Source organism: Mycolicibacterium sp. HS_4_1 (assembly GCF_054515875.1).
The window spans coordinates 172,449-287,791 of sequence record NZ_CM137261.1 but is presented as its reverse complement, the minus strand read 5'-3'; the positions used below and the strand labels follow the sequence as shown (position 1 = coordinate 287,791).

Here is a 115,343-nt window from a genome sequence, read left to right as displayed (position 1 = left end):
CTTCATCTGAACGCAGATGTCGGGGTTTGCGCGAAGCCATGCCTCCTGAGCCGCTGCCTTCTTTGCGGCGCGGCCGACTGGACTGCCCGCTGAGTTACCAGCCTCTGTTGCGGATGCGACAGTCGCGTTGCAATCCAGCGATAGGAGCAACTTGGCCGGGGTGTTTACCGCACCGAAATGCGAGGCCGGCCGAAGCACCTGATTTACGACAATGCAGTCGTTCCGCGCCAGCTCTGTGCCGATGGTCGTCGAGACCTCGAATGGAAATTTCCACTTCGACAACGCCCCTGAGGCCTCGCCATATGTTTTGCCGACCATCGACGGCACAGTTGCACCAGCAGGCCCAGCACCGGCCCACGCACCGCCCAAAATAAACAAAGCTATTGCGTAACTGCGAATTTTGGCCACGATGCCTCCTAGAGAGCCTTGAATGAAATGTGCGTGCAATCGCTCGGCGTTCGGATCGCTACATCGCTAGTCGCCGCGGACTGACCTGACTGGGAACGGGGATACTCAGCGTCGAAGAACGGCCGGCAATGGAATGGACCCTGGCATGCGCAGTCGCGCCGTGCGTCTCCATCACGGTGCGCATAGCAGTGTCATAGCTGCGACTTACCTGCGCCCACGCATAGTGCTGTGCGGCGCGCTGCACGCCGGCGCTTGACTCTTGCTCCCGCGCCGCGCGATTGTCCATCAGATGAAGCACCGTCTTGGCGATCAGCTCCGGGTCATCCGAGACAAACTCACCGGCCGACCCGAGCACCTCCCGGTTGTAATCAGTATCGCGCGCCAGGATGGGGGCACCGGCGGCCATAGCCTGCACCAATGCCGGGTTGGTCCCACCGACGCTATGCCCATGGAAATAGAGACCCGCATGCTGCCACAGCGCGAGCAGCAATTGTTCGTCGTGGACATGCCCAAGCCAGGTCACGGAAGGATGGACAGCCAGCCGTCGTGCAGTGTCGTCCAACTCACCGCCATATCCGGAGCTGCCCACGATCACCACCGGGTACCGCTCAGCAATCACAGGGACCGCTTCAAAGAACTGCGACACGGTGTTTTCGGGCACGAATCGTGTTACGACAAGGACATATTCGCGGCGTTCCACCCCCTCCGGAACTGGCAAATCTGCGGCGATATCGCCCCCGTATGGAATGAATGTCCCGTCGGCACCGAACGTTTCTTTCCAATACTGCGCGATCCTGCGCGCATCGAAAACTAAGCCGTCCGCCCATTTCGCCGTACACACGGCCGCTTTTCTGTAGACCTTCTTGGCCACCGGACTCCACTTGTCGCGCTCCCACTCCAGTCCGTCGACATTCACCAGGGTCGGGATGCCGCGCGCACGAAGAATTGGCAGAAAGTATCCATTCGCGCAATTCATGATCAGCGCAACATCCGGCTTGCGCGCTGCCGCATCCAGCGCAGCCGTCAGTCCGTGCGACAACGTGCTCAGCTTCTGGGTCTCCAGACCCCAGGTGATTCTCCGTTCGATGCGCGCGTCGAGCATGAGGTCGTCCGGCTTCGTGGCACCGCGCCTGCCGTACACCGTGACGTCCCAGCCCATATCAGCGAGGTCCGGCGCAATTTTTCGGACCGCCGTCTCAAACCCCCCGTAATAGCTGGGGTAACCGCGTGTTCCGATAATCGCGACTGAAGACATCAGGCCCCCGATCTAGACCGAATACCCACGACGACTAAAACGACTTCTAATGCTCAACTCATAGAGCTCATATGGAAGCCATGGATGATGCCGATGCTACGACTACAAGCATCTGACCGATGCGATTTCGCGAAGCTTTTTGTCAAAACGTCAATATTGATCTTGAATGTATTACCTAGCTTTATTAAGCATTTCAACGAAGAGCAATCATCGGTCCATTAACATTCCGGTTTCACAATCACGCCACATCGCGCATCGGCCGATGCACGCTCATTTACCCATGCGTTAAATAGCCGCTGGTCAGGTGCACTGGGCCGCTTTGCCGCCAACCGCGCAGCCCGGTCAGCCCCGTTCAGCCGCTGGCCGCGAAGGAGTGACCGGTCCAGCCACCAGCAACGGTTTGGCACGATCCCCTCACCTGATCGATCGTCCGGTCCCTGCCCAAGCGCCGTGACGGCCACCGAGGTTCGAAGCGTCACAGTCGATAACGTCGACACGTATCCCGCAGGCCGGTCGACTTCGATCGGCATACGCCGAAGTCTGTTCACTGCGCCTTAGAAGAGGCCGTTCGACCGCCAGCAAGATCCCGGCCGCCTGCTCGCGCATAAGTCGAACGCAGCCACCCAAGACACGGGCATACCAACCGCCGGCGACGAGGACTGCCCCGACACCAGCGCACCACTCTGGATCGTCCCGGAGCGAACGCTGATTACATCAGGTACTGACCGTTGAACCACAGTCACCGCTCAACAACACGCCACTGCTTGTGCGTGGCCCATTTCTGGCCGTCGATCGGCAGCCGATCCCGCGCCTTCAAAAATGGGCTTTCGATGAACCGCCAGGACAATAATGCGGCGACAAATGTCAACGGAACACCGATAATGCCGAGCGGTATGGGATCCGCGACTCCGAAACGGAATCGAAGGACCATGTATATCGGGTAATGCCAAATATAGAGCCCATAGCAGATGCGACCCAGGAATACCAACGGCGGCGAACGAAATACGTGATGAGGAAGCGTCTGTTCCGGGAGCACCAACGCGGCAATCAAGCATGCCGAAGCCAACGTGAAGAATACCGAGATTCCCGCGTACATCGCACGATTGTGCTGATCCATCGTGAATCCGCCAACGACCAGTACGACCAGGGAAGGGACAGCCAGGTACTTTGCGGTGCGCTGAAGCGCTGCGCTCTGGCGCACCGCGGGAATAGCCATCGCAACACCCAGCGCGCAACCCATCAGGAGAGCGTCGCCGCGCATGTCGGTTCCGTTGAACAAGCGAGCCTCGGACGCACCGTGAAAGGTGGTCCAACTACGCCAGCTCGCAGAGCCGACTGCAACGAGTACCAGCAGCGCGACGAGCCGCATCCGGAGTCCGATGGCCTTCAGCAACAGCGCGAGTACGACAGGCCACACCAGGTAGAACTGCTCCTCCACGGCCAGCGACCAAGTATGGCCGAGAAATTCGGGCATCGGAACCTCGAACGCTCTGGTCCAGTTCGATACATAAGTAGCTGCCACCGCAGCTTGAGTAAGTTGTCCACGGAAATCGAAGAGCACTAAGTACGCGACAACGACAAATGTAGCAATCATCGCGTAATTGGCGGGGAATAGCCGAAGAACGCGTCGCAGGTAGAAATTGCCAAAACCGACGCTCCCGGTCTTTGTCCACCGTTTAAGCAGTAGCGACGTGATCAGATAGGCGCTCATCACGAAGAACATATCCATGTACAGAAAGGCGCCAGGGCACCAAGCGAAATTCAGGTGCGCAACCAGAACACAGAGCGTAGCGGTACCGCGCAAGCCGTCGAGACCGGGGTTGTAGCCGAGCGGATACCGACTCGGATCGTAACGGAGCCATTCAGGAAGAAATGTCATTCGTCGCCCCCCGAACGGACAGCGCGGTCAGCTGGCTGCACATACAGGAAACGCATGTTGACACCCCGTGGGCCTCGCATCAACGCCCTGAGGCACTCACTGCATCACGTGGCAGACACAATTCTCGGTCAAGGAGATCGAGCAGGTACCACCCATAGCCGGATTTCACCTGACGCTCCGCGCGCTCGCGGAGCTCATCATCGGTGAGGAAACCCTGTCGCCACGCGATCTCCTCTGGCACACCGATTTTCAATCCGCTACGCCGTTCCATAGTGCGCACAAAGTCTGCAGCGTCTGTCATACTGTCGACCGTGCCCGTGTCGAGCCACACCGTGCCACGGGGCAGCACCTCAACATGTAGCCGGCCCTGCTCCAGGTATCTGCGGTTGACGTCGGTGATCTCATACTCCCCCCGCGCGCTGGGCCGCAAATGCCGCGCGATCTCGACGACATCGTTGTCATAGAAATACAAGCCGGGAATCGCATAGTTGCTCTTGGCGATCTTGGGCTTCTCTTCCAACGATATGGCGATGCCCTGATCGTCGAATTCCACGACTCCGTATTGACTGGGTTCCGCCACCCGGTAGGCAAATATCGCCCCGCCATCGATCTCGTTGAAATCCTGGAGTTGCGTACCCAGTCCCGGGCCATACAAGAGGTTGTCACCCAGTATCAACGCGACTTTCCCGGACCCAATGAAGTCAGCACCTATGGAGAACGCCTGCGCAAGCCCCTCCGGCGATGGCTGCTGCGCATACGTGATCGACACGCCGAACCGTGAGCCGTCGCCCAGCAGTCGCTCGAAACTGGGTGCATCGAACGGCGTGGTGATGACGAGAATGTCGCGGATGCGCGCCAAGAGCAGCGTAGAGAGCGGGTAGTAGACCATCGGCTTGTCATAAACCGGTATCAACTGCTTGGACACACCCAAGGTGATCGGATGCAGCCTCGTACCCGAGCCTCCCGCTAGGATGATGCCCTTCATGGGCCTATCGTGGCACGCAGAAATCGCGCGCACACGGTTATTGACGTTTGCGTTAGGGCTGTTCTGGGAGGTCAGGCTGCGCATCTTGTTCGTCTGCACCGGTAACATCTGCAGATCGCCTACGGCGGAACGACTTTCAGTCCGAATGGCCGCGCAGATGGGTATTCCCGACTTCACCGCGACGAGTGCGGGAATCTACGCCGTGATCGGACATCCGGTACACGAGCTCGCCGCTGACGTCCTGACCCGACTGGGCGGAGACCCGACCGGTTTCGCCGCACGGCAGCTGACCCCGCCAATCGCCTTTGACGCCGACCTCATCCTCACGATGACCGAGGTGCAACGCACTGCGGTATTGGAACTGGCGCCGCGACAGTTTCGAAAAACGTTCACCCTCGGGCAAGCCGCGCTCCTGACGTCTACCTACGAGCCACGCACGGTCGCCGACCTGGCCGCGCTGCGTCCTCGCCTGGCCGAGCATCACCCGGTTGAAGTCGCCGACCCCATCGGCCTGGATCGCGAAACGTTCGAGGCCGTGGGCCAGCAGGTCGCCGCGCTGCTGCCACCTGTTCTCGCACTATGCCGGGACGCGGCTCAGTAGACGTAGTTCGCGTAGGGCGCGTTTTCCGGGTTCTTCATCTCCCAGTCAAGAACTCCGTTGTCACGCCGAATGAAGTCATCCACTCCCAGTTCGACGAAGCGTTCGTGAATACGGTCGTTGTAATGGAGCATGAACGCGCGGACAAGGCGCTGGATTTCAGGATTACGGGTCCGCTGTGTGTTTCCGCATGACAAATTGTTGTTGTACTGGATGTATCCCCAGTTCTTGATATGACACATACGTGTCGTGAGGAACGTTCGGAGGATGAGTTCGTAGTCTTCACAGGTGTGCAATTCGGAGCTGTATCCGCCGGCAGCCTGGTATCCGCGGCGGGTCCAGGCTCTGAAATGGTTCGGCGCCGCAACGATATGACGAATGGTCTTCGAGTTGACTTCCGGAGAATTTGCCACCAGATACATGGAATCCTTGTGGTATTCACCTCGGTAGCTGCCGAATCCGAACCCCCAGCCTTCCGGGAATGTCGCGTTCTCCCCACTTTCCAGAATGTCGGCGCAGTCCGAGTAGAAGAAGCCGGCATCGGGGTACTTTCGGTGCGCCTCAACCAGGTGAAATAACGCATCGGGGAGCAACTCGTCGTCATGGTCCAGCTCGAGCAGCAGGTCACCGATTGCGAGGCCGCACGCCCGTCGCTTCACTTCGCCGATCGCCCCCGACGGCCGATCACCTCGGTGAACGCTGATGCGGTAGTCGCTTCGTGCAAGTTCTCGCAGCTCATCGAAAGTCGCGCCGTCGTCGGGTGAATCGTCGTAGATCACCCACTCCCAGTTGGTGTAGGACTGCGCAAGGAGCGACGATAGAGGGCGATTAATCTTCGGCCCCGTAAGGTAGGCAGCGGTGAAGACGCTGACTAGTGGCTGATCCGGAAATCTCCGCTCCGTCGCATTAGCGACGTAGTTGTGAAGTATTTGCTCCGCAACATTTGAGAAATCGACGTCATCCAGGGAGAAGTGCAGCCACCGCTTGCGAATTTCCATGGGCGCGTTCATAAGTTCGGGAAAGGACTCCTGATCTTCGCCGAACGTGATGAAAACTTGCGGACGATGTTCTACAACGATACCGCCAAAATTCGAAGTACTGTCGAATGCGAAGATGTCGAACCGATCGGCTTCCGTCTCAAACCCGTGCCGTAATCTTATTTTGTTGAGTTTTTTCGAGTCGGTCAAACCGAACGCGCAGACTCTAATCAAATCGAATGACATCTCAATCCTGTCGCAGCGCTCAGTGTTGGCCGTGATTCGTCGATGCTCGATGCTCGCGCGGGCGGGTGTGGTGGCAGCCAATATAAATGACGTGCGTTTCCAGCACGAGCGGTTTCGCATCGGATGGACGAGCCCCTGAGAGGCTTGCCGTCCGCAGCCAACCACAGCCGATCCTTTGCTGACATCCCCGTGCCGCGTCGGGTACACGCTGACAACGTCGCGGTTCGCCGCCCCGTTTTCTCGGCGCGCCCACTTTCTGGCCAACCACGAAGGCTTGAGCCGGTCCCGTAGGAGCCCGCCTCGGCCAGCCGGCGGATCCAATATCGGGGATTCGCCGAGATAATTGACGCATGCGTTCTAAAATACCCGCAGCTTGGAGGTCTGCGCGGCGCGATGGGTCGTGGTTGTAGGCCGTCAGAGCTCCATGCCGAGGAAGTGAGGTAGCTCCTATGGCGCGTCATCGGAAGTCAACAGCACGGCTGAGCAAAGCGCTTTCCAAAGCGCTGTTGACGATGATGGCGGCGTCGACGGCCGTCGGCGCGGTCGGTGCGCCGGTGGCGTCGGCTTTGCCAAAAGATCCGAATCCCGTCCCTGGCCAGCCCCGTCCCAATCCAAGGCCGATTACCGCTGGCCCGCCAAAGCGTCCGCCGCTACCTGCCGGCGCGCCATCTGCAGGATCCACGCCGACGCCCGTCGGGTCGACGTCGAGCGGCTCGGCCGCGCCCTCATCACCTGGGCCAACTGCGCCTAGCACCAATACGAACGCCAACCCTGGCAGTGTCCCGGCGCCACCGCGGTGGAGGCCGCCGCCGTGGGTTCGCCTACCGCCATTCCCGTGGCCGCCGAAACCGCCCCACCCACCTGGCCCACCCGGCCCGCAAGGTCCGCAAGGCCCACAGGGGGCGCAGGGCGCTCAGGGCGCACAGGGGGCCACTGGTTCGACGGGGGCACAAGGAGCTACCGGCGCCCAAGGTACGACAGGAGCTCAGGGCGCCACCGGTGCGCAAGGAGCCACCGGAGCTCAAGGCAGCACGGGCGCTCAAGGTGCGACCGGTGCTCAGGGAGCCACGGGTGCGCAAGGAGCCACCGGAGCTCAAGGTGCAACAGGTGCACAGGGCGCGACCGGCGCAACAGGCGACACCGGAGCCACCGGCGCCCAAGGTGCAACCGGAGCCACCGGAGCCACCGGAGCCCAGGGTGCAACAGGCGCGCAAGGCGCCCAAGGCGATACCGGAGCCACAGGCGCTCAAGGTGCGACCGGCGCAACAGGCGACACCGGCGCTCAGGGCGCGACCGGAGCCCAAGGTGCGACCGGCGCTCAGGGCGCGACCGGCGCAACAGGCGATACAGGTGCCGCCGGCCCACAAGGAGCCACAGGCGCAACAGGTGCGCAAGGCGATACCGGAGCCACCGGCGCCCAAGGTGCAACAGGCGCCCAGGGTGCGACCGGCGCTCAGGGCGCCACCGGCGCAACAGGCGACACCGGAGCCACCGGAGCCCAAGGCAGCACCGGCGCACAAGGCGATACGGGCGCTCAGGGTGCGACCGGCGCAACAGGCGATACAGGTGCCGCCGGCCCACAAGGAGCCACAGGCGCAACAGGTGCGCAAGGCGATACCGGAGCCACCGGCGCCCAAGGCACGACAGGCGCCCAGGGTGCGACCGGAGCAACAGGCGCCCAGGGCACCACCGGAGCCCAAGGCAGCACCGGCGCCCAAGGTGCAACAGGAGCCCAAGGCGCACAAGGCGATACCGGAGCCCAAGGCAGTACGGGCGCTCAGGGTGCGACCGGCGCAACAGGCGATACAGGTGCCGCCGGCCCACAAGGAGCCACAGGCGCAACAGGTGCGCAAGGCGATACCGGAGCCACCGGCACCCAAGGTGCAACCGGTGCACAGGGCGCCACCGGCGCAACAGGCGACACCGGAGCCACAGGCGCCCAAGGTGCGCAAGGCGATACCGGAGCCACCGGCGCCCAAGGCACGACAGGTGCCCAGGGTGCGACCGGCGCAACAGGCGATACAGGTGCCGCCGGCCCACAAGGAGCCACAGGCGCAACAGGTGCGCAAGGCGATACCGGAGCCACCGGCGCCCAAGGCACGACAGGCGCTCAAGGTGCAACAGGCGCGCAAGGCACCACCGGCGCTCAGGGCGCGACCGGCGCAACAGGCGACACCGGAGCCACCGGCGCTCAAGGTGCAACCGGTGCACAGGGCGCCACCGGCGCAACAGGCGACACCGGAGCCACAGGCGCCCAAGGTGCACAAGGCGATACCGGAGCCACCGGCGCCCAAGGCACGACAGGCGCTCAAGGTGCAACAGGCGCGCAAGGCACCACCGGAGCCCAAGGCAGCACCGGCGCTCAGGGCGCGACCGGCGCAACAGGCGATACCGGAGCCACCGGCGCCCAAGGCAGCACCGGCGCACAAGGCGATACCGGAGCCACAGGCGCTCAAGGTGCGACCGGAGCCCAAGGCAGCACCGGCGCCCAAGGTGCAACAGGAGCCCAAGGCGCACAAGGCGATACCGGAGCCCAAGGCGCTCAAGGTGCGACCGGAGCCCAAGGCAGCACCGGAGCCCAAGGCAGCACCGGCGCTCAGGGCGCGACCGGCGCAACAGGCGACACCGGAGCCACCGGCGCCCAAGGTGCAACCGGCGCACAAGGCGATACCGGAGCCACAGGCGCTCAAGGTGCGACCGGAGCCCAAGGCAGCACCGGAGCCCAAGGTGCGACCGGCGCTCAGGGCGCGACCGGCGCAACAGGCGATACAGGTGCCGCCGGCCCACAAGGAGCCACAGGCGCAACAGGTGCGCAAGGCGATACCGGAGCCACCGGCACCCAAGGCACGACAGGCGCCCAGGGTGCGACCGGAGCAACAGGCGCCCAGGGCACCACCGGCGCCCAAGGCGATACCGGAGCAACAGGCGCCCAGGGCAGCACCGGGGCCCAAGGCGCACAAGGCGATACCGGAGCCCAAGGCAGTACGGGCGCTCAGGGTGCGACCGGCGCAACAGGCGATACAGGTGCCGCCGGCCCACAAGGAGCCACAGGCGCAACAGGTGCGCAAGGCGATACCGGAGCCACCGGCACCCAAGGCACGACAGGCGCTCAAGGTGCAACAGGCGCGCAAGGCACCACCGGCGCTCAGGGCGCGACCGGCGCAACAGGCGACACCGGAGCCACCGGCGCTCAAGGTGCAACCGGTGCACAGGGCGCCACCGGCGCAACAGGCGACACCGGAGCCACAGGCGCCCAAGGCAGCACCGGCGCACAAGGCGATACCGGAGCCACAGGCGCTCAAGGTGCGACCGGAGCCCAAGGCAGCACCGGAGCCCAAGGCAGCACCGGCGCTCAGGGCCCGACCGGCGCAACAGGCGATACAGGTGCCACCGGCCCACAAGGAGCCACAGGCGCAACAGGTGCGCAAGGCGATACCGGAGCCACCGGCACCCAAGGCACGACAGGCGCTCAAGGTGCAACAGGCGCGCAAGGCACCACCGGCGCTCAGGGCGCGACCGGCGCAACAGGCGACACCGGAGCCACCGGCGCCCAAGGTGCAACCGGCGCACAAGGCGCCACCGGCGCAACAGGCGACACCGGAGCCACAGGCGCCCAAGGTGCACAAGGCGATACCGGAGCCCAAGGCGCTCAAGGTGCGACCGGAGCCCAAGGCAGCACCGGAGCCCAAGGCAGCACCGGCGCTCAGGGCGCGACCGGCGCAACAGGCGATACAGGTGCCGCCGGCCCACAAGGAGCCACAGGCGCAACAGGTGCGCAAGGCGATACCGGAGCCACCGGCACCCAAGGCACGACAGGCGCCCAGGGTGCGACCGGAGCAACAGGCGCCCAGGGCACCACCGGAGCCCAAGGCAGCACCGGCGCCCAAGGTGCAACAGGAGCCCAAGGCGCACAAGGCGATACCGGAGCCCAAGGCAGTACGGGCGCTCAGGGTGCGACCGGCGCAACAGGCGATACAGGTGCCGCCGGCCCACAAGGAGCCACAGGCGCAACAGGTGCGCAAGGCGATACCGGAGCCACCGGCACCCAAGGCACGACAGGCGCTCAAGGTGCAACAGGCGCGCAAGGCACCACCGGCGCTCAGGGCGCGACCGGCGCAACAGGCGACACCGGAGCCACCGGCGCTCAAGGTGCAACCGGTGCACAGGGCGCCACCGGCGCAACAGGCGACACCGGAGCCACAGGCGCCCAAGGTGCGCAAGGCGATACCGGAGCCACCGGCGCCCAAGGCACGACAGGTGCCCAGGGTGCGACCGGCGCAACAGGCGATACAGGTGCCGCCGGCCCACAAGGAGCCACAGGCGCAACAGGTGCGCAAGGCGATACAGGTGCCGCCGGCCCACAAGGAGCCACAGGCGCAACAGGTGCGCAAGGCGATACCGGAGCCACCGGCACCCAAGGCACGACAGGCGCTCAAGGTGCAACAGGCGCGCAAGGCACCACCGGCGCTCAGGGCGCGACCGGCGCAACAGGCGACACCGGAGCCACCGGCGCCCAAGGTGCAACCGGCGCACAAGGCGATACCGGAGCCACAGGCGCTCAAGGTGCGACCGGAGCCCAAGGCAGCACCGGCGCCCAAGGTGCAACAGGAGCCCAAGGCGCACAAGGCGATACCGGAGCCACAGGCGCTCAAGGTGCGACCGGAGCCCAAGGCAGCACCGGAGCCCAAGGCAGCACCGGCGCTCAGGGCCCGACCGGCGCAACAGGCGATACAGGTGCCACCGGCCCACAAGGAGCCACAGGCGCAACAGGTGCGCAAGGCGATACCGGAGCCACCGGCACCCAAGGCACGACAGGCGCTCAAGGTGCAACAGGCGCGCAAGGCACCACCGGCGCTCAGGGCGCGACCGGCGCAACAGGCGACACCGGAGCCACCGGCGCCCAAGGTGCAACCGGTGCACAGGGCGCCACCGGCGCAACAGGCGACACCGGAGCCACAGGCGCCCAAGGTGCACAAGGCGATACCGGAGCCACCGGCGCCCAAGGCACGACAGGCGCACAAGGCGATACCGGAGCCACAGGCGCTCAAGGTGCGACCGGAGCCCAAGGCAGTACGGGCGCTCAGGGTGCGACCGGCGCAACAGGCGATACAGGTGCCGCCGGCCCACAAGGAGCCACAGGCGCAACAGGTGCGCAAGGCGATACCGGAGCCACCGGCGCCCAAGGCACGACAGGCGCCCAGGGTGCGACCGGAGCAACAGGCGCCCAGGGCACCACCGGAGCCCAAGGCAGCACCGGCGCCCAAGGTGCAACAGGAGCCCAAGGCGCACAAGGCGATACCGGAGCCCAAGGCAGTACGGGCGCTCAGGGTGCGACCGGCGCAACAGGCGATACAGGTGCCGCCGGCCCACAAGGAGCCACAGGCGCAACAGGTGCGCAAGGCGATACCGGAGCCACCGGCACCCAAGGTGCAACCGGTGCACAGGGCGCCACCGGCGCAACAGGCGACACCGGAGCCACAGGCGCCCAAGGTGCGCAAGGCGATACCGGAGCCACCGGCGCCCAAGGCACGACAGGCGCCCAGGGTGCGACCGGCGCAACAGGCGATACAGGTGCCGCCGGCCCACAAGGAGCCACAGGCGCAACAGGTGCGCAAGGCGATACCGGAGCCACCGGCGCCCAAGGCACGACAGGCGCTCAAGGTGCAACAGGCGCGCAAGGCACCACCGGCGCTCAGGGCGCGACCGGCGCAACAGGCGACACCGGAGCCACCGGCGCTCAAGGTGCAACCGGTGCACAGGGCGCCACCGGCGCAACAGGCGACACCGGAGCCACAGGCGCCCAAGGTGCACAAGGCGATACCGGAGCCACCGGCGCCCAAGGCACGACAGGCGCAAGGCAGCACCGGCGCCCAAGGTGCAACAGGAGCCCAAGGCGCACAAGGCGATACCGGAGCCCAAGGCGCTCAAGGTGCGACCGGAGCCCAAGGCAGCACCGGAGCCCAAGGCAGCACCGGCGCTCAGGGCGCGACCGGCGCAACAGGCGATACAGGTGCCGCCGGCCCACAAGGAGCCACAGGCGCAACAGGTGCGCAAGGCGATACCGGAGCCACCGGCGCCCAAGGCACGACAGGCGCCCAGGGTGCGACCGGAGCAACAGGCGCCCAGGGCACCACCGGCGCACAAGGCGATACCGGAGCCCAAGGCAGTACGGGCGCTCAAGGTGCAACAGGCGCGCAAGGCAGCACCGGCGCCCAAGGTGCAACAGGAGCCCAAGGCGCACAAGGCGATACCGGAGCCCAAGGCAGTACGGGCGCTCAAGGTGCAACAGGCGCGCAAGGCAGCACCGGAGCCCAAGGTGCGACCGGCGCTCAGGGCGCGACCGGCGCAACAGGCGATACAGGTGCCGCCGGCCCACAAGGAGCCACAGGCGCAACAGGTGCGCAAGGCGATACCGGAGCCACCGGCGCCCAAGGCACGACAGGCGCCCAGGGTGCGACCGGAGCAACAGGCGCCCAGGGCACCACCGGCGCCCAAGGCGATACCGGAGCAACAGGCGCCCAGGGCAGCACCGGGGCCCAAGGCGCTCAAGGTGATACAGGTGCCACCGGAGCCCAAGGAGCCACTGGAGCCCAAGGAGCCACCGGCGCAACCGGCGATACCGGAGCAACAGGCGCCCAAGGCACCACGGGTGCCCAAGGTGCGACAGGCGCGCAGGGCGATACCGGAGCCACTGGCGCAACCGGTGCACAAGGCACCACCGGCGCCCAGGGTGATACAGGTGCCACCGGAGCCCAAGGAGCCACCGGCGCACAAGGCGCGCAGGGCGATACAGGTGCCGCCGGCGCAACCGGCGATACCGGAGCAACAGGCGCCCAAGGCACCACCGGGGCCCAAGGAGCCACCGGGGCCCAAGGCGCTCAAGGTGATACAGGTGCCACCGGAGCCCAAGGAGCCACTGGAGCCACCGGCGCAACCGGCGACACCGGAGCAACAGGCGCCCAAGGCACCACGGGTGCCCAAGGTGCGACAGGCGCGCAGGGCGATACCGGAGCCACTGGCGCAACCGGTGCACAAGGAGCCACCGGCGCCCAGGGTGATACAGGTGCAACCGGAGCCCAAGGAGCCACTGGAGCCCAAGGAGCCACCGGAGCAACAGGCGATACCGGACCAACAGGCGCCCAAGGCACCACGGGTGCCCAAGGTGCGACAGGCGCGCAGGGCGATACCGGAGCCACTGGCGCAACCGGTGCACAAGGAGCCACCGGCGCCCAGGGTGATACAGGTGCCACCGGAGCCCAAGGCACCACCGGGGCCCAAGGAGCCACCGGAGCAACAGGCGATACCGGACCAACAGGCGCCCAAGGCACCACGGGTGCCCAAGGTGCGACAGGCGCGCAGGGCGATACCGGAGCCACTGGCGCAACCGGTGCACAAGGAGCCACCGGCGCCCAGGGTGATACAGGTGCCACCGGAGCCCAAGGCACCACCGGGGCCCAAGGAGCCACCGGAGCAACAGGCGATACCGGAGCAACAGGCGCCCAAGGCACCACCGGGGCCCAAGGAGCCACCGGCGCCCAGGGTGATACAGGTGCCACCGGAGCCCAAGGCACCACCGGGGCCCAAGGAGCCACCGGAGCAACAGGCGATACCGGAGCAACAGGCGCCCAAGGCACCACCGGGGCCCAAGGAGCCACCGGAGCAACAGGCGATACCGGAGCAACAGGCGCCCAAGGCACCACCGGGGCCCAAGGAGCCACCGGGGCCCAAGGCGCTCAAGGTGATACAGGTGCCACCGGAGCCCAAGGAGCCACCGGAGCAACAGGCGACACCGGACCAACAGGCGCCCAAGGCACCACGGGTGCCCAAGGTGCGACAGGCGCGCAGGGCGATACCGGAGCCACTGGCGCAACCGGTGCACAAGGAGCCACCGGCGCCCAGGGTGATACAGGTGCCACCGGAGCCCAAGGAGCCACTGGAGCCCAAGGAGCCACCGGAGCAACAGGCGATACCGGACCAACAGGCGCCCAAGGCACCACGGGTGCCCAAGGTGCGACAGGCGCGCAGGGCGATACCGGAGCCACTGGCGCAACCGGTGCACAAGGAGCCACCGGGGCCCAAGGCGCTCAAGGTGATACAGGTGCCACCGGAGCCCAAGGAGCCACTGGAGCCACCGGCGCAACCGGCGACACCGGAGCAACAGGCGCCCAAGGCACCACCGGGGCCCAAGGAGCCACCGGGGCCCAAGGCGCTCAAGGTGATACAGGTGCCACCGGAGCCCAAGGAGCCACTGGAGCCCAAGGAGCCACCGGAGCAACAGGCGATACCGGACCAACAGGCGCCCAAGGCACCACGGGTGCCCAGGGTGCGACAGGCGCGCAGGGCGATACCGGAGCCACTGGCGCAACCGGTGCACAAGGAGCCACCGGCGCCCAGGGTGATACAGGTGCCACCGGAGCCCAAGGCACCACCGGCGCACAAGGCGCGACCGGCGCTACCGGCGCAACCGGAGCACAAGGGGCGCAGGGCGCGACTGGTGCCCAGGTGGGGTACGTGACGATTTCAGGTTGCACCGGCTCGCTGACGGGGCTAACAGGTACCTGCAACTCGAGCGTTTCCAGCGCCGGCGTGTACATGGTGCCGGCTTATGCGGTTGATGCCAGCACGAACAAGGGCGGGGATGTCAACGCGCCGACGCTTACGGGAGGCACCTGCACCAAGCTCTACGACATGTACTCCACAGTCGGGGGAGGCCTTCTCGGCTTTGCCAATATCCCGGTGGGAAGTGTGTACCGATGCACCTAAATCAGAGCGAGCTACCCAGTGTTGAACGCGCCGAGATCGTCCCCTCAGTTGCGCAATACGACGGCGCCGATGAGGTACCGGTGGGCGCGATGAGCCTATGGCTTCGGCCTCACGACGATGTCGGGCTTCATGGAGCAGAGACCTTTTCACAGCAACGAGGAGTGGAGTGCTGAATGTATTCACAGCTTGAGGTAGAGCCGGTCGTCTCGACCCACAAGACCAACGCGAGATGGCTTTCCGCGGAGAGACTCTCGTTAATCGTGCCAGGGTTCCTGGCTGGGTGTCTAGGCGTACTCATTCTCGCGCAGCCGTTCGCGATGAGAGGTGTTCACGGGTCGGCAGCGAGCGGTCTGGGTTACGACGATGGCATCTTGCTGGGGTCGGCGATCAGGCTGATCCACGGCGATCTGCCGTACGGCAGCTTCCTGTTCCTGCATCCCCCGGGCATGTCTGTCCTGATGTCGCCCATCGCTGCGGTCAGTGTTCTCGCAGGTTCATCGACGGCGCTGGTGTTGGCCCGTATTGTGACCATACTGGTTGCCATTGCGAACGCGGTGCTGGTGGCTTCAGTGGTGCGTCGGCGCGGCCCGGTCGCATCATTGGCCGCGGGCGTGTTGTTCGTATTGTTTCCCTTGGCAAGCAACGCAACTCACACATTGCTGCTCGCGCCATACACAGTGCTGTTCTGCTTGATCGGTGCCGCCTTGCTCTTCCAATCCGGAGACATCGCAAGTCCGCGCCGAGTCCTTCTGGCGGGATTGGCCTTCGGGTTTGCTTGCACTGTGGAGTTGGCGGCCATACCCGTAGCGTTGGCCGCCGTGGTCGTGGTCGCCGTGGCGCGGCGAAAGTCCGCGCTGAGGTTGACCGCGACCATGGTCGGTACGTTCGTGGTGGTCTGCCTGCCGTTCTTCGCCGCCGCCCCCGGCCGATTCATCGACGACGTCGTCGTCGCTCCGTTCCAACATGAGTGGGCAGGTAATGCGTCGGTAGTGTTCAAAGTGCGGCAACTGGTTGGTGCAGAAGGTATTTCATGGATAGGCGTGCCCAACATCGTTGTGATCGTCGGCGCGCTGTTGCTGATCGCGGGTTTCGCCTACTGGGTGTTCAGGTCGCGTACTGATTTCGTCGTCAACGACTGGTTCGTGGTGGCAGCCTTGGTGGCCACCGTCGCCGTGGCAATGGTTGGCGGCCAGCTGTATTCGCAGCAGGCGTATCTGCCGGCCGCGTTCATGAGCATGGCGGCGGGCTCATTGGTTGCAGCGCTGGCGAAGCGTTTCATCTCCACTCAACGAGCAGCACTGACGTGCCTCGTATTGGCCGGTGCACTGTCCGCAGTAATGATGGTGCAGGCGGGCGCTCACGCTCGCGCACTACTCGCAGGGTCGTTCAACCCGGCGGACGTCATACAGGCAGCCGTCCCCGATGGGTCATGTCTGGTAACCGACCTCACCACATCAGCCGTGGTCGCGGACCGGTTCACCTCGAACAGCAGCACGTGCCCGACGATGGTCGATCCGTATGGGGAGTGGATTGCGCGGACTGATCAACACGGGCTGTACACCGGCACGTACCCGACGGACTTCGTGACCACATTCGCCGACAAGCTCAACCGCGCGGACTACGTCGCCCTCGTTGCGCCACTCAGCAGTTACATCCCGTGGACTCCCGAGCTGAGTCAATGGTTCCTGTCGAGTTTCGATACCGTCCAACAGACTTCGACAGTGACGGTCTACAAGCACATCAAACACGTTGCGCCACCGACCAAATTCACGACGTTCGTTGGGATGTCCACCGGCGCAATCATCGCGCAGGGCATCGAGGCAGAGGGTAACGGGGACCTTGACGCCGCGTTCGGGTCTTACCTGACAGCCGCCTACCGCGATCCCGACAACAAGTTCGTCCACTTCAACTTGGGCCACCTCTATCAAGAGCGAAACATGATTGCGGAGGCGGAACGCGAATACGGCATTGCGCTGGCCATCGACCCTGCCTTCGCAAAACCGCTGTACAACCTCGCCGTCATGAACACTGATTCCAACCCCGCGCGGGCGATCGCGCTGTACCGACGAGTTCTCGATCTGAATCCCGACTCGCCTGCCGCGAAGTTCAATCTCGGTGTCTTGATGGTGCGGTCCGGCGACGCCGACGGTGTCAATCTGATCCGCGATGTCGTTGCCGCGGACCCCGCTTTCGCCAAGAGTGTCCCGCCGGACATCAAGTTGAACTGATCGGCTGCCGGCGCGACGCGAGGAGATCACATGGCCCAGACGATCTGTCTCAACATGATCGTGAAAGACGAGCGACACGTCATCGGCCGCTGTCTGGAATCGGTGAAAGGACTGATCGATCACTGGGTGATCGTCGATACCGGATCCAGTGACGGAACGCCCGAGCTCATCGAAGAACTGCTGGCCGATATCCCGGGCGAACTGCACCACCGTCCGTGGCAAGATTTCGGCACCAACCGCTCCGAGGCGCTCGAACTAGCCCGTGGCAGAGCGGATTTCATGCTGATCATCGACGCCGACGAGCAGCTGGTGGTGCCGGATGGATTCCAGTGGCCCGTCCTCGATCTGGATCACTACGACGTGCTGCACGCCAATGGAGTCGCCGAGAACGTGTTCTGGCGACGAAGCCTGCTACGCGACAGTTGCGAGTGGCGCTATGTCGGCGTACTCCACGAGTTCCCCGCGTGCGACATCGAACGCCCCGGTGGTCGGCTTGACGGTCCGTGCATCGTCGGCTACTTCGACGGCGGACGGAGCCAAGTCAGCCTGCACGAGAAGTACAGCAACGATGCTCGAATCCTGGAGCGCGCGTTGCAGGACGAGCCTGACAATGACCGCTACGTGTTCTACCTTGCCCAGAGCCATCGCGACGCCGGTCACTTGGAACGGGCGTTGGCAACGTACGAGCACCGGATCACCATGGGCGGGTGGGACGAAGAAGTCTGGTATTCCATGTACCAATGCGCCTGTATCGCTGAACGCCTGGAGTTGGACGAGTCCGTGGTGATTCATCTTTATATGCGGGCGTACGACTTTCGGCCGACGCGCGCCGAAGCGCTGGGCAACTTGGCGCGTTACCTTCGGGAGCACAATCACATGGCCTCGGCAAGGCTGTTCGCAGCCGCAGGTTTGGAGATCGAAAAGCCCACGGACACACTGTTTCTCGACATCGAGTACTACACCTGGCGGTGCCTGGACGAGCTATCGGTCGCCGACTACTGGCTGGGTAACTATGCGAACAGCGCGGAGGTGTGCCGAGAACTGCTGGAGTGGTCGGAGGTACCGGAGGCTCACAAACCGCGCATCAAGGCCAACCTCGATTTTTCATTGCAGAAGCTGTCATCCGATGCGCCCTATTCCGCAAAGCACGCGCTGTCGACCGTGCACCAGGCCGGCCACAGATTGCGGAGTAGCTGACCCTCTGGGCCCGGCGCGCTGATAGCTACTCAAGCCTCACAGACAGCGCTCGATGTCGGCGATGGCCTCCTCCGGGCGGATGTCTCCGGAAGACATATAGGCCACGGCATCGCAGTCCGCGAGGGCCGCGTGATATCGGTCGTGGCGACCTTTCCGGTCAGGGCGTCGAGCTTGGCGAAGGTCGCCGCGTCGCGCCCCGCCTTGTCCGCGCTCGAGGTGATGACGGCCGCCAACTCCAGCCCGGGGAACGCGACCGCTGATCGGATCGCCGTGGACCCCATATTTCCTGTTCCCCACACCACAATCCGCCGCATTTGTGCACCGTACTCCACCCCCGAGTGACCATCCTCACACCTCGTTGAAATCGCTGGTCAGGGAGTTTTTGACGGGTCCGATGGGACTCCGATCAACTACTGGGTTGGTGCTTGGGTACAAATTGCTCGCAAGTGCTTTGCGATGAAGTTACCCGGCGGTATAGTTAGCCGCAGTTACTGGTGGGTAACTTAGCCCTGAGTACCCAACCGACAGTTCCATCTCATCGAGGAGAAATCGTGGGCCACTACAAGAGCAACGTCCGTGACCAGGTGTTCAACCTGTTCGAGGTCTTCGGCGTAGACAAGGCAATGGGTGAAGGCAAGTTCGCCGACCTGGACGCCGACACCGCCGGGGAAATGCTCAACGAGATCGCGCGCCTCGCTGAGGGCCCGATCGCCGATTCGTTCGCCGACGGCGACCGCAACCCGCCGGTCTTCGATCCCGCGACCCACACCGTCACGCTGCCCGCGCCCTTCAAGAAGTCGATGCGCGCACTGCTCGACGGCGGCTGGGACAAGGTCGGTCTGAAGGAGGAGCTCGGCGGCATGCCGATGCCCCGCGCGCTGCAGTGGGCACTCATCGAGCACGTCCTCGGCGCCAACCCGGCCGCCTACATGTACGCCATGGGCTCGGGCATGTGCGAGATCTTCTACAACAACGGCACCGACGAGCAGAAGAAGTGGGCCGTCCTCGCTGCCGAGCGCGGCTGGGGCGCCACCATGGTGCTGACCGAGCCCGACGCCGGCTCTGACGTGGGTGCCGGCCGCACCAAGGCCACCCAGCAGGCCGACGGCACCTGGCACATCGACGGTGTGAAGCGATTCATCACCTCGGCCGACTCTGACGACCTGTTCGAAAACATCATGCATCTGGTCCTGGCCCGCCCCGAGGGCGCCGGCCCGGGCACCAAGGGTCTGTCGCTGTTCTTCGTGCCGAAGTTCCACTTCGACCCCGAGACCGGTGAGCCCGGCGAGCGCAACGGTGCCTTCGTCACCAACGTCGAGCACAAGATGGGCCTGAAGGTTTCGGCCACCTGTGAGCTGACGCTCGGCCAGCACGGCACGCCCGCCGTCGGTTGGCTCGTCGGCGAGGTGCACAACGGCATTGCGCAGATGTTCGACGTCATCGAGCAGGCCCGCATGATGGTCGGCACCAAGGCCATCGCGACCCTGTCGACCGGCTACCTGAACGCTCTCGAGTACGCCAAGACCCGCATCCAGGGTGCTGACCTGACCCAGATGATGGACAAGACCGCTCCGCGTGTCACGATCATGCACCACCCGGACGTGCGCCGGGCGCTGCTGACCCAGAAGGCCTACGCCGAGGGCCTGCGCGCCGTGTACCTGTACACCGCGTCGTTCCAGGACCCCGAGGTCGCCAAGCTGGTCCACGGTGTGGACGCCGAGCTGGCCTTCAAGGTCAACGACCTGATGCTCCCGATCGTCAAGGGTGTCGGTTCCGAGCGGGCCTACGAGAAGCTGACCGAGTCGCTGCAGACCTTCGGTGGTTCCGGCTTCCTGCAGGACTACCCGGTTGAGCAGTACATCCGTGACGCCAAGATCGACTCGCTGTACGAAGGCACCACTGCCATCCAGGCGCAGGACTTCTTCTTCCGCAAGATCATCCGCGACAAGGGCCAGGCCCTGGCGTTCGTGGCCGGTGAGATCGAGCAGCTGATCAAGAACCAGGACGGCAACGGCCGTCTGAAGGCCGAGCGCGAGCTGCTGGCCACCGCTCTGGGCGACGTGCAGGGCATGGCTGCCACCCTGACCGGCTACCTGATGGCCGCTCAGGAAGACCCGAAGTCGATCTACAAGGTCGGCCTGGGCTCGGTCCGCTTCCTGCTGGCCGTGGGTGACCTGGTCATCGGCTGGCTGCTGCTGAAGCAGGCCGCTGTCGCCATCAAGGCTCTGGACAACGGCGCCACCGGCGACGACCGTGCCTTCTACGAGGGCAAGATCGCGTCCGCATCGTTCTTCGCCAAGAACATGCTGCCGCTGCTCACCAGCACCCGGACCGTTCTCGAGTCCATCGACAACGAGACCATGGAGCTGGACGAAGCGTCCTTCTGATCCACAAGAAAACAGCAGCCCTCGGCGTATGCCGGGGGCTGCTGTTTTTGCATTGACCGACTCCCCCAATTTGACCGTGCGTGAGCGCAGAGGTTTTGCGAGTAGCCGTCTGCGTAGGCGCACGCTCAACAACCGCGTTCCAGCGGTGGACATTTGAGGGGCGCCTGCCGCGCCCGCACGCCCAGCCCTGGCCGCCAGAGCCGGTTCCATTGCCGCTCGACTCTGGCGATGATGCCGTTCCGGGTATGGCCCGCCGCAACCCGGACATTGGTCCAGCCGAGCCGCTCCACGTCGTCGCCACGCGAAATGTCGTATCCGAGCGACTCGGCATGTTGCGCCCCTTCGTATTCGACGGCCAACATCAGCTCCTCCCAGCCCATATCGAGGTAGTACTGCACGATGCCATCACGGTCGAGTACAGGAATCTGAGTCTGTGGCTTGGGAAAACCCGCATGGCGCAGCATCAACCGCACCCAGGTTTCTTTGGGTGACTGGCTGCCGGGATCAAGCAGGTCCAGCGCCCACTCGAGTTGCCTCAGCCCCCGGACATGCGGGTGGCGTTCAGCCAAGGCGAGCACGTCATCAGCCTTGAAACCAGTGGCCCGAGCGAGGGAGTCAAGGCGAGCAACAGCGGAACCAATGAGTCCTCGGCGGCCAAGGTCAAAGGCCGTGCGCTCCACACTGGTGACAGGCAAGCCGTCGAAGCGCGTCACCTCGTCGTCGTGCACGGTGTCCCTGCGGGTGATCACGCCCTTGGGTGCGCGAATCTTGTTGCTGATCAACTCGATCGGAGCATCGGCAGCCACCCATCGTGCACCGTGCAGAGCCGACGCGGCTGCACCCGCAATCACTCCGTCACGGCCCGACCATAACCACGCCGCTGTACTGCGCTGCTGCAGTAACAAGACAGTTCGCTTATCCACATAGACGTTCGGCAGGATCATCCGGTAGTAGCGACTCAGCTCGTGCCGGCTCACGATCCCGGCCGTGAGCGCTTCACGGCCGATAAATAGCTCGCTCATAGCCGCAGCTTCTCCGTTGGCGGAGACAGCCAGGACTCACAACCCGCCCTACGGCCCGGCCCTGTGGATGGATCCAGAACTGTGGATAGTTCATCGTGCACCCGCGCAGAACTCTTGTTGGTAGCTGTCTGCCCACACGCACACTCAACACGCCAGCAGGCGGGTCAGCCGGGCTCAGCCGACGACGCCGCCGAAGAGATGACCGACCAGATAAGTGGCGCCCAGGGCGAGGGCGCCGCCTATCACGTTGCGTGCCACAGCCTTTCCGGCGGATGCGCCGCCGAGCCGGGCCGACACCACCCCGGTGATGGCCAGCGCCAGAAGCACCGCGAACATGGTCACCGGAACCCGGTAGTCCATCGGGGGCAACAGTATCGCCACCAACGGCAACAACGCCCCGACCGTGAACGCCACCGCGGACGAGAAGGCGGCCACCCACGGGTTCGACAATTCCCCTGGGGTGATACCCAATTCGACGACCGCGTGCGCCGCGAACGCGTTGTGATCGGTGAGCTCCTCGGCAGCCGTGCGCGCCGTCGACGGCGACAGGCCCCTGCCTTCCAGCAGGCTGGCCAGTTCATCAAGTTCGGCGGCCGGGTCCTCTTTGAGCTCACGACGTTCCTTGGCCAGCAGGGCCCGTTCGGTGTCGCGCTGGGAGCTCACCGACACGTACTCGCCCAAGGCCATCGACACCGCACCGGCCACCAGTCCGGCCAGGCCGGCCGTGAAGATCGGCCCGCGCTCCGTCGTCGCCGCTGCGACACCGACCACGATGCCCGCGGTCGACACAATGCCGTCGTTGGCGCCGAGCACGCCGGCGCGCAACCAGTTCAGTTTCGACGCAACCGAACCTTGATGAGGCTCAGCAGCGTGCGACGAGATCGCCATTCCTGCAACGCTATCCGGGCGCGCGACGATCCGCCAGCCAATGAAGCCTTGCCAAACCTGGTCAGGATTCCAGTTTTTTGAGCACCGCACGGGTGCGGGCCCGGCCTTCGGCGGACGGATCGAACGTCACGCCGACGTATTCGTCGACGCCGGCGGCTTCGATCTCGGCGAGCCGATCACGCACCGTCTGCTCGTCGCCGATGATCGCGACATCCTCCGGCCCGGCGTAGCCCTCCCGGTCGAGCATCGCACGGTACGACGGCAGGTGCCCGTAAATCGCGAACTGCTCGGCGGCCTGCTTGCGGGCACCGTCGACGTCGTCGGTCACCGAGACCGGAATGGCCGCCACCACCCGGACGGCGGCGGCCCGGCCGGCGTCGGCGGCGGCCTGTCGCAGTGCCGGACTGACATGGCCCGCAAGGGTTTTCGGCCCAGTCATCCAGGTCACCGTGCCGGAGGAACGCCGGCCGGCGATCTGCAGCAGCTTCGGCCCGAGCGCGGCGATGTACACGGGCGGGGTCGGGGCACCAGGGATCATCAGCGCACCGCGGGTGGTCACCGTCTCGCCGCTGGCGTCGGCCTTCTCGCCGTTCAGCAGCGGCAGCAGGCCGTCCAGGTATTCGCCCAGCCGGCGCACCGGCTTGTCCCACGGGATGCCCCACATGCCCTCGGTGACGGCCTGGTGCGTCATCCCCAGCCCGAGCAGCAGGCGTCCGCCCGACATCTGGCTGATGGTCAGTGCCCGCTGCGCCAGCAGCATCGGGTGCTGATTCTGGATGGGCAGCACGCCGGTGCCGGCCTCGATACCGTCGACTTCCCGCAGCCCGACCGTCAGCACCGTGAGAAGGTCTGGCTCGTAAGGCATCTGGGCGAACCAGGCCCGACGGAAACCCTCCTCACGCAGCTGCGCGAGGTACGCGACGGTGTCATCGACGGGAGATTTGAAACCACTCAACGAACCGAAAATGCTGATCTGCACGGGATGCTCCTTGAGGCCGGATTACGTCACCTGTTTGTATCGAACCATGACTTCCCAGCAAGGAGCGAAGGCGGACCGCGCATGAGTACCGATACCCAGGAGACTGCCCGGCTGCAATATTTCGGACCCAACTGGTTCGCGTCGGTAATGGGCACCGGCATTGTCGCCACGGCGGCCGCGTCGCTGCCCGTGCACCTGCCGGGGCTGCGGGGCTTCGCCGAGGGTGTGTGGGTGATCGCCACCGCCCTGCTGGTGTTGCTGATCGTCGCGGTCTCGGTCCAGTGGGTGCGCCACCCCAAGGTGGCCCGCGGCCAGGTCCGCAACCCGCAGATGACGCACTTCTACGGCGCGGCGCCCATGGCACTGCTCACCATCGGGACCGGCGCCCTGCTGGTCGGGCAGGACCTGATCGGCGCGCGCTTCGCCGTCGACATCGATTGGGTGCTGTGGACCGCGGGCACCATCGGCGGCCTGTTCACCGCGATGACCATCCCGTTCCTGATGTTCACGCAGCTGGAAGTCGGGCCGGACGCCGCGTTCGGCGGCTGGCTGATGCCCGTCGTGCCCCCGATGGTGTCGGCGGCCTCGGGGGCCCTGCTCGTGCAGCATCTGGAACCCGGCACCGCCCGCGCGACGATGTTCTACGGCTGCTTCGCGATGTTCGGGCTGTCGCTGGTCGCGGCACTCATCATCATCACGATGATCTGGAGCCGGCTGGCGCACTACGGCACCTCGGGGTCGGCTCGCGTGCCGACGTTGTGGATCGTGCTGGGCCCGCTGGGCCAGGGCATCACCGCGGCCGGCCTGTTGGGGACGGCGGCGGCCTCGGCGGTCAGCCCCGACCTGGCGGCGGGCATGAACATCTTCGCGGTGCTGTTCGGCGTCCCGGTGTGGGGCTTCGCGGTGCTGTGGATCAGCCTGGCCAGCGCGCTGACGGTGCGGACCATGCGGCGCGGCATGCCGTTCGCGCTGACGTGGTGGAGCCTGACGTTCCCCGTCGGCACCTTCGTCACCGGTACATCGCAGCTCGCCGCGCATACCGGCCTGCCCGCGTTCCGGGTCGCCGCAGTGCTGGCGTACGTCTTCCTGCTGAGTACCTGGGCGCTGGTCGCGGTACGGACTTTGCGTGGCAGTGTCGGAGGCAGCCTGTTCACCCCACCACCTGCTCCGGCCGCCATCCGCAAGGACCCGAAATGATCGACACTGCTCGGGTGTACGACCCGGTTGATCCAGCCCAGCCGCCCCGGGTGATGGTGGACCGATTGTGGCCCAGAGGAATTCACAAGGACGACCCGCGGGTCGGCACCTGGATGCCGCACGTGGCGCCGTCGACCGAACTGCGCAAGTGGTACCACGCGCATCCGGACCGGTACGACGACTTCGCGGCCCGCTACCGGGAGGAACTGGAGGGTTCGGACGAGTTGGCGAAGCTCCGGGCGATGGGCCCCGTCACCCTGACCACCGCGGCCAAGGACGTCGCACACAGCGAGGTGCCGGTGTTGGCGGAAGTCCTGCAGCAGCACTGAGTGTCAGCGCGAGGCCTCCGGTCGCGGGGCCGTCGCGAAGTCGACGAGCACGGCGCGGGCCTGCAGATCGGCACGGCCCAGACCGAGTTCCAACAGCGCACACTCGACCGTCGCCCCGATCCACAGCCGTGCCGCGACTGCCGGCGCCGGCCAGCCGAGTGCGACGAAGTCCGTAGTCAGCAGCGTCACCGTCGCTTCATTGCGCCGGGCGATCTCGTCTTGGATCGGAACCAGCGCACGGGCCTCGAGGATGAGGGCACGCACCCCACGCTGGTTCAGGCAGGCGTCCAGATAAGTGGTCGATATCGCCGCCAGCCGCGCGCGCCCCGACGGCAGACCCGCGACGGCCTGCTGGACATCGGCGAGTATCCGATCGTGAAACCGCCGGTGCAGCTGCACCAAATACGCCGTGCGGTCACCGAAATGGTGAAAGAACGTCCCCTTGGCCACGCCGGCCGCTGCGGTGATGGCGTTGACGCTCAGACTGTCCAACCCCGTCGTCTCAGCCAGGGCGAAGCCGGTGTCCAAGAGCAGGTCACGGGTTCGTTCTTTTGCTGCCGCCCGCGATATTCCGGTCGTCATGACATCCTGTTCGTCTATATTGACCGACTGGTCAGCCATAATGTTACGTGTTTCCGCACGAATTGGCGGCATTCACATATTTCATTGACCGACCGGTCGATCAATTATTATCATCGGGTCATGCCCACAGTCGAGACCCGAGCCGGAACGCTCGCCTATCGGGACCACGGTGACGGCCCGGTCCTCATCCTGTTGCACGCCACATTGCACAGCCACCACGACTTCGATGCCATCGCTCCCGCGCTGGCACGGGACCACCGCGTCATCGCCGTGGACTGGCCCGGCTGCGGAGACTCGCCGCCGCCCGCTGACCCGGCCAATCTGAGTGCGCCGCTATTCGCCGATGCTCTAGAAGACCTGGTGGACTACCTCGACGCACCGAAGGTGGTATTGATCGGCAACTCAGTGGGTGGCTTCGCGGCCGCGCGACTGGCAATCACCCGGCCGCACCAAGTCGCCGGGCTGGTGTTGGTGCAGACCGGCGGTTTCATGCCGATGAATGCCGCGGTGCGGCTGTTCTGCCGGACAATGGGCACGCCGACCGCGTTCAAGATGCTCGCACCGCTGTTCACCCACGCTTACATGAAGCCACGGACCGCACTCGACCACGAGATCGTCAATCACACCCGGGCACTCGTGGGCACGGCCGCGGGACAGCTGCACGGAGCGGCGATGTGGCGCAGTTTCGCCGGCCGAGATCACGACCTGCGGTCGCGTGGAAAACAAATAACCACACCCACGCTGATCATCTGGGGCCGTCGCGACGTCGCCATCCCGCAGGCCGCCGGTCGCACGGCCAACGCCGCGATCCCCGGCTCCGAATTCGTCGTGCTGAACACGGGCCATGTGTCCTTCTCGTCCGCACCCGACGAGTTCCTGGCCGTGGCACAACCGTTCCTTGCCGCGATCCGCGAACGCATCGCCTGACGGCACATCGCCCCGAACACGAAAGTGCCCCGTGCCTCCGTCAGGTCGGGGGTCAGACGGAAACACGAGGCACTTGGGGTATCGCTGCGGCTTCGCAGGGCGTTACACGTCCCGCGAAAGTGGTTGAAATGGCCGCAAAACCGCTGGTTCGGCGGCCATTTCCCGCACGTTCGAGGTGTCAGGCCTCCAAGATCGCGGTGACGCCCTGCCCACCTGCGGCGCAGATGGAGATCAGGCCGCGCACCGGCTTGCCCGTCTCTTTCTTCTTCTCGGCGAGCTGCTTGGCCAGCTGAGCCACAATGCGGCCGCCGGTCGCGGCGAACGGGTGACCCGCGGCCAGCGACGAGCCGTTGACGTTGAGCTTCGACCGGTCGATGGAACCGAGCGGGGCATCCAGGCCGAGGCGGCCCTTGCAGTACTCGGGCGACTCCCAGGCCGCGAGCGTGGCCAGCACCACGGAGGCGAAGGCCTCGTGGATCTCGTAGAAGTCGAAGTCCTGCAGCGTCAGGCCGTTGCGCGCCAGCAGTCGCGGCACCGCGTAAGTCGGGGCCATGAGCAGGCCGTCGGGGCCGTTGACGTAGTCGACGGCGGCGGTCTCGGAGTCGACGAAGTAGGCCAGCACCGGGATGCCCCGCTCAGCAGCCCACTCATCGGTGGACAGCAGCGCCACCGACGCGCCGTCGGTCAGCGGCGTTGAGTTGCCGGCGGTCATGGTGGCGTCACCCAGCTTCACCCCGAAAACGGGACGCAGCTTCGCCAACTTTTCCACGGACGAGTCGGCGCGCAGGTTGTTGTCGCGGTACAGGCCAAGGAAAGGGCTGACCAGGTCATCGAAGAAGCCGCGGTCGAAGGCAGCGGCCATGTTCTGGTGACTGGCAGCGGCCAGGGCGTCCTGGTCGGTGCGCTTGACGCCCATCTCCTTGGCGGTCTGGGCGGCGTGCTCGCCCATCGACAGGCCGGTGCGGGCCTCGCTGTTGACCGGGATCTCGACGCCGACGGCGGCCGGCAGCTTGCCGACGAGCTTGAGCCGGTCGACGTTCGACTTGGCACGGCGCAGGCTCAGCAGCACGCGGCGCAGGTCGTTGCCGAGGGCGATGGGCGCGTCCGAGGCGGTGTCCACACCACCGGCCGCGGCCACCTGGTAACGGCCGGCAGCGATGCCGTCAGCAGCCGCGATGGCCGACTGCAGACCGGTGCCGCAGGCCTGCTGCAGGTCGAACGCCGGCGTGTACGGCGACAGCGAGGTACCCAGCACACACTCGCGCATGAGATTGAAATCACGGCTGTGCTTGAGGACGGCGCCACCGATCACCATGTCGAGCTTCTCGCCCTTGAGGTTGAAGCGATCGATCAGGCCGTCCAAGGTCGCGGTGAACATGTCCTGGTTGGAGGCGTTGGCGTACGCACCGTCCGATCGTGCGAAGGGAATGCGGTTACCACCCAGGACGGCCACGCGACGGCGGCTGTTGGTCTCGGCCACGGTATTTCTCCAGTTCGTTGACGTTCGATGACTGAGGCAAGATGTTGCTTGACGCCTATATTACCCACCGTTCTTACTCTGGAGTAAGTTCGTCTCTGACAAGACGGTTCCGTCTATACGACACACGTCCGCAGAAAGGTCCGCAATGGCTGACGTCCTCTCCCAAGTTCTGACCTCCGGCCCAGGTTCGTTCCTGGCCAAGCAGCTCGGCGTACCGCAGCCCCAGCCGCTGCGCCGCTACAAGGCCGGCGAGCCGGCACTGAACGGCCCGCTGCTGATCGGCGGCGCAGGCCGCGTCGCCGAGCCGCTGCGCGCCGCCCTGGCCGACGACTACGACCTGGTGGGCAACAACGTCGGCGGCCGCTGGGCCGACTCGTTCGGTGGCCTGCTGTTCGACGCCACCGGCATCACCAAGCCCGAGCAGCTCAAGGAGCTGCACAAGTTCTTCACCCCGGTACTGCGCAACCTGGCGGCGAACAGCCGCGTCGTCGTCGTCGGCACCACGCCCGACGAGACCGACAGCCTCGACGAGCGCATCGCGCAGCGCGCCCTCGAAGGCTTCACCCGGTCGCTCGGCAAGGAGCTGCAGCGCGGCGCCACCATCGGCCTGGTCTACCTGTCGGCGGGCGCCTCGCCGGCGGCCTCGGGCATCGAGTCGACCGTCCGCTTCCTGCTGTCGGGCAAGTCGGCGTACGTCGACGGCCAGGTGTTCCACGTCGGCGCCGCCGACTCCGTCGCCCCGGCCGACTGGGACAAGCCGCTGGCCGGCAAGGTCGCCCTGGTGACCGGCGCCGCCCGCGGCATCGGCGCCGAGATCGCCCGGGTGTTCGCGCGTGACGGCGCTGCCGTCGTCGCCATCGACGTCCCGCAGGCCGCGGACGCGCTCGCCGAGACCGCCGCGGCGGTCGGTGGCACCGCGCTGGCGCTGGACGTGACGGCCGACGACGCCGTCGACCAGATTGTCGCCCACTTGACCGAACACCACGGCGGTAGGGCCGACGTCCTGGTCAACAACGCCGGCATCACGCGCGACAAGCTGCTCGCCAACATGGACGACGCCCGCTGGGACTCTGTCATCGCCGTGAACCTCCTTGCGCCGCAACGCCTTGCGCAGGGCCTGGTGGAGAACGGCACCATCGGTGAGGGTGGCCGGATCGTCGGCCTGTCGTCGATGGCCGGTATCGCCGGTAACCGCGGCCAGACCAACTACGCCGCCACCAAGGCCGGCATGATCGGTATGACCGACGCATTCGCCCCGGTGTTCGGCGAGAAGGGCGTCACCATCAACGCCGTCGCGCCGGGCTTCATCGAGACCAAGATGACCGACGCCATCCCGCTGGCCACCCGCGAGGTGGGCCGTCGCCTCAACTCGCTGTTCCAGGGCGGCCTGCCGGTCGACGTGGCCGAGCTGATCGCCTACTTCGCCAGCCCCGCCTCGAATGCCGTCACCGGCAACACGATTCGGGTCTGCGGCCAGGCCCTGCTGGGGGCGTGAGATGAGCCAGCCAAACGGTCTTGTGAACATGGCACGGGCGGTGGCGGGTGCGCTGCCGTTCGTGTCGCGGGGCTCGACCCTGCCGGCCCGCACCGTCACGGTGTCGGGCCTGACCATCGACCCGAAAAACGTCGCCGAGTACGCCGCGGTGACTGGGCTGCGGTTCGGCGACACCGTGCCGCTGACCTACCCGTTCGCGCTGACGTTCCCGACCATGATGTCGTTGGTCACCGGATTCGATTTCCCTTTCGCCGCAATGGGTTCGGTGCACATCGAGAACCACATCACCCAGCACCGGCCTATCAAGGTCACCGACGAACTGGACGTCGCGGTGCACGCGGAGAATCTGCGCGAGCACCGCAAGGGGCTGCTGGTCGACATCATCACCGACGTCAAGGTCGGCAATGATCTGGTGTGGAGCCAGGTCACCACCTTCCTGCATCAGCAGCGGACCAGCCTGTCGGGTGAGCCGAAGCCGGAACCGGTCAAGCAGCCCAAGCTGCCGCCGCCCAACGCGGTCATCAGCATCAGCCCCGGCCAGATTCGGCACTACGCCGACGTCGGCGGCGACCACAACCCGATCCACACCAGCTCCATCGGCGCCAAGCTGTTCGGCTTCCCGACCGCGATCGCACACGGGATGTTCTGCGCCGCAGCAGTGCTGGCCAACATCGAGGGCCAGCTGCCGGATGCCGTTCGGTATTCCGTCAAGTTCGGTAAGCCCGTGCTGTTGCCGGCCAAGGTCGGGCTGTACGTCGACCCGATCGATGGGGGCTGGGAGCTGGCGCTGCGCAACCTGTCAAAGGGTTACCCGCACCTGACCGCGACGGTCACCGAGCTGTAGCTCGACGCGCGGAAGTGAGGCCCAGGCGGGTAGAACGCCCGGGCGTGTCGGCTCTCCTATGGCACTTGCGATTTGGAGCCGTCAACTTTCCTTGACGGGGCAAGGAAAGTTGACGGCTCCGGCCGAAGCATGTTGACAGACAGATCCCAAGTTCGCTTCCAGCGCGGCCAGGCGGTGCCACCCGTCGGCAATATCAGGCCCCGGAAACTAGGGCCGGAGGAGCTGGATCGCCGGGCGGCCGGCGCCGGCGCCGTCGGGAATGACGTGTGCTGCGACGCCATAGACTGATGAAATCAATTCAGCGGTAAGAACTTCAGCGGGCGTGCCCGCCGCGATCAGGCAACCCTCATCGAGCACGACCAGCCGGTCGCAGAACAGCGCCGCGAGCGTGAGGTCATGCAGTGTCACCACTGCCGTCACCGGCAGCGCGCGGATGAGTGCCAGCAGTTCGAACTGGTGGCGGATGTCGAGATGATTGGTGGGTTCGTCGAGGAGCAGTTCGCGGGGCTCCTGAGCGAGCGCCCGGGCGATCTGCACCCGCTGCTGCTCGCCGCCGGACAGCGTCCGCCAGTCCCGGTCGCGCATGGCCGTCGTCTCGGTCTGTTCCAGAGCACGATCGACCGCGCGATTGTCGGCCTGCGTGTCGCCGGACCACATGCCGCGGTGCGGAATTCGTCCCAGCCGCACGATCTGTTCGACGGTCAGGTCCAGCTCGGTGCTCACCTGCTGCTCGACCACCGCGATGCGTTGCGCGACGGCCCGGCGCCGATGGTCGGTGAGCGGACGGTCGCTGAGCAGGACCGCACCACCATCGGGGTGCCGTAGACCGGCGAGTAATCGCAGCAGTGACGACTTGCCGGCGCCGTTGGGCCCGAGCAGTCCCAGCGTCTCGCCGTCGGCCACTACCAGCGACACCCCGTCGATGACGAGCCGGCCGCCGGCCGACCAGCTGACAGACTCGGCAGCGATCGGGCGCGTCATCGAAACCGCCTGCGCCGAACCAGAATCCATATGAAGATCGGGACACCGACGAGTGCGGTCACCACGCCGACCGGCAATTCCTGCGGCGCGAACACCGTGCGGGCAGCGGCGTCGACCCAGACCAAGAAGATGGCGCCGGTGGTCGCGGTGACGGGCAGCAGCCGACGATGAGACGGCCCCACGATCATCCGCGCCGCATGTGGCAACACCAGCCCGACGAAGCCGATGGCGCCGGCGGCACTCACCAGCACGGCCGTCAGGAGCGCCGTGGTCGCCAACAACACAGCCCGGACCCGTCGCACCGAGACACCCAACGAGGCGGCTGCGTCACGACCGAAAGCGAACGCATCCAAGGCATCTGAATGCAGCCAGCAGATCGCCAGACAGACCGCACAGATGACGCCGCACAGCGCCACCTGGGACCAGCCGGCCCCGGCCAGGGAGCCGAGCAACCAGAACAGCACGCCGCGGGTCTGTTGAGCGTCGGCCGACGAGAACACCACCAACGCCGTGGCCGCCGAAAACAGCTGGGTACCAGCGACTCCCGCCAGCAGCATCCGGTCCTGCCCACCGCCGGAGACGGCGGCCAGCGCCAGGACCAGAACGAACGCGATCACCGCACCGACGAACGCACCGCCCGACAGCGTCAGCGCACCACCGATACCCGCCACCACGACCAGTACCGCTCCCGTGGACGCACCGGAGGAGATGCCCAGCATGAACGGGTCGGCCAGCGGGTTGCGCATCAGCGACTGCAGTATCGCCCCGCAGATACCCAGGCCCGCACCACAGATCGCCGCCAACAGCGCTCGTGGCAGTCGCAGTTCCCACACGATGCCGTCGTCGATCGGCGGGATGTTCGCGGGACGGTCCCAAACATGCTGCGCGACCACGGCATACACGTCGCCGAACCCTAGTTCGGCAGGTCCGATGGTCATGGCCGCCGCGATGGACAGCGCCAGAACCGCGAGGCCGAGCGTCACCATCGCGCCGGCGCGCACGGCCGTCAGGACTTTCCACCCAGCCCGAACGCGCGCAGACCGGTTGCGACGGTCTCGACGGCGTCGACGTTGCGCAGTGACGGGTCCATCGCACTGGCCGGCAGCACGATCCACCGCCGCTCCCGCACGGCCCTCAACTTGCTTGCCGCCGGGTCGGTTTCGAGGAATTTGATCTTGGCGTCGACACTGTCACCGTCCTTGCCGCGAGTCAGGTCGGCGAGAACCAGCACGTCGGGATCGCGTTGCAGAATGGCCTCCCAGGAAATCTCGGGCCATAGTTGCCGGTTGTCGGCGAACGCGTTGCGCGCCCCGACAGCCGTGGTGATGATTCCGGGGGCACCACAGCAGCCGGCGATGTACGGAGTTCTGGTACCTGCGTACCACCACATCAAAGAGACGTTTTCCGCTTTGAGGCCGTTGGTCGCGGACGCCATCCGGGCCCGCAAAGTCGCCACCAGCTTTTCGCCGCGTTCAGGAACGTCGAAAACCTTGGCAATGTCGCTGATTTCGGCGTACGTGTCGTTGAGTGTCAACGCACGCTGCTGCGCCGCGTCCTGCCCACCGCACTCGCTGGAAGATTGGTACGTCGGCACCCCGAGGCGCTCGAACCGATCCCGCGGGGCGACACCCTGGTCGGTGAACGACCAGTCGAACGTCGCGTAGACGAAGTCGGGCTTCTCCTTGAGCACCCGCTCGAATGACGGGAAATCCCGGCTCAGCACAGGCACTTTGGCGTTGTCGGCGGCCAGGTCGGGCCGGACGTCGTCGCTCCAGGACGCGGTCCCGGCCATGCGGTCGGCGAACCCGAGCGCCAGGAGCAGCTCGGACGCCGGCTGGTTGATCGACACCGCGCGCTGCGGTGGCGCTTTCACCGTCACTGTGCGTCCGCAGTTCTGGAGGGTGACGGGATAGCCGGCTGTTGCGGCGTTGACGGTTCCAGTCGCCCGCGGTCCGCCACAAGAGCAGACCAGCGAAACAACCAGGGAGACAAGCACAATGGTGCGTCCATACACGGCGTCGCCTTCCGATCCGGGACTCTGCTCGCGGAGTCCATCCGTGGAGGGTCCTCGCGCCGCCAGGCCGCGAGAGCCCGAGCCAGCAGGTCTTCGGACTCGGGATCATTCAGCCGGAGCGCCTTCCCAGCCCACGTGGGGCCAGTGGCCGTTGCTCCGCCTGTCCCCCTTACCGCTGCGCGTCAGTTCCGGGTTCGCATCGGATTCCCTGACCCAACCGCGTTGGGTTCGACTGGCTCGAATCGGACCATACCAGCGCCGTGAGGCCACCACAGCTGCTGAGCAGTCCGCCGCAAGCGGGTACCTCGTTGACCCCGCAGTTACGGCGGCACGGTTCGAGTGCCCGACGCCGCCGGCACAGAGCCGGCAGGCGTCGGCGATTCTGCGATCAGGACGCATTGGTCCAAGTGGCACTTGCGATGTGAAGCCGTCACCAGGTGTTGACATTGTCAGTCCGAGCTGACAGCTCCCAACGAAGCTTGCCAAGAGAAACCGGTACTCACGTTGCAGATGTGACCAACCGCCTCATGCCCGCCGGACTCGGGCACCGCCCGCGCTGGGGAGGCCGGCGGGACTAGGACTCGGCGCGCTTGCCCTTCAGACCGCGCCAGAACAGGTTGATCATCAGCTCGGTGGCGTCGTTAACGTCGGTGTCACCGGCGCTCACTCGCGATGCGATGGCCTCACCCGCGCCCACCAGCGCCACGGCCATCATCTCGAAGTCGCTGTCCGGCTCCGGGTTTCGCGTGCCGGTACTGAGCAGCCGGGCTACCAGGTCGATGATCTTCTCGCGGCCCTCACGCACCGTGTGGGCGAACGCCTGCGAGCTGGTGGCCTGGGTGTACAGCACAATCCAGGACGCCCGGTTGCGGTCGATGTACGTCATGAACGACAGCACCGCGTTACGCAGCAGGTCGCGCGGACTCTGGGCGAAGTTGATGTCCGCCCGGACGGTGTCGACGAAGCGGGTCAGCTCCCGATCCAGGCACGCGGCGAACAGCTCTTCCTTCGAGCCGTAATAGAGGTACAGCATCGGCTTGGAAATCTCGGCCTGCGCGGCGATCGCATCCATCGAGGTCTCGTGATAGCCGTTCACCGAGAACATCTGCACGGCGGCGTCGAGCATCTGCTGTTCGCGGACGGCCCGCGGCAGCCGCTTGGTTCCACCTGCCATCAGATCAGGGTATTCAACGAGCAGCTCACTTCACGCATTTCGCGCCCGGCCCTTTCATGGCCGCCACCCGCAGCACCGAGTTGTCGATCTGCGCCTGGTCCAGCTGCCCGGCCTGCGCGGCCGCCTCCAGCTTGTCCAGCACGTCCGGGATGCCGTCAGTGGTGATCCACAGGGCCACATCCGCACCGGCCTGCAGCGCCTTGAGCGCTGCGTCGGCAACGCTGTAGTGGGCGCTGATGGCCGCCATACCCGTCAGGTCGTCGGTGAACACCACGCCGTCGAACGGCGGGCCGCCGTACTGGCCGCTGCGCAGCAGGTCGTAGGCCGGCTTGCTGAGGCTGGCCGGATCATCGCCGAGTGTCAGGCCCGGCACCTGCAGGTGCCCGACCATCACGCCGACAGGCTGTTGCGTCGTCAACGTCCGGTACGGCACCAGGTCGTTGTCCTTCAGCGCCTCCAGCGGCGGGGTCTTCACGCCCCCGGTGTGCGAGTCGCCCGAACCGTGCCCGTGACCGGGGAAGTGCTTGAGCACCGGGACCAGCCCCGCCTCGCGCAGGCCCGCGGCGTACGCACCGGCGTACTCGGCCACCTTCTGCGGGTCCGAGCCGAAGGAACGGTCGCCGATCACCTCGTCGTCAGCTTCTTCGGTGACGTCGGCGTCGGGCGCGAAGTCGACGGTGATGCCGAACTTGTCCTTCATCTGCTGCCCGCGGTCCTTGGCGATGGCCTCGACTTCGGCCGGCGTCTTGGTCGTCGCCAGCACACGCGCCGACTCCTGCGGCCCGATCAGCTTCTTCAGCCGGGACACCCGGCCACCCTCTTCGTCGATGCTGACCGCCAGCGGCAGCGCGCCCGATGCGGCCTGCAGCGCAGGAACGGTTCCGTCGGACAGCATGGACAGGTCCGTCCAGCTCCCGATGAAGATGCCGCCGACCTGCTGCTGCGTCACCGCGGCACGGGCATCGGCGGCGTCCTTGACGCCCACCATGAGCAGCTGGGCCAGCTTCTGCCGCAGCGTGAGGGTGCTGAGCAGGGCGTGCGGATCGCACGGCGGGGCGGTCGGCGCGGGGGCGTCCATGGGCTTGCTGGACGCGGCTGTGCTCTTGGCCGGGCCGGACGTGCTGGACGCAGCAGGACGGTCGGACGACGAGGAGCAACCCGCCACCAATCCGGACACCAGTGCCAGTACGCCGAGGGTTCGGTGCAGGGACATGGGATTCGAGCCTAGCCGGGCGACGACGGGGCCTTGGTCCCGCGATGACCTGGCAGCCGGCTGGCGAACACGGAAGCAGGCAGGTCGTCATGCTAGTTTGGGCGCCATGGACCGCTTCCTCGTGCCCGCCGGAGCCAGCATCGTGGTCGGTCTGTTGCTCGGCGCCGCAGCGGTCTTCGGCACCACGCTGATGCTGGAGCAGAACACCAAGCCGACGCTGCAATCGGGCGATCCAGCGTCATCGGTGCTCAACCGGGTCGAATACGGCAACCGCAGCTGATCCCGCAGCGCCGCTCTCCCGGCGCTGTCTATGGGTCGTCAGCGCGGCCGCACTGGTCCTGACGTTCGCCCAGTCACCGGGCCGGGTCTCGCCCGACACCAAACTCGATCTCACCGCCAACCCCGCGCGCTTCCTGGCGCGGGCGGCCAACCTGTGGAGCAGCGACCTGCCCTTCGGGCAGTCGCAGAACCAGGCCTACGGCTACCTCTTCCCGCACGGCGCGTTCTTCCTCGCCGGTGACGTCATCGGCCTGCCCGGCTGGGTGACCCAGCGCCTCTGGTGGGCGTTGCTGCTGGTCGTCGGGTTCTGGGGGGTCGTCAGAGTCGCCGAGGCCCTCGGCATCGGCAGCCGGTCCTCGCGCGTCCTCGCCGCGGTGGCATTCGCCCTGTCGCCGCGCGCGCTGACGACGCTGGGCGCGATCTCCTCCGAGACGCTGCCCATGATGCTGGCGCCGTGGGTGCTGCTGCCGGTCATCCTGGCGTTGCGCGGGGACCCGAGAATCCGGCAGCTGGCCGCGCGCTCGGCCGTCGCCGTCGCGCTGATGGGCGCCGTCAACGCCGTCGCCACGTTGACGGGCTGCCTCGCCGCGATCATCTGGTGGGCCGCACACCGGCCCAACCGGCGCTGGTGGCGCTTCACGGCGTGGTGGTTCGGCTGCACGCTGCTCGCCATCTTGTGGTGGGCGGTGGCGCTGGTGTTGCTCGGCCGGATCAGCCCGCCGTTCCTGGACTTCATCGAATCGTCGGGTGTCACGACCCAATGGCTGTCGCTGACCGAGGTGCTGCGCGGCACCTACGGCTGGACGGCGTTCGTCGCGACCAACGCCACGGCCGGTTCGTCACTGGTCACCGGCTCGGTGGCGGTGCTCGCCACGACCCTGGTGGCGGCGGGCGGCATCGCCGGTCTGGCCATGCGCAGCATGCCGGCCCGCGGCCGGCTCACCGCGATGCTGCTGCTCGGCCTCCTACTGCTGGCGGTCGCGTACTCGGGTGGCCTGGGCTCCCCCATCGCGCACCAGGTGCAGACCTTCCTCGATGCCGGCGGTACCCCGCTGCGCAATGTGCACAAGCTCGAACCCGTGTTGCGGCTGCCGCTGGCGCTGGGCCTGGCCCACGTGCTGGGCCGGATTCCGCTGCCCGGCACAGCGCCGCGCCGGGAATGGATCAACGCCTTCGCCCACCTCGAGCGGGACAAGCGGATGGCCGTGGCGGTGGTGCTGCTGACCGCGCTGGTCGCCGGGACATCACTGGCGTGGACGGGCCGCCTGGCCGCGCCGGGTGCCTATAGCGCCATTCCGCAGTACTGGCACCAGACCGCGAACTGGCTCGATGAACACAACGCCGAGACGCCGGGCCGGGTGCTGGTCGCGCCGGGGGCGCCGTTCGCCAACCAGGTCTGGGGCAACACGCACGACGAGCCGCTGCAGGTCCTGGAGCACGGCGCCTGGGGTGTGCGCGACTCGATTCCGCTGACCCCGCCCGAAACCATCCGCGCCCTGGACTCCGTACAGCGCCTGTTCGCCACCGGGCGGCCGTCCGCCGGGTTGGCCGATACCCTTGCCCGCCAGGGCATCTCATTCGTCGTGGTGCGCAACGACCTGGACCCCGACAACTCGCGCTCGGCCCGGCCGCTGCTGGTGCACCGGGCTATCGAGGGGTCCGCCGGCCTGACGAAGGTCGCCCAGTTCGGCGACTCAGTCGGCCCCGGCATGCTGGACGGCTTCGTCTCCGACAGTGGCCTGCGGCCGCGCTACCCGGCGATCGAGATCTACCGGGTGACGGGCGCCACCCCGACCCAGCCCTACCTGGCCGACGCCGACACCATGCCCCGCATCGACGGTGGACCTGAATCCCTGCTGCGAATCGACGAGCGCCGGCGCCTGATGGGGCGAAAGCCCCTGGGCCCCATGGTTTTGACGTCGGACGCACAGCAGGCCGGACTGCCGGTGCCCGAGGTCACCGTCACCGACACCCCGCTGGCGCGCGAGACCGATTACGGGCGCGTCGACGACCATTCGTCGGCGGTGCGTGCCCCCGACGATCCGCGGCGCACCTTCAACCGGGTCATGGACTACCCCAGCCCGGGCGCCGCTCCCGCGTACGGCGAGTGGCCGGGCGGACGGATCACCACCTCGAGTTCGTCGTCCGATTCGACCGCGCTGCCCAACGTGGCGACGGCGGCCGGGCCGGCCGCCGCGATCGACGGAGACTCCTCGACCAGCTGGGTGTCCAGCTCACTGCAAACCGCTGTGGGGCAATGGCTTCAGGTCGACTTCGACCATCCGGTGACCAACGCGACCATCACCCTGACGCCCAGTGCCACCGCTGTCGGAGCGCAGGTGCGCCGCATCGAGGTGGCAACAGCCAACGGCACCAGCACAATTCGCTTCGACCAGCCCGGCAAGCCGCTGACGGCGGCGCTGCCCTACGGCGAGACCTCATGGGTCCGGTTCACCGCGACCGGCACCGACGACGGCTCCCCCGGCGTGCAGTTCGGCATCACCGACTTCTCCGTGACGCAGTACGACGCGTCCGGCTTCGCCCATGCGGTGAGCCTGCGGCACACCGTCGACGTGCCCGGCCCGCCGGCGGGATCTGCTGTCGCGCAATGGGATCTGGGCAACGACCAGCTGGGCCGGCCCGGCTGCGCCGAGGGACCGAACGGAGTGCGGTGCGCTGCCACCATGGCCCAGTCGCCCGAAGAACCCGTCAACATGAGCCGCACCCTCACCGTGCCGACGCCCATGGCCGTCGTGCCGACGGTGTGGGTGCAGGCCCGGCAGGGCCCGCACCTGGCCGACCTGGTGAGCCAGCCGGGCACCACCCGCGCGTCCGGGGACGCGGACGTCATCGACGTCGCGGGCTCGGCCTACGCCGCCACCGACGGCGACCCGCGCACTGCCTGGGTGGCGCCGCAGGGCATCGTGCAATTCCGTGACGGCGCCAACCTGACCGTGCACCTGCCGGCCCCGACGACCGTCAGCGCCGTGCGGCTCGTCCCCAGTGCCTCCGAACTGCCGGCGCATCCGACGGTCGTCGCCGTCGACCTGGGCACCGGACCGCAGGTGCGACGGATCGGCGACGGGCCGCAAACCCTGCAGCTGACGCCCACTAAGACCGACACCATCAAACTGTCGATCCTCGACTGGCACGACCTGATCGACCGCACCGCACTGGGATTCGACCAGGTGAAGCCGCCCGGCTTGGCCGAGGTCACGGCCCTCGACGACCACGGCGCACCGATCGCGCCCGCCGATGCCGCCGCCAACCGGCGCCGCGCCATCACGCTGCCCTGCGGCCGCGGTCCGATCGTCGCGATCGCCGGCCAGTTCCTGCAGACCTCGGTACACACCACCGTCGGCGCGCTGCTGGACGGCGAACCGATCGCGGCCCAGCCCTGCCAGTCCGCACCGCTGCAGCTGCCGGCCGGAAAACAGGAACTTCTCATCAACCCGGGGGCGTACTTCACCGCCGTCGGCGTCCGCCTGACCGGCCCGCTGGCGGCCCACATCCACAGCGCCCCAATGACTCCCGCGCAGCTGAAGACATGGACGTCTGATCACCGCGAGGTGGACGTGACCCCATCGCCCGTACAGCGGGTGCTCGTGGTCCCCGAAAGCGTCAACCCCGGCTGGACCGCCCACACCGCGGGCGGCGCCGTGCTCACCCCGGTGACCATCAACGGCTGGCAACAGGGCTGGGTGCTGCCGGCCGGCACCGCGGGCATCGTCACGCTGACGTTCGCGCTGAACACCCCCTACCGGATCGGGCTGTTCGGCGGGCTTGCGCTGCTGCCACTCCTGGCGCTGTTGGCGCTGGTGCCGATGCGGCGCCCCGTCGATGACGAGCCGACGGGCACCTGGCAGCCGCGTCCGGCGATCATCGGTGCGGCCCTCATCGGCTTCGGGTTCCTGGTGGCCGGGTGGGCGGGCCTGGCGACCATGGCGGCAGCCATCGGCATCCGGTACCTGCTGGCGTCGCGGGCGCGGTGGCTCGACGGGTGGACCGTCGTCGCCTCGGCGGGCGGCCTGATCGGCGCGGGCGCGATGCTCAGCGCCTACCCCTGGCGATCAGTGGACGGCTATGTCGGCCATTCGCCGTGGGTACAGTTCCTGGCGCTCATCTCGGTGGCCGCGCTGGCGGCATCGCTGTGGGACGCACCGAAGCGGTCCTCCGACTAGAGCCGATGGGCGATCTGGAAGACGTTCCCGAACGGATCGCGCACCATGGCTCGCCGGTCACCGTACGGCGTGTCCATCGGCGGCTCCATGGCGGTGGCGCCCGCGGCCAGAGCACGTTGGTAAACCCGGTCGGCGTCGTCCACATAGATATAGAGGAAGGCCGGGAAGACGCCCCGGTCCAGCGGCGAGCTGACCATGACCAGCGAGTCGCCGATGCGGACTTCGGCGGGCCGGTCCGGCAACACCTCGCCGACAGCGCCGAAGACCGCGCGCAGAAACTCGACGGCGCGCTGCGGGTCGCTCACGAACATCCGCGGCGTCACCGAGTGATAGCCCGGCGGAGTACTCACGTTGTCTCCTATCCGACGGCAGCCGGCTGCGGAACGTCGGTGATCGAGCTGTCCCGCGGCGACGGAGCGTGCCGCGACTCCCAGCGGCGCAGCAGCTCGCGGCAGGGCGATTCGATCAGCCCATAGCTGACGGCCGCGATCGCGAACCCGAAAATCCAGGTCAGGATCAGCACGATCGGCATGTGCCCGTTGAACGGAAACTCGCCGATCACCGGGAACACCATGGCCAGCGCCGCGAGGTGCCAGATGAACAGGCCGTAGGACCAGCGGCCCAGCGTCACCATTGCAGTACTGCCGAGAATGCGGTGCGGCGTTCCGGGTGCGTCCAACACGAGCGGCGCCAGCAGTGCCCCGGCAACCACGGCGCCCATCGCCGTCTTGACCACGACCTGGCTGACGGTGCCCGGCGCGAGCCCGATGTTGCCGGCCAGCGGCGTTGCCGCGATGACGAACGCCACCCCGGCGATGGCCGCCATGACCCACCGGCGGCGGGCAAGCTGATGCATGCGCCCGACGGGCATGACCGTCAGCTCGGCCAGCAGCATGCCGGCGGCGAACCACGAGAACAGCGCCGGCAGCCAGTTCATCTGGTTGACGCCGAACGGCAGATGCCACGGCAGCGCCGGCCACGCGAAGCTCGCCACCGCCAGCACCGCGATGGCGGGCACGCGCCAGTTCACCGGCAACCGGCGGGCCAGCAGCGCCAGCAGCGGCAACACCAGATAGAAGCTGACCTCGACGGCCAGGCTCCACATCTGGGTCAGGCCTGCCGTCAGCGTCAGCGGTACGTAGACCTGGGTGAGCGTGAGGTTGGCGAGCCACACCGTGAGATCGGCGTGGGCGTCGGGCAGCAGCGCCAGGATGACCACGACGGCCACCAGATAACCCGGCATGATCCGGACGATGCGCGAGCGCAGGTAGTGACCCGTCGGCGGCCGGTGGCGCAGACCCCGCGCGGCGGCCGCGTGACCGCGCCACAACAGGAAGCCCGACAGCGCGAAGAAGACGGCGACCGCCAGGTCGAAACGGGTGAACAGCCGCCCGTACCAGCCACTGCTGTTGGCCGTCTGGAACGCCACGTGGGTGAAGACGACGCCCATGGCAGCGCAGGCCCGCATGCCCTCGACAGCGGGCAGGAAACTGCGGGTGCCGCTCATCTGAGCGGGGTCCGCGGTGTCGTGTCCTGGATCGCCCACGACCCCAGTGTGCCGGGTGCCCGGTGTCGGGAGCGAATCTCACTGCCGCCCGCACCCGACTCTGAGGGTCAGCCTTAGGGCGGGCTGTTAGGGTCAGTCGGGTTGCCGTGTGGCTTGAGCAGACAAAGTAAGGAGCACGGGTTGAACCGCGCTGTGGGGTTGCGAATCGCGGCATGCGTCTTGATGGGGCTCGGCGCTGCCCTGCTGATTGCTGCCTTGCTGTTGACTACTTATACCTCGGGCAAGATCGCCAAAATCCCGCTCGACATCGACACCACGCTGGTCAGCAACGGCACCGGTACCGCACTGGACCCGGCGTCGCTGCTGGGCGAGAAGTTCGTCGTCAACAAGAACGTCCCGGTGGTGTTGCAGCGGCAACTGAGCGTCGAGAACCCGGCCAACGCCGACGTCGTGACGCTCCAGGTCGGCAACACCGTGCGCCGCACCGACAAGCAGCAGGACAACGGCCTGCTGCTGGCACTCGTCGACACCGTGACGCTCAACCGCACCACCGCCGCCGCGGTGAAGGGGGCGGCCGGGTCGGTGCAGAAGCCGCGGACCATCGAGGACCAGAACCCGCCGACCAACATCGCGCTGCCCCACACCGGGCTGAGCTACCGCTTCCCGTTCAGCACGGAGAAGAAGACCTACCCGGTGTTCGATCCGATCGCGCAGAAGGCGTACGACGCCAACTACGAGGGCGAAGAAGACGTCAACGGCCTCTCGGTCTACAAGTTCAGCCAGAACGTCGGCTTCGACGCCGACGGCAAGCTGGTCGATCCGATCAAGTTCTCGTCGCTGTACGACAAAAACGAAGACGGTTCGGTGACCGCCCGCGCCGAGCTGTGGGGCGTGCAGGCCGCCGACCCCACCGAGCCCGTCACCATGCAGCGCTACTACGCCGCAGCGCGGACCTTCTGGGTGGACCCGGTCTCGGGCACCATCGTCAAGGAGAAGGACCGCGGGTTCCACTACTACTCGCGCGATGCCCTCAAGCCTGAGGTGACGTTCGCCGACTTCACCGTCACCTCCAACGAGCAGACGGTCGAGTCGCAGGTCGCCGCGGCCCACGACGAGCGCGACAAGCTGGCCCTGTGGGACCGCATCCTGCCCATCACCTTCGGTGGCCTGGGACTGGTCTTCCTGGTCGGCGGCGTGCTGCTCGCCGGGTACAGCCTGCGTTCGCAGGCCGCCCTGATCGATCCCGGCCTGGACGCTGCCGGGCACGGCTTCTTCGGCCGGCGCGATACCGATTCCGGCCCGATGCCCGCCGCCGAGGCCATGACCGAGAAGCTGCCCACCCAGCGGCCGACCGATGTGCCACCGGACCGGATCTGATCGTTTTCCGTCGTGCCCTGCCGGCGCTGTACGCGCTGGGGCTGACGCTCGCTGTCACGGCGCCACTGCTGGCGCCCGGTTATCTGCTGCTGCGTGACGCGGTCTCGACACCGCGGTCCTATTTGTCCGACGCGGCCCTAGGCTTGTCCGAGGCCGCGCCCCGGGCCCTCCCGCAGGACTTCTTCCTGGCCGTCTTCTCCCGTGTCGTCGACGGCGGGGTGCTGGTCAAGGCGCTGCTGATCCTGGGTTTGTGGTTCGCCGGCTGGGGCGCCGCGCGGCTGGCCGCGGTGGTGCTGGACGCCGGTCTCGGCGGGCAACTGGTGGCCGTCACGATCGCGGTGTGGAATCCCTACGTCGCCGAGCGGTTGTTGCAGGGGCACTGGAGTCTGCTGGTCGGCTACGGCTGTCTGCCGTGGGTCGCGGTCTCGGCACTGCAGCTGCGGGCGTGGCACCTGGTGTTCTGGATCGCGCTGGCGGGGCTGACGCCGACGGGGCTGCTGCTCGCGCTGGTCGTGGCGCTGGTGTGTTCGCAGACCTGGCGCGGCAGATGGCTGGCGCTGACCGCGTCGGTTGGCGCCGCACTGCCCTGGTTGGTGGCGACGGTGGTCGCGCGCTCGGTGCTGCCGGTGGCGAGCGCCGGGGTGCCGGCGTTCGCGGCGCGAGCAGAGCCGGGGCTGGGGACGCTGGGCAGCCTGGCCGGACTCGGTGGCATCTGGAACGCCGGGGCGGCACCGGCGTCCCGGACGACGCTGTGGGCCGTGGTCGGAACCTTGGTACTGCTGGCCGTCGTGGCGGTCGGTGCGCGCCGGGCCTGGTCCGTCGCGGCGGCCCGGCCGCTGCTGGCGCTCGCGGTGCTCGCCGTGGTCGCGCCCGCGCTACTGGCGACCGAGCCCGGGTCCGCGTTCCTCGACTGGCTGATCCGGACCGTCCCCAGCACCGGCGTGCTGCGGGACGGCCAGAAGTGGGTGGCGCTCGCGACGCCCGGCTACGCCCTGGCCGGTGCCGCCGCCGTCGCGGTGCTGCGGCGTTGGCTACCAACGGCTTTCGCTGCTGCCGGGTGCTGCGGCGTGGTGCTGGCCGCACTTCCCGACCTGGCGTGGGGCGTCGGTGGCCAGCTCCGGTCGGTGCAGTATCCAGCCGGGTGGTATTCGGTTGCGGCGCACATCAACGCGGACCCGAAGCCCGTCGCGGTCCTGCCGCCCGACGTCATCCGGCAGTTCCCCTGGGCCGGGCCGGCGCCAGTGCTGGACCCGCTGCCCCGCTGGGTTTCGGCCGACGTGCTGGCGACCGGCGACCTGGTGATCGGGGGCCGGACCGTGCCCGGTGAGGGCGCGCGGGCGCGACGGGTGCAGGACATGCTGCTACGGGGCGCCGACGTGCACCAGTTGACCGCGGCCGGGGTCGGCTGGGTGGTGGTCGAGGGACCGGCGCCGGCACTGTCGCTGCCGATTGCTTACCGGGACAACGATATTGCGCTGTACCGGGCGGGTGGCACCGCGCCCGCGGCATCGGGACGAGCACTGCTGATCGCCGCACACGTGGTGTGGTTGGGCATGCTGATCGGCGGCTTGGCCGCCATGCTGATCCAGCGGTGGCGGGGACTCAGTACGCCCCTTCGCCGCGTGCCACCACGCTGATGGTCTTCAGGATGATCCCGACGTCGGTGAGCATCGACCAGTTGTCGACGTACGAAAGATCAAGGCGCACAGCCTTGTCCCACGACAGGTTCGAGCGACCGCTGATCTGCCACAGCCCCGTCACGCCCGGCTTGACGAGCAGCTTGCGCCTGATATCCCCGTCGTAGGTCTCGACTTCCCGCCGCAGCGGCGGCCGCGGACCGACCACGCTCATGTCCTGCTTGAGCACGTTGATGAATTGCGGAATTTCATCGATGCTGTAGCGGCGCAAGATCTTTCCGACCTTTGTGATCCGCGGGTCCTCACGCATCTTGAACATGACGCCGCCGGCCATCTCGTTCGAGGGCAGCAGTTCGTCGAGGCGCTTATCCGCGTCGACCACCATGCTGCGGAACTTGATCATCGTGAACGGTTCACCGTCCAATCCGATGCGTTCCGACCGGTAGAACACTGGGCCACGACTCGTGATCTTGATAGCGATGGCCGCGAGCACGAGCAGCGGTGCTGTCCCGATGAGCGCCGCCAGGGCGAATCCGAAGTCGAACGCCTTCTTCAAGAAACTCTTGGCGCCGTGATACTGCGGCTTCTCCACATGCAGCAGTGGCATGCCGGCCACCGGCCGCATCGTGAGCCGTGCGCCCGCCACGTCGAGCAGGCCGGGTGAGACCACCAAATTGACGTCGGACGCCTCGAGGCGCCAGGTGAGCCGCTGGATTCCGGCGACTCCGAAATGTTCGGCGTCGGTCAGCGCAACGGTGTCCGCGGCACATCTGTCGCCGAGCGCACCGAGGGCATCGTTCTCGTCGCCGAAGATCGGTATCACCCGATCACCGATCCTGATGACATCACCACGCGCGCTCGGATCGCCTGGGATACCGGCACCGATCACCACATAACCGTCGCCGGGATCATTCATGAGCTCGGTGGCCAGGACGGCGACGGCGTCCCGATCGCCAATGGCGAGAACAGATGTCAGGCATTCGCCCGCTTGCCGGCGAGCACGAAACCGGCGGCGCCACAGCTTGCGCCCGATCAACAGTCCGACCGTGCCCAAGGGGAACGCCAAGGCCAGATAGCCGCGCGCAATCTCGAGCCGCGAGAGCAAGGCCACGATCGCGATCACGCCGAACGTCCAGAAGGATGCGGCGACGACGCGGCGATACTCTTCGATGCCGCAGCCCAGGATCGAGGCGGAGCGGGCGTGGTGCAGCGTCAATACGCCGAGCCATAGGCACGCCAGCACCAGCGAATACCCGGTGTAGAGCATGGAAGTCGACGGGCCGTAGCCGTCTCCGCCGAATCGAACCCACTGCGCGAACAGCATGGCGAGGACGATGGTCACGGCGTCGGTGATCAGCACGCGACGCGCGTAATACGGCTGCCATACCGTGCGGGAACTCGTGAGCCGCGTGAGGCCGAACGTCGAGAGCGTCATTGGCAACCCCACATGTTCAACTCCTCAGAACCGTTGGTGCATCGATGGAGCGGTGAGTCCCACGCTTGCTAATTGCTTGAATGAGAAGGGAGTTCGGTGCGCAACGCATTACCGGACCCAGTCGCCTGAATCCGCTGTTTCGTGAGGACATCCGACAGGCGGAAGCCCGAAGGAGACCCTCTTAGCTATCAAATTTGACCTGTGCGTCAGTTTAGGTGTGGCGGTCACAATCCACGGCAAAACGACGGATATATCTCGCCGCCACGAACAATTTCCGAATTCGATCTTGACCCCGTCGGCAGCGCCTTCGCGGCCCCGGCGAATCCGTCAGACGATGCCTTCGACGAACTTCCCGTCCCGGACCGCCTCCGCGACGGTCAGCATCGCGGAAGCGCTTTGCGGCCACGAGAATTCGGTGGCCCGAATTTGAGCCTTGGCGCCCAGCTGGTCGCGCAGGACGTCGTCGGTCAGCAGGGTCTCGAGCGCGGTGACCAGACCCCGGTGGTCGTCGACCAGAAGGCCCGTCACACCATCGACGATCGAATCGGTGAGGCCGCCCGAGGACCGGTAGCCGACCGTGGGCACGCCGTGCTGCGCGGCCTCGATGACGGCCAGCGCCCAGCCTTCCTTGCGCGAGGGCAGCGCATGAACCCAAGCCCGTTGCAGCACTTCGTGTTTGGTGACTTCATCGACGTGGCCGTGAAACGTCACCGCGGAGCTGATGCCGAGCCGGCGCGCGTGCGCCACCAACCGCTCGTCCCACCAACCACCGCCGACGATGTCCAGGCGCAGGCCCGGCACCACCGGCGCCAGCAGCGCGACCACATCGAGCACGTCCTCGATCTGCTTGTGCGGCACCAACCTGGACAGCACCACGATGCGCGGCTCGGCCGCCCGCGGCAGCGCCAGGGACGCCGCGGGCGCAAGGTCGACCCCGTTGCGCACGACCGCGATCCGCGACGCATCGACACCCAGGTCCATCAGGTCCCGGGCCGACGGCAACGACACCGTCACGTACTGATTCTTCCGATGCAGACGGGGCGACAGCCGCGATTCCACGAACCAGCCGAACCTGCTCATCAGCCACCCGGCAACCGGCCACTGGTCGCGGTGGCAGTGGTGCACCAGCACCATGGCCCGCCGGCCGTACGCCAGCCGGGCCAGAAACGGGATGCCGTTCTGGGAATCGATCACCACGTCCGGCTTGACGCCGCGCAGCGGACCCACGCCGATACGGGCCAGCACCATGGCCAGTCCGGCCCAGATGTAGACCGAAAGCCGGCCACCGCCGCGGCTGATCCGGATGCCGTCGACGATCTCGGTGCGCGCGGCCCCGCGGTAGCGGGCCGTCCGCAGGGTGACCCGGACCCCGGACTCGGCCAGTTGAGCGCCGATGCGTTGCAGATACGTCTCGCTACCGCCGCCCTGCGGATGGCCGGTGTCGCGCCAGCAGAGCAGCAGCACCGACCGGATCTCGTCGCGAGATCCAGCGGACTGCTGGGGGTGGTCTGGCATCGAATGAAGGGTACCGGTCAGTAGGGTTGCGGAGTGAATCGCTGGGCAGCCAAACGACTGGTCACCACGCGCGAGCGGGCCACCCTGGCCCGCTCGATCCGACTGCTCGGCGAGTTCCGCTTCGAGCAGACCGACCCGGCCCGCTTCTACGGTGCGCTCGCCGCAGACACCGTCGCACTGGTCGAGGGCCTGTGGCGCGACCTCAACGGAACCGCGCCCCAGGGCATGACCGTGCTCGACGTCGGCGGCGGCCCCGGCTACTTCGCCACCGAATTCTCCGGCGCCGGAATGACGTACATCGGTGTCGAGCCCGATGAGGCGGAGGCGCACGCCGGAGCCGCCCTGGCGGCGACATCCAGCACGAGCCCGGCCGCACGACCCGACGGCGCCGGCACGTTCGTGCGCGCCTCGGGCATGGCGCTGCCGTTCGCCGACGACAGCGTCGACGTGTGTTTGTCGTCGAACGTCGCCGAACACGTCCGCGAACCATGGCTGATGGGCCGGGAAATGCTGCGGGTCACCCGGCCGGGCGGGCTGGTGATCCTGTCCTACACGGTGTGGCTGGGACCGTTCGGCGGACACGAGATGGGGTTGACGCACTACCTCGGCGGCCGGCGGGCCGCCGAGAGGTACACCCGCAAACACGGCCACCGGCCGAAGAACAACTACGGATCGTCGTTGTTCGCGGTATCAGCCGCAGCAGGTCTGGAATGGGCCCGCAGCACCGGCGCCCTGGTCGCGGCATTCCCCCGCTACCACCCGCGATGGGCCTGGCGTGCGACGTCTGTACCGGTGTTACAGGAGTTCTTGGCGAGCAACCTGGTGTTGGTGCTCCAGCCCAGCTGAACGACCTAATTGGAACAGGTTCTCGTTTGACGGAAAACTCGGTAGTGTGACGGCCATGACACAGAGCACGGCATTCAAAACCGAATGGGACCAGCTGTTCATCGGCGGTCAGTGGACCGCACCCTCGACGTCGGACGTCATCGAGGTGCACTCCCCGGCCACCGGCGAGCTCGTCGGCAAGGTGCCGCTGGCCGCCCAGGCCGACGTGGATGCCGCGTGTGCCGCCGCCCGCAAGGCGTTCGACGAGGGCCCCTGGCCCAAGATGTCCCCGGCGGAGCGCGCCGCGGTGATCGCCGAGGCGTCGCGCATCATGACCGAGCGCGCCGACGAGCTGAAGTTCCTGCTCTCCGCCGAGACCGGCCAGCCGCCGAGCATCGTCGACATGATGCAGTACGGCGCGGCGATGTCGTCGTTCAACTACTACGCCGGCGCCGCCGACAAGTTCCAGTGGAACGACATCCGCGACGGCATCTACGGCCAGACCCTGGTGACCCGCGAGCCCATCGGCGTCGTGGCCGCCGTCGCCGCGTGGAACGTGCCGTTCTTCCTGGCCGCCAACAAGCTGGGTCCGGCGCTGCTCGCCGGCTGCACCGTCGTGCTCAAGCCCGCCGCCGAGACCCCGCTGTCGGTGTTCGCCATGGCCCAGGCCTTCGCCGAGGCCGGCCTGCCCGAGGGTGTGCTGTCCGTCGTGCCGGGTGGCCCGGAGACCGGCCGCGCGCTGACCGCCAACCCCGAGATCGACAAGTTCACCTTCACCGGCAGCTCGGCCGTCGGCAAGGAGATCGGCAAGGTCGCCGCCGAGCGGCTCAAGCCCTGCACGCTGGAACTCGGCGGCAAGTCCGCGGCGATCATCCTCGAGGACGCCGACCTGGACTCCACGCTTCCGATGCTGCTGTTCTCGGGCCTGATGAACACCGGTCAGGCCTGCGTCGGCCAGACCCGCATCCTGGCGCCGCGGTCGCGGTACGACGAGGTCGTCGAGAAGGTGGCCGCGGGCGCAGCCGCCATGCAGGTCGGCCTGCCCGACAACCCGGCCGCCATGATCGGCCCGCTGATCAGCGAGAAGCAGCGTGAGCGCGTCGAGGCCTACATCAAGAAGGGCGTGGAGGAGGGTGCGCGCATCGCCACCGGCGGCGGCCGTCCCGAGGGCCTGGATTCCGGCTGGTTCGTGCAGCCGACGGTGTTCGCGGATGTCGACAACTCGATGACCATCGCCCAGGAAGAGATCTTCGGCCCGGTGCTGGCGATCATCCCCTTCGACACCGAAGAGGACGCCATCCGCATCGCCAACGATTCGGACTATGGCCTGGCCGGCAGCGTCTACACCACCGACATCCCGCGGGCCATGAAGATCGCCTCGCAGATCCGCACCGGCACCTACGCGGTCAACATGTATGCGTTCGACCCGGGCGCTCCGTTCGGTGGTTACAAGAACTCCGGCATCGGCCGCGAGAACGGCCCCGAGGGCATCGAGGCCTACTGCCAGGCCAAGAGTGTCCTGCTGCCGTTCGGTTACACCCCGGAGTAGTGCCCGGCCTTCGTCCGGATGGCCCGCCCCATGCCACGTCCTTCGCCCCTCGGGAGACGCGGCCGGGGTGGGCCATTCGGCTTTTCAGCCGCGGTGTTTTATCCCAGGCGGACCCCAGCTATCGCTGATACCGTCACGCCCGTCCGATGGTCCGGCAAACAATCTGGGAGGTAACGCATGGCCGTCTCTGTAGATCTGGAGAAGTCGCTCGACAAGGCATACGAGGAGAAGTCCCTCAAGGAAATCCTCGACGCATCGCCCGCCGCACTGGCTGGGGTCAGCGACTCCGACGCCGAGCACCTCGCCGCGGCATTCAACATCAAGACCGTGCGCCAGCTCGGCTCCAACAAGTACTTCGCCGTGGCCGCCGCGCTCGTCGCGCTGGAGAACGCCGGCTAGTTTTTCTGCGCAGGTTCTTCCCGCGAGCAGTCGCAAAGCTGTCCCTTTTCCTCGGAGAAGGGACAGCTTTTGCGTTCACCCACAAGCAGGCGCCCCCAGTTCGCGGGTGGGCTCGGGGCCTGCACCCTTGGGCCGGTCGGCGTGCAGCAGTCAAAATTATGGTTATTCGCATAGCTTTGGGAGGCCACCCCGTTCATCCCCGCGAAACGTCCCACGTCATGTGACCCGGAATACATTCTTTGGCCCGATGTGTTGAACGTTTTATGCTGAGACCCATATCAAGGAGGGCGCCATGTGGGTGGTCGAAGTCAACGTGAAAGGCCATCGCTTCACGCATACCGTCCTGGGCGCCAATGAACGGCTGCGCGAGGCGGCTCGCGGTGTGCAGGATCGGATGACGCAGCTGCGGAACCGGGTCACGCATTGACCGGAACTGCCACCAAGGCGGTCAACAAGCGCGGCGCCACCCGGGACCGGATGGTGCGCACCGCCGCTACCGTGCTGCGTGAGCGCGGTGCCGCCGGCCTGACCATCGACGAGGTGCTGGCGCGCAGCAGCGCGCCGCGCGGCTCGGTCTACCACCACTTTCCCGAGGGCCGCAGCCAGCTGCTGATCGAAGCCCTGCAGTTCGCCGGCGATGCGATCGCCACCCACATCGACGCCTCCGCGGCATACGGAGGCATTGCGCTGGTATGCGGGTTCGTCAACTTCTGGGACCAGCTTCTCGCCGACAGCGACTTCACCGCGGGGTGCCCGGTGGTCGCGGCCGCCGTCGCGTCGGGCGACGAAGCCCCCACCCTGACACCCATCGCCGCCGAGATCTTCGACCGGTGGCGCACCGCGCTCGGGCACGCCTTCTCGGCCGAAGGATTCAGCGATGCCGACGCGGCCGCCCTGGCCGTCACCTGCCTGGCCGCGCTGGAAGGCGCCGTGGTTCTGAGCCGGTCGTCACAGAGCGTCGAACCGCTGCACGACGTCGCCGACCAGCTCGAATTCCTCATCAAGGCAAAAGCTTTCGTGAAGAACAACGGCGTACCCACCGCCGGCGACTAGGCGTCCACGCGAGCCCAGCGCGCGCAGACGAAGTCCCCGTTGACCCCGGATTGCAGCAGCTTCCACTCTGAGCGCAGCGGCAACACGGGCGCGCCGGCACCCAACGAGCACGGCGCATAGGACACCACGAGTTCGTCCACCAAGCCGGCCGCGACGAACTGCGCCGCGACGTTCCCGCCGCCCACGATCCAGACGTCACGCTCCCCCGCCGCCTCGACCAGCGCCGGATGCAGTTTCGCGACATCACCGCTGACCGCCTGCACCGGATGGCCCTCGACGATAACGTCCGACCGGGAGGTGAGCACCCACGTCGGCTGGGGGTATGGCCAGTCGCCCGGCTCGTGCTCGACGACCCAGCGGTACGTCGTCGACCCCATGACCAGCGCACCCACCGACTTCTCGAAGGCCTTGTAGCCGAACGGCCCGTCGACGTCGATGTCGCGGGTGAGCAGCCAGTCCAGGCTGCCGGCGGAGTCCACGATGAAGCCGTCCAAGCTGGATGCCGTGTAGTAAATGGTCGCCATCGCACCGAGTATGCCGCGCCCCACCGACAATCCGGGGCGTCGCGATTACTGTTGCCCGATGGACGATTTCGACGCCCTCCGCGCCGACGACGATGAGCTGGCGGAACTGCGCCGCGACCTGCGCCGGTTCCTGGCCGAGGACGCACGGAAGTTCGGCTGGCAGCCCGGAGTCGACTGCTGGTTGTCGAAGTGGGACGCCGACTTCAGCGTGCGATTGGCAGAGGCCGGATTCGTCGGGCTGACGATTCCGGTCGAGTACGGCGGACGCGGGCGCAGCCACATGCACCGGTACGTCGTCACCGAGGAACTCCTGGCCCACGGCGCCCCGGTCGCCGCGCACTGGATCGCCGACCGACAGGTGGCCCCCGCCCTCCTGACCTACGGCAGCGAGGACCAGCGTCGCCGGCTACTACCCCGAATCGCTTCCGGTACTTTGCATTCCGCGATCGGCATGAGCGAACACGAGGCAGGTTCCGACTTGGCCGCCGTCGCCACCAAGGCCACCCGCACCGACGACGGCTGGCGCCTGAACGGCAGCAAGGTGTGGACCAGCGGCGCACACCTGGCGCACCAGATCGTCGTGCTCGCCCGCACCAGTCCCCTGGACCCAGACCACCGGCATGCCGGATTCAGCCAGTTCATCGTGCCCACCGACGCTCCCGGCGTCACCATCGAGCCCATCGTCCAGATGAACGGCGAGCACCATTTCAACGAGGTGCTGTTCGATGATGTCGCATTGACCGATGCCGACCTGCTCGGCACCGTCGGCGCCGGTTGGCACCAGGTGACCTCGGAACTGGGCTTCGAGCGCAGTGGGCCGGAGCGCTTCTTGTCGACGGCCACAATGCTTTTCGCGCTCATCGAAGCGTTGCGGGACGAACCGGGCGCCGATATCGGCGATCTGATGGCGCGAATGATCTCGCTACGCCAACTGTCCATATCGGTCGCCCGGGCGCTGACCGCCGGCCAGGATGCCGCTGTGCCCGCCGCGCTGGTGAAAGACCTGGGGACCCGGTTCGAACAGGATTCTGTCGAGATCGCCGCGGAACTGCTGGATCGCTACAACGGCCCCGACCGGCCGCGCCTGCAGGCGATGCTGGACACCGCCCGGGTGCACGCACCCCTGTTCACGCTGCGCGGCGGCACCAATGAGGTGTTGCGCGGCATCGTCGCCAAGAATTGGACCAAACAGGCGGCCGCGCAGCAGCATTCAGACGAATTCGCCGAACTGCGCGAGCTGGCCGAGCAGATCGGCCGGTCCGCGGAACCCGCGAGGACGCTACCGCTGACGTTCGACGACGCCCTGTGGCACACCGCCGAGAATTCCGGACTGACGCGGTTGAGCGGCGATGCCGACGCCGGCCCGGCTGCGGCGGCCGTCGTCCTGGGGACCCTGGCGCGCCATGCCGCTGCGGTGCCCATCGCCGAAACCGATGTGCTGGCAACATGGTTGGCCACCGCGGCCGGACTGCCGGTACCAGAATCGGGGCCACTGACGCTCGCCATCGATGAGGTCGCCACCTGGCCGCAGTGCGGGACGGTACTGGTGACCAAACGGGGGCCCGACGCCCTGTACGTCGGACTGCGCGGCGCACCGACGCTCATCGCCACCGGGCACAATCTCGCCGGAGAACCGCGGGCGACCATCGAATTCGACACCGCGGCAGACGATGTCGTCCAACTGCCGCTTGCCGTCGCCGACGAGTTGACCATCCGCGGCGCCTGGTGCCGCTGCGTGCAGATCGTCGGCGCATTCGACGCGGCCGCGCAATTGACCGTCACACACACCGCGAACCGGGTGCAGTTCGGCCGCCCCCTCGCCGGCTTCCAGGCGGTACAGCACTCGCTGGCTTCGATGCTCGGCGAAATCGAACGAGCCAGGGCCGCAACCACTCTGGCGGTCATCGCGGCCGCCCAATACGGCTTTGCCGACGCCCGCACCGCCTACGCCACCACCGTCGCCAAGGTCGCCGTCGGCCGCGCCGTCGCCCCGGTCACCACCATCGCGCATCAGCTGCACGGCGCCATCGGCACCACCGCCGAACATCCGCTGTGGCGCGCGACCATGCGCGCCCGCAGCTGGGCCGACGAGTTCGGTAGCACCAGTTGGCACGCGCGGCGACTGGCCGGCTTCACCGCCACGACCGGCGCCTGGGATGTGACGGTGGGGCGCATCTGAAACCCGTTGTGACCTAAGTCAATATCCGCAGCGAAAGTGGAGTCCGTCGGTTTGTGACGCCGGCCACTGCGTTACCGGCGGTCCCGGTAAAAACTTGACACATGTCTAAACTGAGCGGCGCGCTCGCAGCGCTCGCCGTCTGCACCGCCCTGCCCGCCGCCACCGCCGTCGCGGCGCCCGCGCAAGCCGCCACCGCACATCGGATGACCCTGATGTCGCGCACGTACGCCTGCGACCGGCAGCCGATCAATTACATGAAGTTTCGTTTCCCGGCAGCACTGACGGCAGAGGTCACCTCCGACGGCCGCACCGCTGTCGCCCACATCGAGATGCTCGACGGCGCACGCGACGCCCAGTACACCGTCCGGCTGATCCCGGCCCCGCACGCGACGCTGGGCTGCCTGCCCGGCGACCCGAGCATCGGCACCGCCGCGCTGAGCACCGATGGCTGGGGCAACGGCAGCTCCACCGTCCAACTGTCCGTCGCCCCCGGCACCACCGGCGTCTGGGTCGCGGTTGACCTGCCGTCGCCGCATTCGCAGAGCCCCGCCGAGTTCTACAGCAGCGACTTCGTCGCCTCGGTCTGACAATTGTTCGACCCCAGCGGCCGAGACAAACGATCTTCCCGGTAGAAACAAACACATGTCCTACCGGGAGATCGTGACGTCGCGGCGGTTCACCGGCCGTCAGGCCGTAGTGCTCGCCGCTGCCCTACTGCTGGCCGGGTGCGCAGGCGACAAGCAGCCTGCGCAGCCGACCACGTCGACATCGAGCGCTCCGGCGCCGAGTACGTCGGCCGCACCGAGCACGCCGGATGCGGGCGCGCCGCCGTCCCCCACGAGCCGTCAGCTGGACGGCGGGACCTGCCTGCAACTCACCAGCGCGGTGGTGAACCTGATGTCCGGCACATCGGCCGACGATGCCAAAGCCGCCGCCGACACCATCAATGGGTTCCATCCGCCGGCCGATGTGCAGACCGCCGTGACACATTTCGTCAAGACCAACGGCCTGCACACCACCGACCCGGACCGCACTCAGTTCAGCCGCACGCTCAACAACTGGGTTGAGCAGCAGTGCCCGGTGCAGCCGCCGGAGAAAAAGCCCAAGTAGCGAAGGTCAGCTACCGGTCCACTGCGGAGCACGCTTCTCGGCGAAGGCCACCGCGCCCTCGCGGGCGTCCTTCGACATGAAGATCGGGCCCAGGATGGCGCCCTGCTTCTCCCACTTCTCCGCGTCGGACCAGTCGGGTGATTCGACGATGATGCGCTTCGTCGCGGCGACGGCGAGCGGGCCGTTGGCCGTGATGCGCTCGGCCAACGCGAGGGCGGCGTCGAGTGCGCCACCGGGCTCGGTCAGCTCGTTGACCAGGCCCAACTCGTGGGCCCGCGTCGCGGTCAGGTTGTCGCCCGTGAGCGCGAGTTCCATGGCGATGGCGTACGGGATGCGCTGCGGCAGCCGCAGCAGCCCGCCACCACCGGCGACCAGGCCGCGTTTGACCTCAGGGATACCGAACGCCGACACGTTGGAGGCGACGATCAGGTCGGCCGACAGCGCCAGCTCGGTGCCGCCCGCCAGCGCGTAGCCCTCGACCGCCGCGATCAGCGGCTTGGCCGGCGGGCGCTGGGTCAGGCCGAAGCCACGGCTCGACAAGATGTTCTCGCCCTTGGCGAAGGCCTTCAGATCCATGCCGGCACAGAACGAGCCGCCGGCGCCGGTCAGCACGCCGACCGACAGTCCCGGGTCCTCATCCAGGCGGTCCGCGGCAGCGGCCAAGCCGTTACTGACCGCTGCATTGACAGCGTTCTTGGCTTGGGGCCGATTGATGGTGATGATCAGTATGCGGTCGCGCTGTTCGACGAGGACGGCATCTTCGCTGGTGGCTTCTTCGGTCACGACGGTGATGCTAGCCACAGGGGATTGGCGTCCGGCGGTCAACCAGTGAATAATCGAAAATTAGAACGCGTTCTAGTTTTTGCCGCAGCCAGAGGAGAAACCGTGGCCAAGCTGCCCGAAATCACCAAATTCGACCCGGACCTGACCGAGAAGGTCATGGGGATTCTCCGACCGCTGCTGAAGGTCTATCACCGCTCCGAGGTCCGCGGATTGGAGAACATTCCGCTCGGCGGCGCGCTGGTGGTGAGCAACCATTCCGGCGGCATGCTGCCCATGGACGTACCGATCTTCTCGTCGCACTTCTACGACAAGTACGGCTACGACCGTCCCGTCTACACCCTCAGCCACGCCATGCTGATGGTCGGCCCGACCGCGGACTTCTTCAAGAAGACCGGCTACATCCTGGCCAGCCACGAAAACGCAGACGAAGCGCTGCGCTCGGGCGGCCTCGTCGTCGTGTTCCCCGGCGGCGACTACGACGTGTACCGGCCGTCGGCCGATGCCAACAAGATCGACTTCGACGGCCGCAAGGGCTACGTGAAGGCCGCGATCAACGCCGGCGTGCCGATCGTGCCGATGGTCGGCATCGGCGGCCAGGAGACGCAGCTGTTCCTGACGCGCGGTGAGCGCATCGCCAAGGCCCTCGGCCCCATCGCGCGCGCCGCTCGGACCAAGGTGGTGCCGGTGTCGGTCGGCCTGCCGTTCGGGCTGTCTGCCGTGCTGCCCTTCAACCTGCCGCTGCCGTCGAAGATCGTCATGCAGGTGTTGCCGCCCATCAACATCGAAGCCGAGTTCGGTGCGGACCCCGACATCGACGCCGTCGATGCGCGGGTCCGCAAGGTCATGCAGGACGCACTCGGTGAACTCGCCGAAGAGCGTCGCTTCCCGGTACTAGGCTGACGGGTCGTGGGCATCACCGACAGGCTGACCGCGACCGCCGGGCTCGTCACCACCATGGTGCGGGCCGGTGTCATCGCCCCACTCCGCCCGGACAAGTACGTGCGGATCGCCGGTGCCATGGCGCGCGAAAACATGAGCGTTACTTCGGGTTTCGCCAGTTCCGCGCAGCGCTGCGGTAACCGGCCGGGCCTCATCGACGAGCTGGGCACGCTGACGTTCGGTGAGCTCGACCGGCGTGGCGATGCGTTCGCCGCCGCCCTGCAGACCCTGCCGTCCGCCAAGGTCGTCGGCATCATGGCGCGCAACCACCGCGGCTTCGTCGACTCACTGATCGCGGCCAACCGCATCGGCGCAGATGTGTTGCTGCTCAACACTTCCTTTGCCGGTCCGGCGATGGCCGAGGTCGTGGCCCGAGAGAACGTCGACGTCATCATCTACGACGAAGAATTCACCGCGACGGTGGACCGCGCTTTGGAAAACCGGGCGGGGCGTCCCGAAGTGACCCGGATCGTGGCGTGGACCGATACCGAGGACCACCCACTGACTGTCGAGTCGCTGATCATCGATCACCTGGGGCTGCAGCCCCGGCGCACCGGCGAGAAGAGCCGGGTGATCCTGCTGACCTCGGGGACAACGGGAACTCCCAAGGGCGCCAAGCATTCCGGCGGCGGCCTGGACGCGTTGAAGGCGATCCTGGACCGCACGCCGTGGCGCACGGAGGAGACGACCGTGATCGTCGCTCCGATGTTCCACGCCTGGGGCTTCTCGCAGTTGGCGTTCGCGGCGTCGATGGCCTGCACCGTGGTCACCCGCCGCAAGTTCGACCCGCAGGCCACCATGGCGCTGGTGGACAAATACCAGGCCACCGGATTGTGTGTGGTCCCCGTGATGTTCGACCGCATCATGGAACTGCCGGACCACATCCGCAATCGCTTCAGCGGTCGGTCATTACGGTTCGCCGCGGCCTCCGGGTCGCGCATGCGGCCCGACGTCGTCACCTCGTTCATGGATCAGTTCGGTGACGTCATCTACAACAACTACAACGCCACCGAGGCCGGCATGATCGCCACCGCGACGCCGGCTGACCTGCGCGCCGCACCCGACACCGCCGGCCGTCCCGCCGAGGGCACCGAGATCAAGATCCTGGACGCTGACCTCAAGGAGCTCCCGACGGGCGAGGTGGGCACCATCTATGTGCGCAACTCGACGCAGTTCGACGGCTACACCTCCGGCGCCACAAAGGATTTCCATCAGGACTACATGTCGTCAGGCGACGTCGGCTACGTCGACACCGCCGGCCGCCTGTTCGTGGTGGGCCGCGACGACGAGATGATCGTGTCGGGCGGCGAGAACGTCTACCCCATCGAGGTGGAAAAGACGCTGTCCGCCCATCCCGAGGTGGCCGAGGCCACGGTGCTCGGCGTCGACGACGAGCAGTACGGCCAGCGCCTGGCGGCGTTCGTCGTATTGACCGACGGAGCTTCGGCCACCGAAGACGCCCTGAAGCAGCATGTGCGGGACAATCTCGCCAATTACAAAGTGCCACGGTCGATTACGGTGCTGGCAGAGCTGCCGCGCAACAGTACCGGCAAGATCGACCGCCGCGAACTGAAGGCACTGGCCAATGGCGCGTAAATCGGTAACCCTGTTGCGGGCCGTCGTCGGCCTGGTCAACGCCACCAACGCCGCCAGCCCGCTGGCCCGCTCCGGGAACCCCGGCATCGTCGCGTTCGCCTACGGCTGGCCGTCCAGTGAGGCAGCCGGCGTCGTGCTCAGTTCCTCGGTGCTGTCCGCGACCCGCCGGGGCCGGCGCGGCGATTTCTCCGGCACCAGCGGCCGGATCGCATTGGGTATCACCGTGATCACCTGGGCCATCCTGGGATTCATATTCAATCGCAGCCGAAGTTCGCGGCCGGCATTCGAGAAGCCGTTGCGTGACGTGATCGGGCCGGGCAACCCGGCCGACCCGGGTGTGCCACGCCTGCCCGGCATCGGGCGCACCATGCTGTCGCGCCGCAAGTACAACAAGAAGACCGTGAAGTACGGTCCGCACCGCGCCAACCTCGCCGACATCTGGCGCCGTCCCGATGTGCCTCTCGACGGTAAAGCCCCTGTGCTGCTGCAGGTTCCGGGTGGTGGATGGATGCTCGGCGACCGCCGACCGCAGGCGTACCCGCTGATGGGCGCCCTCGCCGACCGCGGGTGGATCTGCGTGTCCATCGGCTACCGCGTCAGCCCGAAGCACCAATGGCCGGCGCACATCATCGATGTGAAGCAGGCCCTGGCCTGGGTCAAGGAGAACATCGCCGACTTCGGCGGAGACCCCGAGTTCGTCGCGATCAGTGGCGGCTCGGCGGGCGGCCACTTGTCGTCCCTGGCCGCCCTGACTCCCGGAGATCCCCAGTGGCAGCCCGGTTTCGAGGACGCCGACACCTCCGTGGTGGCCGCGGTTCCGGTGTACGGCCGGTACGACTGGTTCGGCTTCGAAGGCCCCGGGCGCCCCGAGATGATGCGGGCCCTCGAGCAACTGATCATCAAGAAGCGGTTCGCCAACGATTCGCAGGTGTTCCTGGACGCCTCACCCATCACCCGCATCGGCCCCGACGCCCCGCCGTTTTTCGTACTGCATGGCACCCACGACACGCTGATCGACGTCCAGGAGGGACGGGACTTCGTCGCGGCGCTGCGGGAACAGTCGCCGGCGCCGGTGGCGTACGCGGAGATTCCCTACGCGCAGCACGCATTTGACATCTTCGGCTCGGCACACGGCCGCTACACCGCCGAGGCGATCACCCGATTCCTGGAATGGGTGCGGGCCGAGAAGGGGCGCGCCGCGGTCCCCACGGACGACGTCGGGTAGCCGGCCGTCCGGCCAGCCGGCGCGGTACGTGACCGCGCCGCCCTCTCATGGACATGTCCGATCTGGACCTGTCACCAATCGCTGACATTGTCACCGTCGGTTGACGATCACCGTTCGAGTTCTCAAATCGCGAGCGACGCTCACCCCCGTTCGGTCCGCGCTCTCATGGACACGTCCGACCTGGACCTGTCACCAATCGCTGACATTGTCACCTCGGGTTGACACTGTCAGCCCGAGGTGACGACTCCCAGCCCGAACCCACTTGGAGACAGGTCGCATCGGTGTCGGTCACGCGAAACATGTCGGTCCCGCAACACATACTTTCCACAGTGATCGACACCGAAAGGGACCCGCCATGCCCTACCCAGCCCAGCGACTCTGGTGGGAACCACAACAACGCCGTCCGACGCGCGAAGAGATCGATGCTGCCGCCGATGCCTTCCGAAGGGCAAATGGTCTTGACGATGATGACGACGATTGGTCATTCGACGACGAACCTGCGGAGCCCGATCCAATAGCCGCGGACGTATTCGGCGGCATCAGCCGACAAGCGCTGGCTCAGGCTCGCGACAATCTCGACAGCGCCAAAACGCAATACGAGCAGGCTGTCCGCCAGGCCCGCGCCAACGGATGGACCTGGGCCGAGATCGGACGAATCATGGGCGTATCACGGCAGGTGCTCCACAAACGATTCCGCAATCGCCCGCCGGACTGACCAGCCACGGGGCAAACCCTACTGCGCCATCGCGGTCTCGACGACCGTCAGCTCCTCGGAAAGCCCTGCGGCACTGCGGATTTTCTTGAAGTCCGCGATCATGCCGTCAGTGACCTCATGCGGGTCATCGGTGGTCACACCGTCGGCAAGCACCGAGATGTTGAGCTGGTCGACGTAGCTCCAGACGGTGATGTTCAGGCCGCTGCCCGCGGTGAGCGGGCCGACGGAGTAGATCTCGGTGACGGTCGCGCCGCCGACCTTGCCGCGTTCCCGCGGCCCCGGCACGTTGGAGATGTTCAGGTTCAGCACCTTGTTCTGGCCGTCCATGTTGGACAGCCGGCGGAACATCAACTCCATGGGCGCCGGCGGCATGTACGCGGTCCACCGGGCGACCAGTTCCGGGCCCACCAATTGGTGGCTCTCCTTGGCCAGCAATGCGGCCTCACGGGCCTGCTGGACCCGCTGCGAGGCGTCGTCCACGTCGACCGGCAACGCGATCAGCACACCGCTGAATCGGTTGCCGGAGATGCGATCCGGCGAGAAGTCGTAGCTCATCGGCACCGAGGCCAAGAGCGGGTGGTCGGCCTTGCCGTCATACTTCAGGAGCAGCTCACGCAGCGCGCCAGACGACATGGCCAACACCAGATCGTTGATGGTGACGCCCAGCTTCTTGCTGGTTTCCTTGACGTCCGCGAGCGCCAGAGTGGCTGTGGCAAAACGCCGCCCCGGGGTGAGCACGTGGTTCATGAAGCTCGGCGGCGGGGTGAACGGCCGGGTCAGTTCGGGCGACAGCTTGCGGCTGCTCTTGCGTACCCGCGCCATGCCGTCGGCGGTGTACTTCACCACGCCGGGAATGCGCGCGATCTGCCGCAGATGGTCGACGAACGCCGACCGGACCAGCTGGCCGCGGGACGGCGCCGGATCCGCCACGTACAGATCGTTGTCATGCTGCGGCGCCTCGGTGATGTCCATGCCGAGGGCCAGCAGGTTGGCCGAGGCCACGCCGTCGGCCAGCGCGTGATGAATCTTTCCGACCACGGCCACGCGCCCGTTGGCCAAACCTTCGACGAGGTACATCTCCCACAACGGCCGGCTGCGATCCAGTGGGGTACTTGCGATTTCGCCGATCGCCTCGTCGAGCTCCCGCCGGCCGCCCGGCGCTGCCACGCGCCACGGCCGCACGTGGTACTCGAGGTCGACTTCAGCGTGTTCGCGCCACATCGGGTGGTGGAACTTGAACGGGATGTCGACGAGCTGGTAGCCGAAAGGCTCCAGCTTGTACAGCCGTTCGCGGAGCACGCGGCGGAATTCGTCGATTCCGAAAGTGCGATCACCGAGGCCGGCGAGGTCGATGACGGCGATCTTGAGGGTGTGCATGTGCACGTTGGGCGTTTCCGAATACAGCAGGAACGCGTCCCACCCACTCAGTCGTTTCACTCGACCTCTCCTGCGCTTCGGTCAGACGCCTGCCGATCGAACGGTCTAGACGACCTCTTCGACACGCTGCTGGTTCTGGTTCCGGCGAACCTCGTCGAGGAACAACCCTATGGCAGTCGCCATGGACCCGGTGCGAGCACCGTCAGTCATGTCGAAACCGTGTCCGGCGCCGGGTAATTCGATATAACTGACGGTCGACTCCGACACCGTCCGCAGCTCGTGCACGAAGTCCCGCGCCTGGGCCACCGGGATGACGCTGTCGCCACTGCCGTGAATGACCAGGAACGGCGGCGCATCTCGATGCACGCGCGCGATCGGCGAAGCCTGCCGGTAGATCTCGGGATGCCTGTCGATGCGTCGCCGAACCACCACACGCTCCAGGAAGTCGACGAACTCCTCGCGCTCCTTGGTGGACCGGTCTTCCCAGTCGTACCGGCCATAGATGCCGACGACGGCGTCGACCGAGGTGTCGGCGCCCTCGGGCAGGTCGCCCTGCAGTTCCGGGTCGTTCGCGGTCAGGCCCGCCAGCGCGGCGAGGTGTCCACCCGCAGAGCCGCCCGAGATCGCGATGAAGTCGCGGTCGCCGCCGAACTTGTCGACGTTCGCCCGGGCCCACGCGATCGCGGTCTTGACGTCGGTGATGTGTTGCGGCCAACGGTGATTGGGCGCCACCCGGTAGTCGATGGACAGACAGACCCAGCCCCGCTCGGCCAGGTGGCTCATGAGGGCGTAGCCCTGCAGCAGCCGGCTGCCGTGTACCCAGGCCCCGCCGGGCAGATAGATCAGCACCGGCGCCGGCTCGCTCGGTAGGTCGTCGGCGCGCCAGACATCCAGCAGCTGCGACGGGCTGTCGCCGTAACGCACCGAGGTGCGGTGCACCTGGCGCCGGTGTTCCCGCGCCCGCCAGAACGGCGGCGTGCGCTCCGGGACCGGCCATTCGATGTCGAGTTCAGCCGGGGGCACGGCCCCGGTCAGCGCCGCCCGGATCACCTCGTTGGTGCAATCGCGCTCCGCTCGGCGGATCTCCGCGACGCTGGGCGTGAACAGCGCCTTGGAGGTCGACGCCCAGAAGCTGGGCACGTGCCGCATACCCCACAGCGTCATCGCGGTGGCCCCGCCGAGCGGCTCGAGGCTCTTGCCGATCACCGGCAGCGACGCGGCGGCTGTCGCCATCGCCAGCAGGTGATCGGCGGGCTTGGCTGCCATGAACCAACGGAGCCTGGTCGCAAGCGATGGGCTGTGATCGTGATGATCCGGTCGAGCCGTCATTTCGCGAGCGTACACCGGGCTGACCACGGAGTTTCGGGGCCACGGCAAGTTAGGGGTCACGGTTCGGCGACTACTGATTTGTGAGGTGAATCACAGCTGCTCAGGGCCTATTCGAAGTCGTACCGTCGTGCTTACAGTCAACCCATGGGCACCTCAGCGCTGGCGATCACCGACGACCACAACGACCTCGCGGACTCGGCCGGCGGACTGCTGCACCGACTCGGCAGCCGGGCCGCCGCCCGCGCCACGCTCGAGGGCGGCCCGTCGCATCCGGCCGGGTTCTGGACCGCCGCGGCCGATCTGGGCTGGCAGGGGCTGGCCATCCCCGAGGCCTACGGCGGCTCCGGATTCGGACTGCCCGAACTGGCGGTGGTGCTGGAGGTGCAGGGCCGCGAACTGTGCCCCGGGCCGTTCTTGCCGACCGTCGCCGCCGCCGTCGTCATCGACCGGTGCGCCACCGATCCGGTTCGTGCCCAGTTGCTGCCCGGGTTGGCCGACGGCAACACCACCGCGGCGCTCGGTTTGTCGGGCCATATCCACGTCAGCGGCCACACGGTGTTCGGTGTGAGCCCGACGGTGCTCGGCGCTCCCGATGCCGCACTACTGGTTCTCGTCGCCGGTGACGACGTGGTGATCGTCGACGCGAAAGCCCCCGGCGTCACCGTCACCGCGTTGGAGTCGGTGGACACCACCCGCAGCATCGGCTCCGTCAACCTGGACCAGGCCGAGGCGATAGCCGTCATCCGCGGCGCGGCCCCCAAGGCGCACACGGCTTTTCGCATTCTGTCCGCCGCCGAAGCGGTCGGGATCAGCTGGGCGGCGCTGGACATGGCGGTCGAGTACGCCAAGGTGCGCGAACAATTTGGCCGGACCATCGGCACGTTCCAGGCCGTCAAACACCACGCCGCCAACATGCTGGTGGCAGCCGAACTCACCACTGCGGCGGCGTGGGACGCCGCCCGCGCCGACGATCTCGACGACGCCTGGTTCGGCGCGGCCGTGGCCGCCACCCAGGCGATCCACAGCCAGGTCTTCAACGCCGAGAACAACATTCAGCTGCACGGCGGCATCGGCTTCACGTGGGAACACGACGCGCACCTGTACCTGCGCCGCGCCCTGACGCTGGCCGCGCTGACCGGCGACGGCGCCGACCCGCTCGCCGACGTGGTCGACGGGCAGCGCACCGGCCGGGCGCATGGGGCGTCGTTCGCACTGCCGGAGGAGGCAGCCGAATACCGCACGGCTGCCCGCGACGCCGTCGCCACGTTGCAGTCCCTCGCCGAGGACAAGCGGCGAGACTTTCTTGTCGATTCCGGCTACCTCGTGCCGCACTGGCCCAAGCCGTGGGGCCGCGACGCGGGCGTGCTGGAGCAGCTGGCCATCGAGGAGGAGTTCCGCGCTCCAGGGGGCACGAGCGCAGCGAGCGGGGGGAAGAAGCCCGTGGACCGACCCGACCTGGGCATCACTGGCTGGGTGACCCTCACCATCGCGCAGGCCGGCACCGACGATCAACGTGAGCGCTGGGTCTACCCCGTCCTGCGCGGCGAGATCATGTGGTGCCAGCTGTTCTCCGAACCCGAGGCCGGTTCGGACGCGGCTGCCGTGCGCACCAGCGCCAAGAAAGTCGACGGCGGCTGGCTGGTCACGGGCCAGAAGGTGTGGACCAGCCTGGCACAGTACTGCCAGTGGGGCCTGGCCACCGTCCGCACCGATCCCGACGCCCCCAAGCACGCCGGCGTCACGATGATGGCGATCGACATGAAAGCGCCGGGCGTCACCGTCAACCCCCTCAAGGGACTGACAGGCACTGCCCACTTCAACGAGGTGTTCTTCGACGAGGTGTTCGTCCCCGACGCCGACGTCATCGGGGACGTCAACAAGGGCTGGCTGGTGGCGCGGGCGACGCTGGGCAACGAGCGGCTGTCCATCGGCGGCGGGTCCGGCGCGCAGTCGGGCTTCAGCGCCGACGATCTGATCGCGCTGCTGGACGCTGCCCCACCGGAGGTGGCCGCCGGGCTGCGCGACCGGGCCGGCGCGGTGATCGCCGAGGGGCATACCCTGCGGCTGCTGAACCTGCGCCGGATCAGCCGGGCCATCGCGGGCACCGGGCCGGGCCCCGAGGGCAATGTCACAAAACTCGTGGTGGCCGAGCAGGGGCAGCGCCAGACCGAACTGGGGATGAAGCTGGCCGGCCCCGCGGCCGTGACCGGGCAAACTCCGGCGCTCACCCAGGCCTACCTGGGCTACCGCGCCATGACCATCGCCGGCGGCACTTCGGAGATCACCCGGAACACCATCGCCGAACGGATTCTCGGACTGCCTCGCGACCCTTTGCTCAAGTAGGTCACCACGCATCACGAGTCGGCCCCGACTTGGTAGAAATCGAGGCGCCAAACTGCGTCGATCGGTCGGATATGTCACGCTATGGACCGATGAATCTGCTATCGGTCACGTTTTGGGCGTCGCGCCGCGCTTTGCTAGCGGCTTTGCTGTGCGCCCAGTTGATCGCTGGGTTGGTCGCCGTTACGGCGGTCGGCCCCTCTGCCGGCAGCACAACCGACGACGACCACACCGACACCGTCTTCCGCAGTGCCCATGCCGGCAGCTGCCTGACCTGGCAACCTGAGCCTCCCCAACGGCCCACATTCGTGCAGTGCAACAGCCCGCACCTGTTCGAGGTCGTCAACTCCTTGAGCGGTGATGCAGGCGACGCCGACATCGAAACCTGCGCAGTGTCGGGGCGCCGCTACCTCGGACCGCACTACGACCCGAACGGCCGGTTCGCGTACGGCCTGCTGCGATCGGTCGATGCCGGGTCCGGTCCCCGACTGTCACTGTGCGGATTGCAGCTGCCGGGCCCGAACGGCCAACAGCTGCCGTTCCGCGGGCTGGTCGCCGAACAGGATCAGTCGCGCGTCTGGCCGCCCGGCACCTGTTTGGGTGCCGACATGAAGGGCGGGCAGGCGGGCCTCGTGCCGGTGGACTGCGCCGAGCCACATTCGGTCGAGGCTGTCGGCCCCATCGACCTCAGCGCGCACTTCCACGACGGCCCGGCGCCGTCGGACGCCGAGCAGGAAGCGGTGCTGCGGCCGGCCTGCATGACGATGACCACCGCGTACCTGGCGCCAAAGACGTTGTACGCCAGCGACCTGACCCTGAATTACCGGCCCATCGGCCCGTCCAGCTGGTCCGCCGGCAGCCACCAGGCACTGTGCGCACTGGCCTCGCGGACGCCCGGCCCGCTGACCGGCAGCGTGAAGTCCCCGGGCGCTGCGTCCGCGGTGCCCGCTGCCGTGACCCCGCGCCCCGTGGCACTGCCGAGTCCCGTCACGACGGCCACGACCGTCGCCCCGACGAGCAACGCCCCGACCACCGCCGCGGCTCCGGCGGCAGCCCCGAGTGCCGCGTCGGCGTCCTCATCGTCATCGGCGTCCTCATCGTCATCGGTGTCGTCATCACCCGCGTCGTCATCACCCGCGTCGGTGGCCCAAACATCCGAAGCGCCAAGCTCTTCCGCCACCGACACCACGGTGCCACCGGCCGCACCGGCCTCACCGGTCGACAACCCCGCGCACGTACCGCAGGCTCCCCCAGCCGAGCCGGCACCGCCCGCCGACCCGGCCGGGCCGTCGCATGTGCTCGAGATCCCGGGCATGGCCCCGATTACCTTCCCCTGGGCGCCGCCGCCGCTGTAACCCCCTCGCCGAACGTGAACTTGATCGCGAAAAATCGGCGAAAAGTCGCCATCTTCTTCACGTTCGGCGGCTAACGGACCGCAGCCTCCAGGTCCGTCAGCGAGTCCTCGAGGTGGCCGAGGAGCCGCTGCAGGTGCGGCACGCTGTGCCGGCAGCCGACCAGCCCGAAGTCGAGGTTGCCGCCATTGTTGACCAGCGTGATGTTCAGCGCCTGGCCATCCAGAGCGATGGACAGCGGGTAGTTGCCGTCGAGGCGAGCGCCCTTCCAGTACATCGGCACCCGGGGGCCCGGCACGTTCGAGATGACGATGTTGAACGGCGGCGGGGTGGCGTCGACGAAGCCGGGTACGGTGGACAGCGCGATCGGCGACAGCAAAAGCGCTGACAGGGCCATGGACTCCGTCTTCGACAGCCCGGCGAACACCTGCTTGTTGCCGCGCATCGAATCGGAGATGGTCTGCAACCGCGTCGCCGGGTCCTTGACGTCGGTGGCCAGGTTGCACAGGATCGCGCCGACCTGGTTGCCACCCGCATCGGCGTCAGCCTCGGACCGCAGGCTCACCGGGACCATCGCGATCAGCGGCGCGTCGGGCAGGGCGCTGTGCTCGAGCAGGTAGGCGCGTAGCGCCCCGGAGCACATGGCGAGCACGACGTCGTTGACCGTGACGGCGCCGGCGGCCTGCTTGACGGCCTTGATGCGGTCGATCGACCAGGACTGCGCCGCCACCCGTCGGGCACCGCCGATCTTGACGTTGAACATGGTCTTCGGCGCGCTGAACGTCCTGGTCAGGTTCTGCTCCAGTAGGGCCGCGCGCGCCACCCGAAACGTCGACGGTGCGAGACCGGCTGCCGCGCCCACCGTCTCCAACGCCGAGCCCACCAACGACGAGCTCTTCTTCGGCGTGCGCTTGCGCGACGGCAGATCCCACGGCACCCGCACCGCCAGCTCGGCCGGGTCATCGGACAGCGTGCGCATCGCCATCCGCAACGCGGACACCCCGTCGAGCAGCGCGTGGTGAGCCTTCGAATAGACCGCGAACCGGCCGTCCTCCAGACCTTCCACCAGGTAGGTCTCCCACAACGGACGGTGCCGGTCCAGCAGGGTGGTGTGCAGCCGAGAGGTCAGCTCCAGCAGCTCGCGAATCCGGCCCGGGGAGGGCAGCGCCGAGCGGCGCACGTGGTATTCGGCGTCGACTTCGTCGTCATAGGCCCAACCGAAGCTGGCGATGCCGCCGAGAAACCGCGCCGGGCGTTTGCGGTAGGTGGGGTTGAAGTTGGTGTGCGCCAACATGTCCCGGTACAGGTCGGGCACGAATTCCGGGCCCGCCCCCTCTGGCGGGGTGAAGAGCTGCAGGCCGCCCACGTGCATCGGATGCTCGCGCGATTCGCCGAGCAGGAACAAGGCATCGGTCGGCGACATGATCTCCACCCGCCAAGTAAACGCGATTGGGCGGGCGGTGACCAGGTTGTCGCGTCAGGGCTGGCGTTCTCCCGGTGGTGGCGGGTTGGCGACCACCGGGAACTGCCCGGTGAAGCCCTGGCGCTGCTTGGCGATCGCGTACACCCGGCCGCGCGCGACGAACCAGCCGATGATGAGCGCCGGAATGATCAGCAGCAGCGTCGCCACCGTCCAGGTGCCCACCGGTTTGTCGAACGCCATCAGCACCAGCACCCCGGCCAGGAAGGCCAGCGTCAGGTACCCGGTGTACGGCGCCCCCCACATCCGGAATGCGGGCCGCTCCATCTCGCCGCGCTGGGACCACCGGAACAGCTGCAGCTGGCAGATGACGATGGTGGCCCACGACGCGATGATGCCGAGCGCGGCCATGTTCAGCACGATCTCGAACGCCTGGGCCGGCACCACACCGTTGAGCACGACGCCGAGCAGGCCGATGCTGGCCGTCAAACAGATACCGCCATACGGCACACCACGTTTCGACATGACGCCGGTGAACTTCGGCGCGCTGCCGTTCATCGCCATGGAGCGCAGGATGCGGCCGGTGGAGTACAGGCCCGCGTTGAGGCTGGAGAACGCCGCGGTGAGCACGACGACGTTCATGACGGTTCCGGCGCCAGCGAAGCCGATCTTCGAGAAGAACGTGACAAACGGGCTCTCGCCGGCCTTGTAGGAAGTGTACGGCAGCAGCAGCCCGAGTAGGACCAAGGACCCGACGTAGAACAGCGCGATGCGGAAGATCACCGAGTTGATGGCCCGCGGCATGATCTTGTGCGGTTCGGCCGTCTCACCCGCCGCGGTGCCGACGAGTTCGACTGCGGCGTAAGCGAAGACAACGCCTGAGGTCACCACGACCAGGGGCAGCACGCCGCTCGGGAACAAGCCGCCGGTGTTGGCGATGACACTGGCACCGGTGGTCTGCCCGTCGATCTTGAAGCGGCCGACCAGGAACACGGTACCGACCACCAGGAACGTCACCAGCGCAACGACTTTGATCAAGGCGGCCCAGAATTCGAGCTCGCCGAACAACGTCACCGAGATCAGGTTCATGCCCATCACGATGGCCAGTGCGATGAGCGCGATCAGCCACTGCGGGATGGCGCCGAAGGCCGACCAGTAGTGGAAGTACGTGGCGATGGCAGTCGAGTCGACGATCGAGGTCATGGCCCAGTTGAGGAAGTACATCCAGCCGGCGACGTAAGCGGCTTTCTCGCCGAGGAATTCGCGCGCGTACGACACAAAGGATCCCGACGACGGCCGGTGCAGCACCAGTTCCCCGAGCGCCCGCAGGATGAGGAAGACGAAACCGCCGCACACGAGGTAGACGAGGAACAGGCCCGGCCCGGCGTTGTGGAGCCGGCCACCGGCGCCGAGGAACAGGCCGGTGCCGATGGCGCCGCCGATCGCGATCATCTGCAGCTGGCGCGGTTTGAGGGTGTGGTGGTAGCCCGCGTCTTCGGCCGTCAGACCGGGTGGCTCGACATGCGTATGCGGCGTGGAAGTCATAGCGTTTCAGTGAACACTGATGCGCAGTTTCGCGCAGGGCAACCAGTTTCCTGTGTGTGAACGCGCCGGTGCGGCCTGGTTCAGTAATGTCGGTCACATGCCGGGCCGCTCCCAGACAGTCGACTTCCACCCCGAGCTGGCGCGCGCCGCGCGGTTCATGCCACGCAACCCGGTCACGCCGTGGAACATCCGGGCTGTTCGCTGGCTCACCCACCTGCAGGAACGCCGCACCCCCGAGGGCGTCGAGGTGCTGACGCTGCCGTCGGGCGTCGGGATCCGCCTGCACCGTCCACAGGCCGGAACCGGCCACGGCGGCGCACTGCTGTGGATCCACGGCGGCGGCTACCTCATCGGCAGCCCGGCGCAGGACGACGCGTTGTGCCGGCGTTTCGCCGACGAACTGGGCATCACGGTGGCCGCGGTGAAATACCGGTTGGCACCTGACAATCCGTATCCGGCCGGGCTCGAGGACTGCTACACCGCGCTGCGCTGGCTGGTCGAGCTGCCTGCCGTGGATCCGGCGCGAGTGGCCGTCGGCGGTGCGAGCGCAGGCGGCGGACTGACCGCAGCACTGGCCCAGCTGGCCTATGACCGCGGGGAGATTCCCCTGGCGGCACAACTGTTGGTGTACCCCATGATCGACGACCGGTCGGGCAGCCGGCCCGGGTTGGACCATCCGGGCCACCGGTTGTGGACCCAGAAGTCGAACCGCTTCGGCTGGCGTGCGTACCTCGGTGGCGCGGATCCCACGGTGGCCGTCCCCGCCCGGCGCACTGATCTGTCCGGCCTGCCGCCGGCCTGGGTCGGAGTCGGGACCTTCGACGTCTTCCACGACGAGGACGTCGACTACGCCGAGCGCTTGCGTGCCGCGGGCGTCCCGTGCGAGCTGGAAGTGGTGCCGGGTGCGTACCACGGCTTCGACGGCGTCGCCGCCAAGACCCAGGTGGCCCGCGACTTCTTTGCCAGTCAGATGGAGTTCCTGCGGCCGCGGCTGACCCCAGCCGCCATCGGCTAGGCCCGTCGGCTAACTCCTCGGCCCCTCGGGGCCACCACACGGCCGCCGCAACCCCGGTGCGGCACTGCCGATCCCGCGCCGCGGTCCCGGCCTGAACGTGATCTTCGTTACTTAGCTTAATCTATCTAACTATTATTTACGCAGGTCAAACCCGCTTTTCAAGAAATTAGCCCATCAAATAAACGCTTGCGGGGAAGCATTTCGGGGCGCATGGTTGTTGAACAGACCAACGACCAACTCGGTCTGATCTTCGCCAGAGAAGAGGCACGGCAATGACCACCCTGACCCATCAGACGTCTGAAAACATCGGCCCCCTGCGGCAGCTGTTCCGGCGTTCCACCGCTGCGGTGGTGCTGACGGCGGCAGGTTTGGGCGTGGCTGGATACATGGCCCTCGGCATGCTGCAGGACAAGCCGGCCGACCCGGTGCTGCCGGCGTTCTCCGCGGTGCCGGTTCCGTCGGCTCCGGACATGGACAAGCTGCAGAACCTGGGCCAGCTCGCCGCCATCGTGCAGAGCCAGCCGGCGCCGCAGGCACAACCGGCCCGCTAGGCCCCGACAAACCGATCTGAGCCCGAGCCGCCCTCGAATGCGAGGGCGGCTCAGTTCTTTTCGTGGCTATTGAGTGGCGTGCGCCTTGCCGACCGGCGTGCGGTTGGCCAGGTTCTTGGCCACCTCTTCGTGCCACAGGTCGTTGGCATGAGTGGTGTCGACTTCCTGCTCGAACCGGGCGACCATGTCCGGCTTGATATCGGCAACGTCAACGTAGAACTGCTCGTACCAGCGGCGATGCTGGTAGACCGGACCGTCTTCCTCGGTCAGCAGCGGATTCTCGATGCGGGTCTTGTTCTTCCAGATCTCGACGTCTTCCATGAAGCCGTCACCGAAGCTGCGGCTCAGCGTCGCCGCCAGCTTGGCGGTCTTCTCGGCCGGCAGGGCCGGGTTGTGCTGCACCGCGACCCCCCACTGCAGCACGAACGAATCATGAGTGACCGGGTAGTGGCAGTTGATCAGCGCGATCTCCACCGTGAAGTCCGGAGCAAGGTCGTTGTGCAACCAGTTGATCATGTACGCCGGCCCGAAATACGTAGCCTCCGACCGCAGGTAGGTACCGTCCCACAGCTCGCGCGTCGCGTAATCCGGCCGCGGCTTGGACTCCATGAACTGACTGGCGGTATGGCCCTCGATGACGTTCTTGAAGTACGTCGGGTAGGCGTGGTGGATGTAGAAGAAATGCGCCATGTCGACGTTGTTGTCGACGATCTCGCGGCAGTGCGATCCCTCGATCAGCAGCGAGTTCCACTGCCACGGCGACCACTGACCCTCCTCATAGCCCTCGATGGTCGGCGGCGTCAGCTCTGGCCCCGGCGTCGAGCCCTCGGGGTCGTGCCAAACCAGCAGCTGCCCGTTGACCTCGGTGGTCTGCCAGGCGCGGGTGCGGGCCAGCCTCGGGGTGCGCTTGGCGTAGGGCACCAGCTGGCACTTGCCGTCGCCGCCCCAGCGCCAGTCGTGGAACGGGCACGCGACCGCGTCACCCTTGATGGTGCCCTGGGACAGGTCACCACCCATGTGGCGGCAGTAGCCATCCAGGATTTTCAGGTCGCCCTTCGAGTCCGCGAACACCACCAACTTGGTGCCGAATGCCTGTACCGAATGCGGCGTGCCGTCGCGGAACGACTCGGCCAGCCCGATGCAATGCCAGCCGCGCGCGAACCGGGTCATCTCGACACCCGCGTCGATATGCCGGACTCCAACGGCCTCAGTCTCGGTCATGTTGTGTCCCTTCCGAATTCGCCGAGCCCTGGAGTAACCAGGATTCTTACGAAGCCTCTCGTTTGACCATATCGAGCACGGCCAGGTGAGAGAAGACCATGCTGGTGCCGATCGGGTTGCCGCCGCCCGGGTAGGCGTAGCCGCTCGGCGCGGCCATGGTGTTGCCCGCCGCGTACAACCCGGCGATCGGGTTGCCGGCGGTGTCGAGCACCTGGCCGGTGGTGTCGGTGCGCAAGCCGCCCTTGGTGCCCAGGTCGGAGATGCCGAACTTGGCCGCGTGGAACGGCGCCTTGTCGATCCGGACCATCGGGCAGGCACCCCCGGAGAAGGCGCGGTCGTAGGCCTCGTCGCCGCGGCCGAAGTCCGGGTCGGAGCCGGCGTCGGCGTATTCGTTGAACTGCTTGACCGTTGCGGCCAGCTGGCCGGCGGGAACGCCGATCTTGGCGGCCAGGTCCTCCAGGGTGTCGGCGGTGTGCCACAGCCCGGCGTCGACATACTTCTCGGTCTCCACCATGGACACGTTGGTCGCCTTGATCGGAGGGACTCCGTGATCGGCGTCGTCGTAGATCATCCAGAACGGCAGCGTCATCTCACCCTTGGCCATCCGGTCCACGACGACACGGCCGATGCGGTCGTACGCCGCGGACTCGTTGACAAACCGCTTGCCGTCCTGGTCGACGAAGATGCCACCGGTGAACCACAGTGCGAACGCGCTGCGGCCGTCCGGGTGGGTCAGACCGGGCGACCACCAGGCCTGCTCCATCAGGTCGGTGTCGGCGCCGACGGCTATGCCGGCTTCATGCGCCTGACCCAGATTTCCCCAGGGCCCCATGGTGTCTCGCGCCTCGCCGGGCACGCCGTACTTCTGGCGCAGCTCGTCGTTGCCCTCGAAGCCGCCGGCCGCGAGCAGCACACCCTTGCGCGCCTTGATGGCCTTACGGACCCCGCCGCTCTCGACGACGGCACCCACGACGGCACCGTCCTCGGTGACCAGTTCGACGAGCGCCGTGTTGAGCTGCGTTGTGGCCGAAGGGTATTGCTTCAGTGCCACCAGGAACCGCGCGATCAGCGCCCGGCCGCCGATGAAATAGTCGCCGGGTTGCGGAACGCCGAGCCGGTCGTTGTCGAGCGGGCCCCGCACCAATTCCTTGAACTCAGGGGCTTTTTCGACCTTCAGCGGACGGGCGGCGACGTGCCGCTGACCGTCCAACCGGGCCTTGGGCATCTTCCCGAAGTAGTCGGGCCAGGGCAGCATGTCGAACTTGATGTTGGGATCGGCTTCCAGGTACTCCATCAGCGGAGCCCCGCTGCGGACGTAGGTGTCCTGCAGTTCGCGCGGCGTCCGGTCCCCGACGACGGCGTGGTAGTACTCCAGCGCATCCTCGATGGTGTCGTCGGTGCCGGCCCGCTGCAGCACGGGATTGCAGGGAAACCACACGCCGCCGCCGCCCGAGTAGGCGGTGGTGCCACCGAACTTGTCGGTGGCCTCGACCAGCAGTACCTCGAGTCCCTCGCGCGCGGCGGTGTAGGCACCGGTGACGCCACCGCCACCAGAGCCCGCCACCAGCACGTCAACCGTCGCGTCCCAGTCCGTCATGCCCAAAATCTCCCACCTGGTGTCAGAGGTACCGCTGTCGTCCGTACTGCGTGAACTCATCGTCCAACGCGCGCTTCGCATCGTCGGTCATGATTTGAAAGTCCGGCACCCTGTTTCCCACTGGGCGGCCCGCCCAGCGGTACACCAGTTCGTCGGTATGCCACTTGTCTGCCTGCAACTCGCGCTTGAGCACCTTGTTGGAGCCGGTGACCGGCAGCGACGCCGAGACCCGCAGGAACCGCGGCGTGCCCTTGCGGCCCAGGTCGTCCTGGTCGTTCAGGTACTTCACGAACGTGTCGACGTCGAACCGGATCGGATCGGCCACCTCGATGGCCGCCATCACCTGATCACCCGAGCGCGGGTCCGGCACCGCGTACACCCCGGCGGCGATGACCTCGGGGTGCCGCCGCAGCACGCGCTCGATGGACAGCGCCGAGGTGTTCTCGCCGTCGACCCGAATCCAATCCCCGCGGCGGCCGGCGAAGTAGATGAACCCGTTCTCATCGAGATAGCCGAGGTCGCCCGTCCAGTACCAGCCGTTCCGGATGCGGTCGGCGTCGGCGGCGTCGTTCTTGTAGTAACCCTCGAACTTCTTGGTGCCGAGCTTGTCGACGATCTCGCCGACTGCGTCGTCGGGATTGAGGATGCGGCCGTGCCGGTCCAAAACCGCTGGGACGCACTCGATCATAGTGTCGGGGGTGACGATCGCCACCCCGGGATGGGCTGGGCGGCCGAGCGCGCCCGCGGGCTGGTCGGGGTCGAGCACGACAACGCTGCCGCCCTCGCTCGAACCGTATCCCTCGAACAACTCCGCGCCGAAGCGGCGCTTGAAGTAGGCCTGGTCTTCCGGTGAGGCCTCGGTGCCGAACCCGCGGCGCAGCTGGTTGTCGGCGTCGTCCGGCAGCGCCGGGGTGGCCAGCAGGTAGCCGAGTGCCTTGCCCACGTAGGTGAAGAAGGTCGCGCCGAAGAAGCGGACATCAGGCAGGAATCCGGACGCCGAGAAGCTCGGGGTCAGGCACACCGTCGCGCCGACGGCCAGCGCGGGGGCCCACAGCGCCATGATGGCGTTGCCGTGGAACAGCGGCATGCAGCAGTAGTCGACATCGTCACGGACATGGTCGAACTTCTCCACCGCCGAGTAGGCGATCCAAGCCAGGCGACCCTGGCTGCACTTGACGGCCTTTGACGCGCCGGTGGTCCCGGACGTGAACAGCAGCAGCATCAGCGTTTCGGCGCCGACTCCGTCGGCCGCCGCGATTTGTGCACGATTCGGTCCGGTGAGCGCACCTTTTCGTGCACAAATCGCGGCGTGGTAGGCCGGGTCGTCGATGACCAGGATGCGCTCCGGCGTCAGGCCGAGGTCAAGGCCTGAAAGCCGTTCGCGCCCAGCCGAATCGGTGACGATCAGCTGGCAATCCGCATGTCGCACCTCGCCGGCCAGTTCTTGGTTGCCGCGCGTCGGGTTGATGCCGACGATCGTCGCCCCCGCCAGGGCGGCAGCCCCCAGCCAGAAGATGAAGTCGGGCACGTTGTCCAGCAGCACGCCGATGTGAAACGGACCGTCGTTGCGTAGCTCGGCGGCCAGCGCGCCGCGGGCCGCCGACTCACGGACCACCTCGTCCCACGTCCAGTCCTGGTCGCGGGTGCGCAGTCCCAGCCGCCCGTCGCCGAGGCGGTCGAGTAGCAGGGTCGCAACGTCTTGGCGCTGATCAGGCATGGGCTTCGGCGGCGACGCGCTTCTGGTCGAGGTACTTCTGCGGCAGGTCCTCGTCGCCGAGCTTGGTGACGCTGACCGGCCCCGTCTGGTAGGCGTCTTCACCCAGGATCAGGCCGTCGGCGTCGATGGACCAGTTGATGAGCTGACGGAACACCAGCAGGTAGTCGCCGGCCGGATCGTCGACCTCCACGCCGATGGCCCGCACCGCCGGCCCCGGGTAGATCATCTTCATCCAGCCTTCGGTCATGAGCAGATTGTCATCGACGGCCAGCCGATCGATCTCGAAAACGAGATGGTTGGCGCCGCTGGCGACGAACGCCTCGTAGTACGCGCGCACGCCCTCGGTGGTCTTGGGGCCCATGTCGGCGTTGGCGTACCAGAAGTGGTAGTCCGGGTTCGGCGCCAACGTGGCCATCAGGCGTTCCATGTCCGGCTCCGCTTCGGCCTTCATGTGCTCGAGGACGACGCCCAGCACCTGGCGGTGCCGCTCGTTGGTGGTGGCAGCAAGGCGTTCCTCCACCGGAGCCCAGGTTCTGGTGGGGTCGATGATGGCCATGCGGGTACTCCTCGAGTCGGTGCCTGAGCGTGACTGTTCAGCGCGTGAGGCAATCATCACGAACCCGACCGCCCTGGGTCATCCGACATACGTCGGCACATCCGCGCAAATTGTCCGACGACCGTCGGGCCCGGCGGGCGGCGGCACCGCGGAATGTGCAGCCAGAGCACCCGATCGCGAATATTGGCGGTCTAGCGGCACCCTCGCGGCCGGGTCAGTCCGCCAGCTCGGCCGACGACAGCGTGATCCGGCGGATCATCAGGACCAGAGTCGCCGAGAACCGGTCCAGCGGATCGTCCATATCCCAGCCCAGCTGCGATTCGATGTGCGCCAGCCGCGCCGCGACCGTGCTGTGGTGCACGTGCAGTTCCTCGGCGGTCCGCCGCAGGGACCCGAACACGCAGAACGCCTCCGCGGTCTCCACCTGCAGCCGGCCCGCGGGCGTCGCCGCGATCTCGTTGATCCGGGTCAGCGCGTGACTGCCTCGGGTGGCTTCGGGTGGCAGCTCGGCCAGCAGCTCCAGGGCGCTCAACCGCTCGTAGGCGACGGCGCGCCGGCCGAAGCCGGTCGACGACGCGAACCGCAATGCCCGCAGGGCCTGACCCCATGACGTGGGTGCGGCGAAGACTCCGCCGGCCGCCCCGAGGCCGACCCAGGGCCCGCGGTCGGCGCCTTCGGGCAGCGGCGCAGGGAACGCGGTGACGATGGCCTGGTCCAATTCGTCAGACAGGGTGCGGGAGTCGCTCCGGCCTTGGCACACGACGGCCGTCGCGGTGCCCAGGTCGGCGGTCCGTACCGACACCGAGGTCAGGGCGGACGTGATGACCCGCAAGGCTTCGGGCGACGACTGCGCGGACACCGCGAGCACCCGGACCTCGCGGGACTCGTCGAACCCCAGCAGCCTGATGGCCCGGGCCCGGTCCTCGGGGCGTTCGCGGCTCGACAGCACCACCTCAACCAGGGCCGGATCGCCGAAACTTGGCGGCACGCGGGCACTGACGGCTCCCAGCGTGTGCCGCACCCGGTCGCGCAGGACGCCGTCCAGCGGATGGGCTGGGGCATCACGCTCCAGCCACACCTCCGGCGCCGAACCGTCCCAACGCACCCGCACGGGACAACCAGCCACGGCCTGGGCCGCCGCCAGCACCGCGTCGACACCCGTGACGTCCAGGTCATCGAAGAAGCGGACCAGCCGCAGCACCGACTCCGGGTCGCTGCCCAGCTCGGACAACCGCAACGTGCTCACTCCGCCATTCTGGCAATGCTCAAAAAAGCAGGACGCTGAACCGCCAGTCCAGCACTTGCCGACCGGGGCCGTCGGCCTCGACTGCGAACACCAGCGACCGCAGATCCAGCGTGCCGCCGCGGCCCGACGGTGACCCGTGGGCCGTTTCGATATGCAGCTCGCTGTACAGGGTGTCGCCCTCATGGACGGGCCCGGTGTGGTCGCAGGATTCCCAGCCGAGGACGGTGACGATGTTCGGCAGTAGCCTCGTGGCCTGGGCCAGTGCCAGGCCGATGGTATGACCGCCGTACACCAGGCGGCTGCCGGCTATCCGCGAATCATGATGTGTTGCTGCGATATTGAGCGTCAGCCTGGCCAATTCCGGCGCGCTACTGACGACATCGGCAGTGCTGGTCAGCACGTGGCCGGCGAGCTCCGGATCGAAATTCGAGCCGGGCACCGCCGAGCGCCAGGCGTCGGCATTCCATTCCGCGGCCGGGTCCGGGAGGCCCCGAACCGCAGTGCCGATGGTGCTGAGGTCGTCGGCGTGGCCCGTATCTTCTGCGTCGTCGCGCAGCGGCAGCATGGCGCACCGGTGGAAGTCGAGTACCGTGCGGCCGTTCTGGTCGATGGTGATCATGCGCAGGGCGGCCAACCCCGTGCGCGGCCTTCCTGGTTTCGCTGAATTCTGTTTGAGTCCAACGACTTCAGTGCGCGTGGTGATGCTGTCGCCGATGTGCGGGAAGCGGTGGAAGCGCAGGCCGCGGTAGAAGAGATTCGCCTTGACCCGTTGCGTCGCCAGGGTGGACTGCCCGATCGCGACGTCGCACACGAGCGCTGGATGCGCCAGCGCCCGCGCCGATCCGGTAACGGCCGTGGACAATCCGGCGTCCAACGGCAGCCGCATGCGGTCGCCGAGGATCGCTTGATGCACCGCTGCCGCACCGCCGGTGAGCGTCATGGCCGGCGCCCAGTCGAAGACCTCGCCCACGCTGAGGTCCTCGAAAAATGGCCCGCCTGGCACCGTTTGACCGCGTGAAGTCACAGCGGGAATGCTGGCACCCACATCCGGCACCTGTCCATGAGACGGCACAGATGGATACCGAACCGAACCCTTGCCGATAAGTCGTGCGTCCCGGTAGCCCGCGTCAGACGGGGGAGGCCGCGTACTTCTCGATCAACGACTGCTTGTACAGCTTGCCCGTGTCAGTCCGTGGCAACTGCTCTTCGAACGAGATGGACCGCGGGCACTTGTAGTGCGTCAGCCGGTCCCGCAACCAGGCCAGCAGCTCTGCGCCGAATTCCTCCGTGCCGTCGGCCGGATCCACGGTCTGCACAACCGCTTTCACGCTCTGACCCATCTCGGCATCCGGAATGCCGAACACCGCGGCGTCCATCACCTTGGGGTGCGTGACGAGGACGTTCTCCGCTTCCTGCGGGTAGATGTTCACGCCGCCGCTGATGATCATGTGGTGCCGACGGTCGGTGAGGTAGAGGTAGCCGTCCTCGTCGAGGTAGCCGATGTCGCCGACGGTGGCCCAGCCGTGCTTATCCCTTGAGGCGGCGGTCTTTTCGGCGTCGTCCAGGTATTCGAACGTGTTGCCACCCTCGAAGTAGATTTCGCCGGGCACGCCCTGTGGCTGCTCGTTGCCCTCCTCGTCGAGGATGTGCAGGACGCCCAGCATCGGCTTGCCGACCGAACCGGGGTGCGTCAGCCAGTCCTCGGCGGTGATGAGGGTGGAACCGATGGCTTCGGACGACGCGTAATACTCGTCGACGATGGGCCCCCACCAGTCGATCATCTGCTTCTTGATCTCGACCGGGCACGGGGCTGCCGCGTGCATGACGCGCTTGAGCGACGACAGGTCGTACGAATCCCGCACCTCCTGAGGAAGTTTCAGCATCCGGGTGAACATGACGGGCACGAACTGGCCGTGGGTGATGCCGTAGCGCGCGATGGCGTCCAGACAGCCCTCGGCGTCAAACTTCTCCATCACGACGGTCGTGACGCCCTCGGCCTGAATTTGCATCGACCACACCGACGGCGCCGTGTGATACAGCGGCGCCGGGCTCAGGTAGACCGCGTCCTTGGGGAGCCAAAAGCTCATCAGCATCTTCATCAGGCCGGGCACCTCGGCCGGCGGCAGGTGCGTCAGCTCGCGCTTGATGCCCTTCGGACGGCCCGTCGTGCCCGACGAGTACTGCAGCAGGTCGCCTTCGATCTCGTCATCGATCGGGGTATCCGGATGGGCGGCAACGCATTCCGGGTAGGTATCCCAACCGGGCAGCGCACCGTCGGCGATCATCAGCAGCTTGGGCAGTCCGGCCGTGAGGTGTTCGGCCAGGCCCGCGCAGGTGTCACTCAGGGCCGCCGAGCCGATGACCGCGGTCGCTCCGCTGTTCTCGATGATGTACGCAGCCTCGGCCGGCGTCAGGTGGATGTTGATCGGCACGTAGTACAGACCGCTGCGCCGCGCGCCCCACATCGCGGCGTGCATGTGCTCGTTGTTCTCCATGAGGATGGCAACGACGTCGCCCTCGACCAATCCGTTGGCCCGGAAATGGTGCGCCAGGCGGTTCGCCCGGGCCTCCAGCTCGTCGAACGTCACGACCGTGCCGGACGGGTGCAAGATGACGGCCGGTTTTCCATTGCCCACGTGCTGGCGAATCTGCATGACGGCACTCTACGACAGGGAACTTGACACCTGTCAAGAGAGGCTGCCGAGTTACTACCGAGTCACTACCGACAATTCCCTGCCATCGAACCTCGCGCCGTCGTCGTCGCCGCCACGCAGCGGCGCCCGCAGCGTCGCGGCGACATGACGACGGTTGATGACCAGGCCCACGACTGTCAGCGCACCGTAGACACCGCACAGCACCAGCCGGCCGGTGGTGGAGGTGATCGGGAACTGCACCACGAACAGAGCCAGCAGCAGCCACGCCGTCGCCCGATGGAACCGCAGCGACAGGATCAGCGCGACGCCCATCATGGTCTGGGTGGCCGTCAGCAGCACTTCCTCGATCTGCCGGCCGTCGAGCACGAGCTCGGTTCCGCCGCCGCCGGCCAGGTAGGCGATGGGCAACGAGCCCATCAGCAGCGTCCACTGGTTGACCTTGGACGAGATGAGCGTCGCGATGGCCGCGGTGCTCTTGCCGCGCGCGGCGAAGATGGTCGCGATGATGAACTCCGGCGCCTCCGAGGCCAGCGGCGCCAGCCACTGCACCAGCAGGAAGCGGTCGATGCCCAGTTCGGCACCGGCGTCGATCAGGCTGTTCGCGAACGGCTCGGCGCACAACAGGATCACCGCACCGGACAGCAGGAACAGCGCCACGACCGTGATCCTGCGAGCCCGGTCCGGCAGCGCGCCGATGGCCGCGGCGGTGCCGACGAGGTCAGGCTCTTCAGCCTCACCGCGGGTGAGTTTGTAGAGGTAGAAGCCGAACCAGGCCAGCATCGCGACACCCAGCACCAAGTGGATGCGGCCGGTCGCCGGAATGATGAACGCGACGAGTCCGGCGATGAGCAGGAAGCCCAGCTCGACCCGGTTGCCCGGTTCGAGCGCCAGCACCCGTTTGCTGCTCTGGTCCGCCGACATCTTCTGCGCGACGTACAGCCCGACGATCACCACGATCGGCCAGCCGATACCCATGAGCAGCCGGTTGGAGCCGGTCATGTTGGCGGCGGCGTACTGGACGTATTCGGCGTTGTGGCCGGCGACGTAGGCGTAGTAGAGGTCGACGGCGTATTCGGGCAGCACCGCGATGAGGGCCAAGACGGCGATGGCGAGGCCACCGGACACGTCAACCTGCGCCGCTTCGGCGGCCCAGGCCAGCACGAAGCTGGCGGCGACGACGGCGGCACCGAAGGCCAGCAGCGAGACGACGGGGTTGGGGTGGATACCCGTGAGGCGCAGCGCCGCCGCCGGAGCGACGAACACCGCGGCCAGCAGCAGGGACCGCACAAGTGGCCGACGCGTGGTCGGTCCGGCTGATCGGGTGCTGGTCACGCTGGAGACGATAACCACCCAAAGTGGCGCCAGCAACTTAGCCGTAGCTACGAATTGGTTGCGACCGCGATACTGAATTTGCTGGTCAGAGTCATAAATATTTCAAGTTCGGGTACCCTAATTTGATTGTATGGCTAACCATGAACAGGCGCGGAGGGCCGACTACTGTACGTCGCGAGCGCCGAAAGCCGCCGCGAGTGCATCGAACTTCGCCGAGCCTGACCACCGGGCGATTTTCGACGCGGATTTCCGCAGCCAGGTCAGGCTCGAGCACCCCTCGCCGCGGGACGCTCTCGCAGATACACAAAACCCCCGATCTCCTGGGAGACGGGGGTTGTGTGTTTGTGCGAGAGAGCCCTAGCTCTCTTCAGCCAAGCGGTGTTTGAGGGCGTCGAACTCGTCCTTGATGCCGGTCGGCAGCTTCTCGCCGACGAACTCGAACCACTCTTCGATCAGCGGCAGCTCATTGCGCCACTCGTCGACGTTGACGGCCAGCGCCTCGTCGACATCGGCGGCGTCCACGTCCAGGCCGGCCAGATCCAGGTCGGCGGCGGTCGGCACGATGCCGATCGGGGTGCTCTTGCCCTCGGCCTGGTGCTCGATGCGCTCGATGGCCCACTTCAGCACCCGGCTGTTCTCGCCGAAGCCCGGCCACAGGAAGCGGCCGTCATCGCCACGGCGGAACCAGTTGACGAAGAAGATCTTCGGCATCTTGGACTCGTCGGCGTTCTTGCCGATGTCGATCCAGTGCTGGAAGTAGTCACCGACGTGGTAGCCGAGGAACGGCAGCATGGCCATCGGGTCGCGGCGGACGGTACCGACCTTGCCCTCAGCGGCGGCGGTCTGCTCGGAACCCAGGGTGGCGCCGATGAAGACCCCGTGCTGCCAGTCGCGGGCCTGCGTGACCAGCGGCACCGTGGTCTTGCGACGGCCGCCGAACAGGATCGCCGAGATCGGCACACCCTGCGGGTCATCCCATTCCGGGGCCACCGACGGGCACTGCGAGATCGGGGTGCAGTAGCGCGAGTTCGGGTGCGCGGCCTTGGTCTCGGTCTCCCGCAGGATCCAGTCCTGGCCCTTCCAGTCGATCAGGTGCTCCGGTTCGCCCTCCAGGCCCTCCCACCAGACGTCGCCGTCGTCGGTCTTGGCGACGTTGGTGAAGACGGTGTTGCCGGCGGCGATGGTCTTCATGGCGTTCGGGTTCGACGACCAGTTGGTGCCCGGCGCGACGCCGAAGAAGCCGAACTCGGGGTTGACGGCGTACAGCCGGCCGTCCTTGCCGAACCGCATCCAGGCGATGTCGTCACCGACGGTCTCGGCGCGCCAGCCCGGGATGGTGGGCTGCAGCATCGCGAGGTTGGTCTTACCGCAGGCCGACGGGAACGCCGCGGCGATGAAGTAGGCCTTGTTCTCCGGGGAGATCAGCTTGAGGATCAGCATGTGCTCGGCGAGCCAGCCCTCGTCGTGCGCCATTGCCGAGGCGATGCGCAGCGAGTAGCACTTCTTGCCCAGCAGCGCGTTGCCGCCATAGCCCGAGCCGTAGCTCATGATCTCGCGGGTCTCGGGGAAGTGGGTGATGTACTTGGTCTCGTTGCAGGGCCACGGCACATCCTGCTGGCCGGGCTCCAGCGGCGCACCGATGGAGTGCAGCGCCTTGACGAAGAAGCCTTCGTCGCCGATCTTCTCCAGTGCCGCCGCACCCATGCGGGTCATGGTGCGCATCGAGACCACGACGTACTCCGAGTCGGTGATCTCGATACCGAGCTTGGGATCCTCGGCGTCCAGCGGGCCCATGCAGAACGGGACGACCCACATGGTGCGGCCGCGCATGCTGCCGCGGTACAGGTCGGTCATGATGGCGCGCATCTCGGCCGGGGCCATCCAGTTGTTGGTGGGGCCGGCGTCCTCTTCACGCTCCGAGCAGATGAAGGTGCGCGACTCGACACGGGCGACGTCCGACGGATCCGACAGCGCGAGATAGGAATTCGGCTGCTTTTCGTCGTTCAGCTTCTGGAAGGTGCCGGCCTGGACGAGGTGGGCGGCGAGGCGGTCGTACTCCTCGGCCGAGCCATCGGCGAACATGACCCGGTCGGGCTGAGTCAGCTCCGCAACCTCACGAACCCAGGCGAGCAGCCCGGCGTGAGTGGTTGGAGCGGCGTCGAGACCGGGAATGGTCGCTGAGGTCATCAAATTCTCCTGCTCGCAAATCGCAGCTATACCTCTTTAGAGGTTAACGTGAGTGACATACAAGTGGACAATCGGGCCGCTGTCCGATCTCTCACAAGAACGATTCAGAAAGACCGATAACCGGTCCGCGAATCCGCTGGTACCACCATCCGGGGCGCGCGACGGACGAGTTACCCGTCAGTAGCGCGGCGGGTCCGCTCGGCGCAATTCCTAAATCGCTCAATTTTTCGTTTTGTGATGTGCCGACGCCATACCTGCCTGCGCCTCCAGTAATCGGTATGCGAGTTCCTCTTCACTGGTCTGCCGCGCCGCCGCGACGGCCGTGCCGACCCACCGTTCCAGCACGGCCCGCCGATGCAGACGGGAGCGGACGGCGATGACCGCCACGGTCAGCGCCAGCCCCAGCGTCAGTCCCAGTGCCCCGCCGACCGCGTCGGGCACCCCGGTCAGCCCGGCGGCCACTCTGGCCAGCCCCATTGCCGCGCCCAGGCCGAAACCCGCGCCCAGCACGAGGCCCAACCACATCTCGTCCGGCCGCTGGGTCAGCACCGGCGCGGTGATGCCAGGCCGTGGCCACCGTTCGGAAGGCCGGGGAACGCCCAGTGCCGTTGCGGTCTGACCGCGCACGTCGTCGGCCACCGCCGCCAGCCGGTCACGGACCTCGGCCTCGAAACCCGCGGCCCCCTCCCGGGCCGACGGCACCCGGGTGAGCAGGTCGGCGCGCGCGTCACTGAACCGCCTACGGGCATCCCGGACCAGCTCCAGCCGAATCCGCTGCAGCTCCAGGCGGGACGTCACCCGCCACATGCCGGACTGGGCGAACAGCCGCAGCGAGCCGCGGCTGATGTCTGCGGCGCAGCGGCGGTGCAGGTCGTCGGTGGCGCGAAGGCCGTAGCGGCGCCAGTGCACGGCCCGCCGCAGATGTACGCCGGCGTCCATACCGCGGTCGACGACGAGGCCGTCGGCTTCCAGCACCGCTGTCGCCGCAGCGGTGACCAGGGCCGCGGTCGTATCGGATGCCAACCACCGCGATACGCGGTCGTCGTCCGATTCTGTTGCAGCCAAAGCGATTTCAGCCAGAGCCGCACGAATCGCCCGATACTGGCCGGCGGCGTCATCGGTGTCGGGACCGGAGACGGCGCGCACCAGCTCCGGCACCTCGGCCGTCAATCCCTCCAACGCAGCCGTGAAGCGCTGCCAAACGTCCCCTGACACCATGTCCCCCGATGCCATCGTCGCACCTCGGCGCGGGTGCGCCTGACGCCGATTTCAGGCAACTGTTGAGTATCAATCTGCCCCGCGATGCGGGCTCTCACAGCCAAATGAGAGACCATGGACAGATGTATGCCCAGCGCGAGGACACCGGGGCGAGCGAAGCGACGGGGGAGGACGACGCTGCCTCGTCGGCCAGCGCCCCAGCGGCCGAATCCACCGCCGCCCCCGCCCACCAGCACCGGCGCGTCACCAGCTTCCGGTCCCGCCGGTCGGCACTGTCGGCCGGTCAGCAGAGCACGTGGGACCGCCGCTGGCCTGAGCTGGGCAAAGTCGCCCGGTCCGAAGACGGCGAACCCGCCCCGCTGATCGACACCACCGCCTGGTTCGGCCGCACCGCGCCGGTCGTGTTGGAGATCGGCAGCGGCACCGGCATCTCGACGCTGGCCATGGCGCAGGAGGAACCGCACCTGGACGTCATCGCCGTCGAGGTCTACCGCAAGGGCATGGCCCAACTGCTCGGCGGCGTCGACCGGGCGGGTCTGACGAATGTGAGATTCGTCCGCGGTGACGGCGTCGACGTGCTGGAACACATGATCGCGCCGGGCACCCTGACGGCGGTCCGCGTGTTCTTCCCCGATCCCTGGCCCAAGGCCCGCCACCACAAGCGCCGGCTGCTGCAGTCCGAAACGGTGGCCTTGATCTCCAGCCGCCTGAAGCCCGGCGGCATCCTGCACGCGGCCACCGACCACGCGGACTACGCCGTGCAGATCGCCGAGGTGGGCGACGCCGAGCCAACGCTGCGCCGCACCTCAGTCGACGCAAACCTGCCGATCTCGGTGCAGCGGCCCACCACCAAATATGAGGCGCGGGGCATGCGGATGGGCAGCCCCATCACCGAGCTCATCTGGGAAAGGCTCTAGGTGACCACCACCACTGAGGCCTTTCCACAGGCCGCGCCGCAAGCCATCCCCCAGGCCAAGCCCTACCCGTCGGCCCCGCCGCCGGGTCCGCGCCCGCACCGCGTACTGCTCGTCTGGGACGCGCCGAACCTGGACATGGGCCTCGGGTCGATCCTCGGCGGCCGTCCGACGGCCGCACACCGGCCGCGATTCGACGCGCTGGGCCGCTGGCTGCTGGCCCGCACCAGCGAGATCGCGGCCAGCCGGCGGCCCGACCAGGCGCCGGTGTCCCTGGAACCCGAAGCGACCGTCTTCACCAACATTGCCCCGGGTAGCGCCGATGTCGTGCGGCCGTGGGTGGAGGCACTGCGCAACGTCGGTTTCGCGGTGTTCGCCAAGCCGAAGACGGATGACGACAGTGATGTTGATAGCGACATGCTGGCGCACATCGCGTTGCGCCGCAGCGAGGGTCTGGCCGGCATCTATGTGGCCTCGGCGGACGGCCAGGCGTTCCGTCAACCGCTGGAAGACATCGCCCACGACGGCACCCCCGCGACCGTGGTCGGATTTCGCGAACATGCCAGTTGGGCGTTAGCGTCGGATACCTTGGACTTCGTCGACCTGGAGGACATCCCTGGTGTCTTCCGGGAGCCGCTGCCGCGGATCGGCCTGGATTCGCTGCCTGATCAGGGCGCGTGGCTGCAGCCCTTCCGGCCGTTGTCCGCGCTGCTGAGCTCGCGCGTTTAGGAAAAACTACAGATGACGTGTGCGGTGGCTGAGAATGGCAACCTCTTAGAGAGTGCCTTTGAGCAATATTTTATGCAGATAATCGTGAGGAGCTGACGTGTTCGCCTGGTGGGGTCGAACGGTGTACCGATTCCGATACATAGTGATCGGCGTCATGGTCGCACTGTGCCTGGGTGGCGCCGTATACGGGTCCAGCCTGGGCGAGCATGTCACGCAGAGTGGCTTCTACAACGAAGGCAGCGAGTCCGTCGCCGCTTCGGTGCTCGGTGACGAGGTCTACGGCCGCGACCGGACCAGCCTCGTGGTGGCCATCCTGACGCCGCCCGACGACAAGAAGATCACCGACCCGGCCTGGCAGAAAAAGGTCAGCGCCGAGCTGGACACCTTCGTCAACGACAACAAGGACAAGGTCGTCGCCTGGGTCGGCTGGTTGAAGGCCCCCAGCGACGGGCTGAAGAAGATGACGACGCAGGACCTGCGACACACCTTCATCACCGTCCCGCTCAAGGGCGACAACGACGACGCGATCCTGAAGAACTATCAGGCCGTCGCCCCGGACCTGCAGAAGGTCAACGGCGGCAACATCAAGCTGGCCGGCATGGAGCCGCTGGCCAGCGAGCTGACCGGCACCATCGGCACCGACCAGAAGCGCGCCGAGCTCGCCATCGTGCCGCTCGTCGCCGTCGTGCTGTTCTTCGTCTTCGGTGGCGCCGTGGCCGCGGCGCTGCCCGCCATCATCGGTGGTCTGACCATCGGCGGCGCGCTCGGCATCCTGCGCCTCACCGCGGAATTCGGGCCCGTCCACTTCTTCGCCCAGCCCGTGGTGACGATGATGGGCTTCGGTATCGCCATCGACTACGGCCTGTTCATCGTGAGCCGGTTCCGAGAGGAGCTCGCCGAAGGCTACGACGTCGAGGCCGCGGTACGAAGATCCGTCATGACCTCGGGCCGGACCGTGGCGTTCTCCGCCGTGATCATCGTCGCGTCCTCGCTGCCGCTGCTGCTGATCCCACTGGGCTTCCTGCGGTCCATCACCTACGCGATCATCGCGTCGGTCCTGTTGGCAGCCTTCCTGTCGAACACCGTGCTGCCTGCGGTACTGGGCATCCTCGGCACCAACGTCGACGCGCTGGGAGTGCGCACCCTGCTGAAGGTGCCGTTCCTGGCCAACTGGCCGTTCTCCCGCCGAATCATCGACTGGTTCGCCGAGAAGACGCAGAAGACCAAGACCCGCGAAGAAGTCGAAAAGGGCTTCTGGGGCAAGTTGGTCAACGTCGTGATGAAACGGCCGCTGGCGTTCGCCGTGCCGATCACCGTCGGCATGATCCTGCTGGTCATCCCGCTGGGACAACTGGCCCTGGCCGGTATCAGCGAAAAGTACCTACCGCCGGACAACGCGGTCCGTACGTCGCAGGAAGAATTCGACAAGCTCTTCCCCGGCTTCCGCACCAACGCACTCACCCTCGTGGTCAAGAGCGACAACGGCCAGCCGGTCACCGATCAGCAGCTCGCCCAGGTACGGGCCAACGCAGGCACCATCAGCGGGTTCGTCACCCCCGACGACAACGACAAGTCCAAGATGTGGGCCGAGCGGACCTACCAGGATGGCGGCACCAAGAACCCGTCCGTCCGTGTGCTGTCCAACGGTCTCGTCAACAGCGGTGACGCCGCCGACAAGATCAACGAACTCCGCGCCCTGCAGGAACCGCACGGCATCAAGGTCATGGTCGGCGGTACTCCGGCGCTGGAGCAGGACAGCATCAGCACGCTGTTCGACAAGCTCCCGTTGATGGGGTTGATCCTGGTGATCACCACGACCCTGCTGATGTTCCTGGCGTTCGGTTCGCTGGTACTGCCCATCAAGGCCGCCCTGATGAGCATGCTGACCCTTGGCTCGACCATGGGCATCCTGACCTGGATGTTCGTCGAGGCCGGGCACGGTTCCGGACTGATGAACTACACGCCGCAGCCGCTGATGGCCCCGATGATCGGCCTGATCATCGCGGTGATCTGGGGTCTGTCCACCGACTACGAGGTGTTCCTGGTGTCCCGCATGGTGGAGGCCCGCGAGCGCGGCATGTCCACCGCAGAGGCCATCCGGATCGGTACTGCCACGACCGGCCGCCTGATCACCGGCGCGGCGCTGGTGCTGGCCGTCGTCGTCGGCGCGTTCGCGTTCTCCGACCTGGTGATGATGAAGTACCTGGCCTTCGGCCTGCTGATGGCGCTGCTGCTCGACGCGACCGTCATCCGGATGTTCCTGGTGCCGGCCGTGATGAAGCTGCTCGGCGACGACTGCTGGTGGGCGCCGCTGTGGATGAAGCGTATCCAGGTCAAGTTGGGTCTCGGCGAGACCGAGCTGCCCGACGAACGCAAGCGTCCCACGGTTCGCGAACCCGAGGACCCGCGCGCGCTGGTCGGGTCGGGTGCTCCGGCCCGTCCGCCGCACGATCCCACGCATCCGGCCGCCGGCCAGCGGGCCATGCCGGCCCGCATCGTCCCAGGTCAGCCGCAGCCGCCGAGCCAGGCTCCGACCAACCGCATGCCGAGCGCTCCGCCGCAGGCCCCGGCTCCGCAGGCCCCGGCCGCGCCGCCGGCTCCGTCTGCCGAGCCCGCGACCACCCGGTTCAGCGCCGCCCGGGGCGCCTTCCGCAACGTGGTGTCGAACGTGACCCGCGCCGTCACCCCGCAGAACGGAGAGCCGACGCCGCCCGCCACCGCCGTCGGTGACGCGGCGACCACCGCGTTCCGTCAGGCCGACCCCGCCACCACCGCGTTCCGTGCGCCGGGCGGTGTCGAGCGGCCCGCCGACACGGGCCATGACGGTAATCGGGAGATCGAGTCGTGGCTCGGGCAGCTGCGGGGCAACCTCAGCGCCTCGGGGCCGCAGATCCAGACCCCGTCAGACGCGCCGGGCGAGGGCAACGAGCCGACAACGGCGTTCCGCGCCCAGCCGGCCGATGCGCCGGAGGCCACCGAGAAGATCGACACCGAGCAGACCCAGCGCCGCGGTACCGGCGGCGGGGTCAGCGCTGCGGATCTGCTGCGCCGGGAGGGCCGTCTGTAGCGGGCGGCTTCCCCTCCTGCGACACCGCCGCGGCGGCGACGGAACCGGCTTCGGCGAGTAGCTCAGCTTGCTCGGCGTCCGGATCGCTGGCGACCAGCACCCGGATGGCGCTGTTGAGGAAAGCGACGATGGGTACCGCGATCAGCGCGCCGATGACGCCGGCCATGACGCCGCCACCGGCGATGGCCAGCACGACGGCAAGCGGGTGGACGGACACCGCGCGGCCCATCACGATCGGTTGCAGCACATGGGCTTCCAGTTGCTGGACCGCGATGATCAGGCCGAGCGCGATCAGCGCGTAGATCCAGCCCTTCGCGATCAGCGCCACCACCACGGCCACGAAACCGGTCAGCACGGCACCGACCAGGGGCACGAACGCGCCCAGGAACACCAGTGACGCCAGCGGGAGCGCCAGTGGCACGCCCATGATCGCCAGCCCCGTGCCGATGCCGACGGCGTCGACCATCGCCACCACGAACGTCGCGCGGACGTACCCGATGAGGGAGCCGAACCCCGCCCGGCCGGCGTCGCGCACGCGGTCCCGGACCGAGGCCGGGACGATCCTGGTGACGAATTCGTAGATGTCGCGCCCGCCGTGCAGCAGGAAGATCAGGGTGAAGAGCGTCAGCAGCAGACCGGTGATGATCTCGGTCAGGGCGCCGGCAGTGGAGAACACCCCACTGGTCAGCCTGGACTGATTGTTCTTCAGCGCGTCGATGGCGGTCTGCCCGACGCTGTTGATCTGCTCGCTGCTCAGATGCAGAATCGGGCCTTCGGTCAACCACTTGCGGGCGCCGTCGATGCTTCGGGTGACCTGCTCCACGAGCGCCGGAGCACCATCGATGAACTGGGAGACGACGAACGTCAGGATGCCGCCCATCACCACGATGGAGCTCAACAGCATGACCGCGACGGCCGCACCGCGCGCCAGTCCGCGCCGGGCCAACAAATCGACGGCGGGCAACAGGAACGCCGTCGCCAAGGTGGCCAGCAGCACCGGTACGACGATAACTTCGAGCTTGGTCACCACCCACAACGCGGCGAGCACTGCACCGAAGATCGCCAGCAATCGCCATGACCAGGCCGCGGCCTTGCGTACCACCGGATCGACCGCTTCGTGGGCATGCGACATGGGCGCCAGCGTAGCGCCGACGGACGACGCCACGAGGTTGTTGCATGATGCTTACCGCACACGGCGAGCCGCCCGCGACACGCCGGATACGCTAAGCGCGTGTCGAACGAGGCTGTGCCGGGCCCAATGACGGCTCGCCGCCGCGGCCCGTGGCTGACTTGCCGGCGCGGTGAGGCCCGCCCGCAGCCGGTTCGGGTGCGCGGCAAGTACTGGTGGCTGCGCTGGGTGCTGATCGGCATCGCCCTCACCGTGCTGACCATCGAGGTCGTGATGGTGTGGGAGCAGCTGGCCAAGGCGTGGCTCAGCCTGCTGTCGGCGACGTGGTGGTGGGTTGCCGCGGCGGCCGTCGCGGCGCTGGCCTCCATGCACAGCTTCGCGCAGATTCAGCGCACCCTGCTCCGGTCGGCCGGCGTGCAGGTCAAGCAGTGGCGGTCCGAGGCAGCGTTCTACGCCGGCAACGCACTGTCCACCACGCTGCCCGGCGGCCCGGTGCTCTCGGCCACCTTCGTGTACCGCCAGCAGCGGCTGTGGGGCGCCTCGCCATTGGTGGCGTCATGGCAGCTGGTGATGTCCGGGGCGCTGCAGGTGGTCGGGCTCGCCCTGCTGGGGCTGGGCGGCGCGGTCCTGCTCGGCGCGAGCAAGAACCCCCTGTCGCTGATCTTCACCATCGGCGGTTTCGCGGTGCTGCTGGTGCTGGCCCAGACCGTCGCGGCCAACCCACAGCAGATGGACGGCATCGGGGTCCGGTTGCTGTCCTGGTTCAACTCGTTGCGCGGCAAGCCGGCCGACACCGGGCTGGACGGCTGGCGCCGCACCCTGGGGCAGCTGGAGTCGGTCAGCCTGAGCCGACGGACGCTGACGGTCGCGTTCAGCTGGTCGCTGTTCAACTGGGTCGCCGACGTCGCGTGTCTGGCCTGCGCGGCCTACGCCACGGGCGGGCATCCGTCGCTGGCGGGCCTGACCGTCGCGTACGCCGCCGCCCGCGCGGTCGGAGCCATTCCGCTCATGCCGGGCGGGCTGCTGGTGGTCGAGGCGGTGCTGGTGCCCGGCCTGGTGTCCAGCGGTATGACGCTCGCGGCCGCCATCTCGACCATGCTGATCTATCGCCTGGTCAGCTGGATCTTCATCTCGGCGATCGGCTGGGTGGTGTTCTTCATCCTGTTCCGCACCGAGAAGGACTTCGATCCGGACACCACCGGTACCTCTGCCAGCGCCACGGACATCCGCAGTTCGGCACCCGACCAAGAGACGCCGCATGACATCGGCTAGCCGGCTGGCGGCGGCGCTCGTCCTCACCGCTGCCCTGACGTCGTGCACGCCGGCACCGAAATCGGTTCAACCGTCCTCTCCCCCAACTAGTTCCACTGGTTCCGCGGAACCGATCGTCACGCCTGTGTTGGCCGACGTCGTCGCCGCACCCGTCCCGGTTCCGGCCACCGACGGCCGTGTCCACCTCGCGTACGAGCTGCTGCTCACCAACACCTCGCCCGAGCCGGTGACGGTGGACTCGGTCGCCGTCATGGGTCCGGCCGGGCCGCTGTTGCAACTGTCCGGCGCCGGTCTCGTCTACTGGACCCGGACCATGGGCACCCGGATCAGCACCAACGATCTGGGCCCCGGGCAGCGGTCCATCGTGTGGCTGGACGTCAGCCTGGCCGCGGGAAGCACCGTGCCCCAGCAGCTTTCACACCGCGTGGTGGTCAAGGTACCCAAACCGATGCCGCCGCTCGTGCCGCCGGTGGTGACCGAGAACGTCGCGCCGGTGACGGTCTCCGACCACAAGCCCGTCGTACTCGAACCGCCGCTGCGCGGCCCCGGCTGGCTCGACGGCAACAGCTGCTGCGACATGACGCCGCACCGCATGGCCCTCAACCCCATCGATGGAAAGCTCTGGGCCGCAGAGCGATACGCCATCGACTACGAGCAGCTACAGCCAGACGGGCGGCTGTTCACCGGCGACGGCGCGAAGGACACCAGTTACGCCTACTTCGGGGCCGACGTGCACGCGGTGGCCCCGGGCCCCGTAGTGGCGGTACTCGACGGGCTGCCGGAACAGGTGCCCGGCCAGAATCCGACGGGCCTGACACTGGCCCAATACGGCGGCAATCACGTCGTGCAGGACATCGGGAACGGCAACTACGCGTTCTACGCGCATCTGCAGACCGGGAGTGTCAAGGTCAAGCCGGGCGATCAGCTGAACACCGGCCAGGTGCTCGGACGCGTTGGCAATACCGGCAATTCGACCGGGCCGCATCTACATTTCCACGTGATGAGCACACCGGATCCCTTGCGCTCCGACGGCCTGCCGTTCGTCTACCGCTCGTTCAAGCTCACTGGACGCCTGATCAGCATGGCGGCCGGTGACGCCCTGGAGACCGGCGCCCCCGCCCGGCTGGACCCCGGCTTCACCCCCCGAGACGAAAACAATGTCAGCCCACTGAATCTGGACGTGATGACCTATGACAACTGAGCAGACCACGGGAACCCGCAGCGCCGCACTGGCTTTCCTCGCCGACGTGGTGTGCGTGGTGATCTTCTGCACCATCGGCCGGCGCAGCCACGCCGAAGGCATCACGCTCACGGGCGTGGCGCACACCAGCTGGCCGTTCCTGACCGGGACCGTGGCGGGCTGGGCGCTGTCGCGGGGCTGGCGCCGCCCGACGGCGCTGAACCCGACCGGATTGACGGTCTGGGTCAGCACCGTCGTGATCGGCATGCTGCTGCGCAAGGCCTCGGCTCAGGGCGTCGCGGTCAGCTTTGTGATCGTCGCGTCGACCGTCACGGCCATCCTGCTGCTGGGCTGGCGCGGCGCAGCTCGCCTCTTCAAGTGATTTGTGCACGATCATCCGCGGCCGCCGCGGATGATCGTGCACAGATCACTTACGGATGCCGCAGCGGTCGCGGATGTCCTTCAGCGGCTGCCGGATACCCTGCAGCTCGGCCTTGGTCTGCGGGTTATCGATCAGGTACTGCTTCACCTTGGCGTGCGCCTGATCCCTCGACAGGCCGCGGAGGCTACTGAAGAAGTCGTTCACATCCGGGTGGGTGAACAGGTAGGCGGAGGTCGAGGCGTCGACGCCCGCGCGGACGCCGGCCAGGTCCGCGGCGGTGCAGTTGGGCGGTGCGTCGTCGGCGAGAGCCGACGGGACGGCACCGAAAAGCATGCTGCCGGCGACCGCGCCGGCGCCGATGAAGCCGGCAACAGCGCGTCGCTTAGCCAGAGCGGTGAGCATCATGTGGTCAAACCCCTTCGTCGAGAACCCCGGTAGCGGAACCCCACGGGGCTACCGGCCCCTCAAAGATAAGCAGAAAGAGCTGATAACCGCCTGGCGTTGCGCTCAGCGCGCGGCCGGTTGCGTCGCCGCTACGGCCTGCGCCGCCGGTATGGACCCCGTCGCCGTCGTCACGCCGGGCAGGCTGGGCGTGAACGGCGCACTTCCAGGCGCGCTGCCGGGCACGCTCGGCATCGCGGGCAGCGCGGCCGGCAGACCGCTGCCCTGCTGCGCCGACTGCATCAGCCCCATCAGCTGCGGCAGCGTCAACGGCAGCTTGCACTGCGAGGACAGCGTCACCAGTGGCGCCTGCAAGTTCTGCAGCGCGGCGCCCTCCTGCGGGTTGGCGTCGAAGTACGTCTTGAGCGCTGCCAACGACTGCGGGCCGGGCTGCTGCTGCGAGATGGTCGTCAAGGTTTGGTTCGCCTTCGGGTGCGCATCCAGATACGTGCCGGTCGACGTGGCCACCATGCCGATGGTCTTGGCGACCTGGCTGGCGGCGCACGGATCCTGGCCCGCACCCGCCGACGGGGCGCCGAACGACGTCACCACGACACCGCCGAGCGCAGTTACAGCGAATACCCCGGCAAGCCCGCGGCGGGCCGTCACGATGGTCGTTTTCATGGCACAACTCCTCACGGTTTACCGGCCACCGACGGCCGCGTAAACACTCGGCAAACACTGATTTCCCGGGACAGCACCGCACGACGTGCCGGACCTCATCCGGGATTCGGCTCTTGCCATCTTGCCATCGCCGCCGGGCCGGCGCCCAATCTACACAGCAAACATCCAGGTCAACGACCAGTTGCTGCCAGCCCCGCAAACCCACGAACCGCCGTCGACGGGGTTGCTGGCCGCCCCGGCCGCCGCCCGGTTGCAGTTGGGTCAAGGTTCCGCCCCCGGCGCCCCAACGGCGCTCGCGGGCCGGTCACCCTACCCCATACTGAGGTAGGGTCGGCGGCACGCAACGCCGATCAAAAAGACTCCGGTGGCAACCGGGACGACCGCAGGAAGAGGGTTCGCCATCCAGCAGTTGATGATGCGGCTGAGCGCTCTGCTTCGGCGTTGGCGCTGGGCGGTTTTCGCCACCTGGCTGCTGCTCATGGTGCCATCTCTATATCTCGCGGCGACTCAGTCCAGCAACCTCAGCGGCGGCGGGTTCGACGTCGCCGGTTCCCAGTCTCTGCACGTCCAGTACGAGCTCGAGGACCACTTCCCCGACGAGGGCGCCTCACCGCTGGCCTTGGTCGCGGCCCCGACCGCGGGCGCGTCGCAGGAAGACATGACGGCGGCGGTCGACGAGCTGAGACGCATCGCGGCAGGCGTCTCCAACGTCAAGGTCGTGCCCGACCCCACGCAGGCCGAGCCGCAGGCCGGCAAACCCTACGTCGTGACGCTGCGCCTCGACTTCAACAACAGCGGCGCCGTCGACATCGCCAAGAAACTGCGCAAGGCCGTCGGCATCGAAGGCGGCAAAGCCGGCCAGACGGCGGACGGCAAGGTCCGGCTGTACGTCATCGGTCAGGGCGCACTCGGTGCGGCTGCCAGCGAGACCACCAAGCACGACGTCGCCGAAGCCGAGAAGTGGAACCTGCCGATCGTCCTGATCGTGCTGCTGGCGGTGTTCGGGTCGCTCGCGGCCGCGGCCATGCCGATGATGCTCGGCGTGTGCACGGTGATCGTGACGATGGGGGTGGTCTACCTCCTGTCCATCTGGGTCACCATGAGCGTCTTCGTGACGACGACGCTCTCGATGTTCGGCATCGCACTGGCCGTCGACTATTCGCTGTTCATCCTCATGCGTTTCCGCGAGGAACTACGGGCCGGCCGCGACCCGGAACAGGCCGTCGACGCGTCGATGGCGACCTCGGGCCTGGCGGTGCTGCTGTCCGGGCTGACAGTGATCGCCTCGATCACCGGCATCTATCTGATCGGCACACCGGTGCTGTCGTCCATGGCCACCGGCGCCATCCTGGCCGTGGCCGTCGCGGTACTGACCTCGACAACCCTGATCCCGGCAGTGCTGGCTACGTTCGGCAAGCGCGTCGCCAAACGCTCGTCGTGGCTGCACGTCACGCGCCGCCCCGACGCCACGCAGTCCCCGTTCTGGACGCAATGGACCGAACGCACCATGCGGCGCCCGTGGCTGTCGGCGCTGCTGGCCGCCGTCTTCCTGATCGCCCTGGCGGCACCCTCGTTCGGCATGCAGCTGGGCAACAGCATGCTGCGTCAGTTCCAGCCGTCCCACGAAATCCGGACCGGGGTGGCCGCCGCCGCGGAAGCGTTGGGCCCCGGCGCACTCGGACCGATCCGGGTGCTGGTGACGTTCCCCGAAGCGACGGCGTCCGACCCGCAGAACACCGCGACGCTCGACGCCCTGCACCAGACCATGACGCAGGCGCCGGACGTGTCCCAGGTGGCCCCGCCGGTGTTCAGCAACGACAACCGCAGCGCCCTGTTCTCGATCGTCCTGCGGGTCGACCCCGAGGACCTCGTCGCGCGTGACTCCATCACCTGGCTACGACAACACCTACCGAACGTCGCCGGCCCCAACATCGCGATCGCGGTGGGCGGGCCCACGGCGCTGATCATGGACTTCGACCACCGCGTCGCCGACACCGAGGTCCTGGTGTTCGTCTTCGTGTCGCTGATCGCGTTCGTGATGCTGCTGATCTCGATCCGCTCGGTCGTGCTGGCGATCAAGGGCGTCCTGATGACCGTGCTGTCGGTGGCGGCGGCCTACGGCAGCCTGGTGATCGTCTTCGAGTGGGGCTGGTTCCAGGCGCTCGGGTTCAAGCCCCTGGAATCACTGGACACCACCATTCCGCCGCTGGTGCTGGCGATGACGTTCGGCTTGTCCATGGACTACGAGATCTTCCTGCTGACGCGCATCCGGGAACGGTTCCTGCAGACCGGCAACACCCGCGACGCCGTCGCCTATGGCGTCAGCACCAGCGCCCGCACCATCACCAGCGCCGCGCTGATCATGATCGCCGTGTTCATCGGGTTCGCGTTCGCCGGCATGCCGCTGGTGGCCCAGATGGGTGTGGCGTGCGCCGTCGCCATCGCGGTCGACGCGACGGTGGTGCGGCTGGTCCTGGTGCCCGCACTGATGGCGATGTTCGACCAGTGGAACTGGTGGCTGCCCAAGTGGCTGGACCGTCTGCTGCCGTCGGTGGACTTCGAGAAGCCGCTGCCCGCCACCGATACCGGCAGCCTGGTCATCATCCCCGACGACATCTCCGCACTGGGCCCCTCGGGCGCCGAACTGCGCAGCGTCGTCAAGTCGGCCGCCAAGCTGAAAAGCCTTGCCGCACAGACGGTTACGGTTCCCGACCCGCTGGCCTTCAGCGGCTGCAGCGGCGCCGACGCCGACGCCGACGAGCAGCAGTACGTGCCACGGGCCGTGCCACGGCGCATCGCGGCGGCCCCGCCGCCGAAAGACCCGTCGCGCACCGGGCTGGCGCTGCTGCGGCGGCGCGCGCACGGCCAGTCCCGGTCGGCATCGGACAACCCCGACGTGCACCCGGTCACCATGTGGGGCGGACGGCTGTCGGTTGCCCTCGACGCCCTGTCGCTCAGCGAGACCGACGGCCCGGCCATCGAGCGCCGCAGCCCGGTGGAAACCACGACGGTGCTGCTGCCCACCGGCGACCGGCTGGAAATCCCGACGGGCGCCGAAACGCTGCGGCTCAAGGGCTACCTGATCATGTCCCGGGGCAGCGCCCAGGACTACGCCGACTTCGTCGACATGGTGTCCTGCATGGACATCCGGACCGCGGCCGCGGTTCTAGCCGGTATTGACGGGTATTACTGTGGGGAACGGTCGAAGAACCAGTGGGTGGCCACCCAGTTGGTCCGCAGGTTGGCCGACCCGCACCCGTTCGACGACCAGGAAACTGCAGATTGGCCCGAAGTCAAGCAGCGTTGTTTGGCGGTGGCGGTGGCCATGTTGGAGGAGGCGAGGTGACGTTGACATCCGAAGTGAGGGACACCCCTTCTGGTGCCGACGACTCCGGTGACGCCACCGTAGCCGGCAGCAACGGGGCACCCACCGTCGCGTTTCCGGCGCAGGCTCCCGGCGAGAAGCCCGTCGAGTTCTGGTCGACGTCAGCCATCCGCGCCGCGTTGGAGAACGACGATCTGGCGGTGTGGCAGCGCATCGTCGTGGCCATCAAGCGGGACCCCTTCGGCCGCACGGCCCGCCAGGTCGAGGAGATTCTCGCGACCACCAATCCGTACGGCATCTCCAAGGCACTGTCCGAGGTGCTGGCCCGCGCCCGCACCCAGCTCGAGGCCAACGAATGCGCCGAGGTGGCCCGCCAGATCCGGCTGCTGATGGAGCGCTCCGGCCTCAGTGAGACCGAGTTCGCGTCCCGCATCGGGGTTGGTACCCAAGAACTTTCGACGTACGTGGCCGGTACCACCAGCCCGTCGGCCGCGCTGCTGGTGCGCATGCGGCGGCTCTCGGACCGGTTCGCCCGGATGCGTTCCGCCCGCTCCTGAAGAAGCGCCCTAACGCGACGCGAGCGGGGTCACGTCCATGACCAGCCAGCGTCCGTCCTGCTTGGTCAGCGTGACCCGCAGGCCCAGCACCGTCGCCTGCTGAGGTTTGTTGGGGATGTTCTGCGTGGCCCGCATGACCACCGCGACACTGGCGAAGTTCGGGCCGATGGTCTCGATGCCGGCCGAGATGGTGCTGGCCTGCCCGGCCACCCCACGGCTGGTCAGATCCTTGGCGACCGCGTTGAACTCGTTGCGGTAGGCCTCCGCGCGCTGCGGCGCCATCAACGACGTGGCCCGGTCGATCGACACGTTCGGTGCGCCGGGCGTGAACGTTGCCGACGCTTCCGCGACGCTGCTGGCGATGCCGACCACCGTGGACATGTCGTGGTCGGTGGTGCGATCCGGCAACGTCCACTTGGTGTAGCCCACGATCGCGGCCGCAGCCACGGCGACCGTCGTCAGCCCCACGACCGCGAACCGCAACCTGGGCGCGTCGTCGTCGGTGCCCATGGTGACGCCGTCGCGGCGGAACAGCACGAAGTTCACCACCGCCGCCTGCAGCACCAGCAGCCCGAGAATGGTGCCCACCACGACCCACCACAGCGGCCGATCCAGGGCCAGCCCGATATAGACCAGGCTCGCCAGCACCGCGAGCGGCGCCAGGATGTCAAAGAACAGGACGCGCCACGCGTTCCTCATCGCAGCGACTCCAATCGCGAGATCAGCATCTTGCCGCCGACGTCGGACACCCCGAGTCGCAGCCGCCAGCGCACGGTTGTCGGCTTGGCGCCGGCGTTCTGGCTCACGGACGTCGCGATCACCAGCACCGTCGTCGTGTCCGAGGAGATGGCCGCCAGCTCCGGCTGGACCGGTGGTTTGCCCTGCTCCCCCGGCGGGGTGTGATGCAGCGTCTCCAGCGCGACGGACTCGATCTGCCCGCTGGTCCGGCTCTGCAGCTTCTGAACCAGCTGGGTGAAGGGTGCGACCGTGGCATCGAAGTCGGCGTTCAGCTGGCCGACCGTGCCCTCGTGCAGCTTCGGCACGTTGACCGTGACGTTGTCCTTGGTCATGTTGATCAGCAGGCCGGCCCACTCGGCGGCGGCTTTCATCGCCTGCGCCTCGTGCGCGCGCTCCGCGTCGTCGGCGCGGTGGCCCAGCCAGACCCAGGTCGCCACGACGACCGCGACCACGGCGACCACGCCCAGCGCCGCCGAGGCGATGCCGCAGGGGCTGAAGATTCGATCAGCCTGATCGCTCAGTGCACTGGCCGTGGCGGCGGGCTTCACATCGGGCTTGGCAGCACCGGCCGCGCCGGTCGTTGCGGTGTCTTTCGCCGTGTCTTCTTCGGCAGACTCTTCGCTGCGCTCGTCGGGCATGGGCGTGAGGCTACCCGCAGCGCCCACCGACACTGCAGCGGCGATGGCAGGATGGCGAGGTGACTCTCGAAGCTACCTCTCCCCGATCAGGTATCGACCTGAGCTACCTCGACACCGACGCCCGCCCCCAGGATGACCTGTTCGGTCACGTCAACGGCCGCTGGCTCACCGACTACGACATCCCTGCCGACCGGGCCACCGACGGTGCCTTCCGGCTGCTGGCCGACCGCGCCGAGGAACAGGTGCGCGACCTGATCACCAACGCAGCCGGCGCCCCGAACACCGATGCCCAGCGCATCGGCGACCTGTACGCCAGTTTCATGGATACCGAGCGAGTGAACGCCGTCGGCCTGGCGCCGCTGCTGGCGGAGCTGGGTCTCGTCGCCGACGCCGCTACCCCTGAAGCCCTGGCGGCCGCGCTGGGCGCGCTGCAGCGCACCGGCGTCGGCGGTGGCGCGGGCGCGTACGTCGACACCGATTCCAAGGACTCGACGCGGTACCTGCTGCACTTCACGCAGTCCGGCCTGGGCCTGCCCGACGAGTCCTACTACCGCGAGCCGGCACACGCCGCGGTGCTGGCCGCCTACCCGCAGCACATCGCCCGGATGTTGAGCCTCGTGCTCGGGGGCGACCAGTCCGAGACCGCCGCCCGCATCGTCGCGCTGGAGACCAAACTGGCTGCGGCGCACTGGGATGTGGTGAAGCGCCGCGATGCGGACCTGAGTTACAACCTGCGCCGGTTCAGCGATCTGGCCGACGAGGCGCCCGGCTTCGACTGGGCGGGCTGGCTGTCAGCGGTCGGCGCGTCGGCCGATGTGGTCACGGAAGTCGTTGTGCGGCAACCGGACTTCCTGGTCGCGTTCGCGGCGCTATGGGCGTCCGAGCCACTCGAGGACTGGAAGGCCTGGCTGAGCTGGCGCCTGATCAGCGGCCGCGCGTCGATCCTGACCGACGATCTGGTGAAGGAGAACTTCGAGTTCTACGGCCGCCTGCTGTCGGGCACCGAGGAAATCCGGGACCGCTGGAAGCGCGGCGTCGGGCTGGTCGAGGGCCTGATGGGCGACGCCGTCGGAAAGCTGTACGTGGACCGGCATTTCCCGCCCGCCCACAAGGCGCGGATGGATGAGCTGGTGGCCAACCTGCGCGAGGCCTACCGGGTGAGCATCACCAACCTGGAATGGATGACGCCCGAGACCCGGCAGCGGGCGCTGGCCAAGCTGGACAAGTTCACCCCGAAGATCGGGTACCCGGCGCGCTGGCGCGACTACTCGGCGCTGGTTATCGACGCGAGCGACCTGTACGGCAACTACCTGCGCGGCCAGGCTGTCGAGCACGACCGCGAACTGGCCAAGCTGGGCAGCGAGGTGGACCGCGACGAGTGGTTCATGACGCCGCAGACGGTGAACGCCTACTACAACCCGGGCATGAACGAGATCGTCTTCCCCGCGGCCATTCTGCAGCCGCCGTTCTTCGACGCCGAGGCCGACGACGCCGCCAACTACGGCGGCATCGGCGCGGTGATCGGGCACGAGATCGGCCACGGTTTCGACGACCAGGGCGCCAAGTACGACGGCGACGGCAACCTCGTCGACTGGTGGACCGACGCCGACCGCGCCGAATTCGGTTTGCGCACAAAGGCATTGATCGAGCAGTACGAAGCCTTCACACCCCGGGCGCTGGACTCGAGCCACCACGTGAACGGCGCGTTCACCGTTGGCGAGAACATCGGTGACCTGGGCGGGTTGTCCATCGCACTGCTGGCCTACGAGCTGTCACTGGGCGGCAAGGAAGCCCCGGTGATCGACGGACTCACGGGTGTCCAACGCGTCTACTTCGGTTGGGCACAGGTGTGGCGCACCAAATCCCGTGACGCCGAGGCCATTCGGCGGCTGGCCGTGGACCCGCATTCGCCGCCGGAGTTCCGCTGCAACGGCGTGATCCGGAACATCGACTCGTTCTACGAGGCGTTCGACGTCACCGCGTCCGACGAGCTGTACCTGGAACCTGCTGAGCGCGTGCGCATCTGGAACTAGCCGCCACCGAACGCACAACTGCCCCTTTCCTTGCGGAAAGGGGCAGTTGTGTATGTGCCTGCGAGTCAGCGCGTCCGGGACGTGCTGGGCGTCGAGGTGGCGGCGCCGGGGGTCGGCATGCCCCACTGCCAGTCGTCGGCGCCGTCGGACTGGTTGTACAGCCCGACCGAGTTCTTCACGACGATGGGGTCGCCGCTGCCGAACTGGTCGTAGAACCACTTGGCGTTGTCGGGCGACAGGTTGATGCAGCCATGGCTGACGTTGCGCTTACCCTGGTCACCCACCGACCACGGCGCACTGTGCACGAAGGCACCGCTGTTGTCGATGCGCACCGCGTTCTGCACGTTCACCTTGTAGCCCTGCGGAGAGTCCACGGGCACGCCGTACGTCGACGAGTCCATGACCACCGTCGGGAACTTCTCCAGCACGTAGTAGGTGCCGTTCTTGGTCTCGTCGCCGGCCTTGCCCATGGACATCGGGAAGGTCTTCTCGACCACGCCGTTGCGGCTGATGGTCATCTGGTGCGTGGCGTTGTCGGCGGTCGCGACCAGCGAGTCACCGGTGCGGAAGGTGGACTTCGTGCCCGCCGCGTCGATGTTGACGACGGTGTTCGCCGGCCAGAACGCGATGGGCCGCCAGCGCAGCTGGGTGTCGGTCACCCAATAGAACATGCCCGGCACCGGCGGGGTGGACGAGATGTGTACGGCATCTTGCGCCATCTGCTTGTTGGCGATGGGCCGCGGGAAGTTGATGTAGATGGGCTTGGCCACGCCCACCATGGACCCGTTGAGCGGGTTGAAGGTCGGCGGGTTGAACGGCGGCTGGCCGACGAACGGGGTCGGATTCTGACCGGCCGGCGTACCCGGCGGGATCGGCTGCGGTTCGCCGGGAATCACGGCGCCAGGGACCACCGGTGTCGGCGCAGCGGGAACGACGGGATCCGCGGCAGGCGGAATCGGCGGGGGCAGCGGCGCCTCCACCGGCGCATTAGGGTCGATCGGGCCCGCGGCCAAGCCTGGGTCTGGTGAGTCGGGATCGGCCAGCGCAGACGGGGTTACGACGGTCATCCCGGCGACCAGCCCGGCCGCCACAACCATGCTCAGCAGCCTGCTCTTGTTCCATTGCGGCATTCGCCACCTCCAGTTCACAACGTCCCCAGTCTGTCATAGCGCGCCGACCGGCCACTATCACGAAGGGCCGTCACACCGCACTTTCGGCCCGGTCGCGGGCCACTGAACTGCACAGTTGATCGCCACACAGGTGTGGGGCGTTACTCCCGCCGGCTGCGCTGGAACCGCCGGCAACGCCACGAACGGCTGTCGATACCGGGGCGATCCGCGCACAATCGACAGCGTGATTGTTGCCTTCAGCGTCAGCCCGATGGGTGGTGACGAGTCCGGCGGTGTCGGCGCGGCCGTCGCAGCGGCCGTGCGGGTGGTGCGAGAGTCGGGACTACCCAACGAGACCAACGCGATGTTCACGAACATCGAGGGTGAATGGGACGAGGTGATGGCCGTGGTCAAACAGGCCGTGGAAGCGGTGGCGGCGGTGTCCCCACGGGTCAGTCTGGTCCTCAAGGCCGATATCCGTCCGGGCTACACCGGCCAGCTCACCGCGAAGGTCCAGCGCATCGAGGACGAACTCGGCACGTAGCGGGATCGCGGTCGGCCAACCCCGACCCCTAACACGATCGACACACGCCCGTTGTGCCGGCGCCATCGTCCTGCTGACAATGGTCAAGCAGGGGTTCAGATGCGCACGGTGGGCTGGATGGTCGGGCCAAGAATTCAGGGTCAACCGGCTCCGGCGCGGCGAACCGCGTTGACCCTGTAGTGAGGGCTTGGCTTACTCGCACAAATACGCCCTCAGCTCAGGGTCAACTGCTTCAGGACCGGACGAGCCGCGCGATCGCCGCGGAGGCCTCGGCCAGCTTCTGCTCAGCCTCGTCGCCGCCGACCGCCACCGCATGGCTCACGCAGTGCCCCAGGTGCTCGTCGAGCAGCGCCAGCGCGACCGACTGCAATGCGCTGTTCACCGCGCTGATCTGCGTCAACACGTCGATGCAGTACTTGTCCTCATCGATCATCTTGGCGATGCCGCGGACCTGCCCCTCGACTCGCCGCAGCCGCTTGGCGTAGTTGTCTTTGTTGGGCGAGTAGCCGTGCTGGGGCTCGGCGTAGGCCGCCTCGGGTGCGCCCGACTCTTCTGCCGTCATAACCCCAGCGTACCGCATACCCCTTAGGGGTATCCAATGGAATTTCGCTTGGCGGCGACCGGCATAATTGCCTGCATGTCTGCTGATCAGCCCGATATCAAGCCCCGCAGTCGCGACGTCACCGACGGCCTGGAGAAAACCGCGGCCCGAGGCATGCTGCGCGCGGTAGGTATGGGTGACGACGACTGGGTCAAGCCACAGATCGCCGTCGGGTCGTCCTGGAACGAGATCACCCCCTGCAACATGTCACTGCAGCGCCTGGCCCAGGACGTCAAGGACGGTGTGCACGAGGCCGGGGGTTACCCGCTGGAGTTCGGCACCATCTCGGTCTCGGACGGTATCTCCATGGGCCACGAGGGCATGCACTTCTCGCTGGTGTCCCGCGAGGTCATCGCCGACAGCGTCGAGACGGTGATGCAGGCCGAGCGCCTGGACGGCTCGGTGCTGCTGGCCGGGTGCGACAAGTCGATCCCCGGGATGCTGATGGCCGCCGCCCGCCTGGACCTGGCCTCGGTGTTCTTCTACAACGGCTCGATCATGCCCGGAGTCGCGAAGCTGACCGACGGCACCGAGAAGGAAGTCACCATCATCGACGCCTTCGAGGCGGTCGGTGCCTGCGCCCGCGGCCTGATGTCCCGCGAGGACGTCGACATCATCGAGCGCGCCATCTGTCCGGGCGAGGGCGCCTGCGGCGGTATGTACACCGCCAACACCATGGCCTCGGCGGCCGAGGCTCTCGGTATGTCGTTGCCGGGCAGCGCATCTCCGGTGGCCGTCGACAAGCGCCGCGGCGAGTTCGCCCGCAAGTCGGGCCATGCAGTCGTCGAGATGCTGCGCCGCGGCATCACCGCCCGCGACATTCTGACCAAGGAGGCGTTCGAAAACGCCATCGCCGTGGTCATGGCGTTCGGTGGCTCCACCAACGCCGTGCTGCACCTGCTGGCCATCGCCAAGGAGGCCGAGGTCGAGCTGACCCTCGCCGACTTCACTCGCGTCGGCAACAAGGTTCCCCACCTCGCCGACGTGAAACCCTTTGGCCGCCACGTGATGAAGGACGTCGACGAGATCGGCGGCGTGCCCGTCGTCATGCGCGCGCTGCTGGACGCCGGCCTGCTGCACGGTGACTGCCTGACCGTCACCGGAAAGACCATGGCCGAGAACCTCGCCCACATCGCCCCGCCCGACCCGGACGGCAAGGTGCTGCGCGCGATGAACAACCCGATCCACCCGACCGGCGGCATCACCATCTTGCACGGCTCGCTGGCTCCCGAGGGGGCCGTCGTGAAGTCCGCGGGCTTCGAGTCCGACGTGTTCGAAGGCACCGCACGGGTTTTCGAGCGTGAGCGGGCCGCACTCGATGCGCTGGAGGACGGCACCATCACGCACGGCGATGTCGTCGTCATCCGCTACGAGGGCCCCAAGGGTGGCCCGGGCATGCGCGAGATGCTGGCCATCACCGGCGCCATCAAGGGCGCCGGCCTGGGCAAGGACGTGCTGCTGATGACCGACGGCCGGTTCTCGGGCGGCACGACGGGCCTGTGCGTCGGGCACATCGCACCCGAGGCCGTCGACGGCGGCCCCATCGCGTTCGTGCGCGACGGTGACCGCATCCGCCTGGACGTCGCGAACGGCAAGCTCGACCTGCTGATCAATGAGGCCGAATTGGCTTCTCGCCGTGAAGGTTTCGAGCCGCTCCCGCCGCGCTACAAGACTGGCGTGCTGGCCAAGTACACCAAGCTGGTGCAGTCGGCCGCCGTCGGCGCCGTCTGCAACTAGGGCCGAACGGCCAGTTATCGCACGCTTTTTCGTGATCTGCGTGCGATAACTGGCCACTCAGCGGGTCACCTCGCGGTTCTCGAGACTTCCTCGATCACGTCGGCGTACCACTGGAACAGCTTGACCCGATCCGGAGCACCGGCTTTGAACAGCTTCGCCCAGCAGTCCGCGACCTTCGCGCGGGCGGCGACGCCGATCCACGGCCGCGGCAACAACTCCGGAGGTAGCAGCGGGTCGAACTCGACCGCACGAGTGAACTCGGCGGCCAGCTGAATCGCAATGGCCTGCTGCAGGGTCGGGGTGGCGTCTGGCAGCGCGCTCAAGGCGCGGCTCGCGAAGGCGAGCAGACGCCGGTGCTGTTCAGCGATGTCGTCCAGGGGCCAGAGGTGAGCCGCGAGGGCGCGGGGCGCACTGATGCCGGCGACGGTCAAGTCGGCGGTCGTCAGCGTGGTGACGTGGTCGGCGATCGCCAATTTCTCTGCCGCTGCGGCGATTTCGCCGCCCCAGTCATTCGGGGAGACATACAGACCGCCCTGGACGGCGGCACCGCCAAGTGCGACGATGGCGTCACGCATGGCGTCGCGGGCCGACCGGACCGATTCCGGGACGGCGAACGCCACCACGTGCCATCGGCCGTCCCATGGCGCGGTGCCCCGGTCCTGGGCGTACATGAATCGGATGTATTGGCGATCCGGCGTGATGGTGCTGCGCAGGTCATCAGTCGCACGCAGTACCGCCCTACGACCGCGGCCGTCCTGGATCAACTGCCCGTCGGCGACCAGCCGCTTGATGCACAGCCGCACCTGTTGGTCCGTCATGCCAAGCGTGTTCGCGACGTCGTACAGTGCACCGGCGTCGATCGTGGCGTCATCGCGCAACATGCTCTCGACGAGGGTGCGGGTCGGCACCTCGACGTGGTCAGGTCCGGTGTCCAACGGTCAGCTCCTTGCGCCCGCGGTACGACGGGCTGGGTTCCCAAGTCTAGGCACGCGTTTCCCGTTCGACGATGACCAGCGGCCGGTCGGACGACTGATCGAGTTGCCGGCCGAGGTCGGCGAAGAATCGCGGCGCATCGATGACGGCGTCGGGGGGATGCACCCCGGGCCGGATCGCGGAGCCATCGACAAGCTGCGAAATCCCCACGGCCAGTGGGATACCCGTGGCCCGGGCCATGTCGCCGAACAGTCCGGACCTGCTCGGGCCCGCGAGGTCGAGATGCGCCAGCACCATGTGGTCACGCCCGGAGCTGGTGCCGGACACCGCGGCGAAGAACGGCGGCAGGGTCCCCGGGCCCTTGAGTCGCCACGACGGCAGGAGGGATCTCAAGTAGCGCAAGAGATTGGGCTTCGCGAACTGCGCGGCCGCTGTTTCGTGCGTCAGCCGGCGACGGTCGATGTCGCGGCGCAGCACGTCGAGGTACGCCAGAGTCTGCGGCCGGATCACCATGAGGTTGACAGCCTCGCCGGTCAGCCCGAGCGTGCGCCGCAACGTGATGGGTTCGGGGTGCCCGATCGAATACGCGGTGCCTCGCCTGTCACGTGGCAATCTCAGTTCGATTGGCCGCAAGGGCCGTTGGAACGTCAGCCGGCCCGCCGCCACAGTGCAGATCTTGCCGCTGCTCTGCAGCATCCAGTGCACCGCCGCCGCCGAGGCCCGGCCGTCGGGCCCTAGCAGCATTTCGCGGCCCTGGTCCTCGCCGCCCGCGCCGGCCACATCCACCGGCCAGGCGGTGTAGGCGTCGCGTGCCTCATCGAGTTCCGCAGCGGCGGTCACGGCCAGCAGGCTACTCACGCCCGGGCTCGCTCCCATGCCGATCACCGCACAAACCCCTGCAGCACGCGCGGTTTCGTCCAACTCGAGCATCTGCACCGTCGGCTCCCAGTCGTCGCAGATGTCGATGTAGTGCGTCCCGGTGTCGATGGCCGCGCGCAGGACGGGAAGCCCGAATCGGAAGTACGGTCCGACGGTGTTAACGACGAGATCGGCCTTCTCTAGTGCTTGTCGCAGCGCCGCGTCATCCGTGACATCGACCTGGGCGGCACGGAGGCGGACCGGGGCGTCAGCCAGTTGTCGGCACAGCCGCTCGGCGGCAACGCCGTCGCGGTCGGCGACGACGATCTCGTCAACACCGGGTAACTGTGCGGCGCGGCGAACAGCAACGCCGCCCATGGCCCCTGGCCCGCCCAACGCGAGAATCTTCATCGCGCCTCCTTCGCGGCCGGGAGTTCCTGCACATGCCGGCGGAGGTTGTCGAGGTAACTCGGCGCGTAGAGCTGCCGGGGTGCGAAAGCACCGACCGCATAAGCCTTTACGCTGTACGGATTGTTTTCCAGGTCTTCCCTGACCAGGCTGTGTGACCCGTGCGGATAGGTCTGGACCGTCAGCAGATCCCGGCGCCAGATGGGCCGGTCGAACGAGCCCCGGCTGGTGCCGGTGGGACCATCACCGCGCACGAACACCACCAGCCCGAACGGCCCGTTGCCCGCCTTCGGTAGGGCAAGGACGCCATCGTGCGGCTCCGCCGGACCAGGAATCGTGACGCGCTGCTCGCGGATGGCGAAGCCGTTGGCGTAGAGCGCCCAACCGCCCGCCGACAGCAGCACCGCGGCGACGCAGGCCAGTGCGATCAGGGTGGCGCGCACCCAGCCGGGTAGGCAGGGACGCCATGTTGAACTATCGATCATAAAACGATCGTATCGTGATTGATAGTTTTGGTCGAGTCGCGTCCGGCCCCGGGAGTCACGCACGCAAACGCCCGTGACTCCCGGCCGGACTTTCAGCTGAGGCCAGGCCTCCTACTCAGCCGTGGCGAGTATCCGAACTGCGCACCCGCATACCGAGATACGCCGCACATAGACCGAGCACGATGATCGACGCCCCACTGGCCACGTGGGACCAGATCAGGCCGGCGGTCGGCCCACTGGTGAAGATCCACGGCGAAATGACCAGCCACACACCGAAGAACGGCAACGTCCAGGTCATGCCGTGGCTCCGGTCGAGAGCACAACCGAAGAGCATGGCCAGTAATGCGACTGCGCCGCCGACGATGAGAGCGTTGAACGTCATCCTCGTCATGCCATAGAAATCGACGATCCACGGTGACAACGCCACATAGACCGCCGTCATCAGCGTCAGCCCGAAGGTCGCCTGGGCCGCCATCGACTCCGAGACCCGGTCATAGCCGGCCCGCAGCGCCATGATGTCCGGATGGTGTTCGATTGATGAATGGACCGTAGTCATTTTTAACCCCTTCCATTACGCGGCAAGGGGTTCGGCCTTGCCGCACCCATCCATCTCAATCCAGAATACGCGCTACCCGGTCACCGCGAACGTCAGCTTATGGTCGAGAATCCGGCCACCTTTCGACCACGAGTCAGGCTGGGCCGCACTCCGCGTAAAGCTCAGGCAGGAAGCCGGCGAGGTGGTTCATCTCCTGAGCGCAGTGCACCAGCAGATCGCGCGGATCAGGCAGCTGGCGCGCGGCGAGCACCCGAAATGCGTGGTCTGCCAACGAGTTACCCAAGCGGAAGTTGACGTGCCGTCCACCCATCCAGAACCGGGAGCGCATCTCCGCACCGCCAGGTGTCGGCCGCACCTGATGGACAAGCCAACCGATGTCGACCGGGATGTCAGGAGAACCGAGGCGAGCGACGATGGCCGGCCCGGCATGCCCTTGCGATACGGGGTCGACGAATTGGATCGCCACCGAACTGAGCGCCGAACCGATGTACTCCTGGACCAGGGACGTCCGCCCGATGTAGGCGAGATCGTCGCGGCCGTCACGCCACCCCGCCGACACATGCGCCCGCGGATGCCACAGCTTGTAGCGGCGCGGGTCGCAGCCGTGCCAGCCGAACCACCATTCCCACATCTCCGGCGTCACGCCCGGCATATCGGTGCGCACGGCCACCGCGTAGCCGCCGTCCGGCAAGCTGCCGTATCCGTTCTCGGTCTGCTGGTAGCCGTCCTCGGCCAACGGTTCTTCGAAGTCGGGTAGCACCGGAGCGGCCTGCGGACCATGCTCGAGCGCCAGCACCACGTGGCGTGGGAGCCCCGCCATGTCCGGGTTGAAGAACCGCCCAAACGGTGTGTCCGCGTCGTTGTCGCGATAGCCCAGGTAACTCATGTCCGTCCCATCCACGCGTAGAACCGACTGTCTGGGTCATATTGTGCGCGCACAGCGTCCAGGCGCGCCATGGCCGCATCGGTGGCGAACCGGGCCGGCCGGTCCCCGAGGTTCTCGTCGGCCAGCTGTATTCCGGTCGCCAGGTGGGACATCGCCGCCATATTGGACCGGGCCCAGTCGCCGTATCTTTCGTCATCGGCCGGGTCTGCCCAGCCGGCGTAAAGCGCCAGATACACCTCGTCCTCCAGGCTGTAGGCCATGTCCTGACGGGCGGGCGACGGCCCCCAGTTCAGCCAGAGGAAGTGCGACGGGTGCGGCGGCATGGTCGCCAGGATGTTCCGCACGCCCGGCATCAGCTCGTCCGCCGACGCCGACGTCCACATGTTGTCCGCGGCATAGCGGTGGTCGTTCAGGTAGTTGCTCATCACCGCGTCGTACCAAGTGGGTAGGTTCGTCGGCGCGAACGGCACGGCCATCAGGGCGTTCGGCCGAGCCGGGCACGTATCCAGCAGGGCCACTGCACCTTTCGCTTCCTCGTCGTCGTCGGCGAATACCGGTGAGGCCAGCACGATGCCCGGTACATCCAGGCCCGAACTGGGCATGGCCCGCGAGGCGACGATCTGCAGTTCCACCCGGCGGTCCACGTCGGCACTGATCGCCCGGGCCCACGGGTAGATCTCGTCGGCGGCTTCGAAGGGGTAGACGTAGAGGCTGCTACCGCACACCGGTGGCTTCGGATAGAGCCGCACATGGAACGCTGTCACCACGCCGAAGAATCCCGGACCGGATCCTCTTGCCGCCCAATACAAATCGGGGTGATGTTCGGCATCGCACCGAATCTGCTCGCCGTCGGCAGTCACCACGTCCAGCGCCAGCACGCTTTCACACGCCGGCCCCAGCACCCGGCTGTTCCACCCGTAGCCGCCCTGCAGCAGGTAGCCACCAAGCCGCACACCTCTGCAGTGTCCGGACGGGAAGAACAGGCCCTGCTGCTCCAGTTCGGTCGCCAGGACGCTGCCGCCTTTGCCGGGCCCGACGACGGCAATCATCGCGTCGCGATCCACCTGGCAGACGTCGAGCCGGCTCACGTCGAGTAACAAGCCGCCGTCGCGCAGATGGTTGGCCGACCAACTGTGCCCACCGGAACGGATGCCGACCGCCAGATTGTTCGCGCCGGCGTAGCGGACCGCCACCACCACATCCGCGGTACAGGACGCCTGCACGATGACGTCCGGGAAGCGCTGCGGCACACGGGCGTTCCACACCGTCGCGCAACGCGCTTCCTCATAGCCCGCATCGCCGCGGCGGAAATGTCGGACCTCGGCCAAAGCTGTCACCGTGACTCCTCACGCCTCGACTCCCACCGAAACGTAACACCAGGAATCAGCCGCCGCGTCAATTTTGCAGTGCTTCTGCCTTCAGATGAGCCAAGGCCGAACAGCGGGCCCTAATCCGCCGGCAACACCGCGCGATCGCCGACCGGGTTGCCCAGCGGCACAACGAGTCTGCCTTGCATCATGATCATGGTGCACACCATGGGCCCGGGGCGCCGATGGCCGGCGACCAGGCTGACCAGCACCGCGTCGTCGGTTTCGTGCACCGTGGCGTGCACGCCGTAGCAGTCCGGCGACCCCATCTGGAAGTTCAGCGCCAGCTCAGGCGCCGGATCGAGCCGACTCCAGGATTCCGCGGCCAGCGGGTGCGTGTCGATGATCGCTGGATCGTCGACGAACGTCGTCCCAGGGGGCGACGGCACTTCCGGGAGCGCCGGGCCGGCAGAGGCGACCGGCACCATGGCACCGAGCCACAGCAGGCCGGCTGCCGCCACGGCCTTCAGCGTCACTGCCCCACTCGGGCCACCGCGAAGCCGTCCCAACCCTTGGTGCCGACCGTCTGGATGGCCGCGGCTTCCAGACCGGGGTAGTTACCCAGCAGCTCCAGCATGTCCCGCACGCCGCGGGCCTGCAGGTCGTCCTCCGCAGGTTCCAGCACCCGCCCCATCCGGGTGACGTTGTCGATGACGATGAGCGCCCCGGGAACCGCCAGCCGCACCGCCCATTCGACGTACGCGCGGTTGTTCTCCTTGTCGGCGTCGATGAAGAAGAAGTCGAACTGCTCGCCCCGCTCGGCCAGCTGCGGCAGGGTGTCGAGGGCGGCCCCGACCAGCACCTCGACCCGGTCGGCGACACCCGCCTGTTCAAAGTTGGCCTTCGCGACCTCCGCATGGTCGGGCGAGTACTCCAGGGTGATGACCCGGCCCGGCGCCCCGGCCCCACGCGCCAGGTTGATGGTGCTGTATCCGGCGAGCGTGCCGATCTCCAGCACCCGGGTGGCGCCGGTGGCTGCGACCAAGAGTGACAACAACTTTCCGTGTTGCGCCGAGACCTCGATGGCCGGCATCCCCGCCGTCACCGCAGACTCGCGCGCTGCGGCCAGCGCCTCGTCCTCGGTGCGCAGCACTTGGTTGAACATCTGGTCGACAGCCTGCGGGTCTGGTTGCGTCACCGCCCCAGGCTAGCGCGGGCTGGGTACGTCGGCGATTGACCGGTTACGCTGCGTGCCCGGCCACCGGCGACTTAGATAATGCGTATGTCGAATCACTTCACCGGACTCAGCCTCGGCCCACCCTTGGGCGACCAGCGCCTGGATCTCTGCGATCTGTACGCGTTCCAATCGCCGGCCGACCCGGCGCGCACGGTGCTCATTCTCAACGCCAACCCGAACGCCGATGCCCTGCATCCCGACGCCATCTACCGGCTGGCCATCGACAACGACGGCGACCTGCGTAATGACATCGCCTTCAGCTACGTCTTCTCCGAACCGGTCGACGGACACCAGACGGTGGACGTGTACCTGGCGACCGGCGAGGACGCCGAGTCACCAGAAGCCGTGGGCGACAAGATCTTCGATGGCGTCGAGGTATCGTTCGGCACAGAGCCCGTGATCGCCGAGTCCGGCGGCTACACGTTCTTCGCCGGCGCCCGCAGCGATGCCTTCTTCTTCGACTTCGACGGCATCAAGAACCTGTTCGACATCCGGGGCGGCCGGAACTTCACCGCACTCCACCTCAGCGGCGAATTTCCCTGGACCGGAGTCGATTCCAACACGCAGGCCAACGTGTGCTCGATGGTCCTGGAACTGCCCACCACGCAACTGCTGGGCGCCACGCCCGACATCCGAATCTGGGGCCGCTGCAGCGTCCGCCGCGACGGCGCGCTGCTGCATGTCGACCGGGCCGGCCATCCGTCGGTCAGCAGCTTCTTCAACACCGACGACACCAAGGAGGAGTACAACGCCAGCGTGCCGATCAACGACCGGGACCGCTGGATGCCGATGTTCGTACACCTCCTGGGGCACACCGGCGGCTACACCGACGAGGAGGCCGTCGCCGCTGTCGACGCCGAGGGCATCCTGCCCGACATGCTCACGTTCAACCCGGCCCAGCCGGCCAAGTACCCGAACGGGCGGGTGTTCACCGACGACGTGATCGACTACCGACTGGCCTCGCTGACCAAGGGCGACTGCCCGCCGTCCGGCTTGAGTCCACACACCGACACCTTGAACGCCTTCCCGTATCTGGGGCCGCCACACTGACTTTCGACGGGATTTCGGGCCGCTCGATCGCGACGAGCGGCCCGAAAATGCACGCCTCAGGCGGCGAGTTGGCGGCAGACACGCACGCTCGCGGGGAAAGGGTTAGCGCACTCCCTCTTTGGCGTAGACCACCCGCAGTACGTGCCCCACCTCTGGCCCCATCACCATGTCGGCCAGCTCGCAGAACGTCGCGGTGAAGGCGGGACCGTGCGGCGGCACCGCGGCCGACAAGTGGTGGGCCACCTCGTGGAGCACCACCAATTCCCTGAGCGCCCAGGTGGTTTGACGTTCCGGCACCGCGATGACGGCACCGCCGTCACCGGATTCGTAATGCGCCGCCGTCACTCCCCGGCGTGCCCGCACCGCGACCGCACCGGCGGCGGGCCATCGCGCCGCCACGGCCGGGATGGTCATCACCTCGTCGACGTACCGCCGCACTGCCTCGACCGAGCCGAACCGCGCCTCGGGCGGCAGCGTCAACTGCGCCCCGAAGAACTCGACCGCCCGATTGCCGCGCTCCCTCGCACGGTCGAACAACGTGCGCACGAACTGCTCAGCGGCATACACCGCGGAACGTTGGGAATCCCGGCTCATCGCTCCACCGGGTCACCCCTCCAGGGCAGTACGTGCACCGGACAACTCGGGACTCGGCCCCAGCCGTGCCCGGCGCCCGGCCCGGTCCCCCGCTCGCCGTGCCGCCGACGAATAACCGGCGGAAGCATTGGTCGCCCGCCAGCTGCCCCGTGCCTGCGACGTCTTCTTGTAGAACGACACCAGCTCAAGGTCCTTGTTACGCAACGCAACCGCCGTCCCCGGCTGATCGGCGCGCTCAGCCGTCGCCGCCTGCCGGGCTTCCTCCCGGGCATCGATCAGCCGCTGCCCCACCCGCGCGCCGAACGCCAGTTGGAAGTTCAGCCGCGCGGTGATGGTCGGCGTGGGCCGATGCGCGCCGGCGGAAATGTACGCGTCGGAGGACTTGACCATCTGCACCACCACACTGGCGTACAGGGCGTGTGTGGCGTCGATGTCCTCGGCGAATCCGTAGGCGTACACGAATGTCGAGTTGGACG

The 115,343-nt window shown here is 67.2% G+C and carries 95 protein-coding genes, 2 pseudogenes and 1 riboswitch (2 of these 98 cut by a window edge); of the genes and pseudogenes, 43 read left to right on the top strand and 54 right to left on the bottom strand.

Features of this window, described 5'->3' with window-relative positions; all coding sequences use genetic code 11:
* The 4 genes from ACX12F_RS01250 to rfbA form a co-directional block, all read right to left on the bottom strand.
* Positions 1-408, bottom strand: partial view of a hypothetical protein gene (locus tag ACX12F_RS01250; protein ID WP_459367911.1) — the 5' portion only. It extends 51 nt beyond the left edge of the window; 408 of the gene's 459 nt are visible here — the first part of the coding sequence; the start codon lies at positions 406-408; its stop codon lies off the left edge, out of view.
* Between the two features lie 58 nt (positions 409-466).
* Entirely contained in the window at positions 467-1,663 is a 1,197-nt protein-coding gene (locus tag ACX12F_RS01245; RefSeq protein WP_459367910.1) for a DUF1972 domain-containing protein, read from the bottom strand.
* A gap of 739 nt (positions 1,664-2,402) precedes the next feature.
* Positions 2,403-3,542 (bottom strand): acyltransferase family protein, encoded by a 1,140-nt coding sequence (locus ACX12F_RS01240; RefSeq protein ID WP_459367909.1) that lies wholly within the window; start codon positions 3,540-3,542, stop codon positions 2,403-2,405.
* Positions 3,543-3,621: 79 nt separating this feature from the next.
* On the bottom strand, positions 3,622-4,527 hold the full coding sequence (gene rfbA, locus ACX12F_RS01235) for a glucose-1-phosphate thymidylyltransferase RfbA (RefSeq protein WP_459367908.1): 906 nt from the start codon (positions 4,525-4,527) through the stop codon (positions 3,622-3,624).
* Between the two features lie 76 nt (positions 4,528-4,603).
* On the opposite strand from rfbA, the gene ACX12F_RS01230 reads away from it, so the two are divergent.
* Positions 4,604-5,128: an arsenate reductase/protein-tyrosine-phosphatase family protein gene (locus ACX12F_RS01230; RefSeq protein ID WP_459370205.1), complete on the top strand. Its 525-nt coding sequence runs from the start codon at positions 4,604-4,606 to the stop codon at positions 5,126-5,128.
* On the opposite strand, the gene ACX12F_RS01225 is transcribed toward ACX12F_RS01230, so the two are convergent.
* A complete protein-coding gene (locus ACX12F_RS01225; protein ID WP_459367907.1) occupies positions 5,122-6,612 on the bottom strand; it encodes a glycosyltransferase in 1,491 nt (496 codons plus the stop codon). The two genes, ACX12F_RS01230 and ACX12F_RS01225, sit on opposite strands and share 7 nt — an antisense overlap.
* A 193-nt stretch (positions 6,613-6,805) precedes the next feature.
* Positions 6,806-7,117, bottom strand: coding sequence for a hypothetical protein (locus tag ACX12F_RS01220; RefSeq protein WP_459367906.1), 312 nt, complete (start codon positions 7,115-7,117; stop codon positions 6,806-6,808).
* 230 nt (positions 7,118-7,347) lie between these two features.
* On the opposite strand from ACX12F_RS01220, the gene ACX12F_RS01215 reads away from it, so the two are divergent.
* The 3 genes from ACX12F_RS01215 to ACX12F_RS01205 all read left to right on the top strand — a co-directional run bounded on the left by ACX12F_RS01215 (position 7,348) and on the right by ACX12F_RS01205 (position 18,536).
* On the top strand, positions 7,348-15,111 hold the full coding sequence (locus tag ACX12F_RS01215; protein WP_459367905.1) for a beta strand repeat-containing protein: 7,764 nt from the start codon (positions 7,348-7,350) through the stop codon (positions 15,109-15,111).
* Between the two features lie 317 nt (positions 15,112-15,428).
* Positions 15,429-17,339: a glycosyltransferase 87 family protein gene (locus ACX12F_RS01210; RefSeq protein ID WP_459367904.1), complete on the top strand. Its 1,911-nt coding sequence runs from the start codon at positions 15,429-15,431 to the stop codon at positions 17,337-17,339.
* Between the two features lie 30 nt (positions 17,340-17,369).
* Complete coding sequence (locus tag ACX12F_RS01205) at positions 17,370-18,536, top strand: glycosyltransferase (RefSeq protein ID WP_459367903.1); 1,167 nt, start codon at positions 17,370-17,372, stop codon at positions 18,534-18,536.
* Positions 18,537-18,575: 39 nt separating this feature from the next.
* On the opposite strand, the pseudogene ACX12F_RS01200 reads toward ACX12F_RS01205, so the two are convergent.
* Positions 18,576-18,850 (bottom strand): annotated as a pseudogene (locus ACX12F_RS01200) (dihydrodipicolinate reductase); the annotation flags it as partial.
* Positions 18,851-19,087: 237 nt separating this feature from the next.
* Between ACX12F_RS01200 and ACX12F_RS01195 the strand changes: the two are divergent.
* Complete coding sequence (locus ACX12F_RS01195) at positions 19,088-20,923, top strand: acyl-CoA dehydrogenase (RefSeq protein ID WP_459367902.1); 1,836 nt, start codon at positions 19,088-19,090, stop codon at positions 20,921-20,923.
* 125 nt (positions 20,924-21,048) lie between these two features.
* Here the strand turns inward: ACX12F_RS01195 and ACX12F_RS01190 are convergent, their stop codons facing one another.
* The 3 genes from ACX12F_RS01190 to ACX12F_RS01180 form a co-directional block, all read right to left on the bottom strand.
* The gene (locus ACX12F_RS01190) at positions 21,049-21,945 is read right to left on the bottom strand and encodes a DUF559 domain-containing protein (protein ID WP_459367901.1); all 897 of its coding nucleotides are present in this window, start codon (positions 21,943-21,945) and stop codon (positions 21,049-21,051) included.
* Positions 21,946-22,119: 174 nt separating this feature from the next.
* On the bottom strand, positions 22,120-22,833 hold the full coding sequence (locus tag ACX12F_RS01185) for a VIT1/CCC1 transporter family protein (RefSeq protein ID WP_459367900.1): 714 nt from the start codon (positions 22,831-22,833) through the stop codon (positions 22,120-22,122).
* A 61-nt stretch (positions 22,834-22,894) separates the two neighbouring features.
* Entirely contained in the window at positions 22,895-23,812 is a 918-nt protein-coding gene (locus ACX12F_RS01180; protein WP_459367899.1) for a TIGR03564 family F420-dependent LLM class oxidoreductase, read from the bottom strand.
* Positions 23,813-23,893: 81 nt separating this feature from the next.
* On the opposite strand from ACX12F_RS01180, the gene ACX12F_RS01175 reads away from it, so the two are divergent.
* Positions 23,894-25,009, top strand: coding sequence for a TDT family transporter (locus tag ACX12F_RS01175; protein WP_459367898.1), 1,116 nt, complete (start codon positions 23,894-23,896; stop codon positions 25,007-25,009).
* Positions 25,006-25,338, top strand: a complete 333-nt coding sequence (locus tag ACX12F_RS01170; RefSeq protein WP_459367897.1) for a DUF488 domain-containing protein — start codon at positions 25,006-25,008, stop codon at positions 25,336-25,338. Before ACX12F_RS01175 ends, ACX12F_RS01170 begins: the two co-directional genes overlap by 4 nt.
* Positions 25,339-25,341: 3 nt before the next feature.
* On the opposite strand, the gene ACX12F_RS01165 is transcribed toward ACX12F_RS01170, so the two are convergent.
* Positions 25,342-25,920 carry a TetR/AcrR family transcriptional regulator gene (locus tag ACX12F_RS01165; protein WP_459367896.1) on the bottom strand — a complete coding sequence of 193 codons (579 nt, stop codon included), beginning with the start codon at positions 25,918-25,920 and terminating at the stop codon, positions 25,342-25,344.
* Positions 25,921-26,040: 120 nt separating this feature from the next.
* On the opposite strand from ACX12F_RS01165, the gene ACX12F_RS01160 reads away from it, so the two are divergent.
* Positions 26,041-26,847 carry an alpha/beta fold hydrolase gene (locus ACX12F_RS01160; RefSeq protein ID WP_459367895.1) on the top strand — a complete coding sequence of 269 codons (807 nt, stop codon included), beginning with the start codon at positions 26,041-26,043 and terminating at the stop codon, positions 26,845-26,847.
* A gap of 178 nt (positions 26,848-27,025) precedes the next feature.
* Here ACX12F_RS01160 and ACX12F_RS01155 read toward each other — a convergent pair whose 3' ends face one another.
* The gene (locus tag ACX12F_RS01155; protein WP_459367894.1) at positions 27,026-28,327 is read right to left on the bottom strand and encodes an acetyl-CoA C-acetyltransferase; all 1,302 of its coding nucleotides are present in this window, start codon (positions 28,325-28,327) and stop codon (positions 27,026-27,028) included.
* Between the two features lie 145 nt (positions 28,328-28,472).
* Here ACX12F_RS01155 and ACX12F_RS01150 point away from each other — a divergent pair, with 145 nt between their 5' ends.
* Together ACX12F_RS01150 and ACX12F_RS01145 are read left to right on the top strand one after the other, a co-directional pair.
* Positions 28,473-29,822: a 3-oxoacyl-ACP reductase gene (locus ACX12F_RS01150; RefSeq protein WP_459367893.1), complete on the top strand. Its 1,350-nt coding sequence runs from the start codon at positions 28,473-28,475 to the stop codon at positions 29,820-29,822.
* A 1-nt stretch (position 29,823) separates the two neighbouring features.
* On the top strand, positions 29,824-30,666 hold the full coding sequence (locus ACX12F_RS01145) for a MaoC/PaaZ C-terminal domain-containing protein (protein WP_459367892.1): 843 nt from the start codon (positions 29,824-29,826) through the stop codon (positions 30,664-30,666).
* 207 nt (positions 30,667-30,873) lie between these two features.
* Here ACX12F_RS01145 and ACX12F_RS01140 read toward each other — a convergent pair whose 3' ends face one another.
* The 5 genes from ACX12F_RS01140 to ACX12F_RS01120 all read right to left on the bottom strand — a co-directional run bounded on the left by ACX12F_RS01140 (position 30,874) and on the right by ACX12F_RS01120 (position 36,048).
* Positions 30,874-31,647: an ABC transporter ATP-binding protein gene (locus ACX12F_RS01140; protein WP_459367891.1), complete on the bottom strand. Its 774-nt coding sequence runs from the start codon at positions 31,645-31,647 to the stop codon at positions 30,874-30,876.
* Entirely contained in the window at positions 31,644-32,633 is a 990-nt protein-coding gene (locus ACX12F_RS01135; protein ID WP_459370204.1) for a FecCD family ABC transporter permease, read from the bottom strand. Before ACX12F_RS01135 ends, ACX12F_RS01140 begins: the two co-directional genes overlap by 4 nt.
* 20 nt (positions 32,634-32,653) lie before the next feature.
* Positions 32,654-33,661: an ABC transporter substrate-binding protein gene (locus ACX12F_RS01130; protein WP_459367890.1), complete on the bottom strand. Its 1,008-nt coding sequence runs from the start codon at positions 33,659-33,661 to the stop codon at positions 32,654-32,656.
* A 67-nt stretch (positions 33,662-33,728) separates the two neighbouring features.
* Positions 33,729-33,913: riboswitch (cobalamin riboswitch) on the bottom strand.
* Between the two features lie 322 nt (positions 33,914-34,235).
* The gene (locus ACX12F_RS01125) at positions 34,236-34,835 is read right to left on the bottom strand and encodes a TetR/AcrR family transcriptional regulator (RefSeq protein ID WP_073697390.1); all 600 of its coding nucleotides are present in this window, start codon (positions 34,833-34,835) and stop codon (positions 34,236-34,238) included.
* Positions 34,836-34,860: 25 nt separating this feature from the next.
* Positions 34,861-36,048, bottom strand: a complete 1,188-nt coding sequence (locus ACX12F_RS01120) for a glycoside hydrolase family 3 N-terminal domain-containing protein (protein WP_459367889.1) — start codon at positions 36,046-36,048, stop codon at positions 34,861-34,863.
* 106 nt (positions 36,049-36,154) lie between these two features.
* On the opposite strand from ACX12F_RS01120, the gene ACX12F_RS01115 reads away from it, so the two are divergent.
* Together ACX12F_RS01115 and ACX12F_RS01110 are read left to right on the top strand one after the other, a co-directional pair.
* On the top strand, positions 36,155-36,328 hold the full coding sequence (locus ACX12F_RS01115; RefSeq protein ID WP_138228177.1) for a DUF2613 domain-containing protein: 174 nt from the start codon (positions 36,155-36,157) through the stop codon (positions 36,326-36,328).
* Positions 36,279-40,508 (top strand): alpha-(1->3)-arabinofuranosyltransferase, encoded by a 4,230-nt coding sequence (locus ACX12F_RS01110; protein ID WP_459370578.1) that lies wholly within the window; start codon positions 36,279-36,281, stop codon positions 40,506-40,508. The genes ACX12F_RS01115 and ACX12F_RS01110 overlap by 50 nt, the downstream gene beginning before the upstream one ends.
* On the opposite strand, the gene ACX12F_RS01105 is transcribed toward ACX12F_RS01110, so the two are convergent.
* Both ACX12F_RS01105 and ACX12F_RS01100 read right to left on the bottom strand, forming a co-directional pair.
* A complete protein-coding gene (locus ACX12F_RS01105; RefSeq protein WP_459367888.1) occupies positions 40,505-40,858 on the bottom strand; it encodes a VOC family protein in 354 nt (117 codons plus the stop codon). The genes ACX12F_RS01110 and ACX12F_RS01105 overlap by 4 nt on opposite strands.
* A gap of 8 nt (positions 40,859-40,866) precedes the next feature.
* A complete protein-coding gene (locus tag ACX12F_RS01100; RefSeq protein ID WP_459370577.1) occupies positions 40,867-42,015 on the bottom strand; it encodes an acyltransferase family protein in 1,149 nt (382 codons plus the stop codon).
* A 180-nt stretch (positions 42,016-42,195) separates the two neighbouring features.
* Here ACX12F_RS01100 and ACX12F_RS01095 point away from each other — a divergent pair, with 180 nt between their 5' ends.
* A complete protein-coding gene (locus tag ACX12F_RS01095) occupies positions 42,196-43,392 on the top strand; it encodes a cell envelope lipid trafficking protein PgfA (RefSeq protein ID WP_459367887.1) in 1,197 nt (398 codons plus the stop codon).
* 17 nt (positions 43,393-43,409) lie between these two features.
* Positions 43,410-45,029, top strand: coding sequence for an MmpA family trehalose lipid delivery protein (locus ACX12F_RS01090; RefSeq protein ID WP_459370576.1), 1,620 nt, complete (start codon positions 43,410-43,412; stop codon positions 45,027-45,029).
* Here ACX12F_RS01090 and ACX12F_RS01085 read toward each other — a convergent pair.
* Both ACX12F_RS01085 and ACX12F_RS01080 read right to left on the bottom strand, forming a co-directional pair.
* Positions 44,995-46,476, bottom strand: coding sequence for a sugar transferase (locus ACX12F_RS01085; RefSeq protein ID WP_459367886.1), 1,482 nt, complete (start codon positions 46,474-46,476; stop codon positions 44,995-44,997). The genes ACX12F_RS01090 and ACX12F_RS01085 overlap by 35 nt on opposite strands.
* A 315-nt stretch (positions 46,477-46,791) precedes the next feature.
* Positions 46,792-47,979 (bottom strand): glycosyltransferase family 4 protein, encoded by a 1,188-nt coding sequence (locus ACX12F_RS01080; protein ID WP_459367885.1) that lies wholly within the window; start codon positions 47,977-47,979, stop codon positions 46,792-46,794.
* Between the two features lie 33 nt (positions 47,980-48,012).
* Here ACX12F_RS01080 and ACX12F_RS01075 point away from each other — a divergent pair, with 33 nt between their 5' ends.
* The 5 genes from ACX12F_RS01075 to ACX12F_RS01055 all read left to right on the top strand — a co-directional run bounded on the left by ACX12F_RS01075 (position 48,013) and on the right by ACX12F_RS01055 (position 51,805).
* A complete protein-coding gene (locus ACX12F_RS01075) occupies positions 48,013-48,825 on the top strand; it encodes a class I SAM-dependent methyltransferase (protein WP_459367884.1) in 813 nt (270 codons plus the stop codon).
* A gap of 55 nt (positions 48,826-48,880) precedes the next feature.
* On the top strand, positions 48,881-50,353 hold the full coding sequence (locus tag ACX12F_RS01070) for an aldehyde dehydrogenase (protein WP_459367883.1): 1,473 nt from the start codon (positions 48,881-48,883) through the stop codon (positions 50,351-50,353).
* Positions 50,354-50,530: 177 nt separating this feature from the next.
* Positions 50,531-50,752 (top strand): hypothetical protein, encoded by a 222-nt coding sequence (locus tag ACX12F_RS01065; RefSeq protein ID WP_459367882.1) that lies wholly within the window; start codon positions 50,531-50,533, stop codon positions 50,750-50,752.
* Between the two features lie 292 nt (positions 50,753-51,044).
* A complete protein-coding gene (locus tag ACX12F_RS01060; RefSeq protein WP_020103445.1) occupies positions 51,045-51,179 on the top strand; it encodes a hypothetical protein in 135 nt (44 codons plus the stop codon).
* The gene (locus ACX12F_RS01055; RefSeq protein ID WP_459367881.1) at positions 51,176-51,805 is read left to right on the top strand and encodes a TetR/AcrR family transcriptional regulator; all 630 of its coding nucleotides are present in this window, start codon (positions 51,176-51,178) and stop codon (positions 51,803-51,805) included. The genes ACX12F_RS01060 and ACX12F_RS01055 overlap by 4 nt, the downstream gene beginning before the upstream one ends.
* Here ACX12F_RS01055 and ACX12F_RS01050 read toward each other — a convergent pair.
* A complete protein-coding gene (locus ACX12F_RS01050; RefSeq protein ID WP_459367880.1) occupies positions 51,802-52,329 on the bottom strand; it encodes a dihydrofolate reductase family protein in 528 nt (175 codons plus the stop codon). The genes ACX12F_RS01055 and ACX12F_RS01050 overlap by 4 nt on opposite strands.
* A 58-nt stretch (positions 52,330-52,387) precedes the next feature.
* Here ACX12F_RS01050 and ACX12F_RS01045 point away from each other — a divergent pair.
* The 4 genes and pseudogenes from ACX12F_RS01045 to ACX12F_RS01030 form a co-directional block, all read left to right on the top strand.
* Positions 52,388-53,506 (top strand): annotated as a pseudogene (locus tag ACX12F_RS01045) (acyl-CoA dehydrogenase family protein); the annotation flags it as partial.
* Complete coding sequence (locus ACX12F_RS01040) at positions 53,483-54,508, top strand: acyl-CoA dehydrogenase family protein (RefSeq protein WP_459370575.1); 1,026 nt, start codon at positions 53,483-53,485, stop codon at positions 54,506-54,508. The pseudogene ACX12F_RS01045 and the gene ACX12F_RS01040, both read left to right, overlap by 24 nt.
* A 101-nt stretch (positions 54,509-54,609) precedes the next feature.
* Positions 54,610-55,095 (top strand): hypothetical protein, encoded by a 486-nt coding sequence (locus ACX12F_RS01035; RefSeq protein ID WP_459367879.1) that lies wholly within the window; start codon positions 54,610-54,612, stop codon positions 55,093-55,095.
* Between the two features lie 55 nt (positions 55,096-55,150).
* Positions 55,151-55,618, top strand: a complete 468-nt coding sequence (locus ACX12F_RS01030) for a hypothetical protein (RefSeq protein ID WP_459367878.1) — start codon at positions 55,151-55,153, stop codon at positions 55,616-55,618.
* A gap of 6 nt (positions 55,619-55,624) precedes the next feature.
* Here the strand turns inward: ACX12F_RS01030 and ACX12F_RS01025 are convergent, their stop codons facing one another.
* Positions 55,625-56,401, bottom strand: coding sequence for a crotonase/enoyl-CoA hydratase family protein (locus ACX12F_RS01025; protein ID WP_459367877.1), 777 nt, complete (start codon positions 56,399-56,401; stop codon positions 55,625-55,627).
* A 156-nt stretch (positions 56,402-56,557) separates the two neighbouring features.
* Here ACX12F_RS01025 and ACX12F_RS01020 point away from each other — a divergent pair, with 156 nt between their 5' ends.
* The 4 genes from ACX12F_RS01020 to ACX12F_RS01005 all read left to right on the top strand — a co-directional run bounded on the left by ACX12F_RS01020 (position 56,558) and on the right by ACX12F_RS01005 (position 60,876).
* Positions 56,558-57,301, top strand: coding sequence for a lysophospholipid acyltransferase family protein (locus tag ACX12F_RS01020; protein WP_459370574.1), 744 nt, complete (start codon positions 56,558-56,560; stop codon positions 57,299-57,301).
* Between the two features lie 54 nt (positions 57,302-57,355).
* Positions 57,356-58,936 carry an acyl-CoA ligase FadD12 gene (gene fadD12 / locus ACX12F_RS01015; RefSeq protein WP_459370573.1) on the top strand — a complete coding sequence of 527 codons (1,581 nt, stop codon included), beginning with the start codon at positions 57,356-57,358 and terminating at the stop codon, positions 58,934-58,936.
* Positions 58,926-60,161, top strand: coding sequence for an alpha/beta hydrolase (locus tag ACX12F_RS01010; protein ID WP_459367876.1), 1,236 nt, complete (start codon positions 58,926-58,928; stop codon positions 60,159-60,161). The genes fadD12 and ACX12F_RS01010 overlap by 11 nt, the downstream gene beginning before the upstream one ends.
* A 355-nt stretch (positions 60,162-60,516) precedes the next feature.
* Complete coding sequence (locus ACX12F_RS01005; protein WP_459367875.1) at positions 60,517-60,876, top strand: hypothetical protein; 360 nt, start codon at positions 60,517-60,519, stop codon at positions 60,874-60,876.
* Between the two features lie 18 nt (positions 60,877-60,894).
* Here ACX12F_RS01005 and ACX12F_RS01000 read toward each other — a convergent pair whose 3' ends face one another.
* On the bottom strand, positions 60,895-62,313 hold the full coding sequence (locus ACX12F_RS01000; protein WP_459367874.1) for a WS/DGAT/MGAT family O-acyltransferase: 1,419 nt from the start codon (positions 62,311-62,313) through the stop codon (positions 60,895-60,897).
* Positions 62,314-62,358: 45 nt separating this feature from the next.
* Entirely contained in the window at positions 62,359-63,582 is a 1,224-nt protein-coding gene (locus tag ACX12F_RS00995; RefSeq protein ID WP_459367873.1) for an alpha/beta hydrolase fold domain-containing protein, read from the bottom strand.
* Between the two features lie 144 nt (positions 63,583-63,726).
* Here ACX12F_RS00995 and ACX12F_RS00990 point away from each other — a divergent pair, with 144 nt between their 5' ends.
* Both ACX12F_RS00990 and ACX12F_RS00985 read left to right on the top strand, forming a co-directional pair.
* A complete protein-coding gene (locus tag ACX12F_RS00990) occupies positions 63,727-65,925 on the top strand; it encodes an acyl-CoA dehydrogenase family protein (protein WP_459367872.1) in 2,199 nt (732 codons plus the stop codon).
* An 89-nt stretch (positions 65,926-66,014) separates the two neighbouring features.
* Positions 66,015-67,277, top strand: coding sequence for a septum formation family protein (locus ACX12F_RS00985; protein WP_459367871.1), 1,263 nt, complete (start codon positions 66,015-66,017; stop codon positions 67,275-67,277).
* A 70-nt stretch (positions 67,278-67,347) separates the two neighbouring features.
* Here the strand turns inward: ACX12F_RS00985 and ACX12F_RS00980 are convergent, their stop codons facing one another.
* Positions 67,348-68,706: a WS/DGAT/MGAT family O-acyltransferase gene (locus ACX12F_RS00980; RefSeq protein ID WP_459367870.1), complete on the bottom strand. Its 1,359-nt coding sequence runs from the start codon at positions 68,704-68,706 to the stop codon at positions 67,348-67,350.
* A gap of 45 nt (positions 68,707-68,751) precedes the next feature.
* Positions 68,752-70,239 carry an amino acid permease gene (locus ACX12F_RS00975; protein WP_459367869.1) on the bottom strand — a complete coding sequence of 496 codons (1,488 nt, stop codon included), beginning with the start codon at positions 70,237-70,239 and terminating at the stop codon, positions 68,752-68,754.
* 97 nt (positions 70,240-70,336) lie between these two features.
* Between ACX12F_RS00975 and ACX12F_RS00970 the strand changes: the two genes are divergently transcribed.
* The gene (locus ACX12F_RS00970) at positions 70,337-71,254 is read left to right on the top strand and encodes an alpha/beta hydrolase (protein ID WP_459367868.1); all 918 of its coding nucleotides are present in this window, start codon (positions 70,337-70,339) and stop codon (positions 71,252-71,254) included.
* Positions 71,255-71,526: 272 nt separating this feature from the next.
* Positions 71,527-71,805: a hypothetical protein gene (locus ACX12F_RS00965; protein ID WP_459367867.1), complete on the top strand. Its 279-nt coding sequence runs from the start codon at positions 71,527-71,529 to the stop codon at positions 71,803-71,805.
* 66 nt (positions 71,806-71,871) lie between these two features.
* Here ACX12F_RS00965 and ACX12F_RS00960 read toward each other — a convergent pair whose 3' ends face one another.
* The 10 genes from ACX12F_RS00960 to ACX12F_RS00915 form a co-directional block, all read right to left on the bottom strand.
* On the bottom strand, positions 71,872-73,026 hold the full coding sequence (locus tag ACX12F_RS00960; protein WP_459367866.1) for a 3-ketosteroid-9-alpha-monooxygenase, oxygenase component: 1,155 nt from the start codon (positions 73,024-73,026) through the stop codon (positions 71,872-71,874).
* Between the two features lie 46 nt (positions 73,027-73,072).
* Complete coding sequence (locus ACX12F_RS00955) at positions 73,073-74,623, bottom strand: FAD-binding protein (RefSeq protein ID WP_459367865.1); 1,551 nt, start codon at positions 74,621-74,623, stop codon at positions 73,073-73,075.
* 22 nt (positions 74,624-74,645) lie between these two features.
* Entirely contained in the window at positions 74,646-76,340 is a 1,695-nt protein-coding gene (gene casI, locus ACX12F_RS00950) for a steroid-22-oyl-CoA synthetase (protein WP_459367864.1), read from the bottom strand.
* Complete coding sequence (locus tag ACX12F_RS00945) at positions 76,333-76,896, bottom strand: nuclear transport factor 2 family protein (RefSeq protein WP_459367863.1); 564 nt, start codon at positions 76,894-76,896, stop codon at positions 76,333-76,335. Before ACX12F_RS00945 ends, casI begins: the two co-directional genes overlap by 8 nt.
* A gap of 214 nt (positions 76,897-77,110) precedes the next feature.
* The gene (locus ACX12F_RS00940) at positions 77,111-78,142 is read right to left on the bottom strand and encodes a PucR family transcriptional regulator (protein WP_459367862.1); all 1,032 of its coding nucleotides are present in this window, start codon (positions 78,140-78,142) and stop codon (positions 77,111-77,113) included.
* A 19-nt stretch (positions 78,143-78,161) separates the two neighbouring features.
* Positions 78,162-79,175, bottom strand: a complete 1,014-nt coding sequence (locus tag ACX12F_RS00935; protein ID WP_459370572.1) for a MaoC family dehydratase — start codon at positions 79,173-79,175, stop codon at positions 78,162-78,164.
* 94 nt (positions 79,176-79,269) lie between these two features.
* Positions 79,270-80,796 (bottom strand): fatty-acid--CoA ligase FadD4, encoded by a 1,527-nt coding sequence (gene fadD4 / locus ACX12F_RS00930; RefSeq protein WP_459367861.1) that lies wholly within the window; start codon positions 80,794-80,796, stop codon positions 79,270-79,272.
* Positions 80,797-80,850: 54 nt separating this feature from the next.
* A complete protein-coding gene (locus ACX12F_RS00925; protein WP_459367860.1) occupies positions 80,851-82,128 on the bottom strand; it encodes a calcium:cation antiporter family protein in 1,278 nt (425 codons plus the stop codon).
* Between the two features lie 357 nt (positions 82,129-82,485).
* Positions 82,486-84,315, bottom strand: coding sequence for a phosphoenolpyruvate carboxykinase (GTP) (locus tag ACX12F_RS00920; protein ID WP_459367859.1), 1,830 nt, complete (start codon positions 84,313-84,315; stop codon positions 82,486-82,488).
* A 219-nt stretch (positions 84,316-84,534) separates the two neighbouring features.
* Positions 84,535-85,548: a hypothetical protein gene (locus tag ACX12F_RS00915; RefSeq protein ID WP_459367858.1), complete on the bottom strand. Its 1,014-nt coding sequence runs from the start codon at positions 85,546-85,548 to the stop codon at positions 84,535-84,537.
* 89 nt (positions 85,549-85,637) lie between these two features.
* On the opposite strand from ACX12F_RS00915, the gene trmB reads away from it, so the two are divergent.
* The 3 genes from trmB to mmpL3 all read left to right on the top strand — a co-directional run bounded on the left by trmB (position 85,638) and on the right by mmpL3 (position 90,243).
* Positions 85,638-86,450 (top strand): tRNA (guanosine(46)-N7)-methyltransferase TrmB, encoded by an 813-nt coding sequence (gene trmB / locus ACX12F_RS00910; RefSeq protein ID WP_459367857.1) that lies wholly within the window; start codon positions 85,638-85,640, stop codon positions 86,448-86,450.
* A 45-nt stretch (positions 86,451-86,495) separates the two neighbouring features.
* On the top strand, positions 86,496-87,176 hold the full coding sequence (locus ACX12F_RS00905; protein ID WP_459370571.1) for an NYN domain-containing protein: 681 nt from the start codon (positions 86,496-86,498) through the stop codon (positions 87,174-87,176).
* A gap of 97 nt (positions 87,177-87,273) precedes the next feature.
* Positions 87,274-90,243, top strand: a complete 2,970-nt coding sequence (mmpL3, locus tag ACX12F_RS00900) for a trehalose monomycolate exporter MmpL3 (RefSeq protein WP_459367856.1) — start codon at positions 87,274-87,276, stop codon at positions 90,241-90,243.
* On the opposite strand, the gene ACX12F_RS00895 is transcribed toward mmpL3, so the two are convergent.
* On the bottom strand, positions 90,203-91,375 hold the full coding sequence (locus ACX12F_RS00895; RefSeq protein ID WP_459367855.1) for an AI-2E family transporter: 1,173 nt from the start codon (positions 91,373-91,375) through the stop codon (positions 90,203-90,205). The genes mmpL3 and ACX12F_RS00895 overlap by 41 nt on opposite strands.
* 99 nt (positions 91,376-91,474) lie before the next feature.
* Between ACX12F_RS00895 and ACX12F_RS00890 the strand changes: the two genes are divergently transcribed.
* Genes ACX12F_RS00890 through ACX12F_RS00880 form a run of 3 tightly spaced genes read left to right on the top strand, consistent with a single transcriptional unit; the run spans position 91,475 to position 94,206 of the window.
* The gene (locus tag ACX12F_RS00890) at positions 91,475-92,644 is read left to right on the top strand and encodes a lysylphosphatidylglycerol synthase transmembrane domain-containing protein (protein ID WP_459367854.1); all 1,170 of its coding nucleotides are present in this window, start codon (positions 91,475-91,477) and stop codon (positions 92,642-92,644) included.
* On the top strand, positions 92,631-93,845 hold the full coding sequence (locus ACX12F_RS00885; protein ID WP_459367853.1) for a M23 family metallopeptidase: 1,215 nt from the start codon (positions 92,631-92,633) through the stop codon (positions 93,843-93,845). The genes ACX12F_RS00890 and ACX12F_RS00885 overlap by 14 nt, the downstream gene beginning before the upstream one ends.
* Entirely contained in the window at positions 93,835-94,206 is a 372-nt protein-coding gene (locus ACX12F_RS00880) for a DUF3054 domain-containing protein (protein WP_459367852.1), read from the top strand. The genes ACX12F_RS00885 and ACX12F_RS00880 overlap by 11 nt, the downstream gene beginning before the upstream one ends.
* 45 nt (positions 94,207-94,251) lie before the next feature.
* Here ACX12F_RS00880 and ACX12F_RS00875 read toward each other — a convergent pair whose 3' ends face one another.
* The gene (locus ACX12F_RS00875) at positions 94,252-94,611 is read right to left on the bottom strand and encodes a heme-binding protein (RefSeq protein ID WP_459367851.1); all 360 of its coding nucleotides are present in this window, start codon (positions 94,609-94,611) and stop codon (positions 94,252-94,254) included.
* A gap of 102 nt (positions 94,612-94,713) precedes the next feature.
* Positions 94,714-95,271, bottom strand: coding sequence for a hemophore (locus ACX12F_RS00870; RefSeq protein ID WP_459367850.1), 558 nt, complete (start codon positions 95,269-95,271; stop codon positions 94,714-94,716).
* A 412-nt stretch (positions 95,272-95,683) separates the two neighbouring features.
* Here ACX12F_RS00870 and ACX12F_RS00865 point away from each other — a divergent pair, with 412 nt between their 5' ends.
* Together ACX12F_RS00865 and ACX12F_RS00860 are read left to right on the top strand one after the other, a co-directional pair.
* Positions 95,684-98,617, top strand: a complete 2,934-nt coding sequence (locus tag ACX12F_RS00865; RefSeq protein WP_459370570.1) for an MMPL family transporter — start codon at positions 95,684-95,686, stop codon at positions 98,615-98,617.
* Complete coding sequence (locus ACX12F_RS00860; protein WP_459367849.1) at positions 98,614-99,153, top strand: helix-turn-helix domain-containing protein; 540 nt, start codon at positions 98,614-98,616, stop codon at positions 99,151-99,153. Before ACX12F_RS00865 ends, ACX12F_RS00860 begins: the two co-directional genes overlap by 4 nt.
* Positions 99,154-99,162: 9 nt before the next feature.
* On the opposite strand, the gene ACX12F_RS00855 is transcribed toward ACX12F_RS00860, so the two are convergent.
* The gene (locus ACX12F_RS00855; RefSeq protein ID WP_459367848.1) at positions 99,163-99,852 is read right to left on the bottom strand and encodes a hypothetical protein; all 690 of its coding nucleotides are present in this window, start codon (positions 99,850-99,852) and stop codon (positions 99,163-99,165) included.
* Positions 99,849-100,529: a hypothetical protein gene (locus ACX12F_RS00850; RefSeq protein WP_459367847.1), complete on the bottom strand. Its 681-nt coding sequence runs from the start codon at positions 100,527-100,529 to the stop codon at positions 99,849-99,851. Before ACX12F_RS00850 ends, ACX12F_RS00855 begins: the two co-directional genes overlap by 4 nt.
* Before the next feature lie 59 nt (positions 100,530-100,588).
* Here ACX12F_RS00850 and ACX12F_RS00845 point away from each other — a divergent pair, with 59 nt between their 5' ends.
* Entirely contained in the window at positions 100,589-102,562 is a 1,974-nt protein-coding gene (locus ACX12F_RS00845) for a M13 family metallopeptidase (protein ID WP_459367846.1), read from the top strand.
* Between the two features lie 65 nt (positions 102,563-102,627).
* Here ACX12F_RS00845 and ACX12F_RS00840 read toward each other — a convergent pair whose 3' ends face one another.
* Positions 102,628-103,692 (bottom strand): L,D-transpeptidase, encoded by a 1,065-nt coding sequence (locus ACX12F_RS00840; protein ID WP_459367845.1) that lies wholly within the window; start codon positions 103,690-103,692, stop codon positions 102,628-102,630.
* A 223-nt stretch (positions 103,693-103,915) separates the two neighbouring features.
* On the opposite strand from ACX12F_RS00840, the gene ACX12F_RS00835 reads away from it, so the two are divergent.
* A complete protein-coding gene (locus tag ACX12F_RS00835; RefSeq protein WP_459367844.1) occupies positions 103,916-104,215 on the top strand; it encodes an MTH1187 family thiamine-binding protein in 300 nt (99 codons plus the stop codon).
* A 232-nt stretch (positions 104,216-104,447) separates the two neighbouring features.
* Here ACX12F_RS00835 and ricR read toward each other — a convergent pair whose 3' ends face one another.
* Complete coding sequence (gene ricR / locus ACX12F_RS00830; protein WP_459367843.1) at positions 104,448-104,777, bottom strand: copper-sensing transcriptional repressor RicR; 330 nt, start codon at positions 104,775-104,777, stop codon at positions 104,448-104,450.
* A gap of 75 nt (positions 104,778-104,852) precedes the next feature.
* On the opposite strand from ricR, the gene ilvD reads away from it, so the two are divergent.
* Positions 104,853-106,553 carry a dihydroxy-acid dehydratase gene (gene ilvD, locus ACX12F_RS00825; RefSeq protein ID WP_459367842.1) on the top strand — a complete coding sequence of 567 codons (1,701 nt, stop codon included), beginning with the start codon at positions 104,853-104,855 and terminating at the stop codon, positions 106,551-106,553.
* Positions 106,554-106,618: 65 nt separating this feature from the next.
* On the opposite strand, the gene ACX12F_RS00820 is transcribed toward ilvD, so the two are convergent.
* From ACX12F_RS00820 to ACX12F_RS00785, 8 genes are all read right to left on the bottom strand, one after another.
* Positions 106,619-107,434, bottom strand: a complete 816-nt coding sequence (locus tag ACX12F_RS00820; protein ID WP_459370569.1) for a PaaX family transcriptional regulator C-terminal domain-containing protein — start codon at positions 107,432-107,434, stop codon at positions 106,619-106,621.
* 100 nt (positions 107,435-107,534) lie between these two features.
* Positions 107,535-108,755 carry a saccharopine dehydrogenase family protein gene (locus ACX12F_RS00815; protein WP_459367841.1) on the bottom strand — a complete coding sequence of 407 codons (1,221 nt, stop codon included), beginning with the start codon at positions 108,753-108,755 and terminating at the stop codon, positions 107,535-107,537.
* Positions 108,752-109,237, bottom strand: a complete 486-nt coding sequence (locus tag ACX12F_RS00810) for a hypothetical protein (RefSeq protein WP_459367840.1) — start codon at positions 109,235-109,237, stop codon at positions 108,752-108,754. The genes ACX12F_RS00815 and ACX12F_RS00810 overlap by 4 nt, the downstream gene beginning before the upstream one ends.
* Before the next feature lie 115 nt (positions 109,238-109,352).
* Complete coding sequence (locus ACX12F_RS00805) at positions 109,353-109,793, bottom strand: SPW repeat protein (RefSeq protein ID WP_459367839.1); 441 nt, start codon at positions 109,791-109,793, stop codon at positions 109,353-109,355.
* 133 nt (positions 109,794-109,926) lie between these two features.
* Positions 109,927-110,679: a DAPG hydrolase family protein gene (locus ACX12F_RS00800; protein ID WP_459370568.1), complete on the bottom strand. Its 753-nt coding sequence runs from the start codon at positions 110,677-110,679 to the stop codon at positions 109,927-109,929.
* Positions 110,676-112,016, bottom strand: a complete 1,341-nt coding sequence (locus ACX12F_RS00795; RefSeq protein WP_459367838.1) for an FAD-binding oxidoreductase — start codon at positions 112,014-112,016, stop codon at positions 110,676-110,678. Before ACX12F_RS00795 ends, ACX12F_RS00800 begins: the two co-directional genes overlap by 4 nt.
* A 110-nt stretch (positions 112,017-112,126) precedes the next feature.
* Positions 112,127-112,522: a hypothetical protein gene (locus ACX12F_RS00790; protein WP_459367837.1), complete on the bottom strand. Its 396-nt coding sequence runs from the start codon at positions 112,520-112,522 to the stop codon at positions 112,127-112,129.
* On the bottom strand, positions 112,519-113,151 hold the full coding sequence (locus ACX12F_RS00785; RefSeq protein WP_459370567.1) for an O-methyltransferase: 633 nt from the start codon (positions 113,149-113,151) through the stop codon (positions 112,519-112,521). Before ACX12F_RS00785 ends, ACX12F_RS00790 begins: the two co-directional genes overlap by 4 nt.
* A gap of 117 nt (positions 113,152-113,268) precedes the next feature.
* Here ACX12F_RS00785 and ACX12F_RS00780 point away from each other — a divergent pair, with 117 nt between their 5' ends.
* On the top strand, positions 113,269-114,273 hold the full coding sequence (locus ACX12F_RS00780; protein WP_459367836.1) for a DUF4331 family protein: 1,005 nt from the start codon (positions 113,269-113,271) through the stop codon (positions 114,271-114,273).
* 102 nt (positions 114,274-114,375) lie between these two features.
* On the opposite strand, the gene ACX12F_RS00775 is transcribed toward ACX12F_RS00780, so the two are convergent.
* Together ACX12F_RS00775 and ACX12F_RS00770 are read right to left on the bottom strand one after the other, a co-directional pair.
* Positions 114,376-114,867, bottom strand: a complete 492-nt coding sequence (locus ACX12F_RS00775; RefSeq protein ID WP_459367835.1) for a TIGR04338 family metallohydrolase — start codon at positions 114,865-114,867, stop codon at positions 114,376-114,378.
* 12 nt (positions 114,868-114,879) lie between these two features.
* Positions 114,880-115,343: the 3' portion of a DUF2786 domain-containing protein gene (locus ACX12F_RS00770; protein WP_459367834.1), read on the bottom strand. 286 nt of this gene lie beyond the right edge of the window; only the last 464 of its 750 coding nucleotides appear in the window; its start codon lies off the right edge, out of view; its stop codon occupies positions 114,880-114,882.

Coding starts and splice junctions, on each gene's coding strand:
- ACX12F_RS01245 (WP_459367910.1), bottom strand. CDS start 1,663: ATGTCTTCAGTCGCGATTATCGGAACACGCGGTTACCCCAGCTATTAC.
- ACX12F_RS01240 (WP_459367909.1), bottom strand. CDS start 3,542: ATGACATTTCTTCCTGAATGGCTCCGTTACGATCCGAGTCGGTATCCG.
- rfbA (WP_459367908.1), bottom strand. CDS start 4,527: ATGAAGGGCATCATCCTAGCGGGAGGCTCGGGTACGAGGCTGCATCCG.
- ACX12F_RS01210 (WP_459367904.1), top strand. CDS start 15,429: ATGAGAGGTGTTCACGGGTCGGCAGCGAGCGGTCTGGGTTACGACGAT.
- ACX12F_RS01205 (WP_459367903.1), top strand. CDS start 17,370: ATGGCCCAGACGATCTGTCTCAACATGATCGTGAAAGACGAGCGACAC.
- ACX12F_RS01190 (WP_459367901.1), bottom strand. CDS start 21,945: ATGAGCGAGCTATTTATCGGCCGTGAAGCGCTCACGGCCGGGATCGTG.
- ACX12F_RS01185 (WP_459367900.1), bottom strand. CDS start 22,833: ATGGCGATCTCGTCGCACGCTGCTGAGCCTCATCAAGGTTCGGTTGCG.
- ACX12F_RS01175 (WP_459367898.1), top strand. CDS start 23,894: ATGAGTACCGATACCCAGGAGACTGCCCGGCTGCAATATTTCGGACCC.
- ACX12F_RS01170 (WP_459367897.1), top strand. CDS start 25,006: ATGATCGACACTGCTCGGGTGTACGACCCGGTTGATCCAGCCCAGCCG.
- ACX12F_RS01165 (WP_459367896.1), bottom strand. CDS start 25,920: ATGACGACCGGAATATCGCGGGCGGCAGCAAAAGAACGAACCCGTGAC.
- ACX12F_RS01160 (WP_459367895.1), top strand. CDS start 26,041: ATGCCCACAGTCGAGACCCGAGCCGGAACGCTCGCCTATCGGGACCAC.
- ACX12F_RS01150 (WP_459367893.1), top strand. CDS start 28,473: ATGGCTGACGTCCTCTCCCAAGTTCTGACCTCCGGCCCAGGTTCGTTC.
- ACX12F_RS01145 (WP_459367892.1), top strand. CDS start 29,824: ATGAGCCAGCCAAACGGTCTTGTGAACATGGCACGGGCGGTGGCGGGT.
- ACX12F_RS01140 (WP_459367891.1), bottom strand. CDS start 31,647: ATGACGCGCCCGATCGCTGCCGAGTCTGTCAGCTGGTCGGCCGGCGGC.
- ACX12F_RS01135 (WP_459370204.1), bottom strand. CDS start 32,633: ATGGTGACGCTCGGCCTCGCGGTTCTGGCGCTGTCCATCGCGGCGGCC.
- ACX12F_RS01125 (WP_073697390.1), bottom strand. CDS start 34,835: ATGGCAGGTGGAACCAAGCGGCTGCCGCGGGCCGTCCGCGAACAGCAG.
- ACX12F_RS01120 (WP_459367889.1), bottom strand. CDS start 36,048: ATGTCCCTGCACCGAACCCTCGGCGTACTGGCACTGGTGTCCGGATTG.
- ACX12F_RS01115 (WP_138228177.1), top strand. CDS start 36,155: ATGGACCGCTTCCTCGTGCCCGCCGGAGCCAGCATCGTGGTCGGTCTG.
- ACX12F_RS01100 (WP_459370577.1), bottom strand. CDS start 42,015: ATGAGCGGCACCCGCAGTTTCCTGCCCGCTGTCGAGGGCATGCGGGCC.
- ACX12F_RS01080 (WP_459367885.1), bottom strand. CDS start 47,979: ATGCCAGACCACCCCCAGCAGTCCGCTGGATCTCGCGACGAGATCCGG.
- ACX12F_RS01070 (WP_459367883.1), top strand. CDS start 48,881: ATGACACAGAGCACGGCATTCAAAACCGAATGGGACCAGCTGTTCATC.
- ACX12F_RS01065 (WP_459367882.1), top strand. CDS start 50,531: ATGGCCGTCTCTGTAGATCTGGAGAAGTCGCTCGACAAGGCATACGAG.
- ACX12F_RS01060 (WP_020103445.1), top strand. CDS start 51,045: ATGTGGGTGGTCGAAGTCAACGTGAAAGGCCATCGCTTCACGCATACC.
- ACX12F_RS01050 (WP_459367880.1), bottom strand. CDS start 52,329: ATGGCGACCATTTACTACACGGCATCCAGCTTGGACGGCTTCATCGTG.
- ACX12F_RS01035 (WP_459367879.1), top strand. CDS start 54,610: ATGTCTAAACTGAGCGGCGCGCTCGCAGCGCTCGCCGTCTGCACCGCC.
- ACX12F_RS01030 (WP_459367878.1), top strand. CDS start 55,151: ATGTCCTACCGGGAGATCGTGACGTCGCGGCGGTTCACCGGCCGTCAG.
- ACX12F_RS01020 (WP_459370574.1), top strand. CDS start 56,558: ATGGGGATTCTCCGACCGCTGCTGAAGGTCTATCACCGCTCCGAGGTC.
- fadD12 (WP_459370573.1), top strand. CDS start 57,356: ATGGTGCGGGCCGGTGTCATCGCCCCACTCCGCCCGGACAAGTACGTG.
- ACX12F_RS01010 (WP_459367876.1), top strand. CDS start 58,926: ATGGCGCGTAAATCGGTAACCCTGTTGCGGGCCGTCGTCGGCCTGGTC.
- ACX12F_RS01005 (WP_459367875.1), top strand. CDS start 60,517: ATGCCCTACCCAGCCCAGCGACTCTGGTGGGAACCACAACAACGCCGT.
- ACX12F_RS00995 (WP_459367873.1), bottom strand. CDS start 63,582: ATGACGGCTCGACCGGATCATCACGATCACAGCCCATCGCTTGCGACC.
- ACX12F_RS00990 (WP_459367872.1), top strand. CDS start 63,727: ATGGGCACCTCAGCGCTGGCGATCACCGACGACCACAACGACCTCGCG.
- ACX12F_RS00985 (WP_459367871.1), top strand. CDS start 66,015: ATGAATCTGCTATCGGTCACGTTTTGGGCGTCGCGCCGCGCTTTGCTA.
- ACX12F_RS00975 (WP_459367869.1), bottom strand. CDS start 70,239: ATGACTTCCACGCCGCATACGCATGTCGAGCCACCCGGTCTGACGGCC.
- ACX12F_RS00970 (WP_459367868.1), top strand. CDS start 70,337: ATGCCGGGCCGCTCCCAGACAGTCGACTTCCACCCCGAGCTGGCGCGC.
- ACX12F_RS00965 (WP_459367867.1), top strand. CDS start 71,527: ATGACCACCCTGACCCATCAGACGTCTGAAAACATCGGCCCCCTGCGG.
- ACX12F_RS00960 (WP_459367866.1), bottom strand. CDS start 73,026: ATGACCGAGACTGAGGCCGTTGGAGTCCGGCATATCGACGCGGGTGTC.
- ACX12F_RS00955 (WP_459367865.1), bottom strand. CDS start 74,623: ATGACGGACTGGGACGCGACGGTTGACGTGCTGGTGGCGGGCTCTGGT.
- casI (WP_459367864.1), bottom strand. CDS start 76,340: ATGCCTGATCAGCGCCAAGACGTTGCGACCCTGCTACTCGACCGCCTC.
- ACX12F_RS00945 (WP_459367863.1), bottom strand. CDS start 76,896: ATGGCCATCATCGACCCCACCAGAACCTGGGCTCCGGTGGAGGAACGC.
- fadD4 (WP_459367861.1), bottom strand. CDS start 80,796: ATGCAGATTCGCCAGCACGTGGGCAATGGAAAACCGGCCGTCATCTTG.
- ACX12F_RS00920 (WP_459367859.1), bottom strand. CDS start 84,315: ATGACCTCAGCGACCATTCCCGGTCTCGACGCCGCTCCAACCACTCAC.
- ACX12F_RS00915 (WP_459367858.1), bottom strand. CDS start 85,548: ATGGCATCGGGGGACATGGTGTCAGGGGACGTTTGGCAGCGCTTCACG.
- trmB (WP_459367857.1), top strand. CDS start 85,638: ATGAGAGACCATGGACAGATGTATGCCCAGCGCGAGGACACCGGGGCG.
- ACX12F_RS00895 (WP_459367855.1), bottom strand. CDS start 91,375: ATGTCGCATGCCCACGAAGCGGTCGATCCGGTGGTACGCAAGGCCGCG.
- ACX12F_RS00885 (WP_459367853.1), top strand. CDS start 92,631: ATGACATCGGCTAGCCGGCTGGCGGCGGCGCTCGTCCTCACCGCTGCC.
- ACX12F_RS00880 (WP_459367852.1), top strand. CDS start 93,835: ATGACAACTGAGCAGACCACGGGAACCCGCAGCGCCGCACTGGCTTTC.
- ACX12F_RS00875 (WP_459367851.1), bottom strand. CDS start 94,611: ATGATGCTCACCGCTCTGGCTAAGCGACGCGCTGTTGCCGGCTTCATC.
- ACX12F_RS00870 (WP_459367850.1), bottom strand. CDS start 95,271: ATGAAAACGACCATCGTGACGGCCCGCCGCGGGCTTGCCGGGGTATTC.
- ACX12F_RS00865 (WP_459370570.1), top strand. CDS start 95,684: ATGATGCGGCTGAGCGCTCTGCTTCGGCGTTGGCGCTGGGCGGTTTTC.
- ACX12F_RS00855 (WP_459367848.1), bottom strand. CDS start 99,852: ATGAGGAACGCGTGGCGCGTCCTGTTCTTTGACATCCTGGCGCCGCTC.
- ACX12F_RS00850 (WP_459367847.1), bottom strand. CDS start 100,529: ATGCCCGACGAGCGCAGCGAAGAGTCTGCCGAAGAAGACACGGCGAAA.
- ACX12F_RS00840 (WP_459367845.1), bottom strand. CDS start 103,692: ATGCCGCAATGGAACAAGAGCAGGCTGCTGAGCATGGTTGTGGCGGCC.
- ricR (WP_459367843.1), bottom strand. CDS start 104,777: ATGACGGCAGAAGAGTCGGGCGCACCCGAGGCGGCCTACGCCGAGCCC.
- ilvD (WP_459367842.1), top strand. CDS start 104,853: ATGTCTGCTGATCAGCCCGATATCAAGCCCCGCAGTCGCGACGTCACC.
- ACX12F_RS00820 (WP_459370569.1), bottom strand. CDS start 107,434: ATGTTGCGCGATGACGCCACGATCGACGCCGGTGCACTGTACGACGTC.
- ACX12F_RS00815 (WP_459367841.1), bottom strand. CDS start 108,755: ATGAAGATTCTCGCGTTGGGCGGGCCAGGGGCCATGGGCGGCGTTGCT.
- ACX12F_RS00810 (WP_459367840.1), bottom strand. CDS start 109,237: ATGATCGATAGTTCAACATGGCGTCCCTGCCTACCCGGCTGGGTGCGC.
- ACX12F_RS00805 (WP_459367839.1), bottom strand. CDS start 109,793: ATGACTACGGTCCATTCATCAATCGAACACCATCCGGACATCATGGCG.
- ACX12F_RS00800 (WP_459370568.1), bottom strand. CDS start 110,679: ATGAGTTACCTGGGCTATCGCGACAACGACGCGGACACACCGTTTGGG.
- ACX12F_RS00785 (WP_459370567.1), bottom strand. CDS start 113,151: ATGTTCAACCAAGTGCTGCGCACCGAGGACGAGGCGCTGGCCGCAGCG.
- ACX12F_RS00780 (WP_459367836.1), top strand. CDS start 113,269: ATGTCGAATCACTTCACCGGACTCAGCCTCGGCCCACCCTTGGGCGAC.
- ACX12F_RS00775 (WP_459367835.1), bottom strand. CDS start 114,867: ATGAGCCGGGATTCCCAACGTTCCGCGGTGTATGCCGCTGAGCAGTTC.